Raw genomic sequence first — 113,803 nt, forward strand, 5'->3', positions numbered from 1 at the left:
GAGCAAGAGTATTCACGGACGGGAGCATTACTTGCTTTTCAGAACGACATGGCGCCGTGGGCCACGCGCCGCGGAGGCTCCATGTCGAAGATACTCGGCCCGATACTGGGCCCGCACGTAGCGAACGTCGCACGTCATCCGTTCGGCTTCGTCATGCGCACGATCAAGGCATTTCGCGCCAATCAGGGCATGCTGCTCGCGGGCGCGGTGGCCTATTACGCGCTTTTGTCGATCGTGCCGCTTCTGATCCTCATCGTGATCGTGCTGTCGAAATTCATCGGACAGAAGGAACTGCTCGACACGCTCTCCCATTTACTCGAATGGCTCGTGCCGGGACAGGCACGCGCAGTCGTGCGTGAACTCGCGAATTTTTTGGCGCATCGGGCGGTCATCGGTTGGCTTCTTCTCATCACGATGATCTTTTTCAGTTCGCTCGCCTTCACCGTGCTCGAGAACGCGATGTCGGTGATCTTCGTGCATCGCGTGGCGGTCCGCCGTCGGCACTTTCTCCTGTCCGCCTTGCTACCGTACTGCTACATCCTTTTCTTGGGCGTCGGCATGCTGATCGTGACTTTCGTGTCGAACGGGCTCCAGGCGATGGGCACGAACAGCCTCTATTTCCTCGGCATCGAAATATCGCTCAAGGGCGTGTCGCGCCTTTTGCTGTATTTGCTCGGCTTCGCGGGCGAGGTTTTCGTGCTGACATCGATCTATCTCGTGATGCCGGTGGGACGTCCGTCACTGCGGCTCGCGTTGATAGGCAGCGTGACCGCTGCCATTCTTTGGGAAATCACGCGCCACGTGCTTGTCTGGTACTTCGCGACGCTTTCGCAGGTAAGCGTGGTGTACGGATCGCTGACGACGTCGATTGTCGTGCTGTTTAGTCTGGAGGCACTCGCCACGTTGTTGCTCTTCGGTGCGCAAGTAATCTCCGAGTTCGAGCGTTTCGGCCTGCCTCAGGCCACCGAGCCGCAACCGTTTCACACCGGCACGGGCTGAACCTATTCGCCTGATGGTCCGATTGCATTTTATGTGCGCTATCGCACATAAGTTTGACCGTCTCGTCCGACAAATAGCGCTAAATTCCCCATTTCGATGCGCGGGCGTGAACTCTGCTACGGTAGTATTCAAATGCGAGCGACACGTCTTGTAAATGTCGATGGCACGGTGCCGCTCCAAGCACTTCGCCTATAAAATGCGGCGCCAGCCCTCCTTACGCGGGCATCGTGCAAAGCAAACTGAATTGCATCCATCGTTGAGCGCCAAGTAACGCGGGCGTTCGGCATGCTTCATTGCGGCGAGAAGGATCAGTCGGCTGTCGCTGCATAGCCATCGATCTTCAAGGCTGTACTCATCATCAGTTGGGCCATTCGTTTGAATGGGTGCGCCCGCGGGCCTTCATATCGCGTGCGCGCCATTCCACTGTTATACGGCGGTGTCGAGCGTGTTGTGTAACGCTAGTTGGACACCGCCCGACGATCACGTTCCGGAGAGCGCTGTCATGCCTCACCACGCTGAACTACCCCAGCAGAGCATCGCGGGTCACGCACGACCCGCGAATGATCCCACTGTCATTGCCATGGAAACACCGCCGCTCGATTTGGAGGATGAGCCCGTGGCGCAGCGCGCACCATTGCGCTTTGGGCGTCTCGCCTTGTGGAGCGCGTCGGCGGGCGCGTTGGCCGTCGGCGTGCTGGGAACCATCGCCTACAGCATGTGGTTCTCGCACGATCAACGCGTCTATGCTGAAGCGATGTCCAGCGCACGCCAGACGTTAGGTGTCGATCAACCGACTTTCGTCGCGGCTCAGGTGCCTGCACGGATGCAAACGCAGACGCAAGCCGTTGGCACAGTGGAAGCGGCGCCTGTCTCCGTTCGCGATGCGTCCATGAGCACGACTGCACCCGCCGTCTATGGCGCGGACACAGTGGATGCCGCCGCCATCGCCGCCGCTCCAACGCAAGCGGCGCCGACCGTGCAACGTCCGAGCGCGGTGGCCGCAACGCGACCTCCGTCGCAAACTGCCTCGGCGCGCGGAAACCGTGCGGCTTCGGCCCAAGCGAGCGCCGGGCAGACTCAGGCTGCACGCCGTCGCGCGGCGCGCGCCAGAACGGACACCGGCCTCTTCGCGCGCGTGGGCGCGTTCTTCCATCGAGTGAGTTATCGACGCAATGCAACAGCCGGTCAGCGAGAGGAATATTCCCGTCCGTGAAGCATCGGCAGCGCCACCGATGCCCGCGGATGAAGACGCCGTGGATCGGCCGCTGCCGCATCGCATTTTGAATACCGTTCAGGCGCTCGCCCGGCGTGCGGGCATTCGCGGGCCAGCTCCGCTTGCAGCCGTGGCGTTGTCGCTGCTGCTCATCGGCCTGCTTTTTCTTGCGGTTCAGGTCCGCACCATTTTTTCGGTGCAATTACATCAGGAATACATCGGGCTCGTGCTCGAAGCAGTCGAGCGTGCCGATGCCGCGCGTAGCGCCTCGGTGGTGCTGCTGGGCACGCCGGCGAGCGATGCACAGCACCACATTGCGTACCGCCAGGCGCGCATCGAGTTTGCCGCGCGGCTCGGAAGCCTGCACGCGCTCATCGGTTCGAGCCCGGTGCCCGCGCCGCCAATGCCCGCTGACGTCCTCTCGCCTGCTGCCGATTTTCGCGCGGCCAGCAGCGCGCTCGATTCCGTCTACGCCTACTGGCGCACCGAGCGCGACCGCGCCAGCGCCGATCTGCGCGAGCGCATCGTGAGCGTGTCGCATACGCTCATCGCGTTATCGGCGATCGTGTTCGGCGTGTTGATCACGGCGATCGGAATGTATGCAAAACGCAATCGACAATTGGTCGGCATGTCGCATGAGTTCGAACACGCTTCACTGCACGACGCGATGACGGGCCTGCCCAATCGACGCAAGCTGTTCGCGTCACTGGAGGAGTCGGCCGCGCGCCTTGCGAACGGCGCCGAACCGGCACGCATCGCCGTGTTGTATATCGATCTCGACGGCTTCAAGCGCGTCAACGATACGCACGGTCACCGTATCGGCGACGAGTTCCTGATTGCGATATCGCGACGCTTTCGCCAGACCGTGCGTAGTGGCGACGTCGTCGCGCGTATCGGCGGCGACGAGTTCGCCGTGCTCGTGCGCGAGTTTTCCGGGGACAAGGAGCTGGCCGCGATCGCGCAACGGATCATCGATTGCGTGACCGAAACCGACATGCAGATGCGTCTTTCGCTGGTGCGAGCAAGTATCGGCATCGCGAGCTACCCGGACCGGGTGAGCGACTACTGGCGCCTCGTCGCGGTCGCCGACGACACCATGTACACAGTCAAGCGTAACGGCAAGAACAACTACGCCTTCGCCTCTCTCGCACCCGCTGCATCTGCTTCCGCTTCTATCTAGGCCGCTGCACGAAGGTCTTCCTCGCCACCGAGCGCATCGGTCAGGTCGCCGAGCATGCGCGCGAGTTCGCCTGTCATCAGCATGAAGTCGGATTCGAAGCGTTCATCGTCGTTGGTCGCGGTGGGATCGGCGGTCTCCTTGATGACGTCGAGCGCGCTGACCCGCTTCAACGTAAGCGATGGCGTCAAGACGTAAGAAACGCGGTCGTTCCACGTCATGGCAAGCCGCATGCACTGCTTGCCCGCTTCGATATGACGGCGCATGTCTTCCGCTTCCAGCGCGTGACCCACGTAGCGGACCGTTGCATTGCCCTCGCCAGCAGAACGCAGCTCGGTATCGCGGTCAAGCGTAAAGCCCGCGGGCGCTTCGCCTGTTAGGAGCCACTCGGTCATCGCGGAAACGGGCGACCGTGCCACGCGCACACTCATCAACGGAAGATCGGTCACCGACTTGACGAGCAGACCGATGATGTCGTCGCATAGCGTCGCCGACGCAGCGTCGATTGCAAGCCAGCCATTTACAGGGTCGATCCACACGCGCGTATCGCGCCGGATGCTGAACGCGCGCGGCAAGAGTTCGTCGGTGATCTGCTCCTTGAGCTCGCGCATCTGCTTGCGGCCGGGTTTGAAGCCCTGCTGTTCTTCCACTTCGAGCGCGCGTTCCTTAGTGAACTGCGTCACGACCGAAGCGGGCAAGAGCTTCTTCTCGGCGCGATACGTAATGAGCATCTGTCGGTTGACGGCATAGACGAGCGAGTCGTCGCCGTGCGGCGAAACCCAGCCGCGCCGTTCGTTCTCGACGCTCGATGCAGCACTGAAGCCAAGTGGCGCGAGCCACTGCTGCAGCTTTTCAGGGGTGATGTTCCACGGTGCGGGCAGACGGTGAAGCTGGAGGTTTTTGAACCACATGGCGAGGTATCGATGCGTTCGGGAAAAGCGCGCCATTTTATACGACGTGGCACGAGGTCGAAGCGCGTTACACTAGAACGGCTCAAAAACGCTTGAATGCCTCAGCAATAGGAGCACCGATCATGGATAACCTGGACGCGCAAGGCACCTTCCGCGGGCTGCCGTTGACCACCGAGCAGGACGCCGAAGTGCGGCATTACATCAAGAAGAAAAAGCAGCGGAACGAGCCGTGGGATACACCCGAACTCAACGCAATGATCAAGGACATGCTCGACCCTCCTGGCGATGACGACGATACCGCCGACATCGACGATGAAGAGGAAACGCGCTCCGTGGCCGAGCGTGCATCGGCGTTCATCGACGAAGACATGGAGCCGATAGAGCACAACGAGGAATGGCACGCCGCCATGGAAGCCGAAGTGATGAAAGGGCCAAGACGCTAAAGCGATTCATAGCAGCCAGGCCAAGGCAATAAAAAGCGCCGGTAATCAGCCGGCGCCGCATGTGCTTAAAACACTTCGAGCTTTAATGTCTGTGACGCATCCAGTCGCGCGGCGGATGTGTATCGAGCCATCGTGCCTTGGGGACGTTGATATGCGGATGACGATGATGCATCACGAGAATCACCGCGGCGCATAGCAGCACGACAATGCCCACCATCAGGCTGATCATCGGTTCGGTCATAAGCAACCTCCTTAGCGGAACAAGGGGCGACGCTTGCACAGCTTGAGAGCGTGCGGCGCTTCCAGGCATCATGCGCTTAAACGAACTTCACGGCGCAGTGCATGCCGATGGAATTTTTCAAGCCAGCCTGAGGTAAAGCTTGGAGCGACCGAGCGATCCTTAAGCGCACGTTGCTTTGTATTGCGCAAATACTTCGAAGCTTGACGGAACGAGTCGCGCACGCTTGTCCTATGATGAAGAGACTTGAAGAGACGTAAGAGAGTCGCAAGAACGCTTTAGAAGAGCCGCTCAAGGACCGCTAACCGGAGACGTGCAACATGGCAACATGGAAACCCGACCCGAGCTTCTATCCTTCGCCTCGCCTTGCAGCCAAGGCTCCGCGAGAAACACTCGCCTATGTCGCGACATTCGACCCCGAGCGCAATACGCCCGACAAGCTGGCGGTCGTCGATGTCGATCCCGATTCGCCGGACTATACGAAGATCGTCGGCGAACTCGCCATGCCCGATACCGGCGACGAACTGCATCACTTCGGCTGGAACGCCTGCTCTTCGTGTCTTTGCCCCAATGCGCCGCACCCGCATATGGAAAGGCGTTATCTCGTGGTGCCGGGGCTGCGCTCGTCGCGCATTCATATCGTCGATACGAAGCCCGATCCAAAGCAACTCAAGATCGTGCGTACGATCGAGCCCGATGAACTCGCCGAGAAAACGGGCTATACGCGTCCGCATACCGTGCATTGCGGACCGGGAGGCATCTACGTCACGGCATTGGGCAATGCAGAAGGCAAAGCGCCCGGCGGCGTGCTGATGCTCGATCAACAGAGCTTCGATCCACTAGGCCGATGGGAAGTGGACCGCGGCCCGCAACAGCTTGCCTACGATGGCTGGTGGCATCTCGGTTACGACACGATGGTGACGAGCGAATGGGGCACGCCCGATACCTTCGAGAGCGGCCTCGTACCCGAACTTCTTTTAGGCGCGAAATACGGCAGAAAACTGCATTTCTGGGACTTCACCAAGCGCAAGCATATTCAGGAAATCGACTTTGGCGACGAGTATCAACTCGTGTTCGAACTGCGCCCCGCGCACGATCCGACCAAGGCGTACGGCTTCGTGAATTGCGTCATCAGCTTGAAGGATCTGTCCTCGTCGATATGGACTTGGTATCGCGACAAGGACAAGTGGGCCGTCAAGAAGATCATCGACATTCCCGCGGAACCTGCCGATGCCTCGGTTCTGCCGCCGCTTCTTCAAGGCTTCGGCGCGGTGCCGCCGCTCGTCTCCGACATCGATCTCTCGATGGATGATCGCTTCCTCTACGTGTCCTGCTGGGGCACGGGCGACATGCTTCAGTATGACGTCTCCGATCCCTTCTCGCCCAAGCTCACAGGTAAGGTCCGCATCGGTGGGATCGTGTCGCGCGCCACTCATCCCGGCGCTAAAAACGGTGCACTCAATGGCGGACCGCAAATGGTCGAAGTCAGTCGCGATGGTCGGCGCGTCTACTTCACCAATTCGCTTTATGGCGCGGTGGACGCGCAGTTTTATCCCGAAGGTATCGACGGCTGGATGGTGAAACTCGACGCCGATCCGAACGGCGGCCTTAGCACCGACAAGAACTTCTTCATCGACTGGCCGAAGGGGCACAGGCCGCATCAGATCAGGCTGCAAGGCGGCGATTGCTCGTCGGATTCGTTCTGCTATCCGTGACCTCCTCGTCGGCGTTATGGCTCACGGCTGCGGGATTGGGCGCCTTTCATGGACTCAATCCCGCAATGGGCTGGCTCTTTGCCGTCGCGCTCGGACTCTATGCGCATAGCAGGCGCGTCGTTCTGATCTCGCTCGTGCCGATTGCGCTCGGTCATGCGTTATCGGTAGGGCTCGTGCTGGTTGGCGCGCTTACGCTCGGGACCATGCTTGGACATGAGATGCTCGCGCGTGGTGCAGGCCTGGTGCTGATCGGCTGGGGCATATGGCGGCTGTGGCGCGGTCATCGTGGACGGCCTTCGGTTGGCATGCGCACGGGCCTCGCGGGCCTCGCGTTGTGGTCGTTCGTAATGTCGAGCGCACACGGCGCGGGCCTCATGCTCGTGCCGGCGCTCTTGCCCCTGTGCTCGGGCAAGCTTGCCGGCGGCGCGCTCGAAGCGGGCGCCCTCGCGCTCGCCATCCACACGGCGTCGATGCTTGCCGTCATTGCCGTCATCTCCCTGCTGGCCGTGACGGTGCATGAGCGTGTGGGGCTCGGGTTTCTACGCACGGGGTGGGTCAACGTCGATTGGCTCTGGAGTGTGGCCCTCATCGCATGCGGCGCGTGGCTCTTCGTGTAGTCTGGATTCCGCTGCTGCAAGACAGGCCTCAAGGGCCGACGCACGTGGCGGACGCCGGCAGAAGTTAGGCGCTAAAGGCCTACTGTCGTCGATTGCGTGACTCAGTGAGTCCCGGCAATATCAACCGACATAACGATAAAAATAAAAGAACGCGGCGCAGAAAATTCCAGGAACAATGGCCTAGTCGAACGAGGGGGAGCACACCGATGCGCGAAATTTCATACGAAGAACAAACCGTCAAATCCGGCAATCCGCTAGCGCGTTATGCACATCGAACGCGCATGAACATGGCGATCGATTTGGTGACCGGACTATGTGCGAAACGCGGCACGGTGGTCGATTTCGGTGCGGGCCCTGGACTCTTTTTGCACACGCTCGGCGAAGCGCGCCCGGACGTGACGCTCGTCGGTCACGATCCGTACATGGCGCCCACCTTTCCCGAAGTCAAATACGCGGAGTCGCTGAACAACGTGACGCCGCAAAGCGTCGACGTGCTGACCGCCTTCGAAGTCTGCGAACATCTCTACGACAACGAACTGGCCATGCTGCTCGATGACGCCGCGCGCATTCTCAAGCCGAGCGGCGCGCTCGTGATCTCGGTGCCGATCATGTACGGCCTCGCGATCGCGCCGAAGGTATCGAACTGGATGCTCCGCAGTCGTTCCTTCAAGTCGGAATACACGCCTTCCGAAGTGCTCAAGTCGATGGTCGGCATGTCCGTAAGCCGGCCGATCAATCCGCGCATCACGCATAAGGGTTTCGACTTCCGTGAGTTGCGCGATCTCGTAAGCGTGGGCTTCGATATCGATGCCGTGCATATGAGCCCGGTGCCGCATATGCCTTGGTGGTTGAGTTCGCAATACTTCATGATCTGCAGGCCGAAAGCGCAAGGTTGAGGTATTCGACTGCTGGGCGATACGCCGGGAACGCGACGAATTCGGCCCGGCGTTTCACATGGCGAGCGCTTCTGCCAGGCAATTGCATTCGGCATGCAAAAGACTGAATGCAAAAGACTGAATGCAAAATGCGCTCTCACTCTTGCCGCGATACTTCTTCCGCATCTGGTAACGCGGCGGTCGTCCATCCGCCGCCGAGCGCCTTGATCAGCGCGACGCTGGCCGCCATGCGCCGCCGCTCGATACGCACCTCAGTGCGTTGATCCGATAACACGATAGCCTGCGTCACCACTACGTTCAGATACGTGATCGCGCCGTTCTCGTAGCGATTGCCAACCTTCGATAACGCGCGCTTCGCTGCATCGACCGCGTCGCGTTGCGCTTCGCTCTCACGGCGCAAAACCTCCAGCGCGTTGAGGTTGTCCTCCACTTGCCCGAAAGCCGTGAGCACCGTTTGACGATAATCAGCGACGCTCTCGTCATAAGTCGCGCGTGCCGCATCGCGTGCCGCGGCACGGCCACCGAAGTCCAGTGCGGTGAAAGCGAGTTGCGGCCCGAGCGACCAGAAGCGGCTTGGCGCCATCAACCAGGAACTAAAATTGGTGGCTTCGAGGCCACCCGTCGCGGCAAGCAGCAGATTCGGAAAGAACGCGGCCGTCGCCACGCCGACGCGTGCGTTGGCCTCAGCGACGCGGCGCTCGGCCGCCGCGATATCGGGCCGTCGCTCCAGCAACGCGGAAGGCACGGAAAGCGGCAGCGCAGCGAGTGCCGCCGATGGGCGCGGCGCATGCCCTTCATCGAGCGGCTCGACATCGAGCGTGAAACTCGACGGCGGCTCGCCAACGAGAATCGCGATTGCATTCACGAGGCTCGCGCGCGCGGTTTCGAGATCGATCAACTGCGCCTGCGTCGAGCGCAACTGCTCCTCCGCCTGCGCAACATCGGACTCAGCCGCGATGCCGCCTGCAAACCGGTCACGCGTCAACACGAGCGCCTTGTCGTAGGCTTGCAGCGTCTCCTTTAAAAGCCGCTCTTCCTCCACCGTGCCGCGCAACTCGAAGTAGTTACTTGCAAGCTCGGCCTGCATCGACAGGATCGCACTTTGCAAGTCGGCTGCGCTTGCCTGCGCTCCCGCACGTCCGCCTTCGACCGCGCGGGAAATGCGGCCCCACAAGTCGGGCTCCCACGAGATTTGCGCATCGACCAGATAGTCCGGCACTGTCACGCCCGCGCTCGACTTGTACATTATGTTCGACGACGCCCGCGACTGATTGAATGCAGCATTCGCCGTGACAGTCGGAAAGTATGCCGAACGCGCCTGCGCGACGGCCGCTCGCGCGCCGCGAAAACGCGCGGATGCCGCCGCCACCGTTTGGTTCGCGCTCGCGACGCGTTCCTCCAGAGCGTTCAATTGCGGGTCGCCGTAGATTTCCCACCAGGGAGCGCGTTGGGTGGCATCGGCGGGCTGCGCGGCTTTCCAGTTTTGCGGCAGTGTGTCCGCATGAACGGGCGCATCGGCGGGTTCTGCCGTTTTGTATGCAACGGGCATCGCCACGTCGGGCTTGCTGTAATCCGGCCCGACCGCGCATCCGCTTAACATTAGCGCCAGCACCGCCGCCAAACTTGGCATTCGGCATTTTGCATGCAGCATGCTCATGATGCTTCGCCGCCCTGCTTCGGTTGACTCGCACCAGGCGTGGCGTTCGCGCGTCCGATACGCACCGCCGCTCCATCGATGATCGAATCCGGGGGATTCACGATCACACGCTCATCGCCCGACAATCCGGCTGCGATCGAAACGCGCGTGCCGTAATCGGTTCCAAGCGTGATCGGCAGCAGCTTCACGCGATTGTTCGCATCGACGCTCGCCGCATGCACGCCATCCGGACGAAACAGCAGCGCATTGCCGGGTAGCGTGTACGACGCGCTAGCGTTGGTGAGGCGAAAGCGCACTTGCGCGTAGGCGCCTGCCAGCAATTCCCCGCTCGGATTCTTCACGCCGACTTCGACACGCATGGTGCGTGCAACCGGATCGACCGCTCCCGCCGTTCGCACCGTGACGCCCTCGAACTTGCGATTGCGCTCTTCGTTGAGGATCAGTTCCGCCGGCAAGCCGGGGGTCACGAGCCGCGCATAGGCTTGCGGCACATCGACGAACACGCGCAGCGTAGTGGCATCTTGTATATGGAAGAGCTCGCGGCCGATCCCCGCGCTGCCCGCATCGATCAACTGGCCGACATCGGTGTTGCGGGCCGTCACGACGCCATCGAACGGCGCGTAGATCTTCTGGAACGAAACCATCTGCTCCAGTCGCGACACGTTCGCCTGCGAGGCGTTGAACGCAGCTTCCTTGGCGAGCATGTCGCCGGTCTTTTCATCTGTCTCCTGCCGCGAGACCGAGTTGTTCTTCGCCATCTGCACCCAACGATCGGCGGTGGTCTTCGCCAACAAATAATTGGCGCGCGCCGTCTGCGCATCGGCGCGAGCCTGGCGCAGCTGATCATTGATCTCGGGTGCATCGATCTCCGCAAGCAGCTGTCCTTTGCGCACCTTGGTGCCGATATCCGCGGTCCAGCGTTTCAGATAGCCATTGGTGCGCGCAAAAATCGGGGCATCGGAGAAGGCACGGATATCGCCTGCGAGCACGAGGTCCTGTGTCGGCTTCATGCGCGTCGGCTTGATGATTTCGACGGTCTGGACGCTGTGCTCGCCGGCATCGCGTTCCAGTTCCGCGTGCGCGGAATGGCGTGACCAGATACCCTGCGCCACCAGCAACACGACGACCACGAGCGCGATCACGAGCCACATGCGCCCGCGCTTGCGTGTCGATCGTTCGTTTGACTGCTCGTTCATTCGAACTCCGTATATATCGGCATCACGACTGGCCTTGCGGCTTGCCATCCAGGTGCTTTGCGCCGCCGCGCTTCGCTTCGATACGCTTATAGATCATCGAGAACACCACGGGCACAAAGAAGAGCGTGGCGATGGTGCCGACCATCAGGCCGCCGATCACCGCGCGGCCGAGCGGCGCATTCTGTTCGCCGCCCTCGCCGAGACCGATGGCCATGGGCACCATGCCGATCATCATCGCGAGTGCGGTCATCAGCACGGGCCTGAAACGCGAGTAGCCGGCTTCGAGCGCCGAGCGCATGGCATCGCGGTGTTCCTGCAATGCAGAACGCGCAAAGCTCACGACGAGAATGCTGTTGGCCGTCGCGATACCGATACACATGATCGCGCCGGTCAATGCGGGAATGGACAGCGTCGTATGCGTGAGGAAGAGCATCCAGACAATGCCCGCTAACGCACCCGGCAGCGCGGTGATGATGATGAACGGATCGAGCCACGACTGAAAATTGACCACGATAAGCAGATACACCAGCACGACGGCGAGAATCAATCCAAACGCCAGGCCCGAGAAAGACCCGTTCATCGTTTCGACTTGTCCACGCATGTCGATTGACGAGCCTTTGGGCAATTGGCCGCGCGCTTCGTCGATGATGCGTTGAACGTCATCCGATACCGCGCCCAGATCGCGCCGCTCGGTGCTTGCATAAAGATTGATGGTGGTCTGCGCGTTGTAGTGATACACGACGGCATCGCGCGACCCGCGAGACAATGAAGCAAGCGCGCCGAGAATATTCGTCTTGCCGCTAGCCGATGTCACTGGAATATTCGCGACTGATTGCAACGAGTTCATATCGTATTGCGGCGCGGACGTAATGACGTTGTAGCTCACGCCATTCGCGGGATTGAGCCAGAACGTAGGCGTCGTCTGCTGACTTCCCGACAGCGTGATGAGCAGATTGCTTGCGACATCGCGTTGCGTAAAGCCTGCCTGAAGCGCCTTCGTACGATCTACTTCAACGTTGACGAATGGAAGATCGGAAGGCTGCTGAATGCGTGCATCGACGAGGCCCGGCACGCGACGAATCTTCTCGAGCAAGTGATTGGCGAAGGCGCGATTGCCACGCACATCGCGGCCCGTGATGGCAATATCGAGCGGCGCCGGCACACCGAAGTTGAGAATCTGACTCACGATATCCGCGGGCAGGAAGGAGAACGCCACGCCGGGGAATTCCTGCGGCAGGCGCTTGCGGAGTTGGCGGATATAGTCGTCGGTGGGCGCGTGATCTTCGTTGAGCGTGATGAGCACGTCGGCATCGGCGGAACTGATGGTGCCGGTGTTGCTATACGAAAGATTGATGCCCGATACCGGCAAGCCCATGTTGTCGATGATCGAATGCACCTCGCGCGACGGAATGAGTTGGCGAATGCGCTTGTCGACACGATCGGTCAATGCCGCTGTTTCCTCAATACGTGTGCCGGTTTTCGTGCGCAAGTGCAGTGCGATCACGCCCGAATCGACGGAAGGAAAGAAGTCACGGCCAAGAAACGGTGCGAGGGCGAGCGAGAGCAGACAGCAGATGAGGAACAACGACGCGAAGCGCGCGGGATGCGCGAGCCGAGCTTCGAGAAAGGCGCGGTAGCGTCCGCGCACCGCTTCGAAGCGTCTCTCGAAACCGAGATGAATACGCACGAAGGGATTGCGCGAACCCTTCATCGATTCGACATCGCCACCCATGTGTTCGTGGTTGCGCAACAGATACTTCGCAAGCGTCGGAACGAGCGTGCGCGAGAAGAAGTACGACGCAATCATGGCGAAGACGACTGCTTCGGCCAGCGGCACGAAGAGGTAGTGCGCAACGCCGGTAAGCAGGAACATCGGAATGAAAACGATGCAGATGGAAAGCGTGGAAACGAGCGTTGGCACGGCGATCTGTTGCGCGCCATCGAGAATCGCTTGCTCCAGTTCCTTGCCCTCTTCGAGATTCTGGCTGATGTTTTCGATAGCGACGGTAGCATCGTCCACGAGAATACCGACCGCGAGCGCCAGTCCGCCGAGCGTCATGATGTTGATGGTCTGCCCGATCGCCGAGAGTGCGACGATCGACGTGAGCATCGACAAGGGAATGGAGATGGCGATGATAAGCGTCGCGCGCCAGCTACCTAAAAACAGCAGCACCATGAGCGCGGTCAGACCCGCCGCGATCACGGCCTCGCGCAACACACCCTCTACCGATGCCCGCACGAACAGCGATTGGTCGGCGACCGGCTCTATCTTCAAAGATTCGGGCACCATGCCACGCAGCGTCGGCAACAGGTGCTTCACGCGCGACACGATATCGAGCGTCGATGCATTGCCGCTCTTGTTGATCGTCAGAAGCGCCGCACGCGTGCCATCAAGTCGCACGATATTCGTTTGCGGCTGAAAGCCATCGCGCACGTGCGCCACGTCGCGAATATAGATGGTGCCGCCAGGCCCTGTTCGGATCGGAATGTCGTTGAGACCTTCGATCGTATCCGGGCTCGCATTGAGTCCCACTTGATATTCGGTCGGTCCGATCTTGGTCGTGCCCGTCGGCAAGATCAGGTTTTGCGCGCTGATGGCATTCACGACATCGGTGGGGGCAAGATTCTTTGCCTGCAGCCGGCGCGAGTCGATATCGACCATGATCTGCCGCTGCTTGCCGCCATAAGGCAACGGCACGGATGCACCCTGCACTGTCGCAAGCTGCGTCTTGAGAAAGCTATTACCGAAGTCGTAGAGCTGCTGCTCGGTGAGTTCCGACGACGACAACGCAAGCCGCAAGATCGGCACGGTCGACGCATTGAAGCGCAAGATGTTCGGCGGCGTGATGCCCTGTGGCAACTGACGAAGCTGCGTCTGCGAAAGCGCGGTAATTTCCGCGATCGCTTCATCCACGTTTGCGTTCGGCTGAAAAAATATGCGGATAACCGCAATGCCTGGGAGCGATTCCGATTCGATATGTTCGATATCGTTGACCGCCACCGAAAGCCCACGCTCGTAATTGAGCGTGATGCGGCGCTCCATTTGATCGGGAGGCAAGCCCGTGTACGACCAGATTACGCTAACGACCGGAATGTCGATGTTCGGAAAGATATCGGTCGGCGTGCGCATGATCGCGAGCGGGCCGATGATAAGCAGCAGCAGCGACAGGACAATGAACGTGTACGGGCGCTTAAGCGCGAGTCTGACAATCCACATCGAAGTTTCGCTTGCCCCGTTTGATGTTCGCTATTTCGAATACTTTTCGCTAAGCGCCAACTAAAGCGCTGAAAGCATCCGTACGATGACACAAACAAAGCTTACAAAACAATTTGTGCAAACGCTTGCGAGGGTTTATGCGTAAAGAATTCTTCCGATATTTCCTGAATTGTTTTTCTTAAGCCACGCTAAGCCGTGTCTAGCGTTCGTCGAAGCTCACGACTACGCGGTCGCTAACCGGATGACACTGGCACGTCAGCACGAAACCGTCATCGATCTCGTGTTGTTCGAGCGTGAAATTCCGGTCCATCTTTACCTCTCCCTCAAGCACTTTTGCGCGGCACGTGCAGCACACGCCACCTTTGCACGCATAAGGCAGTGCCAAACCCGCTTTGAGTCCGACGTCGAGCACACTCACGCCTTCATAGGGCAAACGCAATTTGCGCCTTTTTCCGTCGATGACGAGTTCAAGGTCGGCCGCAGGCGTGTTCTCGGTAATTTCGACGGCCGGAACGCCCGCTTGCGGCAAGGGTGTACCGAAACGCTCCACATGGATCTGTTTCTGTGCGACGCCCGAACTCTTGAGCGCGGCTTCAGCCGCATCCATCATCGGCCCAGGACCGCAAATGAAGGCTTCATCGATTTCTTGTGGAGGCAGCAGCGTTTGCAGGAACGCACGGCACTTTGCTTCGTCCAGCACGCCGTTGAAGAGTTCGACGTCCTGCAAGTCGTCCGAGAGCACGTGATAGAGCGAAAAGCGGCTCATATAACGGTTCTTGAGATCTTCGAGCTCTTCGGCAAACATGATCGCATCCACGCTGCGATTGCCGTACACAAGCGTGAAGCGGCTCGTGGGTTCCATATCGAGCGTGGTCTTGACGATGGCGAGCACTGGCGTGATGCCCGAGCCACCTGAAAACGCCACGTAATGCTTGGCGTGGTCCGCGTTCAAATGCGTAAAGAAACGGCCATCGGGCGTCATGACTTCGATCTCGTGGCCGGGCTTCAGCGTGTCGAATGCGAAGTTCGAAAAACGCCCGCCGCGCACGCGCTTGATGCCGATACGCAATTCTCCATCGCGATCGTAGTCCGTGACACCCACGCAGATGGAATAGGAGCGGCGCGTCTCTTCGCCGTCGATATGCGTCTTCAAGGTCACGAACTGCCCTTGCGTGAAGCGGAACGCGTCGCGCAGCAGTGGCGGTACATCGAACGAGACGGTGACCGCGTCGGCCGTTTCAGGACGAACCTCGCGAATGCGCAGCGGATGGAATTGCGGAGTGGCCATGAGCGTCGAATCGATGAAAAAGAAACGGATCAGTACGGTTTGAAGTAATCGAACGGCTCGCGGCAATCGACGCATCGGTACAGCGCCTTGCACGCCGTCGAGCCGAATTGCGCGAGCCTTTCCGTATGCGTCGAACCGCAACGAGGACACGCGACCGGCTCCTGCTTCATCGGCTTATATGGCACGAAACGCAGCGGTTGCTCCTGATTCGGTGCAGCAGTTCCACATTGCCCCGTCGGCGGCGCGATGCCATAACGTCGTAGCTTGTCGCGCGCTTCATCGGTGATCCAGTCGGTGGTCCATGCCGGTGCGAGCACCGTCTCAATGCGATGCGCCCCGAGCTTCGCGTTATGGATTGCATACGCGATGTCCTCGGCGATCTGCGACATGGCGGGACATCCCGAGTAAGTCGGCGTAATCACGACCTCGAGCACGCCGTCCGCGCCATGACGCACGTCGCGCAAGATGCCCAGTTCGCGTATGGATACGACGGGGATCTCCGGGTCCGGCACGGCTTCGAGCACGGACCATACGTGTTGCAAGACAGTATCGGCGTGCATGGTGTTCACCAGCTTGCGCCCGGGTGCTGACGTGCGAGGCTTTGCATCTCCGCGAGCAGATAACCCATATGCTCGGAGTGTTCGCCGAGTTTGCCTGTGCTGACATGCTTTACATCGGCGGGCGCGGTGAGTGTAGCTTCGTCTAAAGCGTCGCCGAGTTGTGCGCGCCATGCCGCTTCGAAATCGCTTGCAAGCGGCGCGATGCCTGCTTGTGCAACGACACGCTCGATTGCATCGATCGCAAAAAACTCGCGTGTGTAAGGCATCAAATAGTCGAGTGCAGCCTGTGCGCGTCGATGCGATTCCTCCGTGCCATCGCCGAAGCGCACGAGCCAGTCGCGTGCATGATGCAAGTGATAACGCACTTCCTTGATCGACTTTGCGGCAATGGCGGCAAGCTGCGCATCAGCCGATGCCTGCAAGACTGTCCATAGTTCAGCCATCAACGCCGAATAGAGGAAGTTGCGCACGATGGTCACTGCATAATCGCGCTCGGTTCGCACCGTGCCCGCGAACGGTCCATAGTGCGGCAGCTCGGCAATCGTATAGTTGGCGAACTCACGCTCGCCACGAAAGTACGCGTAGTCGTCTTCGGTTTTCTGCGTGCCGGTCATCTCGGCTTCGAGCGTTGCCGCATGCGAATAAAGCAAGCGCGCCTGTCCGATGAGATCGAGACTCATGTTAGCGAGCGCGATGTCTTCTTCGAGCGCGGGACCGTGGCTGCACCATTCGGCGTTTCGCTGACCGAGGATCAACGCGTTGTCGGCGAGGCGCAGGACGTAAGCGAGATGTTCGCGCGTCGGAATGAGCGTCGTCATGTCCCGCCTTTACATGTGATTGATTTCGTCGGGCAGCACGAAGAACGTAGGATGCCGATATATCTTGTCGATCGCGGGTTCGAATAATTCGCCCTTGTCCGCCGGGTCCGATGCCGTGATAGCCGATGATGGCACCACCCAGATGCTCACGCCTTCCTGACGCCGCGTATAGACATCGCGCGCCATTCTCAACGCAGCGCCCGCGTCGGGCGCATGCAGGCTGCCGCAATGCTTGTGATCTAGACCCTGCTTGCTACGCACGAACACTTCCCAGATCGGCCATTCCTTGCTCATCGTCGTCTCCTTCATGCGGCCTGTTTCTGCTGATCCTGCGCTTTGCGCGCTTGTTTGTCGGCATAAGCGAGCGCCGCTTCGCGCACCCACGCGCCATCGTCATTCGCCTTTACGCGAGTCGCAAGCCGTTCCTTGTTGCACGGACCGTCACCATTGACCACTCGCCAGAATTCGTCCCAGTCGATCTCGCCGTAGTCATGCGCACCGCGCGCTTCGTTCCATTTGAGATCGGGATCGGGCAACGTTACGCCGAGAATCTTCGCTTGCTCGACGGTGGCATCGACGAACTTTTGCCGCAGGTCGTCGTTCGAAATTCGCTTGATGCCCCACGCGAACGACTGGCCGCTATGAATGGAATCCTTGTCGCTCGGTCCAAACATCATCAGCACGGGCCACCACCAGCGATTCACGGCTTGCTGCACGAGGTCTTTCTGCGCTTGCGTGCCTTTCATCATCGCGAGCAGGGCATCGAAGCCCTGCCGTTGGTGGAACGACTCTTCCTTGCAAATGCGAATCATCGCGCGCGCGTAAGGGCCGTAAGTACAGCGGCACAGCGGTATCTGATTCATGATCGCGGCGCCATCCACGAGCCAGCCGATCACGCCCACGTCGGCCCATGTAGGCGTCGGATAGTTGAAGATGCTCGAATATTTGGCCTTGCCCGCATGCAGCGCGTCGGTCAGTTGGTCGCGCGAGACGCCGAGCGTTTCAGCCGCGCTGTAGAGATACAAGCCGTGGCCGCCCTCGTCCTGCACCTTGGCGAGCAGGATCGCCTTGCGCTTCAGGCTAGGCGCACGACTGATCCAGTTGCCCTCGGGCTGCATGCCGATGATCTCCGAGTGCGCGTGCTGAGAAATCTGCCGCACCAACGTCTTGCGATACGCCTCGGGCATCCAGTCTTGCGGTTCGATCTTGCCATCCGCCTGCATCACCGCATCGAAATGTTGCTGTTGCGACGAAGCCTCGGCTGTCGCGTCCGAAACCGCGGGCTGACCCGGAAGATCGAGGGATTGCGTGTACATGCGAGACTCCGCTCTATTTTGAGAAGCGATGCAGCGAGTATATCGATTAACCGACCGTCCGGTTGATTAATTTTAAGATGAACGTCTTGAACGCCGATAGGCTAGGTGAAACCCTAATTTTGTATGCCAGTGAGTGGTATTTTTACTTCAAGCGCATCCATGGATTGTTGCCATCGCTAGAAAGATCCTTCAACGGATCGATAGATGATCCGCGACTCAGCCCTCTCTACACTCCGTGCAAACGCTGTTCCGAAAGCTATTCGAAGAGCACGACCTATCCACCACTGAGCCGACATCCATGAAACCGTTCTTTTCTGCGATTGCCATCGCCGCTGCTTTTGCCGTCCCCGTCCTTGCTTACGCGCAAACGGATACGCCGCTTACTCGCGCGCAGGTTCGCGCCGAACTCGCGCAACTGAAGAACGCCGGCTACAACCCGGTCGCAGCCGATCCTACCTATCCGTCCAATATTCAGGCAGCCGAAGCGCGTGTGAGCACGCGATCCGTTGCGCAAGCGTCAGCGCAGTCGAATGACTATGGTTCGGTCACGGCTGGGTCGTCGCAAGCTGGTCGCACGACGAGCACTCAACCTCGCGCGTTCGGCACGTTTTTCGGGCAGTAAGCGCTGGGGTTGTCTGCGCTTGGCGTGTGCTTGTGTTGCTTGTGTTGCTTGGCGCGTCATTGGATGCAGAATGCAAAGCCAAGGCAAATGCACGCGGCCTATCCGTGCTGGCAATCTCATTTCGCGCTTCGCGACATTGCGACACGAGGACATTCATAGCGGCGGCGCCACTCGACCTGCCTTTTAGAAGAGCAATAACGAGCAGACGCCGAGCGCGCGCACAAACTCAGTTGGCCGGGATCGTCACGACCGGCGCTTTCGATGTGTCCGTCACTTCGGCTAGCGCCATCAGGTTCTGCACGACGGTAAATGCGTACTTCGAATCGAAATCCCTTCTGTCGATCCAATAGTTCGTTTTATCATAGGGCACGCTGACATACGCATCCTGCGGCGGCTTCTCGCCCACTTGCACGATGATGGTCGGACGCGTCTCGCCGCCGATCAACCCGATGGTCGGCTTGGTTGCTCCCGTTCCCACCTGCTCGTCCGGCACGGTGATCTGCGCGCCGATATCGGTCAGGATCCCAAGCACGGAACGCGTGACCATCGGAATGCGATCATGATCCGCCGCCTGGCCGTAGACGAGTTCATACGTCTTCATCTTCGGGGACAACTTGAGCAGCTTGCGCACGAGCGTGAGATCGCCGACGGTCTGCTTGTTAGTGCCGCTGCGCGTTGCGCCGAGCGTGATGAACACGCCGCCATCCTTTCCATTACGTGATTCAATATTCAATTCGCCGGCCAGTTGCAGACGGCGCAGCGCTTGAATCAGCATGAAAAATTCAGGCGCGCCTGATCCATTCGGGCCGCCGAGCGCCGTGCCGTTCTGTAACCCGCCGATGGATTGCGCCGTGATGCGCAAGAGCAGATCGACCGGAATGCCGCTTTCGGCAAGCGGCATCACGAGCGCGGGTGCGAGCGGGCGGATGTATGCGCTCGCGTAGGCGTCGCCCGTGGTAGGGGTGAAGGTGAAAGTCGGATGGTTCGAATACGACACGCTTCCGGTGGCTGCCGCGTAGTTCGGCACGCTGCCAGAACCCGCATTGAGCGTGGCGCCAGCGGTGGTATCGAACGTGTAGGCGGCAATGATGCTGCTCACCGTGAGGAATGAAGGCGAATCTGCGAAGCGCAAACCGACGATTGCGGCAAGAATTTCGCGCTTCTTGGCATCGCCGAGTGCGCGTGAATAGTCGACCTGATCGGCTTTTAGACGGCTCGGGCCGATGCCCGCGCAGCCTGCCGCCAGAAAAGATGCAGAGAGTACAGCTATCGATAGGGCTTTCCGTGTCATGGCTCTCGGGGAAATTAACGGGGAGGATCGTCGGCATGTCGCCGCGGAACATTCGGGCGGTCATCGCAAATTTCATACCTTTGCCAGCCGATTGCATGTTGAATGCGGTGGACCGGATGCCTGGAACCTGCGCCATCTTCGCGTCGCACGAACGTGGCTTTCCTTCGGAGCGTCGCATGTTACTGTTAGACACGCCCTAACGATTTGCATTTTGCATGCGGTCGACCCAATGCATAATGCCTCTCCGCTCTCGCCTTGCACGAAAGCGTCTCTCTTCCGGCGCCGTACACGTTGGTGCCTAATGCACCCGGCCGGCACACAAGCCGTCGCGAAAGCCGCGAGCGATCACTTGGAAGCGTCGTTGCCAAAACTTTGCGATGACACCGTCCCCGATGCCGCCGCGCCATGCGTCCCACCGCGGATATGCCGATTCGCGTCCGCATGCTGCGCGACCAACCGATCGAGATGGTCCTGCGCGAAGCGCGGACCATCGTCGCGTGCGAATGCCGGTGCACCGAGTGTTGCAGCGCATGCAAAAACGATCACGGCAAGAAACGTTTTTTTCATGATTCACCCCCGCAATAGTCGACGGCCCGATCACGCCCTATCGCATCGGCCGTGGATCAAGGATGGCACATTCATGTCGATCCGTCCGTGCGCAAGATGCATGGGTCCCCCTCGTATCCGCCAAAATACAGCCGCTCCATGCCCGCGCGCCGTTTTCGCGTATCCGATGCTTGCAGCTTGCCCCGCGATTTCCTATCCCTTACTCAAGGCGCTTTTGTCAGACCGCTGACAACGTATGAGAGCGTATCGAGACTTGGTAAGGAGACCCTTCATCATGAATCTCGCCATCTTTTTCGACGGCACCTGGAACGAACCCAACGATCGCACCAACGCATATCTGCTCTACAAGCTCGCACCCGAGACGGACGAGCAGGAAACGCTCTACGTTCAAGGCGTCGGGACACAAGGTAACGGGTTGTTCGCGCTGGCCAGCAAGTTCCTCGGCGGCGCGTTCGGCGACGGGTTATCGGAAAACATCAAGGCCGGTTATGCGTGGCTTTGCGAACGCTACAAACCGGGCGCATCGATCTTCATTCTCGGCTTCAGTCGCGGCGCCTATTCGGCGCGCAGTCTTGCCGGGCTGATCCGCAAATGCGGGCTCGCCACCGACACGGGACAAGATTCGATCGATCAGGCATACGGCATCTATCGTGATCAGAATGCGAGCGCCACGGATGACGCAGTCGTCGCGTATCGCAAGCAGTTCTCGCGCGATGTGGATATCGCATTCGTTGGCGTCTGGGATACGGTCGGCGAGCTGGGCATTCCAGTCGGCACATTGCCGGTGCCGGGATTTTCGAGCTACTACAAGTTCCACGATACGACGCTGTCCAACACGACGAAGGCCGCGTATCACGCGATCGCGGCCAACGAATATCGCTCGCTCTATGCGCCGACGTTGTGGACGCAAGGTTCCGAGGATCGTGGCAACTTGCCGCTCGAGCAGCGCTGGTTCATGGGCGCGCATGCCAATGTCGGCGGCGGCTACCTGAGTCCACCACGCACGCCCGAAGATCTGCTACCGCTGATTCCCGCCGAATGGCTGCGTGAGAAGGCGGCATCGCATGGCCTCGTGTTCGACAAGCCAATCGATATTCCGTTAGCCGCTTACGCGTGCGAACCAATCGATTCATACGCCGAGTTCATTAGCAAAAGCGCCGTGCTAAGGGATGTTTGCGCAAAGGCACCACGTGTTGCAGGTACGGCGCTCAACGAGACGATCGATCCAAGCCTTTCCAAGCGGCTCGATACGCCCGGTTTTCTGGACATCTATCCGCAACTCTGCGCACAGCTTCGCAGGCTGCCAGTTGGTCAATGAGCAAGCAGTCGATCGATCAGTAATCCGATCAATTGGCGATCCCAGCGTCAGGGCTGTCGCCTATTCGGTTTGATCGACGGGAGACCGTAATGAGCGTACCGTCCACACCGCAACTCCGCGCAGGCGAGCGCGAAGATATCGAGCCGAGCGATACGGAAGCCGGGCACGGCGATCCCGGGCCGCGCGCGGCCGAGGATCTTGCCAAATGCGAAACACTCATCTCGCGCGCTGCCGCAACCGGTACGATCCTCGACAACGCCGACGTCGACGCCGTGCGTAACGCGCGCTGCGCCTTCGGTCGCGGCGTGTGGAACCGCGCTACCGCCAGTGCGTTTTATGGTGCGATGAGCCGTATCGCGGCAGCGTCGCATTATCCGGGCAGCAGCATCGTCGCCGATCTCGATCACTGCCGCGACATGGTCTCGTATGGCGCACAAAACGGCAAACCGCTCGATGAACACGATGTCGAAGCCATGTCGAGGGCACGCGCCGCCCAGCAAAACCGCACGTGGAACGCGGAAACGGAGAGCGCCTTCTATGCCGCGATGAGCCGTATCGCGCATGCGGTGACGCCTGTCGTCGCCGCGACTGCCGGCAACGAAGCACGCGAAGGCGCGCGTCGTGCAATCCGCATCTATACGCGCTCGGCGATTGCGCTCACCGTGCTGGTGGTGTCGTTGTCGTGCCTGCTCTTCGTGGGCAATCAGATTTCGAGCGATATCGCCAACGTCGTGAAGAGCAACGACGCGGCCGCGCTCACACTGCACAACCAGTTGCAGGCGCATGCGGTGGCTATCGAAGAGGCTGTCAAAAAGAAGGACGATGCCGCTCTCATCGCGCTGCAGAACTCGCAGCCCGCTCTGCAGATCAAGGAGGAACTGCAGAACTTCGCGACCAATAACCGGCAGCTTTTCGCGGACGTGTCCCGCATTAGTGCGTTGACCACCGGCCTTGGACTCGGCGTCATCCGCAGCCCTTATAAGCGGCCTTGCGACGATCAAGAGAGCGTGCTTAATTTTCAGAGCGCGTACCGCACTTCGCATTCGCGTCGATACACCGGCGGCAATGTAGACAGCGACTGGCAATGCAATCCGGACGTCGCCCGGAAGGTGCTCGAAATCACACTGCCGCTACTGGCCAAACCGCGCGCGCAGACCGGGGACGAGCATCCGCCGACCGATCTCGACGCTGTCGAGCAAGGGTTTCAGAAGATCGCCGTCTATCAGGACATCCGCGCGATGGCGCTGTATGCAAACGACATCATTCTTTCCATTGTCGGCGCTGTGACCGGCTTCTTGTTGCCCGTGCTGTATGCATGGCTCGGTGCGTGCGCCGCGATTTTGCGGCAGTTGAGCGCGGAGTCGTCTGCCAGCACGTTTCATCCCGAGCATTCGAAAGTGGCGAATCGCGCACATGTGACGAGCGCGATCATCGTCGGCATTTCCATTGGACTCTTCAGCAAGCTATTGGAGGGCGGCAAGGACGTATCGCCGCTTGCGTTGGCGTTCATTGCAGGGTACGCGTCGGACAAGTTCTTCTATTTCGTCGATCGCCTCGTCGGCGCGATGTTTCCCCCGCGCGACGCACTGCCGGCCCGGGGGCATGCTTCTGGAACGCTGTCTGGCGGTAAGACCAGAATTTCGGCTGGCAGCGCCGCGGCCCGGTCTGTCGAAGGTGGTGAATCGCCGCGAGGGCACGCGTGATTTTGCATGCTGCATGCCGCATTAAGAATGCAGCATGCAAACGCTCATCAGAACACCTGCGGTAGCGTTCCATCGGTCAAACCGCGCGGCAGCGGTTCATCGAGCGCAAATTCCACGCTCGGATAATCCTGCAACCGCCCGCTCACTTCCGTCTCGCCTTCGCTCGTGAACAGTCCATCGAGATAATCGAACGACAGCTCTTCCACCAAAGCCTTGAGCGCCAGTTCCGGGCTGCGCTTGGGCTCCACTGAAATCTCGCCTACATCGAGACTCGCCCAATACTCTCCGTCTTTGGATTCGATCGCACCGATGTCGATAACCTTGCCGTCGACATTCTGTGCCAGCACGCGCTGTTCGACGGCGAAGAGGCGAAACAACTGTTCATCGAGTGATTCGTCTTTGGTGGTCATGTCCGTATCTCCGTTACAGGCCCTTGAGCGAGACTCAATGCCGACGTTTGCATGCGAAATACCATTAGCAGCAAAGGCTGCGCCAGCAGGCCCGCAACCTGGCAACCCGACATGAACCCGACATCGACCACGTAAACGAAAAAACCGGACGCCGAAGCGCCCGGTTTTTTGCATGCAGCTTTGTACAACCCGCTCGGCAGCCCGAAGGCTTAGAAGCGGTGAATGATACCCACGCCTGCCGCGAACTGGCTGCGCGAGGTCGACGGAGCGCTCTGGAAGCCGTCGCCGATCGAAGCCGTGGCGTTGATCTGGCGATTCGTCGCGCCCGCAGCGGTGAACGTCGGCGTGCCGAGCGTGCGGCCGTTGGCGCGCTGGAATGCTTCCAGTGCATACAGACCCGTGCGCTTGGACAGCGAGTAGTACTGGCTCAGGTTGAACTGATGGTAGGACGCTGCATCGTCGATACCGTTCGCCTTGCTTGCCCACGTGTAGCTGTAGCCAGCGGCAAAGTCCCATGCCGCCGTTGCCTTCCAGTGCAGCACGGTGCCAGCCGTATTGAAGATCGCCGTGTCGGTGAACTTCGAGTTGATACCCGGGATGTACTGAACGTTCGTGTACGTCGCCGAAATATCCCACTGGCTGTTGAACGTGTAGCCGCCGCCAACCGCGAAGCGGTTCTGAGCTTGCGCGCCCTGATAACCGTTCGTGACTGCCGAGATGCCCGACTGGCCGCCCGTGTTGGTCGTCGAATCCGCGCCGTACACGCCGCCGCCGATCGTCGAGTTGTTGATACGCGTGAACGCGACCGTCGCGCCGATCGGGCCTTGCGCGTACTGCAAGGCGCCCGACCACGTCGATCCGCGATAGGCGCTATCCGGCGTGCCAGCCAGAGAGTAAGAGCCGCTTGCCGTGAAGCCGAAGAGTTTCGGCGACGTGTAGACGATCGAGTTGTTCGCGCGGTAGATCGTATCCAGTTCGTCCAGATCGCCCGGGTGCGCGCCGAAGTATCCGGTCAGCCAGTTCGTCGGGCTATACGGCGCCATCAGCGTGTAATACGACGTGTATTGGCGACCAAGAGTCAACGTACCGTAGGTGGGGTTCGTGAGACCGACCCAAGCCTGGCGACCGAACATCGCGTTGGCGTATTGCTGTCCGCCATTGTTGATGTTGAAGCCCGATTCCAACTGGAAGATTGCCTTATTGCCGCCGCCGAGATCTTCGGCGCCCTTCAGGCCGAAGCGGCTACCCGCCCAGATGCCCGATGCCAGCTTGACGTTCGAACGTCCGCCGCTGTTGGAGCCAAGTGCGCCCTGGCTGCTCTGGTAGACGATCGAGTCATCGACGATACCGTAAAGCGTCACGCTGCTTTGAGCGAACGCCGGGACTGCTGCGGCAAAGGCGGTGGCGGCGACGATGGCAGCCTTGGTCAAGCGGAAACCCTTCATTTCTTCTCCTGTGTGCGAATGGCAAATCTTCTGATCTTTAGTGAGCCGGTAACGGATGCCGCTTAACGCTGAACCGCCTTATAAATTCGTAACATTTCATCGCTGGCAAGTGTATGGCTTACGGATGCAATGCGAAAGAATCAGGCAGATTCGTGTCTTTTTTTTGCACTGTGTGGTTAACCAGTATTTTCTGGCGCGCAAATATTGGGCATCCGGTCATGAAACTGACCGGTAGCTGACAACTGCGAGACGAAAATCGAGATGTGACGAGAGCGGGCAAAGCTGTGACGAAGCCGGCGCGATCGCCTGAAAGCCTTACTGGATAGGACTCGATGTGAAAATTTGATACGCGGAGAAGGGAAGCGTGCCCGAGGATTCGGCCTGGGCCGAAGACACGACTGAAAGGATTTGCACAGGGCCAGTCACGCGGCGCGACTGAGTTTGACCACGGCTTACGGCCCGACGAAAGCCGTTACGGTGCCGAAGGAAATATGTAAATCACTAATCGATTGTTGGGAAAGCCGCATGGATGGTCACCATGCGGTTCATGAGACTGCGCGCGGATGGCTCAGTCGTCGATCTTCGAGCGCAGTTCGCGCGCTGTTTCCAGCAAACCTTCATAGCCCGAACGCGCATGCGCAGGCAAATCCGGGTCGCCGACGAGCGTGCCGAGCGTCTCGATGATGCTGTAAAGAATGCCCTTTGCCGCGCCGGCCGCCATCCTGCCTGCCGCGACGGATTCATCGACGTGTGAAAGCGCGGCATCGAAATGCTCGACGCCAGGATGCGCTTCGCCAACGGCCGGGTCGGTTGCGCGAGGATCGTTCAGATTGCGCGGATCAGTCGGGTCGCCGTTCATGTGATGGTCCTCCAGACGAATGACCTTCTTCTTGTATAGCGCCGTGGCGATGCCGCCGCAATCGGTGGCATCACGACGTCGGCAAGTCCATCACCGGTTGCATGAAATGGATGCGCTTGGCATCGCCATAACCGGCGCGGTGCGCCACGCCATGCTCGGTCAGCAAAGCGCGCAATTCGAGAATGACCGGAAACACTTCGTGGTTGTGATCCGCGCCCTGCCTGTCATGTGCTTCCTGCTCGCGCTCGACGATCCACCGGTCTTCCTTGAAGATGCGCTCGGTGAACCACACGAGCAACGGCCACGCGGCATCGAGCACGCCGGGAAGTTTCGGGCGGCGGATCGACAGCAAGCCGAAGGTGCGGTTGGTGCGCTGTTCGGCATCGAGCGGGACATAGGCGATCCACAGGTCCATTACCATCGTCTCGTCCTTCGTGTGGATCTTGAGCGTCTGGTACGGATACTCGGTGCGAATCGTCATCACGTCCTTGTGCGAATCGTCGGCCTTGGTGCCGCGTTTCTGGCCGAACACGAGCGCCTCCCCGATAGGCTGCTTGCCCGCCTCGCGCGCGAAGGTGTAATCGACTTCAATCCAGTCGTCGCCGCGACGTCGTCCGACCGAGCGCGCGCGCATGCTGCCCATTTGCCGCCGATGCAGAAACTGATGGTTCATATCCATCAGGTTTTCATGCATGAAGCTGTAATGGCACTTCACGGGCTTGCCGAAACGGCGTGTCTTGTAGGCTTTGTCGCTCGCCGAGACGAGGTTGGGAAACTTGGCTTCGTCGGCCTTGGCCGGGTCGCCGGTGAAGACGAAGATGAGCCCCGCTTCCTCGCGGCACGGATAGGAACGCACGCCGTTGGGCAAGCGTTCGCGGCCGAGATACGGAATGTCGGTGCAACGGCCGGTGCAGTCGTAAGTCCAGCCGTGATAGCAACAGCGGATGGATTCGCCATCCACGACACCCGCCGACAACGGCACTTGCCGATGCGCGCAGCGGTCCTCCAGCGCGAACACTTTGTCCGACTCACTGCGCACGAGCACGATGGGATCGCCCGCGAACTTCACGGCGTGCGTCTTGCCGCGTTTGACCTCGCGCGACCATGCAAGCGGATACCAGTGATCCGGATGAATATCGACGCGGCGCAGATCGCGCGGCGCTCTTGTTGTTGTATCGACCGAACCGGCTTCCTGTTCGCCCTGCGGCAACGCTGCGTGCATGTACGACGCCTCCGGAAAAGGAGATCGGATTGAGCGCCACGCATGATGCGCGGCGCGATGAACGACCTTTGGCAGTCTACACGGCGCGGCCCGATTCGGTGCGCGTGCAGCCTGCGTTTCGTCAATGTGGGCCATGTCAAGCCGGTTCGGTCAGTCTGACTCGCCGAGATGGGCGTGCAGATAATCGATCAGCGCGCGCGCCTTCGGCGGCAGAAAGCGATTGGGCGGATAAAGCAGCCACACCGGTCCCCGATACGCGCGCGCCTGTACCTCCCAATCGACCAGCACGGCTTGCACGCGGCCGCTCGCGAGCGCTTCGCGCGCCGCGAACTCCGGCAGAGTCGCAATGCCCATGCCGTTCTCAGCCGCGTCGAGCCGCGCGCCCGCGTGATTGGCGATGTACCGGCCGTGCACCGCGACCGTCGCCGTCTCACCGCCGCGCGCAAACCGCCAGCGATGATCGTCCACGGTCTCGCCGAGCGGAATGCAATCGTGACGCCCAAGATCACGCGGATGCGCGGGCTCGCCGCGCGTCTGAAGATAACGAGGCGCCGCGCACAGCAGCCATCGCACGCGGCCGATGCGCCGTGCCGCGAGACCTTGCGGCGGATCGTCGGTGGCGCGAATGACGAGATCGACGTCGCTCGCGAGCGGATCGATGTCGTGATCGCTGAACACGAGCTGCAAATCCACTTCGGGATAAGCCGCGAGGAAGCCCGGCACGAGCGGATGAATCACCGACTTCGCATATGCCGTGGGCGCCGATAGCGAGACCTTGCCCTGTGGCTTGCCGGATAGTTGCCCGGCGGCATCCACCGCGCCGGACGCGGCCGTCGCCATGTCGCGGCAATGCCGATACACCTGATATCCCGATTCCGTCACGCGCACCTTGCGCGTCGAACGTTCGAGCAGGCGCGTGGCGAGCGCGTCTTCGAGCCGCTTGATTTGCCGGCTCACCGTCGATGGCGTGCTGCCCAATTGCCGCGCCGCAATCGAGAAGTTGCCGGCATCGACCACGCGTGCGAATACCGCCATGTCCGGCAGCAAGTCGAAAAGATCCGAAGGGTTCATTTGTGCATCCGCGACAATTAATCTGTGCGTCCAGACCCGATTATCGCGATGAACGCATCATTCGACAATGACGGCTCGCTGCTGGGCACTGCCAGTCAGCACTTACCGGAGACGTCGCATGACCCTCGCATCGCCTGTTCGCCGCCTGCTTCCTGTCTCCGATTTGCTGCTTTTCGTGGTGGCGATGGTTTGGGGAAGCAGCTATGGCGTCGTCAAAAACGCGCTCGGTTTTTATCCGGTGCTGGCGCTCATCGCGTTGCGGTTCGGCATTACCTTCGTGCTGTTGAGCGTGAACCTGCGCCACTTGCGCCGTGTCGACCTGAAAACGCTCATGGGTGTGCTGACTTGCGGCCTCTTGCTGCTCGCCATCTTCCTCGCGGAGACCTTTGGCGTGATGCTCACGCGCGCCGCGAACGCCGCGTTTCTTATCAGTCTGTGCGTGGTGATGACGCCGCTCGTCGAATGGGCGATGCTGCGTCGCAAGCCCGGCGCGACCGAGTGGCTTGCGGTCGCGGTGTCGCTTGGCGGTGCGTGGTTGCTCGCCGGCGATGGCGCGTTCAGCTTCAATCCCGGCGATGCGCTGATTCTGGTCGCCGCCGTGCTGCGCGCGCTCTCGGTGTGCGTGACCAAGCGCGTGATGCGCGCCTCGCCGCTTCCGGCGCTCACCGTGACGGCGGTGCAGGCGGGCGTCGTCGCGAGCGGCAGCGCGCTGCTGGCGTTCTTCTTCGTGCCGTCGCAATGGCAGCCCTTGCCGTCGTTCGCGGGACACGGCGCGTTCTGGGGCTCGGTGATGTATCTCGTGATCGCGTGCACGCTCTTCGCGTTCTTCGCGCAAAACTATGCGATCGGCCGCAGCAGTCCGACGCGTGTATCGCTTTTGATGGGCAGCGAACCCGCGTTCGGCGCGCTCTTCGCAAGCGTCTGGCTGGGCGAGCATGTATCGGCGACGGGATGGATCGGCGGCGGCCTGATCGTCCTCGCCTCGTTGATGGCGACAGTGCCCTGGCGCGGATGGTTCGCGGCGCGGTCGGGCCTCGCAAACCGATCGACCTGATCTAACCTCGCCGAAACACCAGACTGAAGTTGTTCGCCGGCATCGGCACGACTTCCTCGAGCGCAAAGCCCACCGATCTACCCAACGCCTCCACCGCCTCCAGATTGCGCACGCCCCAGCGCGGATCGCGTGCGCGCAACTCCGTGTCGAACGCTTCGTTGCTCGGAGCGGTATGCGCGCCATTGCGCCGATACGGCCCATACAGGTAAAGTACGCCCCCCGCCGGAAGATGCCGCGACGCGCCGCGAAACAGTGCCTCGGCGGCCTCCCACGGCGCGATGTGGATCATGTTGATGCACACGACCGCCGCGATTCCCGCGTCCTCGCCGATGCGCCAGTCGTCCTCACGCACATCGAGCGCGAGCGCCGCGTTCAGGTTCGCGAGGCACGCATGCTCGCGCCACGCGTCGATGGATGCGCGCGCGGCGGCATCCGCATCGCTTGGCTGCCACACGATGCCGGGCAACGCCGCCGCGCAATGCACGGCATGCTGACCGGTGCCGCTCGCGATCTCCAGCACGACGCCAGCGGACGGCAGCACGCGCGTCAAGACCGATAGAATCGCATCGCGATTGCGTTCGGCGGCGGGAGCGCGGCGGCGCACGCGGGCATCGTCATCGGGGGAAGTGGTCGTCATCGAAGAGCGCGGTTGAGTTTGGATTCGTTGAGCGTCAGGGCTTCGGTGGCACACGCTGAAAGAGTTGGCGCGATTCCTGCTGCCCGCCCCGTCGCACGAGCGTTGCCAAGGCCGCCGCGCGCCGGAGTTATGAAGCGCGCACGCAACCCCGTGTATGCTCCCGGAAGATTTCCGCGCGGCGCTCAAGCTTACCCGATGAGCAGCCGGTTGCCCGCAGCGCGATTCAGATAACGCGAAACCATGGAGCTGACCATGCCGCACGACCCAACCAGGGATACGCCTTCGGGCAACGCCCCGCAGCACGCTTCGCCGGCAAATGGCCCCGCCGACGGCCCGGACGACGAAATGATCGCCTTCGCGACCGAAGTCTTCGAAGTCGCGCGCAAAGGCGACGCCGCCATGCTCGACGCGCTGCTTGCCAAGGGCCTGCCGCCGAACCTGCGCAACGACAAGGGCGATAGCCTCGTCATGCTCGCGAGCTATCACGGCCACGCCGATGCCGTGCGCGTGCTGCTGCAACACAAGGCCGACCCGAACCTGCGCAACGATAACGGCCAGTCGCCAATCGCGGGCGCGGCCTTCAAGGGCTACAAGCAAGTAATCGAGACGCTGCTCGAACATGGCGCCGATGTCGAAGGCGCATCGCCTGACGGACGCACGGCGTTGATGATCGCGGCCATGTTCAATCGCGTGGAGATCGTCGAATACCTGATCGCGCGTGGAGCCAATCCGGATGCGCGCGACAAGGGCGGTTTCTCCGCACGCGACGCCGCCGAAAAAATGGGCGCGCCGGACACTGCCACGCGTCTTGCGCAGGCGGCGAGCACGCATACACGCCCGTCCGATGTGTGACGGCGCGCGTGACACGCTCTCTGGCAAGGCCGCGCTGAATGCACGGTAACGAAGCCGCCCTCTTGCATGGCACCGGAGCGAGGCGCGCAGTGCCCGCTCCGATCGACAGGTGACACGGAACCATGGAGCTTTTGTGATGACAGGCGGACTCTCGCATCGAAGCGATGCGTCGACGACCGGCCTCGCCGCGCTCGGCCTCGTAGCGGGGATGCTCGCTGTGCGCCTCGCCTGGCGCGCTGTCGCATCGCTGATGCGGCACCCTGCGCGGCATGAGCGATTCCCGCTTGCAACGCTCGCGGTGATCTTCGCGGCCTTCGCCCTGTCCGCCTGCGGACTCTTGCCGGTGCAGACGCCCGCGCCCATCGTCGAGCATTCGTATATTCCGACGCCGGACGAAACCGAGAGCACCGAGCCCGAGGAACCCGCGCCTGTCGCCGCCGTGCCCGAGCCCGCATCGACGCCGAAGCCCGCGCCCGCGCCAAAGCCCAAACGCCGTATCGTCAAACCGAAGCCGCCGGAGCCGGTGATCGTGCAGCCGCAAGAGGCGCCCGAGCCGCCGCCTCCGCCCCCGCCGATCATCTCCACGCGTATCCTGCAGCACGATCAGCTGCACGGCCTGCTCGATGCCGAAGTGCAGCGCGCCGATGGCAAGGTCGTGGGCCGCGCGGTGGACCTGTATATCGATACCGCCGCCAAGCCGAAGCTCATGATGGTGAACCTCGCCGGCTTCCTCGGCGTAGGCGACCGAAAAGTCAACTTCCCGTGGACCGCGTTCCGCTTCGCGCCCAACTCGAAGACCGCGCCGATCACCTTCGTGCCGCCCGCGCCCGCCGTCAAGGGCAAGCCCGCCGACCCCGCGCCGAAGCCACAACCGGTCGCGGAAGCACCGCCGAGCTACCTGCAACTCGTCGATTCGACCGTGACCCAGAAGACCGGCGCGCGTATCGGACGGGTGGTCGACGTGCTCGTCGATTCGCAAGGCGAGCCCGAAGCGCTCGTGCTCGACCTGAGCAATTCGCTCGCGGAAGACAAGCGCCATGTGGCCGCGAACTGGGGCGATCTGCATGTCGTGACGCGCAACAAGCAAGCGAGCTTGCAGATGGACTTCACCGAAGCGCAACTGAAGGCCTCGCCGACATACTCGCCCGAGCAACCGATCAAGATCGTTTCGCCGGTCGTAGCCGCGCCCGCCGCGCCTGTTTCTTCGCCGGCGGCCGCGGCATCGGCGGGCGTGCCGGCCTCGAACTCGTCTACCGGCACGACCGCATCCGGGTCCGTGGCGGCGCAGTCGTCGGCATCGTCCGGCGCGCGCCCGAACAAATGACGCAGACGACGCACATGACGCAAAAGACGCACATGAAGATTCACGAGATCGATAACCGAATCACAACATGGTAATTGCACGAAGTCTGCGCGCGCTCGACTGGCTGAACTTCTTCGTCGCCAACGTGCAGACGGGCTTCGGCCCTTTCATCGCCTCTTATCTCGCTGCCAACAAATGGACGCAGGGTGAGATCGGCCTCATGCTGTCGGTCGGCACCATCAGCGCGATGGCGAGCCAGCTGCCCGCGGGCGCGCTCGTCGATGCCATGCGCAACAAGAAGTTCGCCGCGCTTTCGGCCATCGTCGCGATCATCGCGAGTGCGTTGTTGCTCGCAGCGAGTCCGACCTTCATTCCGGTGTTCGCCGCCGAAGTGCTGCACGGCTTCGCGAGCTGCATGCTGGTCCCGGCGATGGCCGCGATTTCGCTCGCACTCGTCTCGCGTGCCGATCTCGGCGACCGGCTCGGCCGCAACGCGCGCTGGGCGTCCATAGGCAGCGCGCTGACCGCCGCGTTGATGGGCGCGTTCGGAGAATATCTGTCCTTGCGCTCGGTGTTCTTTCTCACGGCGGCGCTCGCGTTGCCGGCAATCTTCGCCTTGCGCATGATTCATTACGATGCGCCGCCCGTCGTGCCGCGCATGCCTGCGGGCAAGCCGAACCTGACGCCGGAAGGCGAAGAGCGCGAGTCCTTGCGCGAGCTTCTGAAAGACCGGCGCCTGCTGATCTTCGCGGCTTGCGTGGTGCTGTTCCATCTCTCGAACGCGGCGATGCTGAATCTCGCCGCCGGCGAAGTCACCGCGCACATGGGCGACAACGTTCAACTGGTGATCGCGGCGTGCATCATCGTGCCGCAGTTCATCGTCGCGGCGCTCTCGCCGTGGGTCGGGCGCAAGGCGCAGCATTGGGGCCGCCGGCCGGTTCTGATCATCGGCTTCTGCGCCTTGCCCCTGCGCGCGATTCTCTTCGCCGGCGTCAGCAGCCCTTATCTGCTCGTGCCGGTGCAGATGCTCGATGGCATCAGCGCGGCCGTCTTCGGCGTGATGCTGCCGCTCATCGCCGCCGATGTCGCCGGCGGGCGCGGGCATTACAACCTGACCATCGGCTTCTTCGGGCTGGCAGCGGGCGTCGGAGCAACCTTGTCGACCGCGGCCGCAGGCTTTGCCGCCGATCGCTTCGGCACGTCGATGAGCTTTTTCGGCCTCGCCGCTGCGGGCGCGCTCGCCGTCTTGCTCGTCTGGCTCGCGATGCCGGAGACGCGTGGAGCGGAGAAAGCCGAGGCCGGCACCGCCGAACCATCCGTCAAGGTTTGATAGTCACTTCAATGGCTTGAGCATGCCGAGAAGCGTCGGCACCAGTTCGCTCACCGTCGGATGAATGTGCATGGCGCGTTGCAGCGTCTTGTAGGAAGCGTCGGCATTCATGATGTCGATGAACGTATGAATGACCTCGTCGCCTTCGATGCCGTAGATCTGCGCGCCTAAAATCCGCTCGGTGCGGGCATCGACGAGCGCCTTCATGAAGCCATCCGTTTCACCGCGTTCCTTCGCGCGGCCTACGCGCGACATCGGCATCGTGGCGATGAGCGCCTCACGCCCGTCCTTCCTGACCTCCGCCTCGCTCATGCCGACACGCGCGAACGGCGGATCGACGAACACGGCGTAAGCCATGATGCGCGTATCGACGCTGCGCGTTTCGCCATCCAGCAAGTTGGCCGCGATAATCTCGTAATCGTTCCACGACGTGTGCGTGAACGCGCCGCGTCCGTTCACGTCGCCCAGCGCCCATACGCCCTCGACGCGCGTACGCAATTGCCCATCCACTTCGATGATGCCGTGCTTGTCCGGCTCGATGCCCGCGTCTTCCAGACCGAGATCGTCCGTATTCGGCGTGCGGCCGGTGGCGAACAGCAGATGCGAGGCATCGATCGTTTCGCCCTCGGTGACGATCTGCACGCCGCCGTTTTGCGTTTCCACGCGACGCGGTTCCGTGCCGAAGCGAAACTCGATGCCTTCGCGCTGGAGCACGTCCTGCATCGCAAGCGCGACGTCCTCGTCTTCGCGCGCAAGGATGCGCTCGCCGCGTACCAGAAGCGTGACGCGGCTGCCGAAGCGTCGGAACATCTGCCCGAATTCGAGCGCGATATAACTGCCGCCCACGATGACGAGATGCTCGGGCACTTCGGTCAGTTCGAGAATCGATGAATTCGTGAGATACGGCACGCCGTCGAGCCCGTCGATCTTCGGCACCGACGCTCGCGTGCCCGTGTTGATGAAGATCATGTCCGCGTCGATGTCCTGCTGCGAGCCATCGGCGGCTTCGATTTGCAGCGCATGCGGACCGGTGAAGCGCCCGTGTCCCTCGAATACGGTGATGTCGTGCGTGCCGCGCAGCCACGCCTCGATGCCATTGCGCGAGCCGGCGATGACCTCGTCCTTGCGCGCCTTGACGCGCGCCATGTCCACTTTCACGTCGCCGCCGACGATCACGCCGTACTTTGCCGCCGTGCGCGCCACATGCGCGGCGCGCGCGCTCGCCACATAGGTCTTGGTCGGCGTGCAGCCGACATTCACGCACGTGCCGCCAAAAAGATGCCGCTCGATCACGGCGGTTCGTTTTGCGCTCTGTGCCAGCCGCACGGCAAGCGGCGAGCCGCCCTGACCGGTACCAATGACGACCGCATCGAAGTGCTGTGACATGCCTTGATCTCCTGAATGCGCACGCTGGACCGGTGTCGCCGAACCAAATGGATACAGCATGCAAAAAGCAAATTAGCCAGCCAATATTACGCGGATCGTCGGGCCCAAGCAGGTTTGCTGCAGGCATGGGCATGTGACGTGCTTGCTGTTGTCTTATCAGCCGCTTGCATTGATCCTGCATGCAGAATGCAAACGAGGATCCAGACGGCTCCCCGCCATCCTCGAAACAATCGAACAGGGCTTCCATGACCGAGACGATGTGGTTTCTCATCGTCGGCGGCGTGCTCATTTTCATGGGGCTCGCCAGTTCGACATTCCGGCATTTGCCGATCAGCACCGCGATGTGCTACCTCGCCATTGGCTTCGTGCTGGGGCCGGGCGCGGCGAACATGCTGCATTTCGATCTCGCGACCGATGCCACGGTTTTGCGACGCATCACCGAAGTCGCGATGCTCGCGTCGCTCTTTGCCATCGGCTTGCGTCTGCGCGTGCCGCCCACGGACCGCATCTGGATACTGCCGCTACGGCTCGGCGTGGTTGCGATGGTCTTGACCGTCGCCCTGCTCACCGTCTTTTGCGTGTATGTACTCGGCTTCAACTGGGGGCCTTCGCTGCTGCTCGCCGCGATGCTCGCGCCGACCGACCCTGTCCTCGCTCATGATGTCCAGGTTGAAAAGCCTGGCGACATCGACTTGTTGCGCTTTTCGCTGACGGGCGAAGGCGGACTGAACGATGGCATCGCGTTGCCCTTCGCGCTGCTCGGCATCGCGGTATGCCGTTTCGAAGCGTCGCCTGCAGCGGTGCTGCATTGGAGCTTCGCGTTGCAGGCTTTGTGGGGCATTGCCGGCGCGCTCGGCAGCGGCTGGTTCCTCGGGGAACTGGCTGTGCGGCTCGTGGCTTATCTGCGCACGCGCCACGGACAGGCGCTCGGTCCGGAAGGTTTTTATGCGCTAGGACTGATCGCCTTGTCGTATGGCGTGGCCGAATTGCTGAACACGTATGCGTTTCTCGCCGTATTCGCGGCGGGACTCGCCATGCGACGCGTAGAACAGAAAGCGAGCGGCGACAAGTCCGCGCGCGAAGCGGTCGGCACGATCGACGCCGACGATGTCGGCGCCACTGCATCCGATCCGGCCCGCGCGCACGCCTTCATGGCCGAGCGCGTGCATGGCTTCACGATCGAACTGGAACGTATCGCCGAAGTCGCGATCATGCTGATGGTCGGCGCCGTGCTCGCCACTATCTGGCGTGAGCTATTCACGTGGCAAGCGGCCTTGCTGATCGGCTGCTTGTTCTTCGTGGCGCGGCCGCTGTCGGTGGAGGCATCGCTCATCGGATCGGGCGCACATGGCGCGCAACGGCGGCTGATGAGCTGGTTCGGCATACGCGGTGTCGGCTCGTTCTACTATCTCTTGTATGCAATCGAGCAGGCGCCGAAGGACGTGGCCAAGCCGCTCGTTCCGCTTGTCATCGCGGTGATCGTGGCGTCGGTGATCATTCATGGCGTCACGGCGACGCCCTTGATGAAGCGGTATCAGCGTGTAATCGATCAGGCTTGAGGTGTGGCAGCGTGCATGCAAAATGCCGAAGTGGCGCTGTCTTCATGTCCGCTCTCATGTCCGCTATTGCCTCGCAGACCGACGAGGCGTATCTGAAGTGGCTGGTTCAGAGCGTCGCCATCCGCGGCGCGCTCGAAACCATATTCGCGCCTTGATAGAGCTTTCCAAAACGGTTATTCAAAAACGCCGCGAGCGGCACCTGTTCCTGACGCACGAACCCGCTTTGCGGCAGCACGCCTTCGCGGAACAGATCGAGCTCGGCACAGATGGCGCCCGCCGTCGTGATCTGGATTGCGCTCATCGGCATGCCGCCGACTTCCTTGGCAAAGACCTTGCGCGTGAAGACGTTCTGCACGAGTTGTCCCGATGGGCCGCCGCGCATGCCCGTTACCGTGACGAAGATCAGCACCACGTCCTGCGAAGTCGATGGCACCGCGCGCTTGAGCATTGCCTTGAGACCGTCGCGATCGGTCGACATGCGCAGATCGTCGAGGAGGAACTTCATCAGATCGCGATGGCCGGGGTATCGAACCGACTTGTAGTCGAGCGATTCCACCTTGCCCGCCAGCGTCTCGCATAACGTGCCGAGCCCGCCCGAAGTATTGAAGGCCTCGTACTCGATGCCATCCAGCGAAAAATGTTCGACGCCTTCGAGCGGCTGGACCCATTGCGTGCGGCCATCGCGGATCGCTTCGCATGGCTGACAGTACTCGTTGATGAGTCCGTCGATGCTCCATGTCAGGTTGTATTTGAGCGCATTGGTCGGAAACTCGGGCAGCGCACCGACGCGCATTTTCACTTCGCGCACGTTATCGAGCCGCTCGGCCAGATCATGCGCGACGATGCCGATGAAACCCGGCGCGAGCCCGCACTGCGGCATGAAGGCCACGTCCGAACCCTCCGCGATGGCGCGAATTGCATGCGTTGCGCGCACGTCCTCGGTCAGATCGAAATAATGGACGCCCGCCGCCTTGGCCGCCGATGCAACGCTGATGGCAAGGTAATACGGCAAGGCGTTGACGAGTGCGTCGAAGCCGTGGAGCGCCTGACGCAGCGCGGGCGTATCGGCGGAATCGACGCGGCGAGTCGCGATTCCCTCCGCTTCGAGCGCGGTGAGCGCCTGTTCGTCGCGATCGAATGCAACGACTTCGAAGTCTCCCGTGTCACGAAGCAAGTGGGCGATGCTCTTGCCGATCAATCCGGCGCCGACTAACGCTACTTTCATCGTTGTTCTCCTAGTGTATTTTGCATTTTGTGTCGCCTGGGAAGGCATGCTGAATACAGTTTAGGGACCGACGAATATTGATCCTAGACGCAAAATGATGCCTATCGACGATAATTTTCGACGTTTTGACGATATTCCGCTGCGTTTTGTATCGTCCTAACTCGAACGGTCGATCTTGCGCGCCAGAATGATCGAGGTGGTGGTGCGCTCCACACCTTCCAGTGCGCCGATTTCATCGAGCAAGTCGTTCAGGCGATCGGGCGAGTCCGCACGCAACCAGGCGACGTAATCGAATTCACCGCTTACCGCGCAAAGCAGTTGCATCTCCGGCATGCGCGCGAAGCGTTTTTGCACGTCGCGGCCGAACTTTGGCGCGAGCTTGATGCCGACGTAAGCCTGAATACTGGCGTCGAGCACGTCCTGGCCTAGCCGTACGCCGTAGCCCGTTATCACGTTGTTCTTTTCGAGCCGCGCCATGCGCGCGATGACTGTGGTGCGCGCCACGCCCAGATGACGAGCGAGATCGGCAACGCTTTCACGCGCGTTCGTCTGCAATAGCGCGACGAGGTTACGGTCGATGTCGTCGAGCTGGTCGAGGCGCGGGGGTCTCATGTCGTCCTTCTCGCTGTGATGTTTGGCGTTTGTATTGCGTTATGCGTTTTGTGTACCGCATGCGGTATGCAATCGGCCGCAAGCAGGATTATCGCCGACGTCACCGCCCGATCTTGCTTGAGCTTCCTTTACGGAATTTTCCAGAGAAGTATCGGATGTAAGCAGTTGTGGCAATCGAGGTGAATTGTCAGGCAGGCGTGTTACTAATAACCGCCGACCACGTTTCTGCCTTGACTGAGATCAACCAGCAAGCGCGCTTTCTCTTAATTCGACTAAGGTTTCGGAATGAAAAAAACATTTTTAGCACTGGCGGCATCTTGCATGCTTAGCGCCGCGTTCGCACAGACCGCGGCGCCCTCCGCGGCATCTGCCTCCGCCACGACGGCGGCATCGGCGCCCGGCGCCACGAAGCGCGAAGCTCGCGTGGAAGAACGTATCGCCCAATTGCATGCAAGCCTCAAGATCACATCGCAGCAGGAAGATCAGTGGTCGAAGTTCGCCGACGTGATGCGCGACAACGCGCACACGGTGGGCGATCTATACCGCCAACGCGTTGCACAACGCGACACCATGTCCGCGCTCGATGACATGAAGCAATACGAGCAGATCACGCAAGCGAATGCAGACGGCACAAAACGTCTGGTTGAGGCTTTCGAGCCGCTTTACGCAAGCCTTTCGCCGGAGCAGAAGAAGCTTGCCGATACGAGCTTCCGTCAAGAGCATCATGATCGCGCAAAGAATGCACGCGCTCGTCATCCGTCGCGCGCGGGCGCAGCACAACCGGCATCGACGACGAAGCCTTAAGCCGCAGCGCGTAAGCGCTTGAATGCTTGGCATTCGGCGGCTTTGCCAAAACCCGCATCGGGCGTCATCATGGCGAACGAAGCGGGTTTTTCGTATTCTGGATGCAAAATCATCCGATTGCCGTTACGATCCCGCACCGCAACCGCATTGGCCGACTAATCATGCTCCATCTATCCCGCCTCGATCTCACAACAGATGCTGCCGCGCGCCGCGTCGTCAAGGACGAAGCCGTGACCGTGGAATTCGCCGCTGCGCCGGGCGAGTTGATGAGCCTGGAAGGCCCGAATCGCTATGCGCCCGATGACGCTATCGTCACTGGCGCGACGGGTGAACGCTGGGTCGTGTCGCGTGACCGGTTCGATCCCAAGTACGTGCCGGAAGGCGGCATCGCGCATGGCGAGGCTGGAACCTACCGCAACAAGCCGAGCGTGGTTCTTGCGCGGGAGATGCATGAGCCTTTTTCCATCGCGCGGTCAGACAATGGCGACGTGCTCACCGGCGAGGCGGGCGATTGGGTCATGCAGTATGCGCCGGGCGACTATGGCGTCGTGAAGGCGGCGCGCTTCGCCAAGGTTTATCGCGAAGTTTGAATGCGGTATGCAGGGACGTGGCACGCAGGATGCAAGTTGCTGCGTTCGACGGGATGGCCATCGGGCGTGCAAATCACGCGGAATTCGAATGCGAAGTGCAGGAGCGTGGCATACGGAATTCAAATCGCACGTATGACGGACAGCCTCAACCAGGTTCAATAAATCCACGCAGACTTCGAATGCGAAATGCCAAGGCGTGGCATACAGAATTTAGATAGCCGCATCCGACGCGGACAGCCGCATAGCGCACGCACATCCGAGTGCAAGATGCGAAAGCGAAAAGCCAATTCGCATGTGCATCGATCACCCGTTCCGCCCCACCTCGCTCAAATCTCGAATACAAAACGCAACCTGTCGGCATACAGAATACAACCTGCCCCTTCACGCGAAATCCTCTCCCATCTCGATTTCAAGCTGCCGCGGGACCGCCTCGCCATTCGCGTATGCTTCTTCCAGCGAACCCAGCGTCGCCTCCACATAGGCACGTAACACTGCATAGCTTCGAGCATGCATCCTCACCGGCATGGCTCGATATCGTGCCAGCGCGGCAGCATCGAAACGCACGTCGATGGCAATGCGCCGCGCCGTCGAACCGAAACGCATCGCGATGTAATGAATCGTCAGCGAAGTACGGCCTTCGTCGTCGAGGCGTTCGGCGAATTGCGTCTGCTCGGGGAAGAGATCGCTGATGACATGCGCAAGCATGTCGATGTCCGCGCTCGGGCAGTCGTATTGGTAGTCGTCCATGGATACTCGATGAATCAGGATTGGCGCGTGACTGCGGCGCGATAGTAGCGCACGAGCGCTACGGTGACGATCACGCCGAGCACGAGATACACGGCATCGGCGGCGGCGAGCGGAATCAGGCGCGCTTGAAAGAGCGCGGCCGGCATGCCGACGAGCGCGTGGGCCGCAATCAGCACGCCAAGCGCATGACGCGACCGTTCGCGCAGCATCTGCCACATCAGTGCCGAAAAGCCGAGCTGGAAGGCAAACGCACTCGCCCGCTCGACCACGAAGATAGCCGCCGACACAGGCGAGAGACTCATGAGCACCAAGTGAATACGCGCTACTGCATCGAGCGGCGCGCTTTCGAAATGCGCATCGAGCGTACCGTTGTTGGCCAGGATCGCATACACGATCCATTGCGCCTGTACGAGCACGCCGACTATCCACGCCTCCGCGCCACCATGTCCGATGCCGTAACCGAGCGCCGGACCGGAACGATCGAGCGCGCCGGGCTCGCGCGAGATGAGCCACTTCATCGCCAGGAAGCGGCCCACTTCCTCGCACAGGCCCGCAGTGATGGCGCCATAGACCACGAAGACCGCGGGATTCATCAGCCACGCGGACGTGGCCGGATTGCCCAGCATGAAGCCGTGCAGCGCGCGCTCGATCACCATGGCGAAAAGCGCAAACACGGCAATGCCGAGTATCGCCTCGCGCGGCACGAGCTGAAAACGCGGCCTCGCGAGCTTATACAACACAACCGGCAATGCAGCGATGATGAGCGTGGCGAATCCCACGCACAGCAACGTCGATAGACTGACCATTCAGGTTCCTTGTGATGCTTCGTGTCTCGCTCTCGTCGTCGATGCGCGCACGACGAGTTCTCCCGGCAACAGACATTCGCGTGGCGGCATGACCGCGCCGCCGAGCCGCTCATGAAGAAACTCCACCGCGCGTCGGCCGATATCGTAAGTCGGCTGCCGCACCGTCGTCATGCCGGCGAGTTGCGCCCACTCGGAATCGTCAATGGACATCAGCGCGACGCCCGCTTGCCAGTCCGCGCCGTATCGTTCCTTGAGATGCACCGCGACGCGCAGAGCCACCGGACCGTTCGCCGCGAACAACGCGACGCGCCGGTTTGCCGCGCGCGCACCTTCGATGCGCCGATCGATTTCATCGAGCGTGGATGCCGCATCGGCGAGATCGATCACGAGCGTCGCGCCGTTTGCAGCACGCGCGCTCACGCTTTCGCGAAACGCGGCCTCGCGCAAACGCCGCGAACTGACATGCGTGACCGGCTGCACGATGAAGAGCAATTCGTCGAAGCCTTCATCGATGAGATGTCCGGTTGCCAGTGCAACGGCCGCCGGATTGTCGAGCCCGACCATATCGGTAACGATGCCTTCCACCGAACGGTCGACCAGCACGACCGGAATACCGCCTTGCGTGAAGCCTTGCAACAACGCTTCCTTCACGCCGAGCGCATTCACGATCACGCCTTCGACGCGATACGTCGTAAGCAGTTGCAGATAACGCCGCTCCATGTCGACTTCATTGGCCGCGTGGCAGATGAGCGGCATGTAGTTGAGCGCATGGCACGCGGCTTCCACGCCTTGCAGCACTTCGACGGAGTACGGATTGGTCAGGTCGGCGAGCAACATGCCGATCAGTCGATTGCGCCCGCGCTTCAGGCCGCGCGCCATCTGATTCGGTCGATAGTCCAGCCGCGCGATGGCCGCCTCGATACGCTCGCGCAAATCGGGCGACAACACGCCCGTCTCGCCGTTTAGATAACGCGAGATGCTGGTCTTGCCGGTGCCGGCTTCGCGTGCGACATCGGTGATGGTCGCGCGGCGCGCCCCGAAAACGCGCGGCCGGTTGCTTGAAGTGGGATCGTCGGACATGGTGGTCGTGATGGCTTGACGAACGCCCGACATCGGGCGAGCGGTATCGACATCGTTGTCGTTGGCCTCGGCATGCGCATGTTAGCGCATCGTGGCTGCCCGGCGATCCGATCCGCGTTCAGCGCTTGAGGACTTCGCGATTCACGATGTTCTGCGTGAGCGTGCCATCGAGCGCGCCGATGAGGTTCTCGGCGGCGTTGAGGTTCATCGCGTGACGCGTTTCATGCGTGGCCGAGCCGATGTGCGGCAACGCGACGACGTTCTTCAGCTTGAGCAAGGGCGAATCGACGGGCAGCGGTTCCTTGTCGAACACGTCGAGGCCTGCCGCGCGAATCGTGCCGTCTTTGAGAGCTTCGATGAGCGCCGCTTCATCGACGGTCGGTCCGCGTGATGCGTTGATGAGAATTGCGCTTTTCTTCATTTTCTTGAGCTGCGCCGCGCCGATGATATGACGCGTCTGAGCCGTGAGCGGCACTTGCAGAAGCACGAAGTCGGATTGCGCAAGGAGGTCGTCGAGTTCGACACGCTTCGCGCCGTAGTCCTTCTCTGCTTGCTCGTTGGAACTGCGATTCGTGTAAAGCACGTTCATGCGAAAGCCCAGCGACGCGCGTCTTGCCACCGCGCCACCAATGCGACCGAGCCCCACGATACCAAGCGTCTTGCCCTGCACATCCACGCCGAAACCTTCTTCGCCCAGGCTCGCTTTCCAGTTCCCTTCCTTGACCCATTCCGCGAGTTCCACCACGCGGCGCGCGCTGGCGAGGATCAACGCGAAGACCGTATCCGCGGTCGATTCGGTGAGCACGTCAGGCGTATGCGTGAGCACGATGCCGCGTTTGGTCAGGTCGTCGACATCGAATGCATCGAAGCCTACCGAGACCGTCGAAAGCGCCTTCAAACGCGTCGCGCCTTCGATCATCGCGGGCGTGATCTTCGCGCTCGCACCGATGGCGCCGTCGGCATCCTTGAGCGCCGCGACGAATGCATCATGATCGGCCGGATCGACATGTACGACATCCGCATGATCGAGAAGGTACGCTTCGACATCGGATGGCAGAGACTTGTAGGCTACGATTTTCTTTCGGCTCATGGAGTTTTCAGGCCTTTGCAGGCTCATGGTAAGAGTGGATGACGGCCGCTGCGTTCGTGCTTTCCATTAAAGCATAGACAGCAGCGCTCTGGAGCTCTGGACATCACGACCCCACGGCGACGCGCGGACTCACCACCGCTGGCGGCTTCACGGCCAGCGTCAACGCCACGGCCACGAGCAAGGCCGCGCTCATGAAGACGTATGACGCAGCCGGCGATCCAGTGGCCCCGTTCAGGTATCCGACGACATAGGAACCCACGAACGAACCGAGCGCGCCCATGCTGTTGATGAGCGCCATGGCACCGCCCGCGACGTTTTTCGGCAGCAGTTCAGGCACGATCGCGAAGAACGGCCCATAAGGCGCATACATCGCCGCGCCTGCAATAACGAGCAAGACGTACGAAGCCCAGAAGTGGTTCGATCCAAGCAGATACGAACCCGCGAACGCCACCGCGCCGATCAGCAGGAATGGCCATACGAAGGCCTTGCGCGCCTGCGTTTTGTCGGAGGCCCAGGAAGCGAGCAGCATGGCGATGGTCGCGGCGAGATAAGGCACTGCGGATAGCCAGCCCGTCTCGACCATGCCGAGCGTGGAGCCGCTCTTGAGGATGGACGGCAGCCAGAGCACGAAGCCATACACGCCGATGCTCCAGCAGAAGTATTGCGCGCACAGCTTGATGACAGCGGGAGACTTGAATGCCTCGCCATAGTTCTTCACCGGCTTGATCGCCGCTTGCTCGGCGCGCAAGGTGGCATCGAGATCGCTCTTTTCCGCGTCCGTGAGCCACGTCACCTGCGCGGGTTTGTCCTTCACGATGAACCACCAGATCACCGCCCACACCACCGCAGGCAAACCTTCGGCGATAAACATGTGCCGCCAGCCGAACGAATTCACGAGATAGCCCGAGACGACCGACATCCACAGCACTGTCACCGGATTGCCGAGAATCAGAAACGTGTTCGCGCGTGAACGCTCCGACTTGGTGAACCAGTTCGCGATGAAGACGAGCATCGCGGGCATCACCGCCGCTTCGACGACACCGAGCACGAAGCGGATCGCCATCAGCGACGGTATGTTGCTCACCATGCCCGTCAGCGCGGCGCAACCGCCCCATAAAATCAGGCTCCAGAAGACGAGCTTCTTCACGCTGCGGCGTTCGGCGTAGATCGCGCCCGGAATCTGAAAGAAGAAGTAGCCGAGAAAGAACAACGCGCCGATCAGCGACGACAGTCCCTTGCTGATGCCCAGATCCTGATTGATGCCCGCCGCCGACGCAAAGCCATAGTTCGCGCGATCCAGATATGCAAGGCTATACGTGATGAAGACGATCGGCATGATCATCCACCAGCGGCGCACGGCGAGAGTCGGGGTTGAAGATGCTTGCATGGTTGTCTCCGAACACAGTTCGATTGAGTCTCTGATGATCACGCCGCGTCGAGGGCAGCGCCCACATCCTGAGCTTCGAGCACGTCGAGCGCGGCGCGCGTGGGCAGGCCCTCGCTGTCGCCGATCACCTGAATCGCCAGCGCGCCGATGCGGTTGCCGCGCGCGATTGCATGCCGCACGTCGCGGCCTTCGAGCAGCGCGCTCACTACGCCGACCGCGAAGCCATCGCCCGCGCCGACGGTATCCACGACCTTCGCGACGGGCACCGCGGGCACGATGCCGGCATCGCCATCGACGGTGCGGAAATACGCGCCGTATGCGCCTAGTTTCACGACCACGCCCTTCGCGCCCTGATCGAGATAAAACTTCGCGATGTCCTCGGGTTTCTCGTAGCCCGTCAGCGTCAACCCTTCGCTCACACCCGGCAGCACCCAGTCGGCAAGCGCCGCGAGCGCGTTGAGCGATTGCGCCATCGCGTCGCGCGACGGCCAGAGTGTCGGGCGCAAATTCGGATCGAAGGAAATAGTCTTGCCTGCTGCACGCATTTCGCGGGCCATGTGGAAAGCCAGTTCACGCGAACTCGCGGAAATGGCTGGCGCCACGCCCGTCAGGTGCAGATGCCGCGCGTTGAGCACGTAATCAGCGGCGTAATCGTCAAGCGAAAGATGGCTTGCGGCCGAGCCCTTGCGGAAGTATTCGACTGCCGGATCGCTGCCGTCGTCGCACTTGCCCTTCAACTGGAAGCCAGTCGGATAGCGCTCGTCGATACTCACGCGGCGCGCATCGATGCCTTCGGCCGCGAGCACATCGAGCACGTATTGACCGAAGGAATCTCGCCCGACACGGCTCATCCAGCCCACCTTGAAGCCGAGCCGCGACAACCCGATAGCCACGTTCAGATCCGCGCCCGCGACGCGTTTAGTGAACTGGCCGACCTTTGCCAGATCGCCCGTTTCGGCGGCGACGAACATGGTCATCGCCTCGCCGTACGTAACGATGTCGAGGGCGTTTCGTTGTGATTGCATGCGGTACCTTGTATTCAAAATGCCGCGATACGCGCGACCTGAACGGCGGCGTCATCGGCGTCGAGAAAGGGATATTCGATTCCGCGCGGCACGTCACGCGGCAATTGCGCGAGGAGCGCGGCGAAGTGCGCATCGTCTTGCGACGGGGCTATGGCGAAACGTCGCGCGCCCTCGCCTGTCACTGCCTTGCAATGGATATAGGCCACGTGCGGCGCGAGACGCACGGCGGCATCGAGCGGGTCTTGATCCGGCCAGCGCCAGTTGCCAGTGTCGAAGGTCATCGCAAGCCCGTTTTGCGCCTGCGCGGGCAAAGCCGCGAACAACGCCTCGAACGCGCCGATCGTGCCGCCCGCCTTCAACTGGCCGTTTTCGGCGACCACCCGCGCTGGCGACGACGCCACCGCGTTCAGCAACCGATCGAGCGTTGCCGCATCGGTCGCAACGCCGCGTTCCGTGCCGCCCAATTGCAGCTTCACGATGCGCGCGCCCAGCGCATGCGCCTCGCCGATGGCCTGGGCGAGCGCACTGTCATCGAGAGCGCCATCGTCGCGAAACAAGGTTGCGGGCGTCGAGTGGACGGCCCACAAACCGAGTGCGCGGATGCGCGCGCCGAGACGCGAGAGCGCGTCGAAACTGGCATCGGATTCGTCGGCGAAAAGTTCGCGGCGCACTTCGAAACCCTGGGCGCCAGCGCGCGCGGCTGCTTCGGCGCACACCGCGTGACCATCGGTGCGAACGGTGTCCGAGCCGAAGGCGCTGGCGACTACGACGACATCCGGGCGCATGCCGATTTTTGAAACATCAGATGAAATCACGCCTCTTTTCCAGTGAAAACTGACAAAAACTAGCGATTGGAACCGGTTCCATTATTGCAGTTTGAAAAGGACGCCGCAGCGTCCCAATGAAGACGAATAGTGCTCTTGGCGGTGCGCGTTGCGCCATAGTGGAATTCCCTAGCCGAGCATCGAGGCGTCCTGGCAGAGTTCGAGAAAGCGCGCGGCGACACGCGAAGGCGCGTCGGCATGAGGAAACAGGATTGAAAAGCGGCGCGTGAGCGGCGCCGGGCCGACGTGTACGCGTTGCAGCATGCCGTCCTCATGCCGGATCGACATTGCCGAGACGAAGCCGATACCCATGCCCGCCCGCACCGCTTCCTTGACGCCCTCGACGCCCGCGATTTCGAGCGCGACGCGCACGGCCACCTTGCCCTGGGCGAACGCGCGCTCGACGATCTGCCGCACGCCCGAGCCGCTTTCGCGCAGCACGAGCGGATAGCCGCCGATTTCATCCAACGTGGCGTTTTGTCTTTCAGTGAGCGGATGACCGCGCGGAACGATAGCCACGATCTCGTCGTCGCGCCAGGCAGTCACCGTAGTGCCCGACGGCAACTCGCCACTTGGCTGGCCTTCGATGAGCGCGATATCGAGCGAACCTAGCGCAGCGACGATTTCCGCCGTGTTCCCGTCGATGGTCGTCAGCGTCACGTCGGGATAGCGCTTGTGGAATGCGGCGATCAGATAAGGCAGCAGGTAGCTCGCGGGCGTCGTGCTCGCACCGATACGCAATGTGCCGCGCTCGAGCCCGCGCAACGCGTCCCGCAGCGCGTGTGCTTGCCGGAAGCTCTCGCGCACACGCTCCGCGTGGACGAGCAGCTGTTTGCCGGCTGCGGTCAGGCGAACGCCCCGGCCGTCGCGCAGATAAAGCGATTCGCCGAATTCGTCCTGCAAAAGTCGAAGTTGGCCCGACACGGCAGGCTGCGACAAATGCAACGCAATAGCTGCGCGGCTGATGTTGCCGTGCTCGGCAACAGTAGCGAAGGTTATCAGCTGATCCGGGGTCATCTTGCAAAAATATCAGATCAACCGATACATTGCATCCTAAATCACGATTTTTCATATGCATATGAGTGATTTAGGATTAGCACATCGCAACGCAATCTCAAAAGGACGCCCCATGTCCGCCGTACCCGCCGCACCGTCAATCGCCGAAGCATCGTCCACGCGTGGGCAGCTCAACGGAATTCTTTTCGTCGCGCTGTTCGCGGCAGCCGTGACGCATCTGTCCGCGCTGCCGTTCATCGCTGGATTGGGCATCAGCCCGTTGATCGTCGGCATTGCCGCGGGGACGATCTACGGCAACGCGCTGCGCCACGGCATGCCCGAAAGCTGGGCGGCGGGCGTGAACTTCTCCGCGCGCAAATTGCTGCGCATCGCGGTGGCGTTCTTCGGGTTGCGCGTGAGTCTGCAAGAAATCGCGCACGTCGGGCTGTCGGGTTTCGCGGTATCTGTGCTGGTGGTCGTGAGTACGCTTGCCATCGGCACATGGTTCGGCATGAAGGTCATGAAGCTCGACCGCGATACCGCCTTGCTCACGGCGGCCGGCAGCGCCATCTGCGGCGCCGCGGCCGTGCTCGCGTTCGAATCGACCTTGCAATCGAAGCCCCACAAGAGCGCGATGGCCGTTGGCAGCGTGGTCCTGTTCGGCACGCTCTCCATGTTCCTCTATCCGCTCGCGATTCACGCAGGCTGGTTGCATCTCGACACGCTCGGCACGGGCCTTTTCTTCGGCGGCACGATTCACGAAGTCGCGCAGGTCGTTGGCGCGGCAAGCAACGTGAGCCCGGAAGCGGCGCATATCGCGACAATCGTGAAGATGACGCGCGTCATGTTGCTCGTGCCGGTCCTGCTCGTGGTCGGCTTCTGGATCAATCGCAAGCGTCATGATCAAAGCGCACAAAGCGGCACGGGCAAGCTCGCGGTGCCCTGGTTCGCCTTCGGCTTCCTCGCGCTCGTGGTGGTGAATTCGCTGCACGTGTTGCCCGCCAGCGCGACCGGCACGCTCAACACGCTCGATACCTTCGCGCTCACCATGGCGATGACCGCACTCGGCATGGAAACGCGCATCGCGCAGATTCGCGAAGCGGGTCCGCGTGCGATTGCAACCGGCGCGATCCTGTATGCATGGTTGATCGGCGGTGGACTTGCGATCACGTATGGCGTGGAGCGTCTTTTCGGCTGATCGTATCGATGCTGGACACAAAAAAGCCGTCGACTGAACCGACGGCTTTTTTGCATTCGAAGCCCGCTTTCGCGGCTTACGCGTGCTTCAACGCTTGTTCGAAATCGGCGATGAGATCGTCGATATCCTCGATACCCAGCGACAAGCGCAGCATGCCGTCCGAAATGCCCATTGCGCGGCGTACGTCCGGACCGGCTTCGTGGAAGATGGTCGGTGCAACGGGGATGATGAGCGTGCGTGTATCGCCAAGACCGGTCGCCTTGATCGGGATCTGCAGCGCGTTGACGAAGTCGATCATGCGTTCGGGATTGCGCAACTCGAATGACAAGAGCCACGAGCCGTTTTTGAACAGACTCTTCGCGACTTCATATTGCGGATGACTCGGCAAACCCGGATAAAGCACGCGACCCACCGCTTCGTGTTTCTGCAGGAACTGCGCCAGTGCGAGCGCGTTATCGCTGCTCTTGCCGACTCGCAACGCCAACGTCTCCGCGCCCAGCGCAATCTGATGCGCCTGCTCGGACGACAACGCCGCGCCCATGTCGCGCAGACCCTTCTTGCGAATTTGCAGAAGCCCTTGCTCCTTCGCGGGCGAGCGCCGGTAGTCATCCGCGATATTCGGGTACGTGCTCCAGTCGAAGACGCCCGTGTCCGTGACCGCACCGCCGAGCGCCGCGCCGTGTCCTGCAATCGTCTTCGTCAGCGAGTTGACGACGAGGCTCGCGCCGACATCCTTCGGCCTGAAAAGCGCCGCGGACGTGATGGTGTTATCGACGACATAAGCGAGCCCGCGTTCGCGACACAGTTCGCCGATACCTTTCAAATCCGGGATCTGCGTGCCCGGATTCGCGATGGTCTCGACGAACACCATGCGCGTGTTGGCCTTGAGCGCGTTGGCGACGTTCGCGACATCGCCTGCATCGACCACCGTCACTTCGATGCCGAGCGTGCGCAGCGTGCCGAACACGCTATTGGTATTGCCGAAGACGAACTGGCTCGACACGAGATGATCGCCCGCGCGCAGAAGCGTGAGAAACACCGCGCAGATTGCGCCCATGCCGGTGCTGAAGCAGATGGAACCCGCGCCGCCTTCGAGCTTCGTGATCTTGCGCTCGAGCGCCGCAGTGGTCGGCGTGCCCTGACGAGCATAGTTGAACCCGCCCTTCTTCGTGCCTTGAAACACGCCGATGAGATCTTCCACGCGTTCGAAGCCATACTGAACCGACGTATGGATGGGTTGACGCACGCCGCCATGCTCGACGCCCGCGTCACGATCGCCGTGTACGATGCCAGTGGTGAAGCCTTGCTTGTCCATCTTCTCTCCGCTTCGAAGTCGTTCGCTCTCTGACGGGCATCGCGAATCGGCCCTCGAGCAAAGGATTCATTTTACATCGCGGCCCGCGCCGCCACGGCCCCAGGCGGGTACGCGTGTTGCTCGCCTGAGCACTCGTTCGCGTGCTCGACCCGCGGGAAGCAGCACGCGATTAACTTGCCAACCCAAGCATCCGCCGCGCATGGCGTCAAAAGCACAGCACGTTTGACAAGGAGCCCACGCATGGCTTACGAACTCTATTACTGGGACGGATTGCAAGGCCGGGGCGAATATGTGCGCCTCGCGCTCGAAGACGCGGGCGCCGAATACATCGATGTCGCGCGTTCGAAGAAAGGCATGGACGCGATGATGAAGCACCTCGGCAGCAAGACCGAGCCGCACATTCCGTTCGCGCCGCCGTTTCTGAAGGACGGCGATCTGATCGTGCCGCATGTCGCGAATATCCTGCTGTATCTCGGCCCGAAGCTGAAGCTCGCGCCGAAGGACGAAGGCCTGCGCTACGTAGCGCATGGCTTGCAGTTGACCATCGCGGATATCGTCGCGGAAGTGCATGACACGCATCATCCGCTCGCAACCGATCTCTATTACGAAGACCAGAAAGAAGCCGCAAAAACGCGCTCGAAAAATTTCCTGGACCAGCGCGTGCCCAAATTCATGGGTTATTTCGAGCGCGTGCTGAAGCAGAATCCGCACGGCGACACGCAAATGGTCGGCGACACGACGACCTACGTCGATCTCTCCGTCTTTCAACTCGTCGATGGCCTGCACTACGCCTTCCCGCGCGCGATGAAGACCTTCGGCAAGCACTATCCGCGTGTCGCGGCGCTGCATGACGCCGTGCTGCAACGGCCCAATATCGCCGCTTATGTCGATTCGGAACGGCGCATCCCGTTCAACGAATCCGGCATTTTCAGGCACTATCCCGAACTCGATGAGGACGCGAAGTAAGACGCGTCACTGAGTTCACTGATCGCCTCAACGAAACAAGGAGCCAGCATGATCGAAACGATTCCCTCCTTCGGCCTCGGCACATTCCGTGTCGATGCCGCGAAGACCACCGAAGCCGTCAGAAGCGCATTGCAGATCGGCTTTCGTCATATCGACACCGCGCAGTTCTACAACAACGAAGCCGCCGTCGGCGCGGGCGTGCGCGAGTCAGGCATTCCGCGCGAAGACGTCTGGGTGACGACGAAAGTCTGGTGGGACCGGCTGCAGCACGACAAGCTGATCGCGAGTCTCAAGGACAGTCACGAAAAGCTCGATATCGGCACGATCGATCTCGCGCTCGTGCATTGGCCGTCGCCCGAGGGCGCGGTGCCTATCGCCGAAACGCTTGGCGCGTTTCAGGAAGCGCAGAAGCTCGGCCTCATCCGTCATTACGGCGTGTCGAACTTCACCGCGCCGCTGCTCGAACAAGCGCTCGAGGCGCCGGGCGGCAAGGAGATCGTGACAAACCAGATCGAAGTGAGCCCGTTCCTCGCGAACCGCGCGTTGCTCGAAGCCACTCAACGGCTCGGCGTGAAAGTGACCGCGTATATGCCGCTCGGCGAAGGCCGCGCGCATAACGACATGACCATCAAGGCCATCGCGAAGAAGCACGGCGCGACGCCCGCGCAAGTGACCTTCGCTTGGCTTCTGGCGCGCGATATCGTGGTGCTGTCGGCATCGACGAATCCGGAGCATCAACAGATCAACTGGGATGCGCAAAAGCTCGAGCTCGACGCCGACGACATCGCGAAGATCGACAAGCTCGACGAAGGCAAGCGCAACGCGAATCCTTCGTTCGCGCCGAAGTGGTGAGCGCGTAGACCGAAGCGCTGGATGCTTCACTTGAAAAGCCTGGCTGTCTTCGATAGCCGGGCTTTTTTTCGCGCGCTCGAAAGTGGACGGATGATGCGCAATGCTATCCTTGCGTCGGCCTTATTCCATTTGCTTCTAAGCTTTCTACGATAATCCGTGCTTTCGTTCCTGCTTCGGCTGCGCACGCGCGCTCAACAACTCTTCCGTTTGTCGGATGCGCACACCATGCTCATCTGGGCAGTCGTCGTCGGCGTTGCGGGCGCGTTCGCGACATCGGCGTTTCGTGAAGGCATCGATTCGCTGCAACGGGCGTTCGGCGGCGAACCCGGCAACTTCGTCAAGATGGCCGAAAGCCTGCCGTGGCCGCTGCGTATCGTGTTGCCAGCGGCGGGCGGGCTGATCGCGGGCTTCTGTCTGATCGTCGCACGGGTTCGTCAAGACAAGCACGCGAACACGGATTACATGGAAGCGGTGACCATCGGCGATGGCGTCGTGCCCGTGTGGCAAAGCATCTGGCGCAGCCTGTCGTCGCTTTTCACGATCACGAGCGGCGGTTCCATCGGCCGCGAAGGGTCGATGGTGCAGCTCGCCGCGCTCGCTTCATCGCTTATCGGACGCTGGGTCCACTTCGATCCGCCGCGCCTGCGACTGCTCGTGGCGTGCGGCGCGGCGGCCGGGATCACCTCCGCATACAACGCGCCGATCGCGGGCGCGTTCTTCGTCACCGAAATCGTGCTGGGCTCCATGGTCATGGAGAGCTTCGGGCCGATCGTCGTGTCGTCGGTCGTCGCCAACATTACGATGCGCGAGTTCGCCGGGTATCGGCCGCCTTACCAGATGCCGGTGTTTCCGCCCATCGCGGGCCTCGAAGTGCTGCTCTTCGTCGTGCTCGGTTTGCTGTGCGGCGCGCTCGCGCCACACTTCCTGCGGCTGCTCGCAGAGTCGCGCAAGCGCTTTGCGAAGTTGCCGCTGCCCTTGCCGATTCGTCTCGCGCTCGGCGGACTGATCGTCGGCGTCATTTCGATCTGGTGGCCCGAAGTCTGGGGCAACGGTTATGAAGTGGTGAACTCGCTTCTGCATCAGCCGTGGACGTGGTCCGCGCTCTTGCTGGTGCTCGTCTTCAAGCTCCTCGCCACCGCCGCGACGGCCGGCTCGGGCGCGGTAGGCGGTATCTTCACGCCCACGCTTTTCGTCGGCGCCGTGCTCGGCTGTCTCTTCGGTCTCGGCGTTCACGCCATCTGGCCGCATTCGACTTCACAGCCATTCGCCTACGCCATGGTCGGCATGGGCGCGTTTCTCGCCGCGGCCACGCACGCGCCGCTCATGGCGATCCTCATGATCTTCGAGATGACGCTGTCGTACTCGGTGGTGTTGCCGCTCATGCTTTCGTGCGTGGTGGCATATTTCATTGCCCGAACCTCCGAGCAGACGTCGATGTACGAAGTCACCCTGCGTCGCACGCGCGAAGAGAAGGAGCGTCTGCGCCTCGCGGCCACGCAGATGCGCGAACTCGTCAAGCCGCCCGATACCGTCGTCCCGCTCGATGCAAACGTGAACGACATGACGCGCGTGTTCCTCGAATATCCCGTGAAGTATCTGTATGTCGTGGATGACGCGGGGCGCTTCCGCGGTGTGGTCGCACTCAAGGACATTACGTCCGATCTTCTCGACAAGCAAGACACATCCGCGCGTACCGCCGCCGATTACCTCCAGCCGCAATTCGACGTGCTCACACCCGACATGTCGCTCGGCGAAGCACTGCAGCACTTCCTCGCTTTCCAGGGCGAGCGGCTTCCTGTCATCGAAAAAAAGAGCGAACCGCTGCTGCTCGGTGTCGTGTACAAAACCTCTCTTCTCGACGCATACTTCCGTCTGAATCCGACGCAGCGCTAAAAGTGCGCGGCTGTGCAATTTCGCGGCGCATGCCGATCCGCAACGCTGGGTGGAAGCGGATTACTCATAAGTTAGAAATCACGCGAAGTGTTTGCGCGCGAGCACCGCTCGTTGCGCCCGTGCGAGGTCTGCTTCATTGGCATCCACGCATGAACGGTGCGCGAGGGACGTATCGGCATAGGCTTTGCTTGATGCTTCTCGCTGCCTACGTGAGGAGGGGTTGCCCGATGAAGACCTCAACGTTGTTGACGATGGCATTGGTTTCGGCGTCGTGTTACGCCGCGCCTCTGCACACGAGTTCGACAGACGATTCGGCCGTAGTGGCCGCAACGCGCGCTGCCTTGCGTGTGAACGCCGGGCCGGTCGCGCCGCCCGCGCCCGAAATCGCGGCAGATAGTCTCGACCACGCGCACTGGCGTCATGTGCCGCTGCCGAAATCGCGTACGCCGAGTCACGGCATGGCAAGCCAGACGATTCAGGTACAGACCTGAAGCGCTCACTTCTTCATCTACAGGAATTCCATGTCGGATACACCCGGAACTCAGAGCCTGAACGACGAACCCATCGACGATGAAATCGCCGAAGTCCTGCGTTATGCCGCGTTCCCAGCCAACAAGGACGCACTAGTGAATGCCGCGCGCGAAGCCGGTGTCAGCAACGATGTGATCGCTGTTTTCGATGGTCTGCCCGAACAAGACTATAAGGATGCGAATTCCGTCGAGCAGTTGCTCGGAAGCAATGGCGGTCCGGGAATCTCGGTCTAGGAAGGGCGTCTCAAAAAGCCGAAGTTGTCCCCAGCAATTGGGGACCACCCTGTTGAAAACCCGCTGTGAACTCGTCTAAGCATTTGAAGCGCAACGAAAAACACCCTGCGCTCCAAGTCGCGCCAACCTGCCCGCGCCCTCTGCATAACTTATCCCCCGCAAACGGGGAAATGCCTGTGAAAAAGCGCTTGGCGACTCAGCTAATTTCTTGATTCTGTTCGCAAATCGCCGTGCGGTGCGGATCAAGTCATGCTCTACGTGTCAAACGAATAGCTCGATCCTTGCCCGACTTGTCCACAGATTCTGTGGACAAGCCTGTGCAGTACGTTGCTCTTAGCTTCCGCGATACTGCGCCGCACTGGCCGGCGCGGCCGGCACGGCCTTCTTCGCCGGCGGCTTGGAAGCCGAGCCCGCGGCCGCACCCGACGACATATAAGCCGGCGCCGCCTTGGTCGTCTGCTTCTGTCCGGCAGGCGGCGCTGTTGGCGCATTGCGCATGTCGGCCAGCATCTGCGCGCACGGCAACGGCTTGTTGTTGCTCGGCTGGATCAGCGGGATCAACGCGGCAAACGGGTTGATGAGTCCAAGACCGACCATCGCACCGCCGCGCACCGCCAACGCGCCGACATTCACGCCAACCTTCGGGTCCTTGAACGTGCCCTTCACATACAGCGGCGAACGCAACGAAAAGATGCGGAAGCCCTTCGTATGCGGATGAATCCCCAGATCCATCTGTTCGCTCTTCAGATTGATGTTGCCGTCGACGTTGATGACCGCGTCGTCGGTATCGAGTGCGAAGACGCGCGAGTCGAGCACGCCATCCGTGACGACGAAATCGGTCGCGGCGCAGTTGATGTTCACATCGCGCTTGCCGAAGAGCTTCTCGTAGACGACGTTCGCCACGTTCAGGCCCGCCGCTTCCATGTACAGCCGGCTCACGGTGCCCTGCGTCACGAGCGCCTTTATCTCGCCGTTAGACGTTGCAGCAAGCGCGGCGGGCGAATTGCCGGTGGCGGACAAAGCTGCGTCGCCGTTCACTTCACCGAGCGCGGATTGCATGGTCTTCACGGTCGGAAACAGCTGCTTGAGCTTCAGATGCCGCGCCTCCGCCGACACGCGTCCCTTAAGAGGCGCCGCACTGCCATCCAGATGAATGTTCGACGAGAACGCGCCGCCCGCCACGCCGAACTTGAGCGGTTCGAATGACAGCACGCCATCCTTCATCACGACGTGCGTATAGAGATCCGTGATCGGCAGGTCGGGGTCCTTGATGATGCGCTGACCGGTGAACTTCACGTCGGCATCGATGGCCTTCCAGCGATCGGTTTTAAACTCCTCGGTCGGCAACGCCTTCGCCGACGGCTGCTTTTCCGTCTCGCCGCGCTTGGCTTTGCTCGCGTTCGAATCCGCACCGATGATCGGCGCGAGGTCCGCGAAACGCAGCAGATGCGACACGAGTTCGCCCTGAAGCAGCGGTCGCGGCTTCCTGCCCGCATAGACGAGCGAGCCGTTGATGTCGCTGCCACCCACGCGGCCCGTGAAGTTCTCGTAGTGGAATACGTTGCCGTCTTCCTTGAACTGACCGGTGAGACGCCCTTCCGTGGCAAAAGGAGGCGTTTCCGGCAGGGTCACGCCCGTGAACGGATACAGATGCGCCATGCTGACCGCCTGAATCCACAGCCGCAGATCGAGCGCCGCGAGATGCGCGGGATCGGTCACGGTGCCGACGAACGCGATATGCGTGTCCCCCAGGCGCACATCGGCCTGAACGGGGAACGGGCGCGCCGCGTCCTGCACCGCGAGCACGCCGCCGAGTTTGCCGTCGCCGGAAACCTTGCCGCCGTTGTAGGTGCCCTTGACCGTCCAGCCGAAGGCATACGGCGGAATCGGCGGCTTCACGCCTTCTTTCGTCGTGATGCTCTGATTGGCCGACGTACTCGCCGGATTCGGCGCCGACGCATTCGCCGCCGCAGCCGCGGATGCAGCCGAAGCGGCGGACGCCTCCGAAGCCGCCGCTGCATCCGTCTGCTTTCCCAGCTTGGCCGCGCCGCTCTTGCCGACCATCTCCGCCGACGATTTGCTCGACGCCTCCTGTTGCTGCTTCATCACTTCGCCGATCGGCACGGCCTGGCCGAGCGTATCGATATCGACCTGCATCTCGGCCTTGGTCACTTCGTCGTGCACGCCGACCGTGCCTTTTGCAAGCGAGATATCGCCGAGCTTGAGATTCCACGTCGAAGGTTCGGTGGACTGCTTGAACTTGAACGTCCAGTTGTTGCGGTTGTCCTTGAGCCGCTCGACATCGATGGAAGGATTCACCAGATTGATCGCGGGAATGACGATGTCGTGCGCGAGCAGCGGCAGCACGGCCACCTGAAAGTCGATTTCGTCGAGCGTGGCGAAATACTGGTTGCGCGCCCAGTCCGGGTTCGCGATGGTGATCTTTTCAGCCGAGAAGCGCGGCCACGGCACCCAGCGTTTCCAGCCCGTTTCGTTAGGCGGACGGCGCCAGCCCACCTTCAGATCGCCGGTAATATGAAACTGCCGCCCAATAGCTTGCGAGACTTTGTCATCGACCCACGGCCTCAGGCGATTCCAGTCGAACGTCAGGAAAATAACCACGATCACCGCTATCAGTACCGCCAGAACGGCAAAAAACCATGCGACGATCTTTCCGATTTTTCTGCTCGTGCGGGCCTGCGCCATGACCTCTCCATCCATTTTTTCTGATTGTGTGTGGCGCAGCACAGAGTGTGCCCGCGTGACGGTCGACGTGTGTCATGTGCGCCGCATGTCATGGGCAACGCCCGGCCTTTTCCGTAAGATGACGGCTCGATAACGCCCCACGAGGCCCGATGCCTTCTTCTTCACTCGTCGCAACCGTCGGCGTCGCACGGCGCGATACCGCGCGCGGCACCGTCCTTTTGCATCCCACGGATTTCGTGCTGAGCGAAGGCGAGCGCGCCGCGATCACGGGACCGTCGGGATCGGGCAAGAGCGTCTTCTTGCGTACCCTCGCGCTGCTCGATGCCTGCGACGAGGGTTACGTGACGTGGCGCGGCGAGCGTATCGCGCGCGCGGGCATTCCGGCTTATCGACGACGCGTGGCCTACATCGCTCAACGGCCCGCGATGCTGGACGGAAGTGTCGAGGACAACCTGCGTTATCCGTACACACTCAAGGCTTATCGCGATGCCCGCTTCGATCGCGCGATGGCCACGCAACTTGCGGAAGCGGCGGGACGCGGCGCGGACTTTCTCGACAAGGTCGCGAGCGAGTTGTCCGGCGGTGAGGCGCAGATCGCCGCGCTCGTGCGTGTACTGCAACTCGCGCCCGACGTGCTGCTGCTCGACGAGCCCACGGCATCGCTCGATCCGGCTTCGGCGCGCTCGATCGAAGCGCTGGTCAACGCTTGGTTCGAATCGGCGGACAAAGCGGACGGCAAACCGGGGAACAAGCGCGGGAGCATCTGGGTATCGCACGACCCCGAACAGGCCGCGCGCGTGGCCACGCGTCATTTGTCGATGAACGCGGGCGTCCTCACCGAAGCGAGCGCGCCATGAACGGTTATCAAAACCTCAGTCTCCTCGATATCGCGCTTGCGGCGGCGCTGATCGTGGTGAACGGCGTGTTGTCGGTCGCGCTCAATCTCGGGCTCGAACGCAAGCTCGCGATCGCGGCCATACGCACCGTCGTTCAATTGCTGCTGATAGGCTATGTGCTCGGCTGGGTGTTTGCCTTCAGCCGGTGGTATGTCGTGCTGCCGCTCATGGCGTTGATGACCATCATCGCGGGACTGTCCGCTTCGAATCGCGGACGGCGCACCTACGCCGGACAACGCGCCGACAGCATCGTGTCGATCTGGGCGAGTTCGTGGCTGATCGGCGCATTCGGGCTGTTCGTCGTGATCCGCATTCATCCGTGGTACGAGCCGCAATACGCCATACCCATTCTCGGCATGATTCTCGGCAATACGCTCACAGGCGTGTCGCTCGGCATCGAACGCATGACGGAGGAACTGACCGCCGGACGCGCGGCCGTGGAGATGTCGCTCGCATTAGGCGCGACGCGCTGGGAAGCCGCGCAAGGGCCCGCGCGGCAGGCCGTGCGCGCGGGCATGATTCCGACGCTCAACCAGATGACCGTCGTGGGCCTCGTCAGTCTGCCGGGGATGATGACCGGTCAGGTGCTGGCGGGACAATCGCCATTGCAGGCGGTTCGCTATCAGATCGTCATCATGTTTCTGATCGCGGCGGCTTCGGCGCTCGGCGTGGTCGGCGCAGTCGTGCTGACGTATCGGCGGCTGTTCTCGCCGGATCACCGCTTCATGGCCGCGAAGCTCGTGGAGAGGAAGGCGAAGAAGCGCTCTGCCTGAAGCGCTTCCTTTTCGCGTCACGCTCCGCGATATGCCCGCTCCAGTTCGTCGAGGTCAAGCTTCACCATCGTTCTCATCGAGGTCATCGTGCGATTGGCCTTGTCCGGGTCGGGGTCCTGCAGCATCTTGAGCAGCTTTCTCGGCGCGATCTGCCACGTCACGCCGAAACGGTCCGTGAGCCAGCCGCAGGCCATCGCCTGGCCGCCTTCGAGAAGCTTGTCCCAGTAGCGGTCGATCTCGGCCTGACTGTCGCATTTGACGAACAACGACAGGGCGGGCGTGAACTTGAATTCTGGGCCGCCGTTGAGCGCCATGATGTCTTCGCCTTCCAACTGGAACAGAACGGCGAGCACGCTGCCCGGCGTGCCCGGACTGGCCTCGTTATGCAGCATGGTTTCAACGATGCGCGCGTCCTTGAACACGCTCAGATAGAAGTCGACGGCCTCCTGCGCGTTGCCGTCGAACCATAGGCATGGCGATATCTTGTTCATGAGTCTCTCCTTGAAAGGCGCGTTATTCGCGCGGCGCGGTCATCGCCTTTTGCATGTCCTCGGGGCTCACGTCGCGTACGTGCGATGCCAACGACCACTGATGCCCGAACGGGTCGACGAGCCGGCCGTAACGGTCGCCCCAGAACATCTCGGCAACCGGCATGGTGACTTCGGCGCCGGCATCGATGGCCTGCGTGAACGTGGCATCGACATCTTCGACATAAAGGTGGATGGTCACCGGCGACCCTTTGATCGCCTTCGGGCCGAGCATGCCGAAGGTCGGGTTCTCGTCGACGAGCATCAGCACCGAATCGCCGATCTTGACCATGGCATGCATGAGCTTGCCGTCCGGTCCGGGCAGACGGCCCAGTTCGACGGCGTTGAAGGCGCGCACGTAGAAGTCGATCGCCTCCGCCGCGCCCGCGCACGTGAGGTGCGGGGTCAGCGAACGCATGCCAGGCGGAATGGGGTTGACGGCGGGTGTGGACATGGCTGGCTCCGTAGAAGTGACGAGACGCGCCGGGAATCGGCGCCGCTCTCCTACCCTACAACGTGCAAGCCAGGCGTCAATCGACATCGATCCGGACTTCGGCCGGATTTTTTTGCAGCTCAGGCGTCCGGCGTTTCGGCCAGCGTCTGAATGAGCCCTTCGAGCCGCGAAAAGTTGACGGGCTTCGTCAGATGATCCCGAAAACCTGCTTCCCGGCAACGTCGAATGTCTTCGTCCATGCCGTAGCCCGTGATGGCCACGGCGGGCTTGTCGGGCTGCAGCTCGCGCCACGCGCGCGCGATGTCGAGACCCGTGCCATCCGGCAAGCCGATGTCGCTCACAAGAAGATCGAACGACGCCTCTTTCGCGCGTTCGAGCGCAACTGCCACCGTGCTGGCGACAGTAACGACGTGACCGAGCATCTCCAGCACTTCCGCCATCGCCGATGAAGTCTGCTCGTTGTCCTCCACGAGCAATACGCGCAGCGAACGGCCGTGTTCGTGCCGCTTTGCCTCGACGAGCGGCTCGGCCTCGTGCTGCGGCTCCATTTTCGCGAGCGGCAACGTGAGCGTGAAACGCGCGCCCGCATCGCGGCCTTCGCTGTAGGCCGAGAGCGTGCCGCCATGCTTCTGCGCGAGCGTGCTGGCGATAGCCAGGCCCAAGCCCAGCCCGCCGAAGGAACGCGTGATGGAATCGTCGGCCTGTTCGAACGCGGAAAAAATGCGCGGCAATGCTTCGGCGCTGATGCCGATGCCGCTATCCGTCACCGATACCGCGATGGTCGCGCGATCCGGATTCCACGTCCGTACTTCGAGCCGCCCGCCCGCCGGGGTGAACTTCACCGCGTTCTTCATCAGGTTCCAGACGATCTGCTGAAGCCGCGCGGCATCGCCGAAAACGACGAACTGGTGCGCGTCGAAGCGCGTGTCGAGCGTGAGATTCTTCGCGCGCATGTCGGCTTCCGACATGTCGAGTGCGCTCGTGAGCAAGGTATCGAGCGCGACGCTCGCGAAATTCAGACTCAGCTTGCCGCGCGCGATGCTCGTCAGATCGAGCAGATCGTCGATCAGACGCGCCTCCAGTTCCACATTGCGGCGAATCAGTTCAAGCGTGGGATGCGCCTCGTGCGACAGCGAATGCTTCATTTCGAGCAGACGCACGGCGGCGAGAATCGGCGTGAGCGGCGTGCGCAATTCATGCGACAGCACCGCCAGGAAATGGTCCTTCGCGCGATTCGCGGATTCCGCCTGATCCTTGGCGAGCCGCAAGGCATCGGCGGCCATGTGCGCGTCGGTGGCGTCGCGCACGATCTTCGAGAAGCCGATCAGTTCGTCGTTTTCCGTGCGGATGGCCGTGGTCACGCCCGAGGCGAAGAACGAGTGGCCGTCCTTGCGCCACAGCCAGCGGTCGTCGCTGGCGCTGCCCTCGCGCCGCGCGATGTCGAGTTCGTCCTCGAATACGCCGGTTTCGCGGTCTTCCTGGTTATAGAAGATACTCGCGCTCTGGCCGAGCACGTCTTGCGCCGGAAAGCCGAGGATGCGCTCCGACGCCGCGTTCCACGTGCGAATACGCCCTTCCGGGTCCAGCGTGATGACGGCGTAGTCCTTCAACGCGTCGATCAGCATGCGAAAGTGCGTCTCCGTCTCGCGCAGCGCGCGCTCCACCGCAATGCGTTGCGCACGCTCGTCGCTCTCGCGCATGGCGCGGCGCACCACCGCGGGCAGCCGTTGCAGACGCTGCTTCAGCACATAGTCGGTCGCGCCGCGTTTGAGCATGTCGACGGCGTGTTCTTCGCCGAGCAGCCCGGACACGAAGATGAACGGGGTATCCGGCGCGCGCTCGCTCGCGATGCTCAGCGCCTCGATGCCGGAGAACGTGGGCATGACGAAGTCCGCGAGGATCACGTCGAAGCGCTTGGCGGCGAGCTCCGCGATGAAGTTCGCCGAGTCGTAGACGATGGACGCATCCACCGCGTAATCGGCGCGCTCGAGCTGAGCGATGGTCAGCTCCGCATCGAGTGCGTTGTCTTCCACGAGAAGCAGATGCAGGGGCTGCATGGTCTAGGCGGCCTCGCGAGAAAACGCGCGGCGGCGCACGATGCGGTCGATATTGGCAGTCACGAAGTTCACGAGGTTCACGTCGGTCATTGCGCGGACGGCGGTCGGCGAAAGCGCGTGGAACCCGGCGGCGGCTCGTTGAGCACGGCCCAGAACACGCCGAGATCGCTGATCGCCTCGACGAATTCCGCGAACTCCACGGGCTTGACTACATAAGCATTGACGCCAAGTTCATAGCTGCGCACGAGGTCCTGCTCTTCGCGCGAGGACGTGAGCATGACGACAGGCACGCTTTTCAGAACCGGGGTCGAGCGGATCGTGTCGAGCACTTCGAGCCCGTCGATCTTCGGCAGTTTCAAGTCGAGCAAAATGACGGCGGGATTGCCCGGCGTGCGCTCCTTCCAGTCGCCTTCGCAAGTGAGATAGTCGATAGCTTCCTGACCGTCGCGCGCGATGATCACTTCGTTCGCAAGCTGGCTTTTGTCCAGCGCCACGAGCGTGAGTTCGAGGTCGTTCGGATTGTCTTCGACAAGCAAAATCGGTTTAAGCATGGTCTGGTATTGACGCTGATATTCAGGTTCCCGACGGCGCGCCGGAACCCAGGCGGACGCCTTCGCGGCCCGTGACATGTCGAAACACGACCGGCAGGGAGAAATAGAATACCGCGCCTTCTCCGAGCCGCCCTTCCGCCCACGTGCGTCCCTCGTGCCGTTCGATGATCCGCCGCACGTTGGCGAGGCCGATACCGGTGCCCTCGAACTCCTCCGCGCGGTGCAGCCGCTGGAACACGCCGAACAGCTTGGCTCCATATTTCATGTCGAAGCCGACGCCATTGTCCCGTACGCCGACGATGTACTCGTCGCCGCTTTTCTGGGCGAATATCTCGATTTTCGCCGATTCTCGCGTTCTCGTATATTTCACCGCGTTCGAAATGAGGTTGCGCAGCGCCAGTTGCAGGAAGGCGGCGTCGCCCGTGATGCGCGGCAGATCGCCGATGACCCACTCGATCCGGCGCTCAGAGGCATCCATTTCGAACTCCCGCACGATCACGCCGACGAGCTGGTTCAGGTCGACCGGAGCGGGTCTGAGCGCCGCGCGGCCCATCTGCGAGAAGGTTAGAAGATCGTCGACGAGCGTGCCCGCGAAGCGCGCCGAATCCAGCATGTTGTTCAAAAACCGCCGGCTCTTTTCCGACATGCGCTCGCCTTCCAGTTCGCGCAGCAGGTCGCCGTAACCCGCGATATGGCGCAGCGGCGCGCGCAAGTCGTGCGATACCGAATACGAAAACGCTTCGAGTTCCTTGTTCGCGCGTGCGAGTTCGGTCGCGAGTTCCGCGCGTTCCTCGGCACGGCGCAGCACGATATTCAGAAGCGCGCCGCGCAATTCGTTGGCGATTTCGATCTCGCCCTGACGCCACATGGCGGAATGCCCGCGCACCGTTTCGAGCCAGGGACTGAAGTTCGTGCGCGGGGCGCTGGCGCCTTCCGCGTCGCGAATCTTGACCGGCTCGCCCGCCCACTTGATGGTCTGCATCACCTCGGGGCGAAACCACAGCAAATAGTTGCGAAAAATCTGCGATACCGGCACGGCGAGCACGCCGCACGCCTTGTCCTCGTGCGCCTTGGCGGGCGGCCATTCGCGCGCGAGCGAGTCGCTTGCCCACACGCCCGTGGTGTTTTCCGCGAGCCAGTGCGTGAGCGCGCGCACCGTGTTTTCATCGGGCGTCGCGCCCATGAGCGTGACGTTTTCATCGAAGACGATAGCCGCGCCCGCCGAACGCGCGAAGCCCAGCACGTCCTTCGGCGCCGCCTGCAGGCCGGCCACGAAATTGGTGTGCTCGCCCATCGCGCTGACGAGACGGCCCATCGTGCGACGCAGTTCGGCGAGATATTCGCCCTCGGCGCGCTCTTCCTTTGCCTCGATCTGCAGCGACAGCATGTGCCCCAGATGTTCGACCGCCAGCCGCGTATTGAACGACACGATGCGCGGATCGTGATCGTGACAGGAAATGAGGCCCCACAAGCGCCCGCGCACGACGATCGATACCGACATCGACGCATGCGTGTTCATGTTGCGCATGTATTCCAGATGCACGGGCGAGAAGCTGCGCAGCGTGGCGTAAGTGAGGTCAGTCGGGCGGCCGGTCAGCGGATTGAGCGCCGGCACGAGGCGCGCGGGGCGATAGTTCACATCGGCGACGAGGCGAATCCGGTGCCGCATATACAGCGCGCGCGCCTGACGCGGAATGTCGGAAGCCGGAAAGAACTGATGCAGAAAGGACGCGTAGCTTTCGTCGCGATTTTCCGCGAGAACATGACTGCGGCCTTCCTCGTCGAAGCTGTAAAGCATGACGCGACCGAAGCCGGTGATCGCGCGGACTTCTTGCACGGCGAGTTCCGCGAGTTCCTGCACGGTGCCGGCATCCTGCAAACCGCGCGCGAACGTGCGCACGAGCGGATACATGGACGCGAAAGCGGCGTCGCCGATTGCGGCCGTTTCCATCTCGACGATGAGCGCGCCTTCATGGCGATGCACCGTCACATCCAGGCGCACGGAGGCATGGTCCGCTTTGGCGGCATCCACCGGGCCGACGTAAAGCGGCGCGTCGTCGATCTCCGCCGTCGCGGCGGCTTTCGCAATGCGCTTCGCGCCCACATCGCCCAGCACTGTTTCGAGCGATTCGCCAGGCAGCGTCTCGATGTCGCGGCCCGTGAGCGCAGCCAGATTCTCGCTTGCCTGCAGAATGCGCAGAGCGTCGTCCAGCACGAGCAGATAGCCATGCGGCTGGATGCCACCGGGTGCATGGATGGGCTCGGCGTCGCAGTCCTTGCTCGCAATGCCGGAGTCGAGCGTCAGGCGGCGCGCGACGGCATCCGGCGGACCTTGCGAGTCGCCGTGAAAGGACGCAGAACCGGCTGGTCCGCTTGCCGCCTCGCTCATGTGGCCACTCCGCTCACGGCCTGAAGGTCTTCGACCTCCGCGGATTCCGGGCACAGCCACGCCTGCATGCTCTCGAAGGTCGCGATGGCGGCATGCACGGCTTCGTCGTATTGCGCCTCGGGCACCGTCGCCGCGGCGGTCGTGCGGAAGGCGTTCCACATGCTGCCGGTGTGCGAACCGTAACCTTCGAAATAGGCGTTGCCGAAACCGGGTTCGAGATCAAGCAGCTTGGCAATATGCGGCGCGATGAAACGCCCGCCCAGGGTCGAACCTTCCATCACGTACATGGAGCCGATCGCGCTCGCGACGCTCTTGATCTGCGGCAGATCGTAAAGCGCGTGAGCACGCGGGACCGAACCCACGGGCACGCGCTCGCCGGTGAGCACGGCGAGATCGGCGGCGATGAGCGGCGCCTTGCGGCGCTCATCGAAAAATACTTGCAGCGACTCGGGCATCTGCGCGCCCGCGACGTCTTCCCACGGCGCGATGTAGCCGTAGAAGCGTTCGAGCAGCGCAATGTATTCGGCGCGTTGCAGGCTGTCCTGCATGAGGTCGAGCGCGTTCTCGAGCCGCGTATGGCATACGGCGGTTTCCTTCTTGAGCCGGGACAATAGATCTTGGGGCATGTTCCGTCGGGTTGGCTGAGGACGCTATGGATGTTCAAGCAAGCAAACGAGGCTTGCATCGGAAGCGCTTACCGGATGAAACGCGCGGCACTGAATGATCCGGTAGAAAACGCATGATCGACGTGTTCTGCTTTCGAAACAAAAATCATTTTACGCAACCGTCTCACGCAATGTCAGTGCAAGACTCGTGGTTTCACCATCTGGTTCAATTCGCGCCTCGGCCGCCGCTGCCGCCGCCGCTATTCTCGTTCGCGTGATCGTCGCGCTGCGTGGCTTCCTGATACGCGCCGCCGCCGCGCCGGTCGGTATCGACGAGACCGCGCTTTACATCGTCATGCGCCTGCTTGCCGACTTCGCGCGGCTCGTGCTCATCCTGCGAGTCGACACTTTGATCCGCCTCGTGCGGCAGCGCCGCGTTCGATGAATCGTCGTCCACTTGCGTCTGTTCGTCCTTGCTCGACATTTCGCGGCCGCGTTCGGGCGCGCTTTCGGGTGCTGTCTTGACTGGCTTCATGGTCCCTCTCCTTGATGCGTTCACTTGGTCTTGCTTTTAGCGTCGATGCCAAGCTGTTTTTTCATTGCCGCTGTAAGACGCTGGCGGCCCTTCGCGTAGTCGGCCCACGGGTCGGCGCGCAATGAATTCATGCGCTCGGCCACGTTGCCGATGTTCCATTGATCGCCGCTCGTGACCTCGTCGATTTCGTCCCAGGCAATAGGCATCGAAGCGCCCAGTCCCGGCCGCGAGCGCAACGAGAACGCCGCCACCGTGCTCGATCCGCGGTTGTTGCGCAGATAGTCGATGAATATCTTGTCCTTGCGATTCTGCATGCCCATCTTCGCGGAAAAGAACTTGGGCAAGGTACTCGCCATATGCTGCGCGACGGCTTGCGAGAAGCCCTTCATTTCGTCCCATCCCGACTGTTTGGCGAGCGGCACGACCACATGAAAGCCCTTGCCGCCGCTCGTCTTGCAAAACGAAGTCAGTCCGAGTTCGGCCAGCAGTTCCTTCGTGAGCTTCGCGGCTTCGACCATGCGCTTCCAGCCGACGCCTTCGCCGGGGTCGAGGTCGAACACCATGCGATCCGGTTTCTCGATGTTCGACGCCAGCGCGTTCCACGTATGCAGTTCGATCGTCCCCATCTGCGTCGTGCCGACGAGCGCTTGCGCCGATTCGATGGTGAGCAGCGGCGGATGTCCCGGATCGATATCCGCATGCTGCGTGATGTGCGGAATCGCGAGCCTCGCGCTGTGCTTCTGAAAGAACAATTCGCCGCCGATATCTTCCGGGGCGCGCACGAGGGACACGGGCCGGTCGTGCAGATGCGGCAGCATCCATTGAGCGACCGACGCGTAATACTCGACGACATCGATTTTCCGAAGCCCCGTGGACTTGTCGATGACGCGATCCGGATGGCTGATCTTGACGCCTTCGACCTCGGCGGCCGATTTGCTTTTGGCCGCGGTTTTCGTGGGCGCTTTCTTCGCGGCGGTTTTCCTGGCAGCCGTCTTCTTCGGCGCGCCCTCGTCTTCCACCTTTTGCGCCGATACCGCTTCTTCCTTGACGATCTGCCTGGCCGGCTTGTCGTCGCGCAGACTGACGAACGATGCTTGTCGCACGATGCGCTCCTTGGTCCATTCCGCGAAATTGCATTCCGCCACGAGTTCGGGCTTGACCCAATGCACCGGCGTGCGGCTGCGCTCCTGCGGCTCGCTCGCAAACGGCATGCTTTTGGTTTCGCGCTTGTCTAGTTCCTTCTTTACGGCGGTGAGCGTGGCGTGATCGAAGCCGCTGCCGACGCGACCCGCGTATTGCAGCTTGCCCTTGGCGTCGTACACGCCGAGCAGCAACGCGCCGAACTCGCCGCGCGTGCCCGCCGGTTCCGAATAGCCGCCGATCACGAACTCCTGCCGGCGCCGGCACTTGAGCTTGATCCACGACGCGCTGCGTCCGGAGACATAAGTCGAGTCGATCCGCTTGCCGATGATCCCTTCCAGCGCCATGTCGCAGGCGCTTTTGAGGAGATCGTCGGCGTGAAAAGCGAAGTCTTCCGAGTAGCGCAGCACGGGATCGGCGAGCGGTTCGACGATCGCCTTCAGAATGGCGCGGCGCTGCACGACCGGCACTTCGCGCAAGTCGTACCCGTTCAGATAAGGCAGATCGAAGAAGTACACGACGATATCTTGCGGACGTCCGACATCGAACGCGTTTTGCAGACCCTGAAAGTCCGGCAGGCCGCGATCGTCGAGCACGACGGCTTCGCCATCGAGCCAGCCGTCTTCTATGTCGAGTGCTTCGAGCGCCTTCACCTGCTTGCTGAACTTCGCCGTCCAGTCGTTGCCGTTGCGCGTGAAAATGCGGATATCGCGTTTGCCCTTGATCGTCTCGATCCGCACGAGCACGCGATAGCCATCGAACTTGATCTCATAGGCCCAGTCTTCGCCGGGCGGCGCGGTATCGACGAGTGTGGCCAGTTGCGGCTTGAAGGTCGCGGGCAGCTTGGCCTTGACCGCGCCTTCTATCGCCGGGTCATGCGAGAGCGTGCGCAACGACTCCGCGTTCCGGTTCGCGACGATATCCGGATGCTCGCGCCCATTCGCTGTCTTGCTGACGGTTTTTCTGGTGGCCGCTTTCTTGGCGGCAGGCTTGGTCTTGCGCTCGGTGCGCTCGACGACCGCGCCATTCTTCCCCCGCGCGCCGAGCGATTCCGACAAGACGCTGCCGGGCCGCTTCAGAAGGATGTCGTATTCGCTTTCGGGACGCGCTTCGTCGTCGCGTTCCTTGATGAGTAGCCACTGTTCCTTGTCGCCGCTACCGCGCATGTGGCTGCGCACGAGCGTGAAGCCGCCTTGCAGCTTTTCGCCATCGAGCACGAACTTGAGCTTGCCTTTTTCATATTCGGCCAGGGCTTCGTCGAAGCTGCCGGCTTGCGGCGCCCAGCGACCGCGATCCCAGACGATCACGCTGCCCGCGCCGTAATTTCCTTCGGGGATATCGCCTTCGAACGAACCGTAATCGATCGGATGATCTTCGACATGAACCGCAAGGCGCTTGACCGTCGGATCGAGACTCGGGCCTTTCGGCACGGCCCACGACTTGAGGCTGCCGTCGAGCTCCAGGCGAAAGTCGTAGTGCAAGCGGCGCGCATCGTGTTCCTGGATCACGAATGAGAGCGTCTCGACCGCGGCGGCTTTTTTGGCTGCGCGTTTCTTCGCGGCAGCCTTCTGCGTCCCGGACGGCTCCGGCGTCTCGTTGAAACGCCGCATGCGCTGATAGGTTTCGAGTTTGCCGGCCATCGTTTTCGTGGCTCCGTTTATGGGAGGCTTGGTAGTCGTGGTGCTGTGTGTGATTGCGTCAAACGTCGCCGATGTTGCGGGGTTAGTCGCCACGCTCTGTCTGCTTCATCAGACCGCGTAACGGGCCGCCGCGCAGCGTCATCGGCGCGGCCGGCACGCTCCACGCTTCAGGCACGTTTGCGCCGCGTAGCCTTGCGCGCGGGCTTCGCGGCGGGTTCTTCACCCGAATCGTCGTCTTTCGATGCAGCCGCGCCGCGCTTGGCCGGCGCCGCGCCGCCCTTCTTCAGGCTGCGCTTGAGCAGTTCGGAAAGGTCGAGAATATCGGCGGATGCCTTGCCTTCGCCGCCGCTACCCTCGTCGATCTTCATGACTTCCGCGACCTTGCCTTCCTTCACCTTGCGGTCGACGAGCGCCATGATGTCGTCCTTGAAGGTGTCGTGATACTTCGTCGGGTCCCACGAGTCGCTCATGTCGTCGATCAGGCGCTTGGCCATGTCGAGTTCTTTCGGCGATACGCCCGCTTTCTTGGTGTCTTCATCGGGGAACTTGAAGTCGCTGAAATCGCGTACTTCGTCGCCCCAGCGCAAGGTGTTGAGCGCAAGCGCGGGACCGACGGGAATCAATGCGGCCAGATGCTGCTTGTTGTGCAGCACGACGCTTGCGATGCCGACCTTGCCTGTGTCTTTCAAGGCGTCGCGCAGGAGCGCATAGACCTTTTCGCCTTTCCGATCGGGCGCGAGATAGTACGGCGTGTCGAGCGAGAGGAACGAGATTTCGGGGGCATCGACGAAAGCGAGGATATCGACCGTTTGAGTCGACTCGGGATTGGCCGCGCGGATTTCGGCATCGGTCATCACGACGTATTTGCCCTTCTCGTACTCGAAGCCGCGCACGATGTTGTCGCGTGTCACGTCCTTGCCGGTGTTCTTGTTGATCTGCTTGTAGCCGATGGGGTCCATCGAGCGTTTGTCGAGCAGATTGAAGCCGACCTTGTCCGACTGCGTGGCGGGATACAGTTGCACGGGCACGTGGACCAGCCCGAAGCTGATCGCACCCTTCCAGATCATGTGCGGCATCGCGAAACCTCGCTGGCGGAACGGTCGATGGGGTGCGCTTCACGCGCGGTTGAAAGCTGCGTTTGAAGCGGGCATCGGGGTGTACCGCAGGAAGCGTGCCAAATCAGGTAGGTTGGCGGCGGGCTTTGATTGCGTTGTTGGATCTGATCCGCGGATGGCGCTGCTGGCTGTAAGCTTTACGGAGATGTATCGGTGACAGCGGTGTACGTCGAAGTAGTTAGATGGCGAGGAAATGGACGGTTAGTTGCTTCGCTTGAGTGCGCTTGAGTGCGCTTGAGTGCGCTTGAGTGCGCTTGAGTGCGCTTGAGTGCGCTTGAGTGCGCTTGAGTGCGCTTGAGTGCGCTTGAGTGCGCTTGAGTGCGCTTGAGTGCGCTTGAGTGCGCTTGAGTGCGCTTGAGTGCGCTTGAGTGCGCTTGAGTGCGCTTGAGTGCGCTTGAGTGCGCTTGTGCATGCGGTCGCGACGTCGCCTCTGGCAAGAGCCTCGTTGACCTCACCTGAGACGCACGCGGACCGATTGCACTGAGATCATCGTCGGGGCCGATGCATAAGCCACCGCCCCGCCGTCTGCATGCCGATCAAAGCAGCGAGTCACGATCAGCGCGAAACAAGCCCGCGCCATCAGCGCCCTACTTCCGACTCGCCGTAATCGTCAGTTGCGTTCCATCATCGAGCGTAACGGTCTTCTTGGAGCCGGTCGAAGTCGACATGGAAAACCGCACGACCTGGCTGAAGCGATTATCGACGGGACACTGCAAGCTCTTGCCGCCGACCGTGACCTTATTCACACCCTTCGGCGCATAAGCTCGAAAGCTGATCTGCACATTCGCCGCGCCGTTATCCGCGATGACCGGCGCAAAGCGAATCTGCACCTGGCGCACGGCCGCGCCGTCCGCGCTATGCGGCACCGATGCCGCCTGCGGACAGCCATCCGGCACTGGCTGCGCGCCAGCGGGCGCCGCGCCCTGCCAGGTAAAGTCGTCGCTCTGCCCCGAGCGGATGGTGCGCGTTTCCTGTTCGTTGCCGAAGCTCTTCGACACCATCTTCACGCTGTATTTGATCGGCCCGTCATTGGGCGCTTCGGAGAGAACCTTGATGCCTGGCGTCGCATGCGCGCTCGCCATCACGCCCAACGCGAGCGCGAACGCTGAAACGATGCGACTGAAATTCGGGCGACGATTCATGCCGGCACCTCCGTTTAAACGCTTGGGGAATTCCGGCGCGCCGCGAACGACGCGCCGGATGACTGAAGGCGAAATCAGTCTAGCGCCGAGCATGCCCGGGTCTCCTAATGGAAAACCCGTGTGCACTTGAACGATGGCCCGCTTCGTTGAAGTTGGTCAAAAACCGGTCAGCACGAGCTTGCCGATCGCGCGCCCTTCTTCCAGCAGGCGATGCGCCTCGCGCAGATTCGTCGCATTGATCTTGCCGAGGTCACGGCCGAGCGTCGTGCGGATCGCGCCTGCGTCGATCAGCCGCGCCACTTCCGTGAGCAGCTTGTGTTGTTCGATCATGTCGGGCGTATGGAACATCGCGCGCGTGAACATGAACTCCCAGTGGAACGCCGCGCTTTTCGCCTTCAGCAATTCGACCGCGATCGGCTTCGCATTCTCGACAATCGTACAGATGCCGCCTTGCGGCTTGATCACTTCCGCCGCTGCCGGAAAATGCTTGTCGGTGTCGTTGAAGATCAGCACGAAATCGACTTGCGGGAAGCCCGCGTCCTTCAGCTGCTTAGGGATGTCCTCGAAGTGATTGACGATGTGATCCGCGCCCAGCTCCTTCGCCCATTGCGCGGATTCCGGCCGCGATGCGGTGGCGATCACGTTCAGCTTCGCAACCTGCTTGGCCAACTGAATGCCGATGGAACCCACTCCGCCCGCCCCGCCAATGATCAGCACCGTCTTGCCCGCGTCCTTGCCTTCGGCGGACACGTTCAGGCGGTCGAAGAGCGCTTCCCATGCGGTGATGGTCGTGAGCGGCAACGCCGCCGCGCACGTGAAATCAAGCGACTTCGGCTTCGCGCCGACGATGCGTTCGTCGATCAGATGAAATTCGCTGTTCGCGCCTTGCCGCGTGATGTCGCCTGCGTAATAGACGGCATCGCCCGGCTTGAAAAGCGTGACCTCGGCGCCGACCGCTTCGACGACGCCCGCCGCGTCCCAACCGAGCACGCGCGGCGTGGCCTCGGTCTTGTCCTTCGGCGCGCGCACTTTCGTGTCGACGGGGTTGACGGCGATCGCCTCGATTTTCACGAGCAGGTCGCGCCCGTAAGTTGCAGGTTTGTCGAGCTCGATGTCGACGAGCGATTCGGGATTCGAAATCGGCAGATAGCGAGTCAGTCCAATGGCTTTCATGTTTGAGCTCCGTGTTTGATTGCATGAGGTGTAGTCATCTTAGCCGCCGCCGGCGTTCCGTAAAACCGTCATAATCGTTGAAACATTTTTTGGGAAATCCATCGAATGATTAGCGAACCGCTTGCCAGCCACGCCGATTCCGACGCGCGCGAACGTCTCGATCTGCTCGACGTCGGCTTGTTCGTGCGCGCGGCGGCGCTTGCCAGTTTGTCGGCGGCGGCGCGTGAATTCGGCCTCTCGCCGGCGGTGGCGAGCGCGCGCATCGCGGGGCTGGAGCGCATGCTCGGCGCGCGGCTTTTGCATCGGACGACGCGGCGCGTGAGCGTCACGCAGGAAGGCGAGATTTTCGCGGCCCACGCGCGTGAACTGCTCGATGCCGCCGAGGCCGCGCGTGCATCGGTGGGCCGCGCACGCGAACGGCCTCACGGACGGCTGCGGGTGACCATGCCGTCGTCGCTTGGGCGTCAGCATGTTTCGCCGCTGATTCCGGCGTTTCTGCGGTTGTATCCGGGTGTGAGCATCGAGCTGCGCATGACGGATCAGATCATCGATCTCGTCGATGAGGGCATCGATCTCGCCATTCGTATCGGCGCGTTGAAGGACTCGACGCTCGTCGCGCGCAAGCTGGCGAGCAACCGGCGCGTGCTGTGCGCGTCGCCTGCGTATATCGAGGCGCATGGCCGGCCGCGGCACCCGGCCGAGCTTGCGGAGCACGAGTGCGTGATCCTATCCGACCAGCGCGACTGGAGCTTTCATACGCCGACGGGCGTGATCGATGTACGCGTGTCGGGGCGCATCGTGACCGATAACGGCGAAGTGATCCGGGACGCGATCGCGGCGGGCGTCGGTATCGCGTTGAAGTCGACGTGGAGCGTGGCGCCGCTGCTCGCGAGCGGCGAACTCGTGACGCTGCTCGATGATTATCCGTGCGCGCAGACGGTCGCGATTTGGGCGGTGTATCCGAGTCGCGCGTTCGTGCCGCCGAAGACGCTGGCTTTCATCGATTTTCTGGCCGAGCGCTTCGGCGAGCCGCCGTATTGGGACGTCGATCCGGCAAGCGTGCAGCGGTAGTCGACTTTGGCTTTGGCTTTGGCTTTGGCTTTGGCTTTGGCTTTGGCTTTGGCTTTGGCTTTGGCTTTGGCTTTGGCTTTGGCTTTGGCTTTGGCTTTGGCTTTGGCTTTGGCTTTGGCTTTGGCTTTGGCTTTGGCTTTGGAACAGGCTAGCCGGTCTTCACTCGCGTGTGGCCCGTACAATGTTGGTTTTTGCGCCTATCACAATCCGCCTGCGATGAACCTCGTCATTCAAAGCCCCAGTCTTATCTCCGATGCGCATCTGAAGCCGCTCGCCGCCCTCGCCCGTTCGCGCGAAACGCAGCGTATCGACGACACGCTCTTGCGCCTGACCGATGCCGATCCGCTGCAACGCGCCGACATCGACGCTTATTGCGGCACGCACGCGCTCGACTACGCGTTCATCGACGCAAACGCGAAGTTGACCGACTTCGGCCTCGTCGCGATGGATATGGATTCGACGCTCATCACGATCGAATGTATCGATGAGATCGCGGATTTCTGCGGGCTGAAGGCGGAAGTCGCGGCGATCACGGAAGCCTCGATGCGCGGCGAGATCAAGGACTTCAACGAGAGTCTCACGCGCCGCGTCGCACTGTTGAAGGGACTGGAGGCGACCGCATTGCAACGCGTGTTCGACGAGCGTCTGCAGTTGTCGCCGGGCGCGGAACGCATGCTCGCCGGCGCGCGGGCAGCGGGCTTGAAAACGCTGCTGGTGTCGGGCGGATTCACGTTCTTCACCGAGCGGCTGAAAGCGCGACTCGGCCTCGACTACACGCGCGCGAATACGCTCGAAATCGTCGATGGCAAATTGACGGGCAAGGTGCTAGGCGAGATCGTCAACGCGGATGTCAAGGCGCGCACGCTGCGCGAGACGTGCTTGGAGCTCGGCATCGATCCGAAACGCGCGATCGCCATGGGCGATGGGTCCAACGATTTGAAGATGATGGCGGAAGCGGGTCTGTCGGTGGCGTTTCGCGCAAAGCCGGTGGTGAGGGAGGCGGCTAGTCTCGCGTTTAATTTCGTTGGGCTGGATGGGTTGTTGAGGTTGTTTTGAAAGCAAAGTCCGTAAAGCCGAGAAACGGCACCTCAGGGTGCCGGTTTTGTTTGTGCCAGTGGAAGTGGCAGCGCTGACGCTGTCTCAAACTCGATTGTAATGCAGTTTTGCATTACAATCGATCATCAACTATGGAGGTATCTCATGAGCACACTGACGGTCACCGCGCGGGGCCAGGTCACGTTTCGGAAAGAGGTACTGCAGCACTTGGGTATCAAGCCCGGCGAGAGAATCGAGTTGAACCTGCTGCCGGACGGCCGGGCCGAATTGACGGCCGCTCAAACAAAGGGTTCATTTCGGGAACTGCGGGGCATTCTTAAGGGCAAGACGAACGGCGCTCGATTAACTATCGAGGAAATTAACGACGCGATTGCCGCTTGTGGCGCGACCCGAGGGGCTGGCAAGGCATGAAGGTGACAGCTGACACGAACGTCCTGCTTCGCACCATTGTGGACGATGACGCAATTCAAACAACGCGCGCTGTCGCACTTTTGGATACGGCCGACATGGTGGCGGTTAGCCTGCAAACGCTATGCGAGGTTGTTTGGGTGCTGCGCGGCCAATACGGCGTTACTCGTGCGGATATCGCTTTCGCAATTCGCACGCTGTTGAGCACAAGCAATGTCGTGGTTAATCGTCCGGGCGCCGAGGCAGGACTTGCGTTACTGGATGCGGGCGGAGATTTTGCTGATGGGGTCATCGCCTACGATGGTAGCTGGCTTGGGGCGGAGACCTTCGTTTCTTTCGACAAAAAAGCGGTATCACTGCTGACGAAGCAAGGGCAAGCTGCACGCCTGCTCTAGCGGTGGCACTCCAGCATAGAGCTCAAGGCAGCGACGGGCTTGTCAACCCGTCCCCTCCCAAAAGCTTTGATCCCGCGCCACCCAAGATTGTTCAGCTGTCAGGGCATCGTCCGCCGGTTCGTAAAGGGTTAATTACCCGGCGATGGCCCATAAAGACACGTCGATTCACTCCCACTCGATCGTCGCTGGCGGCTTCCCCGAGATGTCATAAACCACCCGGTTAATCCCCCGCACTTCGTTAATGATCCGATTGGACACATGCCCAAGCAACTCATGCGGCAGATGCGCCCAATGCGCAGTCATGAAGTCCAGCGTTTGCACGGCGCGCAGGGCAACGACATACTCATAAGTCCGCCCGTCGCCCATGACACCAACGCTCTTCACCGGCAAGAACACCGCGAACGCCTGGCTCGTGAGGTCATACCACGACTTGCCCGTTTCCTTGTCGATGGTATTGCGCAACGTTTCGATAAAGATCGCGTCCGCCTGACGCAAAAGGTCAGCGAACTCGCGCTTTACTTCGCCGAGAATACGCACGCCAAGTCCCGGTCCCGGGAACGGATGGCGGTACACCATCGCGTGCGGCAAACCAAGCTTCACGCCCAACTCGCGCACTTCGTCCTTGAACAGCTCGCGCAACGGTTCGAGCAGCTTCAGGTTCAGCGTCTCCGGCAAGCCGCCGACGTTGTGATGGCTCTTGATCGTATGCGCGCCCTTCTTGCCCTTGCCCGCCGATTCGATCACGTCCGGATAAATGGTGCCCTGCGCGAGCCACTTGGCATCCGTGAGCTTCTGGGATTCCGCATCGAACACTTCGACGAACTCGGCGCCGATGATCTTGCGCTTCGCCTCCGGGTCCGTCACGCCCGCGAGCTTCGCGAGAAACTCCGCGCTCGCATCGACGTGGATGACCTTCACGCCAAGGTGATCGGCGAACGTGGACATCACCTGCTCGGCTTCGTTCTGACGCAAGAGGCCGTGATCGACAAACACGCAAGTCAGCTGATCGCCGATCGCGCGATGCAACAGCGCCGCCGCCACCGACGAATCCACGCCGCCCGACAAGCCCAGAATGACATGCTCGCTGCCAACCTGCTCGCGAATTTTCGCGACCGCTTCGTCGATGTAATGGCCCATCTCCCAGTCCGCTTTCGCGCCGCACAGTCCAAGCACGAAGCGATCGAGCATCGCGCGGCCTTGCACGGTGTGCGTGACTTCGGGATGCCATTGCACGCCGTAGAAGCGGCGGTCGTCGTCGGCCATCGCGGCGATCGGACACGCAGGCGTCGAGGCCATGAGTTTGAAGCCGGCCGGCAAGTCGGCGACCTTGTCGCCGTGACTCATCCACACCTTCAGCATCGCCTCGCCCTCGGCGCTCTTGAAGTCTTCGATGCCTTCAAGAAAGCCCGTGTGGTTGAGCGCAGCCACTTCCGCATAGCCGAATTCGCGCACGCTGCCGAGTTCGACCTTGCCGCCAAGCTGATCGGCCATCGTCTGCATGCCGTAGCAGATGCCGAGCACCGGCACGCCGAGATCGAACACAACCTGCGGCGCGCGCGGCGAGCCCGCCTCGGTGACCGAGTTCGGGCCGCCCGACAGGATGATGCCCTTCGGCGCGAACTCGCGGATGAAGGTTTCATCGACGTCGTACGGATGGATTTCCGAGTAGACGTGCGATTCGCGGATGCGCCGCGCGATCAGTTGCGTGACTTGGGAGCCGAAATCGAGGATCAGGATTTTGTCGTGCATGGCTGCGGCCAAAGGCTAAGTGAACGAATGGGTCTTGTGCCGGCTGCGCGCGAATCTCGCGCGAAGTCCGGCTGCCAATAAATCGACGGTCGGCGCAAAGGCCGACCGTGCTTGTCTTACTGCGGTACTGCCCGACGATGATCTGCCGTCTGCACGCCATCAGAGCGGCGTCTGGCGCACATCTGCACCGGTCAGCGGATCGACGCGTCTGCCCGTGACCGGATCGATAACGCCGCTGATTACAGGCTCGATGCGCTTGCCCGTCACCGGATCGATTTCGCGGCCACCGACGGGGTCGAACGTGCGGCCCGTGACCGGATCGACCGCGCCGCCGTCCATACGCGTGCGAGACAGCGGCGTCGCGGTATCAAGCGGACGCCCGGACGAATCGACCGTGCGGCCTGAAACTGGATCGATGGCCGTAGCTTCCGGCGCGCGCGCCAACGGACGTGTCGCGGTGTCCAACGGTATGCCTTGCTCGCGCTTGTCCGCCGCCTTCTGTTCTGCCCGCGTGGCCGAAGCCTTGCCTGCCGCCGCCAGACGCTCACGCCGCCGCACGGCCGACGACAAACGCACGCTGCCAAGACCTAGCACCATGAGCACGATGCCAACGAGCGTTGCGCTCACCTGCCCGAAGCCGGCCACTTCCGGCGTGCGCAACCCAAGCAGCCAGACCAGCACGATCACGCCGGAAAGCCACTCCACATGGCCCGAAACTCTTGCAGCCCGCGCCGTCAACGCGCCGTCGATAGCCGCGTGCAGTGAAAGCCACGCCAGTCCGAGCAACGCCACGCCGAGCAATTGCCCGGCGAAGGCGGGCTGAACGAGGATGGGGTCGAGTTGCAGCGCGGCGTACAGGCCGGTCCACGGCGTCAGCAGGAACAATACGCCGAACGCCAGAAAGATCAGCGCATTGACGATCAGCACGGCCCGCAGCAACGGTTTCATGATCGATCCCCGGGTTAGTCAATATGTTCAGTCGACGTGGTAATTCGGCGCTTCCTTCGTGATCTGCACGTCGTGCACGTGCGACTCGCGCATGCCGGCCGCCGTGATCTGAACGAACTCAGCCTTGTCGTGCAACTCGGCAATGGTGCTGCAGCCGCAATAACCCATGCTCGCGCGCACACCGCCGATGACCTGGAACAGGATGGCGTTGACCGAGCCCTTGTAGGCCACGCGGCCTTCGATGCCTTCCGGCACGAGCTTGTCGATGTTCGCCGAGTTGTCCTGGAAGTAGCGGTCCGCCGCGCCGTCCTTCATCGCGCCGACTGAACCCATGCCGCGATACGCCTTGTACTGGCGGCCCTGGAACAGGAACACGTCGCCGGGCGACTCTTCCGTGCCCGCGAGCATGCTGCCCATCATGACGACGTTCGCGCCAGCCGCAAGCGCCTTGGCGACATCGCCCGAGAAGCGCGCGCCGCCGTCCGCGATCACCGGCACGCCGCTGCCGCGCAATCCTTCAGAGACGTTCGCGATTGCCGTGATCTGCGGCACGCCCACGCCCGCGACGATCCGCGTCGTGCAGATGGAGCCCGGACCGATACCGACCTTCACCGCGTCCGCGCCGTATTCGACGAGCGCCTTGGCGGCAGCCGCCGTAGCGATGTTGCCGCCGATCACCTGCACCTTCGGGTAGTTCTGCTTCACCCAGCGCACGCGTTCGAGCACGCCCTGGCTGTGGCCGTGCGCGGTATCGACGACGATCACGTCCACGCCCGCCGCCGCGAGCAGCTCGACGCGCTCCTCGTTGTCCGCGCCCACGCCCACTGCCGCGCCCACCCGCAGCTTGCCGTCTTCGTCTTTACACGCGTCCGGATTCTCGGTCTGCTTCGTGATGTCTTTCACGGTCATCAGGCCGCGCAGTTCGAACGCGTCATTGACCACGAGCACGCGTTCCAGGCGATGGCTATGCATCAGCGCCTTGGCTTGCGCGAGCGGCGTGCCTTCCTTGACCGTCACGAGGCGCTCGCGCGGCGTCATGATGTTGCGCACGGGCTCTTCCATGCGCTCTTCGAAGCGCAGGTCGCGGTTAGTGACGATGCCGATGAGCTTCGCGCCTTCCACGACAGGAAAGCCCGAAATGCCATGCTGCTGCGTGAGCGCGATGACGTCGCGTACGCGCATTTCCGGCGGCACGGTGATCGGGTCGCGCACCACACCCGACTCGAAGCGCTTGACCTTGGCGACTTCGCGCGCTTGCTCTTTGGCAGTGAGATTCTTGTGAACGATGCCGATGCCGCCCATCTGCGCCATGGCGATGGCAAGCCGGCCTTCGGTGACCGTGTCCATGGCGGCGGACACGAGGGGCATATTCAGGGAGATGTTGCGAGTCAGCTGGGATTTCAGACTGGTATCGCGCGGAAGTACGCTGGAGAACGCAGGCACGAGGAGCACGTCATCGAACGTGAGTGCTTTCTGGATCAGACGCATGGCAAATCCTATGGGCGCAAAAGCAGATTATACCGATAGTTCCTCGGGTTTTCACTGCCCGAACAGCGGCTTAGCCCGAACGCACGCAAGTTATGGGCCGGGCGTGCGGGCGTTCTGACCGCTCCTGGCATATGCAGAATTAGACAAGACGTGGCTGGCGCGCGCCTTTACCCTCGCCTACATCGAATGGACGCGGGTCAGGGAGTCGGGATGCAGCGCGGTGTGATGTACGGAATGTCGGCCGGAGCAATCTGGGGTTTCATTTTTCTGGCGCCGCGGCTGTTGCCCGATTTCTCGCCGCTTGCTTTGAGCGTCGGACGGTATCTGATGTATGGCGCCGTGTCGCTCGCGGTGGCGCTACCTATCGCGCGGCGGTTGATGACCAAGCTCACGCGCGCCGATCTCCTCGCGCTCGTAAAACTGGCGCTCGTCGGCAACCTTCTTTACTACATGCTGCTTGCAAGCGCGGTGCAACTGGTCGGCGTCGCGCCGACATCGCTGATCGTCGGCATTCTGCCCGTCACCGTCACGCTCGCGGGGCGGCGCGATCATGGCGCGGTGGAATTGCGGCGCCTCGCCGGGCCGTTGTCGATGATCCTGGCGGGCATCGCGTGCATCAATCTGGATGTGTTTCGCGACGTGTTTTTGCAGCATGGCAGCGTCGAGACGAGCAGCGTGCCGACACGTCTTGCCGGCCTCGCATGCGCGCTCGGGGCGCTCGCCGCGTGGACCTGGTATGCGGTCGTCAACGCGCGCTACGTGCAGGCGAACCATCGTTTCGATGGCAACGAATGGTCGGTGCTGTGGGGAATCGTGACGGGCGTGCTGGGCGCAATCCTCGGCGCGATCATGTGGATGTTGCCCGCAGGCAGCGTGCAGGCCGCCGTGTCGCCCGAACGCTGGCAGTTGTTCTGGCTCGTGAGTTTTGCCCTGGCGGCGGGCGGTTCGTGGGTCGGCAACATCTTGTGGAACGCGGCGTCCAAGCGCTTGCCGCTGACGCTGTCCGGTCAGCTGATTGCGTTCGAAACGCTCTTCGCGCTGCTCTATGCCTTTGTCTACGATGGCCGCTGGCCGCGCGTGCCGGAACTCTGCGCCATCGCTTTGCTGACTGCGGGCGTGAGTTGGTCGGTGCGTCAGCACAGCGTCGTGACGCCTCGCGTCGGCAAGGAAGCGCCTGCGCATTGAAAGGCGCCGGCTAACGCGAATCCTTCGACTGCCACTTGCGGCCTTCGATCGAACCGGCCTTGCGTGTCTTCGCCACCCGGCGCAAGCGCGCGGTTTTTGGGTCGACCTTGAGCGGCCGATAAATCTCCACGCGATCGAAATCCGACAACGCCGTATCGAGCGGCTGGGCCTTGCCGAACACGCCGACCTTTTGTGTCGACAAATCGATTTCCGGATGCTGCTTCAAGACCCCGCTCACTTCAATGGCCTCTCGCACCGTCGCACCTTCGCGCAGATCGAGGTGCGCGAGAAAGCTCGCGCCATCGGCAAGACCGTAGCAAACGTCGATACGAAGGCTCATTTCTTGCCGTACCGTTGATCCGCGCGCTTCACGAAGGAATCGACGAAGGTGTTGGCAATATGGCTGAACACCGGCCCGATCAGCTTCTCCAGAATGAGGTTCGAGAACTCGTAGTGGAGCGCGAACTCGATCTTGCAGGCGTCCGCGCGCAGGGGCGTGAAGCGCCAATAGCCCGTGAACTTCTTGAAAGGGCCGCTTAAGAACACCATATCGATGCTGGTCGGACGTTTTTGCACGTTGCGCGTGGCAAAGTGCTGCTTGATGCCCTTGAAGCTGATGTCGATCTTCGCTTCCATGCCGCTCTCGTCCTGCCGCCCGATCTCCACGCCGCCGCACCACGGCAGAAAATTGGGGTAGTCGGCGACATCGGTGACGAGGTCGAACATTTCTTCCGCTGAATGGCGGATCAATACTGTTTTTTGGACGTCTGCCATAAAGGGCGCGGCGGGTGGCTTGATTGGGCGGCAACTGCGCTGGACGCATGGGATCGTCCCACAGACGGCGCGCTGCTAAAATTGTGATTTTAAACGAGTTGGGCACTTTCCATTCATGAGCATCATCGACAACAGAAAAGCCTTCTTCGATTACTTCATCGAGGAACGCTTCGAGGCGGGTCTCGTGCTCGAAGGCTGGGAAGTCAAGGCGCTGCGCGCGGGCCGCGGGCAGATCAAGGAAGGCTACGTCGTCATCAAGCAAGGCGAGCTGTACCTGATTGGCACGCATATCAGCCCGCTGCCCGAAGCCTCGACGCATATCAACCCGGACCCGGTACGCACGCGCAAGCTGCTTTTGCATCGCGATCAGATCGACAAGCTCATCGGCAAGGTCGAGCAGCGCGGGCATACGCTCGTGCCGCTCAACTTCCACTACAAGGAAGGCCGCGTGAAATGCGAGATCGGGCTTGCCAAGGGCAAGAAGCTGCATGACAAGCGCGAGACGGAGAAGAAGCGCGACTGGGACCGCGAACGCGCGCGTCTCATGCGAACGGCCGCGCGTTGATTCCGCATGCAAAAAGGGGCGCCCGAAAGCGCCCCTTCTGCTTTAGCTCTTCCTGATGATGCCGCCCCCGCCCTCGCCTTTCACGATAGCGAGCGCCGATGCGATCATCGAGCCCATGTCGGACATGTTGCCCGGCACGATGAGCGTGTTGCCCGCCTTCGCGATATTGCCGAACGCGCCGACATACTGCTCGGCGACCTTGAGGTTCACCGCTTCCATGCCGCCCGCCGTCTGAATCGCCGCGCCGATCTTCTCGATGGCTTGCGCGTTCGCCTCGGCCACCGCGAGAATGGCCGCTGCCTCGCCCTGCGCCTGATTGATCGCCGCCTGACGCTCGCCCTCGGACTTCTGAATCGCCGCCTCGCGCGCGCCGGAAGCAATGTTGATCTGCTCCTGCTTGCGCCCTTCGGATGCCGCGATCAACGCCCGCTTCTCGCGCTCGGCGGTGATCTGCGCCTGCATCGCGTGAAGGATGTCCTTCGGCGGCGTCAGGTCCTTGATCTCGTAGCGCAGCACCTTCACGCCCCAGTTCGACGCGGCTTCGTCCAGCGAAGCGACGATGTTCTGGTTGATGTAATCGCGCTCCTCGAAAGTCTTGTCCAGTTCCAGCTTGCCGATGACCGAACGCAACGTCGTCTGCGATAGCTGCGTGATGGCAAAAACGAAGTTGCTCGATCCATACGACGCCTTCATGGCATCCGTGACCTGAAAGTACAGCACGCCATCCACCTGCAATTGCGTGTTGTCGCGCGTAATGCAGACCTGGCTCGGCACTTCGAGCGGAATCTCCTTGAGCACGTGCTTGTACGCAATGCGGTCGATGAACGGCAGCACGATGTTCAGGCCCGGCGTCAACGTCGCGTGATAGCGGCCGAGACGTTCCAGCACCCATGCATGCTGCTGCGGAACGATCTTGACCGTGTTCACCACAATCACGATTGCGATGACGAGCAAGACTAGCGCGAAAATCATTTTCTACTCCTTGGGTTCTTGTTGATCGAGTTTCGACCGGTTTGCGCTCAGGAGCCTTTTGCGGCAACGACGAGCCGGCTGCCGTCGAGCGCGGTGATGCGATACCAGCGCGCCGTTTCCGACTCGCCCGGCGCCAGCACGATGTCCCACTGCGCGCCGCGATACATCGCCCGCGCGCGGCCATCGCGCCATTCGTCGACCTCGAGCGTCGCGCCGATGTCGAGATTCACCGCCGCATCGCGCGTGGCGTCGCGCCGCTTCCAGTTGCCGAAACGCGAACGCCGCAACACGGCGACCGCGACCAGCGCGACGACCGCCGCCACGCCGAACTGCACGTGCGGCAACGCGCCCATTGCATGCGCAAGACCGCCCGCGATCAACCCGAGCGCGATCATCAGCAGATAGAACGTGCCGGTAAACAACTCCGTTACGATCAACGCACCGGCTGCGATCCACCAGATCAGTCCATTCGTCGCCATGCTCGTCTCCAAACGAAAACACCCCGGAAAGGTCCGGGGTGTTTTTTATAGCATGATGCGCCTCTCCGTCAGCACACGGAAAGGCACGGCTTACTTATTTTGACAAAGTAGTCGCCAATTGCTGCCAGGTGTCAATGATGGTGTCCGGGTTCAGCGACATGGATTCGATGCCCTGCTTTGCCAGCCATTCGGCGAGGTCCGGGTGATCCGACGGGCCCTGACCGCAAATGCCGACGTACTTGTTGAGCCGCAGACACGTCTCGATTGCGCGTTTCAGCATGAACTTCACGGCTTCGTCGCGTTCGTCGAAGTCGGCGGCGAGCAGTTCCATGCCGGAGTCACGGTCGAGCCCGAGCGTAAGCTGCGTCAAGTCGTTCGAACCGATGGAGAAGCCGTCGAAGAACTGCAGGAATTCTTCGGCGAGAATCGCGTTGGACGGCACCTCGCACATCATCACGAGCTTGAGGCCGTTCACGCCGCGCTTGAGCCCGAACTTGTCGAGCAGACCGACCACGCGCTCCGCCTGCTTCAGCGTGCGCACGAACGGCACCATGATCTCGACGTTGTCGAGTCCCATGTCTTCACGCACCTTCTTCAGCGCGATGCATTCCATATGAAACGCTTCGGCGAAGTCGTCCGAGATATAGCGCGATGCGCCGCGGAAACCGAGCATCGGATTTTCTTCGTCCGGCTCGTAGCGCGAACCGCCGATCAGCTTCTTGTACTCGTTCGACTTGAAGTCGGACAGACGCACGATGACGGGCTTCGGATAGAACGCCGCCGCGATCGTGGCGATGCCTTCGGTCAGCTTGTCGACGTAGAACGCACGCGGCGACGCATGACCGCGCGCAACGCTTTCAACGGCCTTCTTCAAATCGGCGTCGATATTCGGGTACTCGAGAATAGCCCGCGGGTGCACGCCGATATTGTTGTTGATGATGAATTCGAGCCGCGCCAGGCCCACACCCGCGTTCGGCAACTGCGAGAAGTCGAACGCAAGTTGCGGATTGCCGACGTTCATCATGATCTTGACCGGAATCTTCGGCAGTTCACCGCGCTGCACTTCGGTCACTTCGGTTTCGAGCAGGCCGTCGTAAATCTTGCCTTCGTCGCCTTCCGCGCACGATACCGTGACGAGCGCGCCGTCCTTCAGCAAGTCCGTTGCGTCGCCGCAGCCAACCACTGCCGGCACGCCCAATTCACGCGCGATGATTGCCGCGTGGCACGTGCGCCCGCCGCGATTCGTCACGATGGCCGATGCGCGCTTCATCACCGGTTCCCAGTTCGGGTCGGTCATGTCGGCGACGAGCACGTCGCCCGGTTGCACACGTTCCATTTCCGAAGGGTCGTGAATCACGCGCACCGGACCCGCGCCGATCTTCTGGCCGATTGCGCGGCCCGTGGTCAACACGTTCGACTGGCCCTTCAGCTTGAAACGCATCTCGGCCTTGCCCGCGGCCTGGCTCTTCACCGTTTCCGGACGCGCCTGAAGAATGAAAATCTTGCCGTCGCGACCGTCGCGGCCCCACTCGATGTCCATCGGACGCTGATAGTGCTTCTCGATGATCACCGCGTACTTCGCGAGCTCGATCACGTCTTCATCGGAAATGGAGAAGCGGTTGCGCTGCTCGTGCGGCACGTCCACCGTCTTCACGCGGCCCGCTTCGCCGGCCTTCGTGAACTCCATCTTGATGAGCTTCGAGCCGATGGAACGGCGGATGATCGGATACTTGTTCTGCGCGAGCGTGGTCTTGAAGACGTGGAACTCGTCCGGATTAACCGCGCCCTGCACCACCGTTTCGCCGAGACCGTAGCTCGACGTGATGAACACGGTTTCCTTGAAGCCCGATTCCGTGTCGATGGTGAACATGACGCCCGCTGCGCCCACGTCCGAACGGACCATGCGTTGCACGCCCGCCGACAACGCGACTTCAGCGTGGGTGAAGCCCTTGTGGACGCGATAAGAAATGGCGCGGTCGTTGTACAGCGACGCGAACACGTGCTTCATGCGGTCGAGCACGTCTTCGATGCCGACGACGTTCAGATAGCTCTCCTGCTGACCCGCGAACGATGCGTCGGGCAAATCTTCAGCGGTCGCCGAGGAACGCACGGCGAACGAAAGCTCTTCGGGCGAGCTGTTCTGAAGGACGTCGAACCCACGACGGATTTCGTCTTCGAGACGCGGCTGCATGGGCGCGTCGACGATCCACTGGCGGATTTCCTTGCCGGCTTCGGCGAGCGACTTCACGTCGTCGACGTCGAGCGTCTCCAGACGCTTCGCAATGCGTTCGGTCAGATTGTTGTGATGCAGGAAATCGCGAAACGCGAGTGCAGTTGTGGCAAAGCCCGTGGGCACGCGAACGCCGGCTTCGGAAAGCTGGCTGATCATCTCGCCGAGCGACGCATTCTTGCCACCGACGATTTCCACGTCGGTCATTCGCAACTGCTCGAATGGAACTACATACGCCTGATCCTTTGCGACATCGTTCGCAACATTAACTGCGTTAGTCATACAAGCCCCTAAGGTGGATGAAATTCACGATCGCACGAGTGGGCTCATATGCGGCGGCGCTCATTGGAAGCGCGAGACGCATCTCGTACAACCTGTTTGATAAGCCATCGCGGTATGGATAGGGACGTCTGAAACTGCTCGGATTCATGCTTCTTTGAAGCAAAAATAAGCGAAGCAACCTCGTTTTGACGAAAATCCCAATCAATCCATACGCAATTGCTTATCGAACAGGTTGCCGCTATTCTACCGTGCCATTTCTCAATTTTGTCCCGGCATAATCAGCAAATAGACGGCAAAATCGAGGTCTTTGACGCCCGATGGTTCGGCGGCGCACACCCCGAATCCAGTTACCTTAACACAGGCCTTTTCCGCTCCCGTGCTCGCGCGTTACCTTCGAGCACGTGCCTTCCAACTCGTTCCCCATATCGCCGATGCCGCCATCCGTATTCATCGTTTCCGACGGTACAGGAATCACCGCCGAGACGTTCGCGCATTCGATCCTCGCCCAGTTCGACCAGAAATTCCGGCTGGTGCGCGTGCCGTTCGTCGACTCGATCGACAAGGCGCATGCGACCGTCGAGAAGATCAACGAAGTGGTGTCACTGGACGGACGGCGGCCCATTGTCTTCACAACGCTCGTCGACAGCGCGTCGAACGAGATCGTCAAGGGCTGCAATGCGCTCGTGCTCGATATGTTCCAGACCTTCATCGAGCCGCTCGAACACGAACTGGAAATCAAGTCGACGCACGCCATGGGCCGCGTCCACCAGAACGCGGACACCGAGGAATACAAGAACCGCATCGAGGCCATCAACTTCTCGCTCGCGCACGACGACGGTCAATCCAACCGCAATCTCACGGAAGCGGACGTGATTCTCGTGGGCGTCTCGCGCAGTGGCAAGACGCCGACGAGCCTCTATCTGGCAATGCAATACGGGGTGAAGGCGGCGAACTACCCGCTGATTCCGGAAGATTTCGAGCGCGGCAAACTGCCGACGCCCTTGCTGGAACATCGCGAGAAGATGTTCGGTCTTTCCATCGACCCGCAGCGGCTCTCGGAGATTCGCAACGAGCGCCGGCCGGGCAGCAAGTACGCGGCGCTCGAAAACTGCCGTTACGAGATCAACGAAGCCGAATCGATGATGAAGCGCGAAGGCGTGAAATGGCTTTCGTCGACACACAAGTCGATCGAGGAAATCGCCACCACGATTCTGCAGGAGATCAAGCCGGAGCGGCCGTCGTACTACTGATCAGCGCCGCTGCTGGCGGCATTGTTCGAAAAGACAAATTGCCGCCGCAGCCGCCACGTTCAGCGATTCCATGCCGCCCGGCTGTGGAATCGTCACGCGATGCGTGACTGCATCGCGCCAGACCTGCGACACGCCCGCGCCTTCGTTGCCGAAGACCCATGCGAGCGGACCCACGAGATCGCAATCGTAAAGCGCGACCGCGCCATGTGAGTCGGTGATGGTCACGGGCGCATCCAGGCGCGCAACCAGGTTTGCCGGTTCGACATCCTCGAAGATATCGAGCAGAAAGTGTGCGCCCATGCCCGAGCGCAAGACCTTCGACGACCACGCATAAGCCGTTCCCGGCGCGCAGAAAACGCGCGTGATACCCGCCGCCGCCGCGCTGCGCAAAATGGAACCGACGTTGCCCGCGTCCTGAATGCCGTCGAGAATCACGCAGGTTGCCTCGACGCGGTCGGGCAGCGCGGCATCGATCTTCTCAACGAGCAACAACATGCCAACGCCGCGCACGACGCTCGACAATTGGCCGAAGAGCGCATCCGGCAGCACGATCACACGTTTTTCCTCGATGCGCGCGACGATCTCCCGCGCTTCGGCATGGGAGAGCGCGCCTTCGGTCACGACGCAGGTTTCCGGCTGACCGGCGGCGTCGAGATAGGCTGAAGCGAGGTGGAGCCCTTCGAGGAGCGCGTGAGCGCTGCGGCGCTGCTGCGCGGTCGAACCGGCGAGCGCCTTTAGACGCTTGTAGAGCGGGTTGTCCCGCGAGGTGATCGATTTCAAGATTCAGAACGCGCGTGCATCGGGGTCGTCGTTGATGGTCGCGGCGGCTTGCAGCACCTCGGGCGCGATGGCCGGCAGCATCGAGCCGAAACGGATATGCGCCTCGCGCACCGGCGCGAACGAACGCCGATGATGCTCGCACGGCCCATGCTCATGAAGCGCTTTCAGATGTTGCGGCGTGCCGTAGCCCGCGTGCGCGTTGAATCCGTAGACAGGATGAACGTCGTGCAGTTCCAGCAGCATGCGGTCGCGCGTGACCTTGGCTAGAATCGATGCCGCCGAAATCTGCTTGATGAGCGCGTCGCCGCCAATCACGGCTTCCGAGCGGATCGACAGCGTCGGGCAGCGGTTGCCGTCCACTTTCACGAGCGTCGGCGCAACGGAAAGCCCTTCGACCGCGCGCTTCATGGCGAGCATGGAAGCATGCAGGATGTTGATGGTGTCGATTTCCTCGACGCTTGCCGACGCGATGCAAAAAGCAAGCGCGCGATCGACGATCTTCTCGTAAAGCTCCTCGCGGCGTTTCGCGCTCAAGGCCTTCGAATCGTCGAGACCGTTGATGCGTGGCTTCGCGGGATCGAAGATCACCGCGGCGGCCACGACCGGCCCCGCCAGTGGACCGCGCCCCGCTTCATCCACGCCACAGACGATGTCGAAAGGCGAACTGAAGTCCAGCCCGCTTTGGAGTGTCGCCCGCACCGCTTTTGTCTCACGCGCCATTATCCGGCTCTCCGCGTTTGCAGCACTCGCGCGACCGCGTCGGCCGCCTTCTGCGACGTATTCTGACGCAGCGCGATATGCATGTCCGTGAAAATCTCCGTCACGGTACGGCGGTTCGCTTCGTCGTTCAACTGTTTGAGCGTGGCGTCGGCGAGCGCTTCGGGCGTGGCGAAGTGCTGCAGGATTTCCGGCACCACGAAGCGCCCCGCGAGAATGTTCGGCAAGCCGACATAGGGCAGATAGCCCTGACGCTTCATGATCTGGCCCGTGAGCCAGGGCACCTTGTAGGAAATGACCATCGGCTTCTTGAGCAGCGCGGCTTCGAGCGTGACCGTGCCGCTTTTCACGAGGATGGCGTCCGCGGCGGTCATGGCGGTTTGCGCGCGGCCGTCGGTAATCGTCAGCGAGAGATTCGGATGCGCATCGACGAGCGGCTGCAGAAGCTCGCGCAACGCGGGGTTCGCGGCCGGCATCAGAAAGCGCACGCCGGGCTCGCGCAACTGCATGAGTTCCATGGCGTCGAAAAAGGTCGGGCCGATCAGCGCGATCTCCGAGCGGCGGCTGCCCGGCAGCACGGCAATCACCGGACCGCCTTGTGCGATACCGAGTTCGCGTCGCGCGCCGGCGACATCCGGTTCGAGCGGGATTTCATCGGCAAGCGGATGGCCGACATAGCTCGCCGCCACGCCCGCCTTTTCCATTAACGCGATTTCGAACGGAAACACGCACAGCATGTGATCGACCGCTTTCACAATCTTCTTGATGCGGCCACCGCGCCACGCCCAGATCGACGGGCAGACGAAGTGCACCGTCGGAATGCCCGCTGCGCGCAATGGCTCTTCGAGACCGAAATTGAAATCGGGCGCGTCGACGCCGATGAACACCGACGGCGGCTCCGCGAGCAGTTGCCGCTTCAGTTCGTTGCGAATGCCGAGAATTTCGGGAATATGGCGCAGCGCTTCGACATAGCCGCGCACGGACAGCTTGTCCATGGGCCAGTGGGCTTCGAAGCCCGCCGCGGCCATGCGCGGACCGCCGATGCCGCTGTAACGCGTATCGGCAGGCAACCTTTCTTGCAGACCTTGAAGCAGCGACGCCGCGAGCAGGTCGCCGGAAGGCTCGCCCGCGACCATCGCAATGCGTGGCGAGTGGGTGATTGGCGTCATCGGGCGCGCTTAGCGGATGATGCCGCGCTGCGACGTCGCGATGAAATCGGAGAACGCCTTGACCGGAGCATCGCCCTCGCCGCCTGCCTTGCCCAGATCCTTCAGTTGCAATTTCGCTTCTTCGAGTGACAAACCGCTCTTGTAGACGATGCGATACGCCTGGCGCAGCGCCGAAATGGCGTCGGGCGTGAAGCCGCGCCGGCGCAACCCTTCGACATTGATACCGTGCGGCTCGGCCTTGTTGCCCGCCGCGATGACAAATGGCGGCACATCCTGCACGAGCGCGGAAGCCCCGCCCAGCATGGAATGCGCGCCGATACGCACGAACTGATGCACGCCCGACATGCCGCCGACGATAGCGTGATCGCCGACCGTCACATGGCCCGCCAGTTGCGCGTTGCTCGACATGATGATGTTGTTGCCGAGCCGGCAATCATGGCCGACGTGCACGTAAGCCATGATCCAGCAATCGTCGCCGATGGACGTCTCGCCTTGATCCTGCGCGGTGCCGGTATGCAGCGTGGTGAATTCGCGGATGGTATTGCGGTCGCCGATCACGAGACGCGTGGGCTCGTCGCGGTATTTCATGTCCTGCGGACGCCCGCCGATCGACGCGTAGTGGCCGATGCGGTTGTCGCGGCCGATGCTCGTGTGCCCTTCGAGCACGCTGTGCGAACCGACCGTCGTACCCGCGCCGATCACGACGTGGGGGCCGACGATCGCGTACGGTCCGATTTCGACGGTATCGTCGAGTCGAGCGCCCGGCTCGATGATCGCGGTAGGGTGAATCTTGCTCATGCGCTTATCGCCTCAAGCTGTTCGTGCTGCCTGTGTCTTGACGGTGAACGCGGCCTCAGGCGGCCGTGTTCTTCACGGTACACATGAGCTCGGCCTCGGCAGCGGTCACGCCGTCAACTTCGGCGCGCGCCTTGAACTTCCAGATGCCTCGCATGTACCGCTCGAAGTTGACGTTGAGGATCAGTTGATCGCCCGGTTCCACCACGCGCTTGAAGCGCGCGCCGTCGATACCCACGAAGTAATACAGCGTGGTCGACGGATCGTGCGGTTCCTCGGCGAAAGTCAGGAGCGCCGCGGTCTGCGCGAGCGCTTCGAGAATCAGCACGCCGGGCATGACGGGCCGCGTCGGGAAGTGACCCTGAAAATACGGCTCGTTGATCGTCACGTTCTTCAGCGCTTTGATGCTCTTGTGCGGCTCGAGTTCGAGTACGCGATCCACGAGCAGGATCGGATACCGATGCGGCAGCAGCGTGAGGATCTTGTGAATATCGAGGTTGATTTTTTCTGTGCTCATGGTCGTTCTGCTCGCGCGCGTGTTGTGCGCGGAAATTGACTGCGGACGCGTTGAACGAATCTTGCGCCCGCCGGAAATGCCTTTGTGTTTATCTTCGATGCGGCTTGCTGCGTGTTTTGTTGCTGCCTCGATGATGGGATGGACCGTCGACGCCTTTTGAAACCGTTGAACCCGGCTCGCTTACTGCGCGTTTCGTTTATGCGCCGGCGATGATACGAACCCTCGACGCTTTTACACTGCTTGACTCGGCCTGCTCACGGCACGTTTCGACGCTGCCTCGGTGGAGAATACCAACCCCTTGCGCTGCTGAAATTGCTGACGTCGCCGGCTTACTGCCCGTATCAAGGTTGCCGGCCAGTGCTTTGAACCAGCGGATCTTGGCTTGCTTACTCCGCGCCGCCCGCGTCGCCCTTACCTGCTTTCTCGCCCAACGCCGTTTCGAGCGCCTTGATGCGATCACGCAGCTTGTCCAGATTGCGCACCAGCGCCGCGCTCTTGTTCCAGTCGGCATGATTCACCGCCGGGAAAGCGCTCGTGTACATGCCAGGCTTCGTTAGCGACTTGGAGACGCCCGACTGCGCCGTGACGATCACGTAGTCCGCCAATGTGACGTGCCCTGCGATGCCCACCGCGCCGCCGATCATGCAATGCCGCCCGATATTCGTGCTGCCCGCGATACCCGCACAACCGGCGATAACCGTGTACGCGCCGATGCGGCAGTTGTGCCCGATCTGCACGAGATTGTCGATCTTCACGCTTTCTTCGATGACGGTATCCGCCATGGCGCCGCGATCGATCGTGGTGTTCGCGCCAATTTCCACGTCCTCGCCGATGTCCACCGCGCCCACCTGCGGAATCTTCACCCAGGTACCGGTGCGAGCATCGCCTTCGCCCACGAAATCCGGCGCGAAGCCGAAGCCATCCGCGCCAATGACCGCGCCGGCGTGCACGATCACGCGCGCACCCAGTTTGCAGCCGTGATACACAGTGACGTTCGGATACAGATGCACGTCGTCGCCCAACTTCACGCCGCGTCCGATGACCACGCCTGCATCCAGCTTCACGCGCTCACCGACGAACGCGCCCGCTTCCACCGTCACATGAGGCCCGATCACCGCGCTCGCCGCGACGTGCGCAGCCGGATCGACATACGCGCTCGGATGCACGCCGGGCTTCGAGACGGGCGTTGCAAGATCGATAAACGCCTGTGCGACGCGAGCGAAATAAGCGTAAGGGTTCGCCGTGACGATGAAATTCGTGCCCGCACGATTGCCCACCTTCTCCAGATCGGCGGGCGAGATCAACACCGCGCCGGCGCGCGTCGTCTCGACTTGCGCCAGATACTTCTGGTTGGCGAGAAACGCGAGTTGCGCGGGGCCGGCTTTGTCGAGCGGCGCAAGCGCCTCGACCTTTTGCGTGCCCGCGCCGACTATCTCGCCGCCAAAGCGGCTGACCAGTTCGTCGAGCGTGATCGCCATGCCTGATGCCATGCGTTCAGTTACTCCGTGTCAGTTCGAGCTTGCGCCACTTGCGCCGCTTGTACCATTTTGCGTGCTCGCAGCCAGCGCCTTCAGCACTTGATCCGTGATATCGATGCGCGGGCTCACATACACCGCTTCCTGCACGATCAGATCGTAATGCTGCTGTTCCGCGATCTGCTTGATGACCTTGTTCGCGCGATCCAGCACCGCCGCGAGTTCTTCGTTACGACGCTGATTCAGGTCTTCGCGAAACTCGCGCTGCTTGCGCTGGAAGTCGGCGTCGAGCTGCGCCAGATCGCGTTGGCGCGCGGCGCGGTCGGTTGGCGCGAGCGAGGCGCCATTCTTGTCCATGTTGTCGGACATGGCCTTCATGCGCTGCGCCATGTCCTGCAGCGCCTTGTCGCGCTTGGAGAACTCCTGCTCGAGTTTCGACTGCGCAGCCTTCGCCGCCGCCGACTCGCGCAGGATGCGGTCGGAGTTGACCGCGGCGATGCGCGCTTCCTGAGCGCTCGCGCTCGCAGCCGCACCCAGGCCGAGAACCATCGACAACGCAAGCGCCAGCGCCATATGTTTCGAAAGCTTACCGGTTCGCAAAGTGTTCCTCACGTTACGTCGAAATGAATGAAGCCTCTGTTCTCGTCGCGACGCAGCTTAGAACGCCGTGCCGATCTGGAACTGGAACTTCTGATACTGGTCGCCTTCATGTTTCTGCAGCGGGAAGCCCAGGCTCAGCTTGAGCGGGCCGATTGGCGAGATCCATGCAAGACCGACACCATAGCCATACCGCAAGCCGTTCGCGCCGGCGCTCGTGCCGCCCTGATTCGGGTCGCCCCAGACGTTGCCGGCGTCGAGGAAGGTGAAGACGCGCAGCGTGCGGTCATAACCCGTTCCCGGCAGCGGGAACGTGAGTTCGATATTACCCACCGCCATGCGCGAACCGCCGATCGGGTCGCCCGTTTTCGCGTCACGCGGACCCAGCGAACTCGGCGAGTAACCGCGCACCGAGCCGATACCGCCCGCGTAGTAGTTCTTGAAGATCGGGTACGTCTGGCCGTCGAGGCCCTTGCCGTAACCGCCTTGCAGGTTGAAGCCGAGCACGAAGCCGCGCGCGAACGAGTAGTAATACTGGAACTGCGCGTCGAATTTAGCGTAGGTCGTGTTGCCGATAGGCGTGCCGTACTCCGCGTTCGATTGCAGGTAGTAACCGCGGCTCGGCACGAGCGCGCTGTCGCGATTGTCGCGCGACCAGCCAACCGTCAGCGGATAGTTGTTCACCACGCGACCGAATTCGTTCACGTAGTTGATGTACGACTGCGGCGTGGCCGAGTCGACGTCCATGGTGTTCTGCTCGGCGCCGACGCCGAAGAAGACCGTGTCCTGCTCGGAGAACGGAATACCGAACTTCGTGTCCGCGCCCATCGTCACGATCTTGAAGCTCGAATCGGTCGAGTAGTAGAGCGGCTGATACGTGCGGTAGTAGGCGTCCGTGATCCGCTTGATACCGTCGATGGTGAAGTACGGATCGACCTGCGTGACCGTCAAGGTACGGTAGGTCTTCGCGGTGTTCACGTTCACCGAGAGACTCGTGCCGGAGCCGAACACGTTGTCCTGCGAGACGCCCGCCGAGAGCACCACCTTGTCCGTCGACGAGAAACCCGCACCCAGCGTGATGGCGCCGGTCGGCTTTTCCGCGACCTTCACGTCCACGTCCACCTGGTCGTTGGTCCCTTCCACCGGCGTGGTGGTGACATCGACATCCGTGAAGTAACCGAGACGGTTGATGCGGTCTTTCGAGAGCGCGAGGCGGCTCGAATCGAACCACGAGCTTTCCAGCTGACGCATTTCGCGACGCACGACTTCGTCCCGCGTACGCGTGTTGCCGTCGATATTCACGCGGCGCACATACACGCGGCGGCTCGGATCGACTTGCAGCGTGAGCGCCACCGTGTGATGCGCCTGATCGATTTCCGGCTGCGCGTTGACCTGTGCGAACGCGTAGCCGTATTCACCGAGCTTGTCGACGACGGCCTTGGTCGAGGACTGCAGCTTCTCGGCCGAAAACAGTTCGCCCGGTTTGATCTTGATGAGCTTGCTCAACTCGGCGTCGCGACTCAGCAGATTGCCCGACAGCTTGACGCTGCTGACCTTGTACGGCTCGCCTTCATGCAAGGCGACGGTCAGGTACATGTCCTTCTTGTCCGGCGAGATCGACACCTGCGTGGAGTCGATGCTGAACTCGAGGTAACCGTGATTCAGATAGTACGAGCGGACATTTTCGAGGTCGCCCGTGAGCTTTTCTTTCGCGTAGAGATCGCTCTTCGTGTACCAGGAGAACCAGTTCGGCGTGGAGAGCTGCATTTCGCCGAGCAGCGTGCTGGAACTCACGGCCTTGTTGCCGACGAAGTTGATCTGGCGAATCTTCGCGCTCGGACCTTCGGCCACCGAGAACAGAATGGTGACGCGATTACGGTCGACCGGCGTGACGGTGGTGGTGACTTCGGCCGCGTAGTAGCCGCGCGTCAGGTACTGACGTTTCAGTTCCTGTTCGGCCTTGTCGAGCAGCGCCTTGTCGTAGGAGCGGCCTTGCGACAGGCCGACCGAGCGCAGCGCCTTGGTGATGGTGTCCTTGTCGAACTCGTGCAGACCCGCGAAATCGATGCTCGAAATGGCCGGCCGTTCTTGCACCTGCACGACCACGACATTGCCTTCGGTTGCGATTTGAACGTCGTTGAAGAAGCCCGTTGCATAGAGGGCGCGAATCGCTTCGGAGGCCTTGTCGTCGGTGAACGTGTCGCCTTGCTTGATCGGCAGATAGGCGAACACGGAACCCGGTTCGATGCGCTGAAGACCTTCGATCCGAATATCCTGCACGACGAACGGCGTAACGGCGTGTGCCGTGATACCCGTTGCGGCAAGCGCCGCGGCTACAGCCGTCTTAGGAACAAAGCGATGAGGTTTGAACAACGTGCTTCCCCAGTATTTAAAGCTGCATTCATTCCGGCGGTCGCTCGAACAACGCCGCCAGAGATTGTCAAAGTGGATCAGAAACGGATCAGGCGAGCCAGGTCGTTGAACAACGCGATCATCGACAAAGCGACGATGCACACCAGCCCCGCCCGTTGCAGAACCAGCTGCCAGCGATCGGACACCGCCTTGCCGGTAACGGCTTCAACCAAATAATATAACAGATGCCCACCGTCCAAAACCGGAATCGGTAACAAGTTCAACACACCGAGGCTGATACTCACGAGCGCGAGAAAGGAAACGAAAGCCGCCAGACCCAAACGCGCGCTCTTTCCTGCATAGTCCGCAATCGTGACCGGTCCCGAAAGGTTCTTGAGCGACGCCTCGCCGGTGATCATCCGCCCGAACATGCGCAGCGAATACATGCTGATGTCCCACGTGCGATTCACGCCGAGACGCAGACTTTCCACCGGTCCGTAACGCACGTCGACGCTAGGCAACTGATTGGCGAGCGCAGCACCTATACGGCCGATATCCTTGCCGCTCGCCGCATCGTGCTTGACGTCGGGCGTCACCTGCACCGTCTGCTGCTTGCCCGCACGCTCGATCGTGAGCGTGACCGCTTTCGCGCCGTGCGCCTTCACGTAGTCGATGAAGCTCGTCGCGTTATCGACGTTATGGCCGTCTATTGCGCGCAGCTTGTCGCCCGCCTGCAGACCGCTCTTTTGCGCGGCGCTGCCCGCCTCCACACCCGCGACCGTGAGCGTGCCACCGCCCGGCGTGAAGCCGAGCTTGTCCATGAAGTCCTGCTCGGCGTCCGCATCCGAAATGGTGCCGACACTCAGCGGAAAGTCGTACGTGCCTTCGTGCGTCTTCGCCGAAAGCACGATGCGGCGATGATCGAACGATGCATCCAGAATCTTCCAGCGCAGATCCGACCACGAGCGAATAGCGTGCGTTTCGCCGCCGTTGTCCGCGTCGCGCATCGAAACGATCTTTTCGCCGCCTTCGAAACCCGCGCGCGCGGCTGCCGTGTTCGCCACGGGGGTCGCGACGATTGCTTCGGGCTCCGACACGCCGCCCGCGAATACCGCCGCGAACAGCACGATGGCAAGAATGAAGTTCGCGACAGGCCCCGCCGCGACGATCGCAATGCGCTTGGCGACCGGCTGCCGGTTGAAGGCGCGTGGCAGGTCCTCGGGCGCGATGCTCTCTTCGCTTTCGCGCTCGTCGAGCATCTTCACGTAACCGCCAAGCGGCAACGCGGCAATGGTCCACTCGACGCCGGTCTTTTTGCTGACCCAGCTCACGAGCGGCTTGCCGAAGCCCACGGAAAAACGCAGCACCTTGACGCCGCACATGCGCGCGACGCTGTAGTGACCGAATTCGTGGACGACGACAAGTACGCCAATCGCAACGACGAAGGCGACGATTTCGGTCAGAAAGTTCATGACGGCCTCAATGGGCGATGGACTCGGCGCCTGGCGCGCTGGCGGTGAGTTCCGCGACAAACCGATGCGCCAGACGGCGCGCGTTCGCATCGGCGGCGAGGACGTCGTCGAGCGATGCAGCGCTGCCGTTTGGCAAGGAGTTCAGCACGCGATCGACGACATCGCCGATCGCCATGAAACCGATGCGGCGCGCGAGGAACGCTTCCACCGCGACCTCGTTTGCGGCATTCAGCGCCGCGCTTGCCAGACCGCCCACTTCCAGCGCGCCGATTGCGAGCGCGAGACACGGAAAGCGCGTGAAGTCCGGCTTCTCGAAACTGAGCGTGGCGATCTGTGCGAGATCGAGCGGCGCGACGCCCGAATCGACGCGATCCGGAAACGCCAGCGCATGTGCGATCGGCGTGCGCATGTCCGGGTTGCCGAGTTGCGCGAGCACGGAGCCATCCGCATACGAGACCATGGAATGGATCACGCTTTGCGGATGAATCAGCACCTCGATGCGCGAACCGGGCAAATTGAAGAGCCAGTGAGCCTCGATGACTTCGAGGCCCTTGTTCATCATGGTCGCGGAATCGACGGAAATCTTGCGGCCCATGGCCCAGTTCGGGTGCTTGCAGGCTTCGTCCGGCGTGACGTCGATGAGCGTTGCCGGCTCGCGCGTGCGAAACGGGCCGCCCGATGCGGTCAGGATGATCTTCGATACGCCGCCGTGCAGCTTTGCCTCGCTGTCCGCGCAGGGCGGCAGGCACTGAAACACGGCGTTATGTTCGCTGTCCACCGGCAGCAGGATGGCGCCGTTGTCACGCACCGCATCCATGAAAATCTGGCCGGACATGACGAGCGCTTCCTTGTTGGCAAGCAGGATGCGCTTGCCCGCGCGCGCCGCCGCGAGCGTAGGCGCAAGGCCCGCCGCGCCGACGATGGCCGCGACCACCGTGTCGCATTGCGACGCCCGCGCCACCTCGACCAGCGCGGCTTCGCCGTGCGTCACCTCGGTTTTGCAGCCCGCGGCGTTCAAGGCGCCCGCCACGTGCGCAGCCGTTTCCGCGTCGCCGACCACGGCTACTTCGGGCGTGAAGCGCAGACACTGTTCGACGAGCTTGTCGCCGTTGCGATGCGCGGTGAGCGCGTAGACCGAGAAACGGTCCGGGTGCCGCGCCACGACGTCGAGCGTGCTGTCGCCGATCGAGCCCGTGGAGCCGAGCAATGTAAGACGTTTTTGCATGAATTCTTCTCTAGCCGAGCATCAGCAATGCAATCGGCAGTACGGGCAGCAACGCGTCGATCCGGTCGAGTACGCCGCCGTGACCCGGCAGCAAACCGCTCGAATCCTTGACGCCCGCCTGGCGCTTAAGGAGCGATTCGAACAAGTCGCCGACCACGCTGAACGCAACCAGCACGCTCAGCGCGAGGAGCGCGCGCGCCCAGCCTAGATGTTCGACGAACGCGCTGAATACGGTCGGGGCCTCGAACGCGGTGGCGGCGGCAATCGTGCCGATGACCATCACCGCGACCCAGCCGCCGATCGCGCCTTCCCAGGTCTTGCCCGGACTGATGGACGGGGCCAGCTTGTGGCGGCCAAGGGCTTTGCCGGCGAAGTATGCGCCCACATCGGCCAGCCAGACTACTAGAAGAAGCGATAGCACGAAAGCCACGCCCACGGTGCGGGCCGCGACCACCGCGTGCCAGCAGGCCACGAACACGACGATTCCGGCAAAAAGCAGGAAGCCGCGCCACGCACCCGCCGAAAGCACGGGCTTGCGCAAAAGCGCATATGGCCCGGCCAACACCCAGAAAATAGCGGCCATTTCGAAGAGCGCCTTGGGCGCGACGCCGAGAAACGTGCTGAAAATGAGCGCGAGTCCCGCAATGAGCGCGTAGGCCACCGGACCCGCGCCGTTGAGCTTGAGGAGCCGTCCCCATTCCCATGCGGCGAAGACGACGACAAAACCGATCAACGCCCCGAATACGCCGATCGGCGCGAACAACGTGACCGGCACGAGGACCGCAAGCAGGACGATTGCCGTGATGACACGGGTTCTTAGCATGAAAGGGTGTCGGCCTTCTGCGATTGGTTTTCGACTTGTGCGCTGGTGCGCCCGAAGCGGCGTTCACGCTCGCCATACGACGCGATGGCGCGATCCAGCGCTTCGGCGTCGAAATCGGGCCAGTAGGTATCGGTGAAATAGAACTCGGTGTAGGCGAGTTGCCACAGCAGAAAATTGCTGATGCGCTGCTCGCCGCCCGTACGGATGAAGAGATCCGGCTCGGGCGCGTAAGCCATGGCGAGATGCTCGGCGAAGGATTCGTCGTCCACGCGCGCCGGCACGCCCTGCTCAAGCGATTGCGCGATGAGCTTCTTCGTCGCCTGCATGATGTCCCAGCGCCCGCCGTAATTGGCGGCGATGGTGAGCGTCAAACGCGTATTGCGCGCCGTCTTGGTCTCGGCACGCTGAATGAGCGCGCGGATGCGGTCGTCGAACATGGCGGTGTCGCCGACCACGCGCAGACGGATGCCGTTGGCGTGCAGCTTGCCGATTTCGCGCTCGAGCGCGGTCACGAACAGGCGCATGAGAAACGACACTTCCTCGGTCGGACGGCGCCAGTTTTCGGAACTGAACGCGAACAGCGTGACGAATTCGACGCCGCGCCGCGCGCAACTTTCGACGGTGGCGCGCACCGCATCGACGCCGCGGGTGTGACCGGCGACGCGCGGCAGGCGCCGCTCGGTCGCCCAACGGCCGTTGCCGTCCATGATGATCGCGACGTGGCGCGGGACAGCCGCGACATCGGGCACGCGAACGGTAGAGCTGGTATAGGTCATGGCCGTTGAATCTTGAAATCGACAGAAGTGAGAGCCAGCCTCAATCTAAATGGTCGAGGCTGGCAAGACCGTATCTACGGCCTCACACCGTCATGATTTCGGCTTCTTTGGTCTGGACGAGCTTGTCGATTTCGGCGACGAACTTGTCGGTGAATTTCTGCACGTCGTCGCTTGCGCGGCGCTCGTCGTCTTCCGAAATCTCTTTGTCCTTCACGAGCTTCTTCAGTTGCTCGTTCGCGTCGCGGCGCAGGTTACGCACAGCGATCTTCGCCGATTCGCCTTCGCTCTTCACGACCTTGGTCAGCTCGCGGCGGCGCTCTTCGGTGAGCGCGGGCATTGGCACGCGGATCAAATCGCCCTGCGTTGCCGGGTTCAGACCGAGGTCCGACTCGCGGATCGCCTTTTCGACGACGCCGACCATCTTCTTTTCCCACGGCTGCACGCCGATCGTGCGGGCGTCGACGAGCGTCATGTTCGCCACTTGGGAGATGGGCACATTCGAGCCGTAGTAGTCGACCTGGATGTGATCGAGCAGACCCGTGTGGGCGCGGCCCGTGCGGATCTTCGCGAGATCGGCCTTGAACGCTTCGATCGACCGCGTCATCTTCTGGTCGACGCCTTTTTTAATGTCAGCCACACTCATTTGAACCTCCGAAACCTTGGGTTACTGGCAATCTAGGCGCCTTCGCGCGATCTTCCGGCGTGCTCCACACCGGCCGCGGCGCGGCGCCCTTTCAACGTCGCTTGAACTTCTCGTTGACCACTCTCAACGCGAGAGTTTACACGTGGACGAGCGTACCTTCGTCGTCGCCTTGCACGATGCGCTTGAGCGCGCCCGGCTTCGTGATCGAGAACACGCGGATCGGCAGCTTTTGGTCGCGACACAGCGCGAAAGCCGTGGCGTCCATGACTTGCAGATTGCGGCCGATCGCTTCGTCGAAGCTGATCGTGCTGTAGCGCGTGGCGCTCGGATCTTTCTTCGGGTCGGCGGAGTATACGCCATCGACCTTGGTTGCTTTCAACACTACTTCGGCGCCCACTTCCGCGCCACGCAAGGCGGCAGCGGTGTCGGTCGTGAAGAACGGGTTGCCCGTGCCGGCCGCGAAGATCACGACCTTGCCTTCTTCGAGCTGGCGAATCGCGCGGGGGCGGATGTACGGCTCGACCACCTGGTCCATGCGCAGCGCGGACTGAACGCGCGCTTCGATGCCGGCGTGACGCATGGCGTCTTGCAGCGCCAGCGCGTTCATCATGGTCGCGAGCATGCCCATGTAGTCGGCCGTCGCCCGGTCCATGCCGGCCGCGCCGCCCGCCACGCCACGGAAGATGTTGCCGCCGCCGATCACGACGGCCATTTGCGTGCCCATCCGCACTACTTCAGCGACATCCGCCACCATCCTTTCGATTGTTGCGCGATTGATGCCGAAGGCATCGTCGCCCATGAGGGCTTCGCCGGAGAGTTTGAGGAGTACGCGTTTGTAGGCTGTGGGCATATGAGTTTCCGATCGCGCCGAGGAGGGTTGCAACAACGTAGAACTGTAGGGGTGAAACAATATTTACCGCAAGCGGCCGGATCGGGCGACGGGCGCGACGCATACGGGTTTTCCCGAATTCGCCGCGCCCGCGCGATACCTTGCCGCCTTACTGCCTTTCGATGCCCGGCGCCGCCATACCGCCGAGCGCCTTCACTTTAAAACTCAGCCTTGCTTGGCGGCAGCAACTTGCGCAGCCACTTCCGCCGCGAAGTCGTCCTGACGCTTCTCGATGCCCTCGCCCACCACGAACAGCGCGAACTTCTGCACCGACGCGTTTGCGGCCTTCAACATCTGTTCGATCGTCTGCTTGTCGTTCTTCACGAACGGCTGGTTCAGGAGCGACACTTCCTTCAGGTACTTCTGGACGCTGCCTTCGACCATCTTGGCGACGATTTCAGCCGGCTTGCCCGATTCAGCGGCCTTTTGCTCGGCGATGCTGCGTTCCTTCGCGATCAGGTCGGCCGGCACTTCGTCCGACGACAGCGAGACCGGCTTCATGGCCGCGACGTGCATGGCGACGTCCTTGCCGACTTGCTCGTCCGCGCCCGTGAACTCGACCAGAACACCGATACGCGCTCCGTGCAGATACGAGGCCAGCTTGTTCGCGGATTCAAAGCGCACGAAACGGCGAATCGACAGGTTTTCACCGATCTTGCCGACGAGCGCGAGGCGCACGGCGTCGACCGTCGAGCTTTCGAGCGGCAGCGCGGAGAGCGCGGCCACGTCAGCCGGATTGTTCTTGGCCACGAGTTCGGCGATCGTCTTGGCGAAGGCCAGGAAGTCGTCGTTCTTGGCAACGAAGTCGGTTTCGCAGTTCAGTTCGACGAGCGCGCCCACGCCGCCGTCGATATACGACGTGACGATGCCTTCAGCCGTCACGCGCGATGCCGCCTTGCTCGCCTTGTTGCCGAGCTTCACGCGCAGCAGCTCTTCGGCGCGCGCCATGTCGCCGTCGGCTTCCGTCAGCGCCTTCTTGCATTCCATCATCGGCGCGTCGGTCTTCGCGCGCAGTTCTGCCACCATGCTTGCGGTAATTGCCGCCATCATTCGCTCCTTGAGTCTGTTTGATACGTCCCGCCGCTTGAATCCGCCACGGGAAAGGGTACTGGACGTGCGTGAACGCAATGTCGCGCTCCCGAGTGCCGCGGCTTAAAAAAAAGGGGCCTTTCGCAAAGCCCCCTTTTATATCGGCCACAGGGCTCGATTACGCCTCTGCGTTGACCTCGACGAACTCGTCGCCGTCGCCTTCACGGACAGCCTGGACCACGTCGTTCACCGCGTTCGCACGGCCTTCGAGGATCGCGTCGGCCACGCCTTCAGCGTACAGCGCGACGGCCTTGCTGGCGTCGTCGTTACCCGGAATGACGTAGTCGATGCCTTCCGGCGAGTGGTTCGTGTCGACCACGGCGATGACCGGAATACCAAGCTTCTTGGCTTCGGTCACGGCAATCTTGTGGTAGCCGACGTCGATCACGAAGATCGCGTCCGGAATGCCGCCCATGTCCTTCACGCCGCCGATCGACTTCTGCAACTTCTGCATTTCGCGTTCGAACAGAAGCGCTTCCTTCTTGCTCATGCGCTCGGTTTCACCCGATTCGACGGATGCTTCCATGTCTTTCAGGCGCTTGATCGAAACCTTCAAGGTCTTGAAGTTGGTCAGCATGCCGCCGAGCCAGCGGGCGTTGACGAAAGGCATACCCGAGCGGGCGGCTTCCTGAGCGATGGTGTCGCGCGATTGACGCTTCGTCCCCACGAACAGGATCGTGCCGCGGTTCGCTGCCAACTGACGCACGTACTTCAGCGCGTCGTTGTAGAGCGGCAGCGTCTTTTCGAGGTTGATGATGTGAATCTTGTTGCGATGACCGAAAATGAACGGGGCCATCTTGGGGTTCCAGAAGCGCGTTTGGTGACCGAAGTGGACACCTGCTTCCAGCATTTGACGCATCGTGACTGCCATGAAATTCTCCGCGAGGGTTGGGTCTTAAGCCGGCTGCCGCATCCCGCGCCCGGTGCTTCTAGCTAACCGGACGCCGGACACCCTGGGTGCGCCGGCTTGCGAATCGAACGATTGTCGGCAAGAGAAGCGAGACGTCCCGCCACCTTAACTTTCAACCTACTTTCCAAGCCCTACTACACCTAAATAAAAGTGTGGATAGGACTTAGCCCGTAACTATAGCATGTGAGGATTGACTAGCTCAAGCCGCTTGCAGGTGCCCGAAAGCGCTTGGGGAAGCCCGATCCATGCCCCGCATGCCTTTGATTCGGGCTGCGGCGCCCTCTCTAAGGTGCGATAATGCCGATTTCGCGGCTCACGGCCGCATACTCGCATTTCTGAGCCTAGTCATGTCCATTACGCTGAAAAACGATCACGATATCGCGCAAATGCGCGTCGCCTGCCGGCTCGCCAGCGAAGTGCTCGATTTCATCACGCCGCATATCGTTGCTGGCGTGACCACCGAAGAACTCGACCGCCTTTGCCACGAACTCATGGTGAAGGAACAGGGCACGGTGCCCGCACCGCTCAACTATCAGCCGCCGGGTTATCCGCCTTACCCGAAAGCCACCTGCATTTCCGTCAACGACGTAATCTGCCACGGCATTCCCGGCGAAAAAGTGCTCAAGAACGGCGACGCGCTCAATATCGACGTCACCGTCATCAAGAACGGCTATTTCGGCGACACGAGCCGCATGTTCATCGTCGGCGAAGGGTCCATTCTGGCGAAGCGTCTAGTGCAAACCACCTTCGATTGCATGTGGCTCGGCATCGATCAGGTGCGTCCGGGCGCGCATCTCGGCGACATCGGCGCGGCTATCCAGAAGCATGCCGAGGCGCAAGGTTACAGCGTGGTGCGCGAATATTGCGGTCACGGCATCGGCCAGGTGTTCCATGAAGAGCCGCAGGTGCTGCATTACGGGCGCGCGGGTACGGGTATCGAACTGGAAGCGGGCATGATCTTCACCGTCGAGCCGATGATCAACGCCGGTCGCCGCGAAATCCGCACGATGCCGGATCAATGGACCGTCAAGACGCGTGATCGCAGCCTTTCCGCGCAGTGGGAACATACCGTTCTCGTCACGCCGACCGGTTACGAAGTCCTGACCGTGTCCGCGGGCACGCAGGCGCCCTCGCATTTGATCGCGGCCACGGCTTCCTGAGCTTCGCCGCGCCCCGGCCGCGCTTGCGTGCGCGGCCTTCTTCCTTCCTGAATCCGAGCCCATGAGCGTCACAGTCCCTGTCGCCACGCCGTGTGAAACGCTGCGCGCTGCCTACAAGGCGGCGAAGTCGGCGCTCATCGAACGCTTTCAGACGGCTTCGAACGTCGAACCGTTGATGCACGCGCTCGGGCGCGCCACCGACGACGCGCTCAAGGGCGCCTGGGCCGCCTGCGAGATGCCGGCGGACGCGGCGCTGGTCGCGGTCGGCGGCTATGGGCGCGGCGAGCTCGCGCCGTATTCGGACGTCGATATCCTCGTGCTTCTGCCCGATGCCGGCGGCGATCAGGAAGACGTGGGCCCGCTCAACGCGCGCGTCGAGCGGTTTATCGGCATGGCGTGGGATCTCGGGCTCGATATCGGCAGCAGCGTGCGTTCGGTCGAGCAATGCATCGCGGAAGCGAGCGGCGATGTCACCGTCCTCACGTCGCTGCTGGAGGCGCGGCGCATCTTCGGCAGCGCGGAGCTGTTCGAACGCTTTTCCGCGCGCTACAAGGAGACGCTCGATCCACGCGGCTTCTTCCAGGCGAAGGTGCTGGAAATGCGTCAGCGCCACGCGAAGTTTCAGGACACGCCGTACAGCCTCGAGCCGAACATCAAGGAAAGTCCGGGCGGTCTGCGCGATCTTCAGCTCATTCTCTGGATTTCGCGCGCAGCCGGTTTCGGCAGTAGCTGGCGCGAACTCGACCTGCGCGGTCTCATTACCGACCGCGAAGCGCGCGAACTGCGCCGCAACGAAGCGTTTCTCAAGACTTTGCGTGCGCGGTTGCACGTGATTGCGAAGCGTCGCCAGGACATTCTCGTCTTCGATTTGCAGACACCGCTCGCCGAGAGTTTCGGCTTCAAACCGACGACCGCCAAGCGCGCAAGCGAGCAGTTGATGCGCCGCTACTACTGGGCGGCAAAGGCCGTCACGCAGCTCGCGACCATTCTGATTCAGAACGTCGAGGCGCAGTTGTTCCCGTCGACGAGCGGTATCACGCGCGTCATTTCGGGGCGCTTCGTCGAGAAGCAGGGCATGCTGGAAATCGCCCGCGACGACGTCTTCGAGCGCGAACCGCACGCCATTCTCGAAGCGTTCCTGCTCTACGAGCAGACCCGCGGCATCAAGGGACTCTCGGCGCGCACGCTGCGCGCGATCTACAACGCGCGCGAACTCATGGACCGCGACTGGCGGCGCGACCCGGAGAACCGGCGTCTCTTCATGGAGATTCTCAAGCAGCCCGAGGGCATCACGCACGCGCTGCGTCTCATGAACCAGACGAGCGTGCTCGGGCGTTATCTGCTGAACTTCCGGCGCATCGTCGGACAGATGCAGCATGACCTTTACCATGTCTATACGGTCGATCAGCACATCCTGATGGTGCTGCGCAACCTGCGCCGCTTTGCAATAGCGGAGCATGCGCACGAGTATCCGTTTTGCAGTCAGTTGATGGGAAATTTCGAGCGCCCGTGGGTGCTCTACGTCGCGGCGCTCTTCCACGACATCGCGAAAGGTCGCGGCGGCGATCATTCGACCCTCGGCATGGCCGATGCCCGTCGCTTCTGCCGCGAACACGACATGTGTCAGGAAGACACCGACCTCGTCGTATGGCTCGTGCAGCAGCATCTGACGATGAGCCATGTCGCGCAGAAGCAGGACACGAGCGACCCTGAAGTCATCAAGCAGTTCGCCTCCGTGGTAAAGACCGAGCGGCGGCTGACCGCGCTTTATCTTCTGACCGTGGCGGACATTCGCGGCACGTCGCCCAAGGTCTGGAACAACTGGAAGGGCAAGCTTCTCGAAGACCTGTTCCGCGCGACGCTCGCCGTGCTCGGCGGCGCGCAGCCGGATGCGCACTCGGAACTCAAGTCGCGTCAGGAGGCGGCGCTCGCGCTCCTGCGTCTGGAGACCGTGCCGGAGAATGCGCAGCGCGAACTGTGGGACAAACTGGATGTCGGCTATTTCTTGCGTCACGATGCCGCGGATATTGCGTGGCAAACGCGTGTGCTGTACCGGCATGTCGAAAGCGACGCGCCGATCGTGCGCGCGCGGCCGTCGCCCATCGGCGCGGCGCTGCAGGTGCTGGTGTACGTGAAGGACCGGCCGGATCTGTTCGCCGGCATCTGCGCGTACTTCGACCACAATGGCCTTTCCGTGCTGGATGCCCGCGTGACGACGACGCGACATGGCTACGCGCTCGATAACTTTCTCGTGGCGCATCCCGATCACGACGGGAGTTATCGCGACATCGCGAATCTCGTCGAACAACAATTGAGCACGCTTTTGGCGGACGAGCGCATTTTGCCCGAGCCGTCGAAGGGCCGCGTATCGCGGCTCGTGCGCACCTTTCCTGTCACGCCGCGTGTGGATTTGCGCCCGGACGAGCGTGGCCAGTACTACATCCTTTCCGTGTCGGCCAACGACCGGCAGGGCCTTCTTTATTCGATCGCGCGCGTTCTGGCGCAACACCGGATCGGCGTGCAGGCAGCGCGAATCAACACGCTTGGCGAACGCGTCGAGGACGTGTTTTTGCTCGACGGCAAGAGCTTGTCGAACAATCGCACCCAGATCCAGATCGAGACCGAACTGCTGCGCGCGATCGCAGCCTGAAATTTTATGCGCGTCAAACTGACAGCCAAACATCCGCGTCCGACATCGTCGACGCGGTCGCCGGTTCGCACCGGTAGTTCCACCGCCCGCAAGACCACGCGGCCTGAAACGCCGCACGAGCGGCCGTCGACACCACGCGGTGCGGGGGGCGATTCGCGCGCGGGATTCGATAAGCGTGGCGCGGGGGATCGGTCGGAACGTCGGCCCGGTTCTTCGGGCGGCGATGAGCGGCGCGCGTTTAAACCGCGTGGTGATGATTCGCGGCCGAGCTTCGATAAGCGTGGCGCGGGGGATCGGTCGGAGCGTCGGCCCGGTTCTTCGGGCGGCGACGAGCGACGCGCGTTTAAACCGCGTGGTGATGATTCGCGTCCGAGCTTCGATAAGCGCGGCCCGAGCGATCGGTCGGAGCGCCGGCCGTTTGCGCGCGATGAGCGCCCGGCCGGTGGCGATGAACGACGCCCTTTCAAACCGCGCGATGATTCGCGTCCGAGCTTTGATAAGCGTGGCGCGGGGGATCGGTTGGAGCGTCGGCCGTTTGCCCGCGACGACCGCACGCCCGGCAGCGATGAACGACGCCCTTTCAAACCGCGCGATGATTCGCGTCCGAGCTTCGATAAACGCGGCGCGAGCGATCGCTCCGAACGCCGTCCGTTTGCGCGCGACGACCGCACGCCCGGCAGCGATGAACGACGCCCTTTCAAGCCGCGCGACGATTCGCGTCCGAGCTTCGATAAACGCGGCGCGGGCGATCGCTCCGAACGGCGGCCGTTTGCGCGCGATGAGCGCCCAACCGGTGGCGATGAACGACGCCCTTTCAAGCCGCGCGACTATTCGCGTCCGAGCTTCGACAAGCGCGGCGCGAGCGATCGGTCGGAGCGTCGGCCGTTTGCCCGCGACGACCGCACGCCCGGTGGCGATGAACGACGCCCTTTCAAGCCGCGCGACGATTCGCGTCCGAGCTTCGATAAGCGCGGCCCGAGCGACCGTTCCGAACGCCGTCCGTTTACGCGCGACGACCGCACGCCCGGCACCGATGAACGACGCACGTTCAAACCGCGTGGCGACGATTCACGCCCAAGCTTCGACAAGCGCGGCGCGGGCGACCGTCGTCCCGCATCACGCGACGACCGCCCACTCCACGCCGAAGCCATCCCGGCATCCACCGAACCCGCCCACAAGCCCCGCGCTCACGACGACGGCCTCGTCCGCCTGTCGAAGGTGATGTCCGAACTCGGCCTCTGCTCGCGCCGCGAAGCGGACGAGTGGATCGAAAAAGGCTGGGTGCTCGTCGATGGCGAAGTCACCGATACGCTCGGCACGCGTATCCGCCCGGATCAGGAAATCGATGTCCTGCCCGCCGCGCGTTCTGCACAGTCGCTGCTCGTCACGATCTTGCTGCACAAGCCGGTCGGCTACGTATCGGGTCAGGCAGAAGACGGCTACGAGCCCGCCGTCACGCTCATCAATCCGGCCAATCACTGGCAAGACGACCGCAGCGGCATTCGTTTCGCACCGGGTCATCTGCGCACGCTCGCGCCGGCCGGCCGACTCGATATCGATTCGACCGGGCTGCTCGTACTCACGCAGGATGGCCGCATCGCGAAGCAATTGATCGGCAACCATTCCGAAGTCGACAAGGAGTACCTCGTGCGCGTGCGCTACGGCGAACACGAAGTCGATGTGGATCAGCACTTCCCGGAAGAACAACTCGCGCTGCTGCGTCACGGCCTGTCGCTCGACGACGTCCCGCTCAAGACCGCACAAGTCAGTTGGCAGAACGGCGAGCAGTTGCGCTTCGTGCTGCACGAAGGCAAAAAACGCCAGATTCGCCGGATGTGCGAACTGGTCGGACTGGAAGTCGTCGGTCTGAAACGCATCCGCATGGGCCGCGTCACGCTGGGCGCGCTGCCGCCGGGTCACTGGCGCTATCTCGGCGCCGACGAGAGCTTCTGATTGCGCGTTTTCGCTCCGGACGATCATCGTTCGGAGCGAACCACGAACGACCGTTCTCGCAATCCTCTCCGCTTCGCGGCTGCGTCGCAAAAAAGCGACGTCTCGACTTGCATCCCCTGATGGCGCGGTATCGATCGCCAGTTTTATTTTTTTGCTGATTACCGCCTAAAGAAAATAAGTCATTATTCCGTTAGGCAAGTGTGACGCAGAGACTTTTTTACCGTCCTGCAGCGCACCAAGGATTCAGCATTTAACTGATCGAAGGAGAATCGCCATGTCAGTCGAGATCATTGTCCGAGAAACGAAAAGCGGCCTCGAAATCGTCAGCGGCCGTCGACGGCTCGACGCCTTGCTCGCCCTGCGAGATGAAGTGGTCGTCATGAGCCCCGGCATCGGCGAAATCGTGGTTGCGCGCCTGCCGGACGGACGTCTGCAAGCGTCCGCGAACCCTGAACATGTCGCGCTGTTCCGCCAGCCTGCCGTTAGCGGAACGCCCAAATCCTTCGCCTGAACAAAAGCCGCTCGCAAGGAGCGGCTTTTTAATGTGTGCAAATGCGGAACGCGCCCTCGCGCGTCCGCACGTTCTCAGTCGTCGCCAACCGGATCGAGCCCAGGAAACAGCACGTCCGTGAAGCCGAACTTCGAGAAGTCGGTAATACGCATCGGATAAAGCTTGCCGATCAGATGGTCGCACTCGTGCTGCACGACGCGCGCGTGAAAACCTTCCGCCAGCCGCTCGATGGCGTTGCCGTACTGATCGAAGCCCTGGTAGCGGATCATCGAAAAGCGCTGTACCGCGCCGCGCAGGCCGGGGACGGACAGGCAGCCTTCCCAGCCCTCCTCCATGTCGTGACCGTTCGGCGTGATGATCGGGTTGATGAGCACCGTCTCCGGCACCGACGGCGCGTCGGGATAGCGCGGATTCTGTCCGAAGCCGAAGATCACCACCTGCAGATCGACGCCGATCTGCGGAGCGGCGAGGCCCGCGCCATTGGCGTCGCGCATCGTATCGAACATGTCCTGCACCAGCGTGTGCAGTTCCGGCGTGTCGAAATTCTCGACCGGCTCGGCGATACGCAACAGCCGCGGATCGCCCATCTTCAGGATTTCTCGGATCATGGGGTAACTCCTTCCAAAAGCTTCTTCATGCCGTCTTCGTCGAGAACGGGAACCCCGAGTTCCTCCGCTTTCGCAAGCTTGCTGCCTGCTTCCGCGCCCGCCACCACGTAGTCGGTCTTTTTCGATACCGAACCGGCCACTTTCGCTCCGGCCGCCTCCAGCATCTCCTTTGCATCTTCGCGCGTGAGCGTGGGCAAAGTGCCCGTCAGCACCACGGTCTTGCCCGCCAGCACGCCCAGCGGCGCTTTCGGTGCGGGCGGACCTTCCGGCCACGACACCTTGACGCGCAATTGTTCGATGACGTGCTGGTTGTGCTCTTCGCTGAAGAAATTATGGATGGCTTCGGCGACGACCGGCCCGACATCGTTCACTTCCAGCAATTCCTCGACCGAAGCGGCGATGATTGGGTCGAGCGAGCCGAAATGCTTCGCCAGATCTTTTGCCGTCGACTCGCCCACGTGGCGGATGCCGAGCGCGTAAATGAAACGCGCGAGCGTCGTGTTGCGCGCCTTGTCGAGCGAATCGAGCAGGTTTTGCGCGGATTTGTCGGCGAACCGGTCGAGCGCGGCGAGCGTCGAGAACCCGAGGGTGAAGAGATCGGCGGGCGTGCGCACGAGATTCTCTTCGACCAGTTGATCGATGATCTTCTCGCCGAGGCCGTCGATATCGAGCGCACGGCGCTGGGCGAAATGCCACAGCGCCTGCTTGCGCTGCGCCGGACAAAAAAGGCCGCCCGTGCAACGCGCAATGGCTTCGTCGGGCAGACGTTCGATCTTCGAGCCGCACACCGGACACTCGGTCGGCATGACGAACTCGCGCGCGTCGTCCGGACGGCGGTCGAGAATCGCGCCCACCACTTCGGGAATGACGTCGCCCGCACGGCGCACGGTCACTGTGTCGCCGATACGGATGTCCTTGCGGCGCACTTCGTCTTCGTTATGCAGCGTCGCATTCGTGACGGTCGCGCCACCGACGAAGACCGGCGCCAGGCGCGCAACCGGCGTGATGGCGCCCGTGCGGCCCACCTGTACATCGATGGCTAGCAGCTGCGTGAGCGCTTCCTGCGCCGGAAACTTGTGCGCGAGCGCAAAGCGCGGCGCGCGCGAAACGAAGCCGAGCTTGTCCTGTTCGTCGCGCCGGTTGACCTTGTAGACCACGCCGTCGATGTCGTACGGCAGCTGCTCGCGCTTTTCGCCCGTCTTGCGGAAAAAGTCGAGCAGGCCCTCGGCGCCATCGACCACGCCGCGTTCCGCGTTCACCGGCAAGCCCATTTCCTTGTACCAGTCGAGCAGACCGGCGTGTGTATCCGGCATCTCCGCGCCTTCCAGCACGCCAATGCCATACGCGAAAAAGGATAGCGGCCGTTGCGCGGTCATCTTCGGATCGAGTTGACGCAAACTGCCCGCCGCGGCGTTACGCGGATTGGCGAACTCGCGCTGCTCGGCATCGCGCTGACGTGCGTTGAGCCGTTCGAAGTCGCGCTTGAACATCAGTGCTTCGCCGCGCACGTCGAGCCGCTTCGGCACGTGCTTGCCCTTGAGTGTGAGTGGAATGGAGCGGATGGTGCGCACGTTGGCCGTCACATCTTCGCCGGTCGCGCCGTCGCCGCGCGTGGACGCCTGCACGAAGCGGCCGTCCTCGTAACGCAGGGAAATGGCCAGGCCGTCGAATTTCAGTTCGCACGCATATTGCACCGGCGCGTGCGCGAGCGCGTCCGACACACGCTTGTCGAACGCTGCGATGTCTTCGTCGGCGAAACCGTTGTTGAGTGAAAGCATCGGCACGTCGTGCACCACGGGCTCGAAACCTTCCGCCGCCTTGCCGCCCACGCGTTGCGTCGGCGAATCGGGCGTGACGAGATCGGGACGGTCCGTCTCGATTCCCTGCAATTCCTTGAAGAGCGTGTCGTATTCGGCGTCGGGCAGATCCGGCTGGTCGAGCACGTAGTAGGCGTAATTCGCGCGTTCGAGTTCCGAGCGCAACCACGCCGCGCGCTCGGCCGGACGATCGGCACTGGGGACGGCTGCGCCCGACTTTCTGGCAGCGGCGGATTCGGCTTTCGTTTTAGCGGACATGCGACAAATACTTGGGAAAGTGAATTAAGTCTGCCAACGACCGTTCGATTGTCTCAGAAGATCGGTAATTCGTGGCATCGGCCAAACGGCCAGGATGTGACGAAACGTGCGATGCCGCGCGCGCAAAAGAAAGCGCCCCGGTCGGGGGCGCAATTACGAAGCCCGCTGCACGCTAAAAGACGAGCGCGCCGTGAGACCTCGCGCTTATTGGCTGAAGAGCCGCCGCGTGGCGGGCGAGCCTGCTGGCATGCCCGCCTGCTCAAGCTTGGCGTACAGCGTCATCAACTGCTTTTCGATGTTGAGCAACGCGGATTCCGGCAACGGCCGGCGCTGATCGTCCACGACCCGCGCGCCGATACGCTCGGACAGCGACTTGGCGTAATCGCACATGAGCCTGAACGGCAGGATGTCTTCGTCCGCCACCGGCACGTCGAGCACCAGCGTGATCATCTGGCCGCCCTTGTACGTGAGGTCGTCACGCAGGAAGTTGGTATCGCCGAAAAGGAGCATGAAAACCGGGTTCTGCTTCGCATCCAGTTTCACGAAACGCGTGCCGTCGCGCGAGAGCAAAAGCCCGTCTTGCGAGGCCACCGCCTGCACGTAGTTGGCCGACCACGGCGCACCGTCGGACAGGATATTGATGGAGAGCTGCGCGTCGCACTGGGCGGCGAAGGCGTCCAGCTCGCGCGCCATACCCACGGTTTCCATCATGTCCGGAAACTCGGGCGAACCGTCGATGGCATCGGCCAGACGCTGCACGCCGGTCACGAATTCGGAAAACTCGAGTTCGTTGAGCGGGCCACTGCGGTTTGCCAGTTGCGCGGCGGCACGCAACTCTTCATAACGCGCGCCGTTGCGCAGCAATTCCCAGGTCGAATCGCCCTCGGGCTTGCCTTCGATCGTCACGGGCTTGGTGCCCGCGCGACGCAGACGCTGCGCCAGCGGCAACACGCGGTCTCCCGCAACGGGTCCACCAAGGCGAATGGGCACGACGCAAT

General features: G+C 61.8%; 107 protein-coding genes (2 of these 107 cut by a window edge). 38 read left to right on the forward strand and 69 right to left on the reverse strand.

Annotated elements, in window-relative coordinates:
* The 4 genes from ACYQ47_RS29185 to ACYQ47_RS29200 all read left to right on the forward strand — a co-directional run.
* On the forward strand, positions 1–2 hold a 2-nt sliver of the coding sequence (locus tag ACYQ47_RS29185) for a hypothetical protein (protein ID WP_250464626.1). The gene continues 169 nt to the left of window position 1, outside the view; just 2 of its 171 coding nucleotides fall inside the window; its start codon lies off the left edge, out of view; the stop codon is cut by the window's left edge — 2 of its three bases fall inside, at positions 1–2.
* A 79-nt stretch (positions 3–81) separates the two neighbouring features.
* Positions 82–999: a YihY/virulence factor BrkB family protein gene (locus tag ACYQ47_RS29190; RefSeq protein ID WP_459908169.1), complete on the forward strand. Its 918-nt coding sequence runs from the start codon at positions 82–84 to the stop codon at positions 997–999.
* 502 nt (positions 1,000–1,501) lie between these two features.
* A complete protein-coding gene (locus ACYQ47_RS29195) occupies positions 1,502–2,212 on the forward strand; it encodes a hypothetical protein (RefSeq protein WP_459908171.1) in 711 nt (236 codons plus the stop codon).
* A gap of 19 nt (positions 2,213–2,231) precedes the next feature.
* Positions 2,232–3,392, forward strand: a complete 1,161-nt coding sequence (locus ACYQ47_RS29200) for a GGDEF domain-containing protein (protein WP_250492420.1) — start codon at positions 2,232–2,234, stop codon at positions 3,390–3,392.
* Here the strand turns inward: ACYQ47_RS29200 and ACYQ47_RS29205 are convergent.
* Entirely contained in the window at positions 3,389–4,300 is a 912-nt protein-coding gene (locus tag ACYQ47_RS29205) for a recombination-associated protein RdgC (RefSeq protein WP_459908173.1), read from the reverse strand. The two genes, ACYQ47_RS29200 and ACYQ47_RS29205, sit on opposite strands and share 4 nt — an antisense overlap.
* Positions 4,301–4,422: 122 nt before the next feature.
* Here ACYQ47_RS29205 and ACYQ47_RS29210 point away from each other — a divergent pair, with 122 nt between their 5' ends.
* Positions 4,423–4,743, forward strand: coding sequence for a hypothetical protein (locus tag ACYQ47_RS29210; RefSeq protein ID WP_250525786.1), 321 nt, complete (start codon positions 4,423–4,425; stop codon positions 4,741–4,743).
* Positions 4,744–4,825: 82 nt separating this feature from the next.
* Here the strand turns inward: ACYQ47_RS29210 and ACYQ47_RS29215 are convergent, their stop codons facing one another.
* Positions 4,826–4,984 carry a hypothetical protein gene (locus ACYQ47_RS29215; protein ID WP_244827846.1) on the reverse strand — a complete coding sequence of 53 codons (159 nt, stop codon included), beginning with the start codon at positions 4,982–4,984 and terminating at the stop codon, positions 4,826–4,828.
* A 317-nt stretch (positions 4,985–5,301) separates the two neighbouring features.
* On the opposite strand from ACYQ47_RS29215, the gene ACYQ47_RS29220 reads away from it, so the two are divergent.
* The 3 genes from ACYQ47_RS29220 to ACYQ47_RS29230 all read left to right on the forward strand — a co-directional run bounded on the left by ACYQ47_RS29220 (position 5,302) and on the right by ACYQ47_RS29230 (position 8,209).
* The gene (locus ACYQ47_RS29220) at positions 5,302–6,696 is read left to right on the forward strand and encodes a selenium-binding family protein (RefSeq protein ID WP_244827845.1); all 1,395 of its coding nucleotides are present in this window, start codon (positions 5,302–5,304) and stop codon (positions 6,694–6,696) included.
* Entirely contained in the window at positions 6,693–7,313 is a 621-nt protein-coding gene (locus ACYQ47_RS29225; protein WP_409014939.1) for a hypothetical protein, read from the forward strand. Before ACYQ47_RS29220 ends, ACYQ47_RS29225 begins: the two co-directional genes overlap by 4 nt.
* Before the next feature lie 287 nt (positions 7,314–7,600).
* Entirely contained in the window at positions 7,601–8,209 is a 609-nt protein-coding gene (locus ACYQ47_RS29230; RefSeq protein ID WP_244827844.1) for a class I SAM-dependent methyltransferase, read from the forward strand.
* A 136-nt stretch (positions 8,210–8,345) separates the two neighbouring features.
* On the opposite strand, the gene ACYQ47_RS29235 is transcribed toward ACYQ47_RS29230, so the two are convergent.
* From ACYQ47_RS29235 to paaA, 8 genes are all read right to left on the reverse strand, one after another.
* Positions 8,346–9,839: an efflux transporter outer membrane subunit gene (locus tag ACYQ47_RS29235; protein ID WP_309963808.1), complete on the reverse strand. Its 1,494-nt coding sequence runs from the start codon at positions 9,837–9,839 to the stop codon at positions 8,346–8,348.
* 23 nt (positions 9,840–9,862) lie between these two features.
* Entirely contained in the window at positions 9,863–11,062 is a 1,200-nt protein-coding gene (locus ACYQ47_RS29240; RefSeq protein ID WP_459908178.1) for an efflux RND transporter periplasmic adaptor subunit, read from the reverse strand.
* 22 nt (positions 11,063–11,084) lie between these two features.
* On the reverse strand, positions 11,085–14,279 hold the full coding sequence (locus tag ACYQ47_RS29245) for an efflux RND transporter permease subunit (RefSeq protein WP_459908180.1): 3,195 nt from the start codon (positions 14,277–14,279) through the stop codon (positions 11,085–11,087).
* Between the two features lie 199 nt (positions 14,280–14,478).
* Entirely contained in the window at positions 14,479–15,567 is a 1,089-nt protein-coding gene (gene paaE, locus ACYQ47_RS29250) for a 1,2-phenylacetyl-CoA epoxidase subunit PaaE (protein ID WP_459908182.1), read from the reverse strand.
* A gap of 29 nt (positions 15,568–15,596) precedes the next feature.
* Positions 15,597–16,127: a 1,2-phenylacetyl-CoA epoxidase subunit PaaD gene (gene paaD / locus ACYQ47_RS29255; RefSeq protein ID WP_459908184.1), complete on the reverse strand. Its 531-nt coding sequence runs from the start codon at positions 16,125–16,127 to the stop codon at positions 15,597–15,599.
* A gap of 5 nt (positions 16,128–16,132) precedes the next feature.
* Positions 16,133–16,945 carry a 1,2-phenylacetyl-CoA epoxidase subunit PaaC gene (gene paaC, locus ACYQ47_RS29260; RefSeq protein ID WP_459908186.1) on the reverse strand — a complete coding sequence of 271 codons (813 nt, stop codon included), beginning with the start codon at positions 16,943–16,945 and terminating at the stop codon, positions 16,133–16,135.
* 9 nt (positions 16,946–16,954) lie between these two features.
* Positions 16,955–17,239 (reverse strand): 1,2-phenylacetyl-CoA epoxidase subunit PaaB, encoded by a 285-nt coding sequence (gene paaB, locus ACYQ47_RS29265; RefSeq protein ID WP_250464602.1) that lies wholly within the window; start codon positions 17,237–17,239, stop codon positions 16,955–16,957.
* Positions 17,240–17,250: 11 nt separating this feature from the next.
* Positions 17,251–18,261 (reverse strand): 1,2-phenylacetyl-CoA epoxidase subunit PaaA, encoded by a 1,011-nt coding sequence (gene paaA, locus ACYQ47_RS29270; protein ID WP_250508967.1) that lies wholly within the window; start codon positions 18,259–18,261, stop codon positions 17,251–17,253.
* A gap of 298 nt (positions 18,262–18,559) precedes the next feature.
* Here paaA and ACYQ47_RS29275 point away from each other — a divergent pair, with 298 nt between their 5' ends.
* Entirely contained in the window at positions 18,560–18,883 is a 324-nt protein-coding gene (locus tag ACYQ47_RS29275) for a DUF4148 domain-containing protein (protein WP_250525781.1), read from the forward strand.
* Positions 18,884–19,109: 226 nt separating this feature from the next.
* On the opposite strand, the gene ACYQ47_RS29280 is transcribed toward ACYQ47_RS29275, so the two are convergent.
* Positions 19,110–20,174, reverse strand: coding sequence for a hypothetical protein (locus tag ACYQ47_RS29280; protein WP_250464599.1), 1,065 nt, complete (start codon positions 20,172–20,174; stop codon positions 19,110–19,112).
* Between the two features lie 345 nt (positions 20,175–20,519).
* Positions 20,520–20,741 carry a hypothetical protein gene (locus ACYQ47_RS29285; RefSeq protein ID WP_250525780.1) on the reverse strand — a complete coding sequence of 74 codons (222 nt, stop codon included), beginning with the start codon at positions 20,739–20,741 and terminating at the stop codon, positions 20,520–20,522.
* 274 nt (positions 20,742–21,015) lie between these two features.
* Between ACYQ47_RS29285 and ACYQ47_RS29290 the strand changes: the two genes are divergently transcribed.
* Positions 21,016–22,059: a DUF2235 domain-containing protein gene (locus ACYQ47_RS29290; protein ID WP_250508965.1), complete on the forward strand. Its 1,044-nt coding sequence runs from the start codon at positions 21,016–21,018 to the stop codon at positions 22,057–22,059.
* An 89-nt stretch (positions 22,060–22,148) separates the two neighbouring features.
* On the forward strand, positions 22,149–23,762 hold the full coding sequence (locus ACYQ47_RS29295) for a hypothetical protein (RefSeq protein WP_459908191.1): 1,614 nt from the start codon (positions 22,149–22,151) through the stop codon (positions 23,760–23,762).
* A gap of 47 nt (positions 23,763–23,809) precedes the next feature.
* Here ACYQ47_RS29295 and ACYQ47_RS29300 read toward each other — a convergent pair whose 3' ends face one another.
* From ACYQ47_RS29300 to ACYQ47_RS29320, 5 genes are all read right to left on the reverse strand, one after another.
* Complete coding sequence (locus ACYQ47_RS29300) at positions 23,810–24,172, reverse strand: hypothetical protein (RefSeq protein WP_459908193.1); 363 nt, start codon at positions 24,170–24,172, stop codon at positions 23,810–23,812.
* Between the two features lie 209 nt (positions 24,173–24,381).
* Complete coding sequence (locus tag ACYQ47_RS29305) at positions 24,382–25,617, reverse strand: porin (protein WP_244827828.1); 1,236 nt, start codon at positions 25,615–25,617, stop codon at positions 24,382–24,384.
* A 568-nt stretch (positions 25,618–26,185) separates the two neighbouring features.
* Positions 26,186–26,476, reverse strand: a complete 291-nt coding sequence (locus ACYQ47_RS29310; protein WP_244827827.1) for a hypothetical protein — start codon at positions 26,474–26,476, stop codon at positions 26,186–26,188.
* Between the two features lie 70 nt (positions 26,477–26,546).
* Positions 26,547–27,698: an aromatic ring-hydroxylating oxygenase subunit alpha gene (locus ACYQ47_RS29315; protein ID WP_250492436.1), complete on the reverse strand. Its 1,152-nt coding sequence runs from the start codon at positions 27,696–27,698 to the stop codon at positions 26,547–26,549.
* Between the two features lie 150 nt (positions 27,699–27,848).
* Positions 27,849–28,769 (reverse strand): LysR family transcriptional regulator, encoded by a 921-nt coding sequence (locus tag ACYQ47_RS29320; RefSeq protein WP_250464586.1) that lies wholly within the window; start codon positions 28,767–28,769, stop codon positions 27,849–27,851.
* A gap of 118 nt (positions 28,770–28,887) precedes the next feature.
* Here ACYQ47_RS29320 and ACYQ47_RS29325 point away from each other — a divergent pair, with 118 nt between their 5' ends.
* Positions 28,888–29,823 carry a DMT family transporter gene (locus tag ACYQ47_RS29325; protein ID WP_250464584.1) on the forward strand — a complete coding sequence of 312 codons (936 nt, stop codon included), beginning with the start codon at positions 28,888–28,890 and terminating at the stop codon, positions 29,821–29,823.
* Between the two features lies 1 nt (position 29,824).
* On the opposite strand, the gene ACYQ47_RS29330 is transcribed toward ACYQ47_RS29325, so the two are convergent.
* Complete coding sequence (locus ACYQ47_RS29330; protein ID WP_250492439.1) at positions 29,825–30,460, reverse strand: DUF938 domain-containing protein; 636 nt, start codon at positions 30,458–30,460, stop codon at positions 29,825–29,827.
* Between the two features lie 345 nt (positions 30,461–30,805).
* On the opposite strand from ACYQ47_RS29330, the gene ACYQ47_RS29335 reads away from it, so the two are divergent.
* The 3 genes from ACYQ47_RS29335 (at position 30,806) to ACYQ47_RS29345 (ending at position 33,945) form a co-directional block, all read left to right on the forward strand.
* Positions 30,806–31,312 (forward strand): ankyrin repeat domain-containing protein, encoded by a 507-nt coding sequence (locus ACYQ47_RS29335; protein ID WP_459909368.1) that lies wholly within the window; start codon positions 30,806–30,808, stop codon positions 31,310–31,312.
* A 136-nt stretch (positions 31,313–31,448) separates the two neighbouring features.
* Positions 31,449–32,636: a hypothetical protein gene (locus ACYQ47_RS29340; protein WP_459908197.1), complete on the forward strand. Its 1,188-nt coding sequence runs from the start codon at positions 31,449–31,451 to the stop codon at positions 32,634–32,636.
* 67 nt (positions 32,637–32,703) lie between these two features.
* Positions 32,704–33,945 carry an MFS transporter gene (locus tag ACYQ47_RS29345; RefSeq protein ID WP_244827821.1) on the forward strand — a complete coding sequence of 414 codons (1,242 nt, stop codon included), beginning with the start codon at positions 32,704–32,706 and terminating at the stop codon, positions 33,943–33,945.
* Positions 33,946–33,948: 3 nt separating this feature from the next.
* Here the strand turns inward: ACYQ47_RS29345 and ACYQ47_RS29350 are convergent, their stop codons facing one another.
* Positions 33,949–35,331 (reverse strand): FAD-containing oxidoreductase, encoded by a 1,383-nt coding sequence (locus ACYQ47_RS29350; RefSeq protein WP_459908199.1) that lies wholly within the window; start codon positions 35,329–35,331, stop codon positions 33,949–33,951.
* A 245-nt stretch (positions 35,332–35,576) separates the two neighbouring features.
* Here ACYQ47_RS29350 and ACYQ47_RS29355 point away from each other — a divergent pair, with 245 nt between their 5' ends.
* Positions 35,577–36,890: a cation:proton antiporter gene (locus ACYQ47_RS29355; protein ID WP_459908201.1), complete on the forward strand. Its 1,314-nt coding sequence runs from the start codon at positions 35,577–35,579 to the stop codon at positions 36,888–36,890.
* 106 nt (positions 36,891–36,996) lie between these two features.
* Here ACYQ47_RS29355 and ACYQ47_RS29360 read toward each other — a convergent pair whose 3' ends face one another.
* Positions 36,997–38,115 (reverse strand): saccharopine dehydrogenase C-terminal domain-containing protein, encoded by a 1,119-nt coding sequence (locus tag ACYQ47_RS29360; RefSeq protein WP_250525771.1) that lies wholly within the window; start codon positions 38,113–38,115, stop codon positions 36,997–36,999.
* A gap of 156 nt (positions 38,116–38,271) precedes the next feature.
* The gene (locus ACYQ47_RS29365) at positions 38,272–38,727 is read right to left on the reverse strand and encodes an Lrp/AsnC family transcriptional regulator (RefSeq protein WP_459908204.1); all 456 of its coding nucleotides are present in this window, start codon (positions 38,725–38,727) and stop codon (positions 38,272–38,274) included.
* Positions 38,728–39,012: 285 nt separating this feature from the next.
* Between ACYQ47_RS29365 and ACYQ47_RS29370 the strand changes: the two genes are divergently transcribed.
* Together ACYQ47_RS29370 and ACYQ47_RS29375 are read left to right on the forward strand one after the other, a co-directional pair.
* The gene (locus ACYQ47_RS29370) at positions 39,013–39,531 is read left to right on the forward strand and encodes a Spy/CpxP family protein refolding chaperone (RefSeq protein ID WP_459908206.1); all 519 of its coding nucleotides are present in this window, start codon (positions 39,013–39,015) and stop codon (positions 39,529–39,531) included.
* Positions 39,532–39,692: 161 nt separating this feature from the next.
* The gene (locus ACYQ47_RS29375) at positions 39,693–40,121 is read left to right on the forward strand and encodes a PGDYG domain-containing protein (RefSeq protein WP_459908208.1); all 429 of its coding nucleotides are present in this window, start codon (positions 39,693–39,695) and stop codon (positions 40,119–40,121) included.
* Positions 40,122–40,502: 381 nt separating this feature from the next.
* Here the strand turns inward: ACYQ47_RS29375 and ACYQ47_RS29380 are convergent, their stop codons facing one another.
* The 8 genes from ACYQ47_RS29380 to ACYQ47_RS29415 all read right to left on the reverse strand — a co-directional run bounded on the left by ACYQ47_RS29380 (position 40,503) and on the right by ACYQ47_RS29415 (position 48,097).
* The gene (locus ACYQ47_RS29380) at positions 40,503–40,868 is read right to left on the reverse strand and encodes a DUF3022 domain-containing protein (protein WP_250464566.1); all 366 of its coding nucleotides are present in this window, start codon (positions 40,866–40,868) and stop codon (positions 40,503–40,505) included.
* Positions 40,869–40,882: 14 nt separating this feature from the next.
* A complete protein-coding gene (locus ACYQ47_RS29385; protein ID WP_459908211.1) occupies positions 40,883–41,674 on the reverse strand; it encodes a YhfC family intramembrane metalloprotease in 792 nt (263 codons plus the stop codon).
* On the reverse strand, positions 41,675–42,754 hold the full coding sequence (locus tag ACYQ47_RS29390) for a LacI family DNA-binding transcriptional regulator (protein ID WP_310396869.1): 1,080 nt from the start codon (positions 42,752–42,754) through the stop codon (positions 41,675–41,677).
* A gap of 118 nt (positions 42,755–42,872) precedes the next feature.
* Complete coding sequence (locus ACYQ47_RS29395; protein ID WP_459908213.1) at positions 42,873–43,844, reverse strand: 2-hydroxyacid dehydrogenase; 972 nt, start codon at positions 43,842–43,844, stop codon at positions 42,873–42,875.
* 103 nt (positions 43,845–43,947) lie between these two features.
* A complete protein-coding gene (locus ACYQ47_RS29400; RefSeq protein WP_459908215.1) occupies positions 43,948–45,231 on the reverse strand; it encodes an MFS transporter in 1,284 nt (427 codons plus the stop codon).
* 38 nt (positions 45,232–45,269) lie between these two features.
* Positions 45,270–46,256 (reverse strand): sugar kinase, encoded by a 987-nt coding sequence (locus ACYQ47_RS29405; protein ID WP_244827810.1) that lies wholly within the window; start codon positions 46,254–46,256, stop codon positions 45,270–45,272.
* A 14-nt stretch (positions 46,257–46,270) separates the two neighbouring features.
* The gene (locus ACYQ47_RS29410) at positions 46,271–47,041 is read right to left on the reverse strand and encodes a sugar phosphate isomerase/epimerase family protein (RefSeq protein ID WP_250464698.1); all 771 of its coding nucleotides are present in this window, start codon (positions 47,039–47,041) and stop codon (positions 46,271–46,273) included.
* A gap of 168 nt (positions 47,042–47,209) precedes the next feature.
* A complete protein-coding gene (locus tag ACYQ47_RS29415) occupies positions 47,210–48,097 on the reverse strand; it encodes a LysR family transcriptional regulator (protein ID WP_459908218.1) in 888 nt (295 codons plus the stop codon).
* A gap of 112 nt (positions 48,098–48,209) precedes the next feature.
* Here ACYQ47_RS29415 and ACYQ47_RS29420 point away from each other — a divergent pair, with 112 nt between their 5' ends.
* Entirely contained in the window at positions 48,210–49,274 is a 1,065-nt protein-coding gene (locus tag ACYQ47_RS29420; protein ID WP_459908220.1) for a YeiH family protein, read from the forward strand.
* A 76-nt stretch (positions 49,275–49,350) separates the two neighbouring features.
* On the opposite strand, the gene ACYQ47_RS29425 is transcribed toward ACYQ47_RS29420, so the two are convergent.
* Complete coding sequence (locus ACYQ47_RS29425) at positions 49,351–50,589, reverse strand: cystathionine gamma-synthase family protein (RefSeq protein ID WP_250492449.1); 1,239 nt, start codon at positions 50,587–50,589, stop codon at positions 49,351–49,353.
* Between the two features lie 240 nt (positions 50,590–50,829).
* Between ACYQ47_RS29425 and ACYQ47_RS29430 the strand changes: the two genes are divergently transcribed.
* The 5 genes from ACYQ47_RS29430 (at position 50,830) to ACYQ47_RS29450 (ending at position 55,064) form a co-directional block, all read left to right on the forward strand.
* Entirely contained in the window at positions 50,830–51,555 is a 726-nt protein-coding gene (locus tag ACYQ47_RS29430; RefSeq protein ID WP_459908222.1) for a glutathione S-transferase, read from the forward strand.
* A 48-nt stretch (positions 51,556–51,603) separates the two neighbouring features.
* Positions 51,604–52,407, forward strand: a complete 804-nt coding sequence (locus tag ACYQ47_RS29435; RefSeq protein ID WP_459908224.1) for an aldo/keto reductase — start codon at positions 51,604–51,606, stop codon at positions 52,405–52,407.
* A 156-nt stretch (positions 52,408–52,563) separates the two neighbouring features.
* Positions 52,564–54,300 (forward strand): ClcB-like voltage-gated chloride channel protein, encoded by a 1,737-nt coding sequence (locus tag ACYQ47_RS29440; protein ID WP_244827804.1) that lies wholly within the window; start codon positions 52,564–52,566, stop codon positions 54,298–54,300.
* A 227-nt stretch (positions 54,301–54,527) separates the two neighbouring features.
* Complete coding sequence (locus ACYQ47_RS29445; RefSeq protein ID WP_244827803.1) at positions 54,528–54,791, forward strand: hypothetical protein; 264 nt, start codon at positions 54,528–54,530, stop codon at positions 54,789–54,791.
* Positions 54,792–54,821: 30 nt separating this feature from the next.
* Entirely contained in the window at positions 54,822–55,064 is a 243-nt protein-coding gene (locus ACYQ47_RS29450; protein WP_459908227.1) for a DUF2795 domain-containing protein, read from the forward strand.
* 333 nt (positions 55,065–55,397) lie between these two features.
* Here the strand turns inward: ACYQ47_RS29450 and ACYQ47_RS29455 are convergent, their stop codons facing one another.
* The gene (locus ACYQ47_RS29455) at positions 55,398–57,770 is read right to left on the reverse strand and encodes an AsmA family protein (RefSeq protein ID WP_459908229.1); all 2,373 of its coding nucleotides are present in this window, start codon (positions 57,768–57,770) and stop codon (positions 55,398–55,400) included.
* A 149-nt stretch (positions 57,771–57,919) separates the two neighbouring features.
* On the opposite strand from ACYQ47_RS29455, the gene ACYQ47_RS29460 reads away from it, so the two are divergent.
* Positions 57,920–58,627, forward strand: a complete 708-nt coding sequence (locus ACYQ47_RS29460) for an ABC transporter ATP-binding protein (RefSeq protein ID WP_459908231.1) — start codon at positions 57,920–57,922, stop codon at positions 58,625–58,627.
* The gene (locus ACYQ47_RS29465) at positions 58,624–59,439 is read left to right on the forward strand and encodes an ABC transporter permease (RefSeq protein WP_459908233.1); all 816 of its coding nucleotides are present in this window, start codon (positions 58,624–58,626) and stop codon (positions 59,437–59,439) included. Before ACYQ47_RS29460 ends, ACYQ47_RS29465 begins: the two co-directional genes overlap by 4 nt.
* A 17-nt stretch (positions 59,440–59,456) precedes the next feature.
* Here the strand turns inward: ACYQ47_RS29465 and ACYQ47_RS29470 are convergent, their stop codons facing one another.
* The 11 genes from ACYQ47_RS29470 to ACYQ47_RS29520 all read right to left on the reverse strand — a co-directional run bounded on the left by ACYQ47_RS29470 (position 59,457) and on the right by ACYQ47_RS29520 (position 72,767).
* Positions 59,457–59,930, reverse strand: a complete 474-nt coding sequence (locus tag ACYQ47_RS29470; protein ID WP_459908235.1) for a VOC family protein — start codon at positions 59,928–59,930, stop codon at positions 59,457–59,459.
* Between the two features lie 22 nt (positions 59,931–59,952).
* Positions 59,953–60,420 (reverse strand): VOC family protein, encoded by a 468-nt coding sequence (locus ACYQ47_RS29475; protein WP_244827797.1) that lies wholly within the window; start codon positions 60,418–60,420, stop codon positions 59,953–59,955.
* Positions 60,421–60,539: 119 nt separating this feature from the next.
* Positions 60,540–62,477, reverse strand: coding sequence for a hybrid sensor histidine kinase/response regulator (locus ACYQ47_RS29480; protein WP_244827796.1), 1,938 nt, complete (start codon positions 62,475–62,477; stop codon positions 60,540–60,542).
* 86 nt (positions 62,478–62,563) lie between these two features.
* Entirely contained in the window at positions 62,564–63,028 is a 465-nt protein-coding gene (locus tag ACYQ47_RS29485) for a response regulator (RefSeq protein WP_244827795.1), read from the reverse strand.
* Between the two features lie 22 nt (positions 63,029–63,050).
* On the reverse strand, positions 63,051–65,417 hold the full coding sequence (locus ACYQ47_RS29490; protein WP_459908239.1) for an ATP-binding protein: 2,367 nt from the start codon (positions 65,415–65,417) through the stop codon (positions 63,051–63,053).
* Positions 65,414–66,043 (reverse strand): biliverdin-producing heme oxygenase, encoded by a 630-nt coding sequence (locus ACYQ47_RS29495; RefSeq protein ID WP_459908241.1) that lies wholly within the window; start codon positions 66,041–66,043, stop codon positions 65,414–65,416. The genes ACYQ47_RS29490 and ACYQ47_RS29495 overlap by 4 nt, the downstream gene beginning before the upstream one ends.
* 205 nt (positions 66,044–66,248) lie before the next feature.
* Positions 66,249–66,557: a hypothetical protein gene (locus ACYQ47_RS29500; protein ID WP_370652107.1), complete on the reverse strand. Its 309-nt coding sequence runs from the start codon at positions 66,555–66,557 to the stop codon at positions 66,249–66,251.
* 20 nt (positions 66,558–66,577) lie between these two features.
* Complete coding sequence (ligD, locus tag ACYQ47_RS29505) at positions 66,578–69,337, reverse strand: DNA ligase D (protein ID WP_459908244.1); 2,760 nt, start codon at positions 69,335–69,337, stop codon at positions 66,578–66,580.
* 167 nt (positions 69,338–69,504) lie between these two features.
* On the reverse strand, positions 69,505–70,413 hold the full coding sequence (gene ku / locus ACYQ47_RS29510) for a non-homologous end joining protein Ku (RefSeq protein ID WP_459908246.1): 909 nt from the start codon (positions 70,411–70,413) through the stop codon (positions 69,505–69,507).
* 626 nt (positions 70,414–71,039) lie between these two features.
* Positions 71,040–71,594, reverse strand: a complete 555-nt coding sequence (locus tag ACYQ47_RS29515) for a DUF6013 family protein (RefSeq protein ID WP_250464526.1) — start codon at positions 71,592–71,594, stop codon at positions 71,040–71,042.
* Positions 71,595–71,750: 156 nt separating this feature from the next.
* On the reverse strand, positions 71,751–72,767 hold the full coding sequence (locus ACYQ47_RS29520; protein WP_459908249.1) for a zinc-binding alcohol dehydrogenase family protein: 1,017 nt from the start codon (positions 72,765–72,767) through the stop codon (positions 71,751–71,753).
* A 105-nt stretch (positions 72,768–72,872) separates the two neighbouring features.
* Between ACYQ47_RS29520 and ACYQ47_RS29525 the strand changes: the two genes are divergently transcribed.
* From ACYQ47_RS29525 to ACYQ47_RS29545, 5 genes are all read left to right on the forward strand, one after another.
* Complete coding sequence (locus ACYQ47_RS29525; RefSeq protein WP_459908251.1) at positions 72,873–73,838, forward strand: LysR family transcriptional regulator; 966 nt, start codon at positions 72,873–72,875, stop codon at positions 73,836–73,838.
* Entirely contained in the window at positions 73,805–73,990 is a 186-nt protein-coding gene (locus ACYQ47_RS29530; RefSeq protein ID WP_459908253.1) for a hypothetical protein, read from the forward strand. The genes ACYQ47_RS29525 and ACYQ47_RS29530 overlap by 34 nt, the downstream gene beginning before the upstream one ends.
* Before the next feature lie 64 nt (positions 73,991–74,054).
* On the forward strand, positions 74,055–74,894 hold the full coding sequence (gene serB, locus ACYQ47_RS29535; RefSeq protein ID WP_459908255.1) for a phosphoserine phosphatase SerB: 840 nt from the start codon (positions 74,055–74,057) through the stop codon (positions 74,892–74,894).
* 144 nt (positions 74,895–75,038) lie between these two features.
* Complete coding sequence (locus ACYQ47_RS29540; protein WP_244827786.1) at positions 75,039–75,305, forward strand: AbrB/MazE/SpoVT family DNA-binding domain-containing protein; 267 nt, start codon at positions 75,039–75,041, stop codon at positions 75,303–75,305.
* Positions 75,302–75,697, forward strand: coding sequence for a type II toxin-antitoxin system VapC family toxin (locus ACYQ47_RS29545; RefSeq protein WP_244827785.1), 396 nt, complete (start codon positions 75,302–75,304; stop codon positions 75,695–75,697). The genes ACYQ47_RS29540 and ACYQ47_RS29545 overlap by 4 nt, the downstream gene beginning before the upstream one ends.
* Before the next feature lie 165 nt (positions 75,698–75,862).
* Here the strand turns inward: ACYQ47_RS29545 and guaA are convergent, their stop codons facing one another.
* From guaA to guaB, 3 genes are all read right to left on the reverse strand, one after another.
* A complete protein-coding gene (gene guaA / locus ACYQ47_RS29550) occupies positions 75,863–77,446 on the reverse strand; it encodes a glutamine-hydrolyzing GMP synthase (protein ID WP_250508934.1) in 1,584 nt (527 codons plus the stop codon).
* A gap of 159 nt (positions 77,447–77,605) precedes the next feature.
* On the reverse strand, positions 77,606–78,394 hold the full coding sequence (locus ACYQ47_RS29555) for a hypothetical protein (RefSeq protein ID WP_459908258.1): 789 nt from the start codon (positions 78,392–78,394) through the stop codon (positions 77,606–77,608).
* 27 nt (positions 78,395–78,421) lie between these two features.
* Positions 78,422–79,882 (reverse strand): IMP dehydrogenase, encoded by a 1,461-nt coding sequence (guaB, locus tag ACYQ47_RS29560; RefSeq protein ID WP_244827782.1) that lies wholly within the window; start codon positions 79,880–79,882, stop codon positions 78,422–78,424.
* A gap of 210 nt (positions 79,883–80,092) precedes the next feature.
* Here guaB and ACYQ47_RS29565 point away from each other — a divergent pair, with 210 nt between their 5' ends.
* Positions 80,093–81,067, forward strand: a complete 975-nt coding sequence (locus tag ACYQ47_RS29565; RefSeq protein ID WP_459908260.1) for a DMT family transporter — start codon at positions 80,093–80,095, stop codon at positions 81,065–81,067.
* A gap of 10 nt (positions 81,068–81,077) precedes the next feature.
* On the opposite strand, the gene ACYQ47_RS29570 is transcribed toward ACYQ47_RS29565, so the two are convergent.
* Positions 81,078–81,407, reverse strand: a complete 330-nt coding sequence (locus ACYQ47_RS29570) for an RnfH family protein (RefSeq protein WP_244827780.1) — start codon at positions 81,405–81,407, stop codon at positions 81,078–81,080.
* Complete coding sequence (locus ACYQ47_RS29575) at positions 81,404–81,841, reverse strand: type II toxin-antitoxin system RatA family toxin (protein ID WP_459908262.1); 438 nt, start codon at positions 81,839–81,841, stop codon at positions 81,404–81,406. Before ACYQ47_RS29575 ends, ACYQ47_RS29570 begins: the two co-directional genes overlap by 4 nt.
* A 115-nt stretch (positions 81,842–81,956) precedes the next feature.
* On the opposite strand from ACYQ47_RS29575, the gene smpB reads away from it, so the two are divergent.
* Positions 81,957–82,406: an SsrA-binding protein SmpB gene (gene smpB / locus ACYQ47_RS29580; RefSeq protein ID WP_250464509.1), complete on the forward strand. Its 450-nt coding sequence runs from the start codon at positions 81,957–81,959 to the stop codon at positions 82,404–82,406.
* Positions 82,407–82,448: 42 nt separating this feature from the next.
* Here smpB and ACYQ47_RS29585 read toward each other — a convergent pair whose 3' ends face one another.
* The 3 genes from ACYQ47_RS29585 to ppsA form a co-directional block, all read right to left on the reverse strand.
* Entirely contained in the window at positions 82,449–83,378 is a 930-nt protein-coding gene (locus ACYQ47_RS29585; protein WP_244827777.1) for an SPFH domain-containing protein, read from the reverse strand.
* 47 nt (positions 83,379–83,425) lie between these two features.
* A complete protein-coding gene (locus tag ACYQ47_RS29590) occupies positions 83,426–83,857 on the reverse strand; it encodes an NfeD family protein (protein ID WP_250464507.1) in 432 nt (143 codons plus the stop codon).
* A gap of 94 nt (positions 83,858–83,951) precedes the next feature.
* The gene (gene ppsA / locus ACYQ47_RS29595) at positions 83,952–86,369 is read right to left on the reverse strand and encodes a phosphoenolpyruvate synthase (protein ID WP_244827775.1); all 2,418 of its coding nucleotides are present in this window, start codon (positions 86,367–86,369) and stop codon (positions 83,952–83,954) included.
* Between the two features lie 431 nt (positions 86,370–86,800).
* Here ppsA and ppsR point away from each other — a divergent pair, with 431 nt between their 5' ends.
* On the forward strand, positions 86,801–87,619 hold the full coding sequence (gene ppsR / locus ACYQ47_RS29600) for a posphoenolpyruvate synthetase regulatory kinase/phosphorylase PpsR (protein WP_244827774.1): 819 nt from the start codon (positions 86,801–86,803) through the stop codon (positions 87,617–87,619).
* Here the strand turns inward: ppsR and ACYQ47_RS29605 are convergent, their stop codons facing one another.
* From ACYQ47_RS29605 to rpsB, 16 genes are all read right to left on the reverse strand, one after another.
* Complete coding sequence (locus ACYQ47_RS29605) at positions 87,620–88,399, reverse strand: TrmH family RNA methyltransferase (RefSeq protein WP_459908266.1); 780 nt, start codon at positions 88,397–88,399, stop codon at positions 87,620–87,622. It abuts the gene before it with no gap.
* 3 nt (positions 88,400–88,402) lie between these two features.
* On the reverse strand, positions 88,403–89,119 hold the full coding sequence (gene rnhB / locus ACYQ47_RS29610; RefSeq protein ID WP_459908268.1) for a ribonuclease HII: 717 nt from the start codon (positions 89,117–89,119) through the stop codon (positions 88,403–88,405).
* A complete protein-coding gene (gene lpxB, locus ACYQ47_RS29615) occupies positions 89,119–90,285 on the reverse strand; it encodes a lipid-A-disaccharide synthase (protein WP_459908270.1) in 1,167 nt (388 codons plus the stop codon). Before lpxB ends, rnhB begins: the two co-directional genes overlap by 1 nt.
* A 9-nt stretch (positions 90,286–90,294) precedes the next feature.
* Complete coding sequence (gene lpxA, locus ACYQ47_RS29620; RefSeq protein WP_244827770.1) at positions 90,295–91,083, reverse strand: acyl-ACP--UDP-N-acetylglucosamine O-acyltransferase; 789 nt, start codon at positions 91,081–91,083, stop codon at positions 90,295–90,297.
* A 55-nt stretch (positions 91,084–91,138) separates the two neighbouring features.
* Positions 91,139–91,597, reverse strand: coding sequence for a 3-hydroxyacyl-ACP dehydratase FabZ (fabZ, locus tag ACYQ47_RS29625; RefSeq protein WP_244827769.1), 459 nt, complete (start codon positions 91,595–91,597; stop codon positions 91,139–91,141).
* A gap of 386 nt (positions 91,598–91,983) precedes the next feature.
* Positions 91,984–93,075, reverse strand: coding sequence for a UDP-3-O-(3-hydroxymyristoyl)glucosamine N-acyltransferase (gene lpxD / locus ACYQ47_RS29630; RefSeq protein WP_459909371.1), 1,092 nt, complete (start codon positions 93,073–93,075; stop codon positions 91,984–91,986).
* Positions 93,076–93,105: 30 nt separating this feature from the next.
* Positions 93,106–93,645: an OmpH/Skp family outer membrane protein gene (locus ACYQ47_RS29635; RefSeq protein ID WP_459908273.1), complete on the reverse strand. Its 540-nt coding sequence runs from the start codon at positions 93,643–93,645 to the stop codon at positions 93,106–93,108.
* Positions 93,646–93,729: 84 nt separating this feature from the next.
* Complete coding sequence (bamA, locus tag ACYQ47_RS29640; protein ID WP_244827767.1) at positions 93,730–96,042, reverse strand: outer membrane protein assembly factor BamA; 2,313 nt, start codon at positions 96,040–96,042, stop codon at positions 93,730–93,732.
* A 77-nt stretch (positions 96,043–96,119) separates the two neighbouring features.
* Positions 96,120–97,493 carry an RIP metalloprotease RseP gene (rseP, locus tag ACYQ47_RS29645; RefSeq protein WP_459908275.1) on the reverse strand — a complete coding sequence of 458 codons (1,374 nt, stop codon included), beginning with the start codon at positions 97,491–97,493 and terminating at the stop codon, positions 96,120–96,122.
* Positions 97,494–97,500: 7 nt separating this feature from the next.
* A complete protein-coding gene (locus ACYQ47_RS29650; RefSeq protein ID WP_459908277.1) occupies positions 97,501–98,718 on the reverse strand; it encodes a 1-deoxy-D-xylulose-5-phosphate reductoisomerase in 1,218 nt (405 codons plus the stop codon).
* Positions 98,719–98,728: 10 nt separating this feature from the next.
* The gene (locus ACYQ47_RS29655; RefSeq protein ID WP_310395662.1) at positions 98,729–99,541 is read right to left on the reverse strand and encodes a phosphatidate cytidylyltransferase; all 813 of its coding nucleotides are present in this window, start codon (positions 99,539–99,541) and stop codon (positions 98,729–98,731) included.
* The gene (gene uppS / locus ACYQ47_RS29660) at positions 99,535–100,317 is read right to left on the reverse strand and encodes a polyprenyl diphosphate synthase (RefSeq protein WP_244827763.1); all 783 of its coding nucleotides are present in this window, start codon (positions 100,315–100,317) and stop codon (positions 99,535–99,537) included. Before uppS ends, ACYQ47_RS29655 begins: the two co-directional genes overlap by 7 nt.
* An 82-nt stretch (positions 100,318–100,399) precedes the next feature.
* Positions 100,400–100,960 carry a ribosome recycling factor gene (frr, locus tag ACYQ47_RS29665; RefSeq protein WP_244827762.1) on the reverse strand — a complete coding sequence of 187 codons (561 nt, stop codon included), beginning with the start codon at positions 100,958–100,960 and terminating at the stop codon, positions 100,400–100,402.
* A gap of 136 nt (positions 100,961–101,096) precedes the next feature.
* Positions 101,097–101,810: a UMP kinase gene (gene pyrH, locus ACYQ47_RS29670; protein ID WP_244827761.1), complete on the reverse strand. Its 714-nt coding sequence runs from the start codon at positions 101,808–101,810 to the stop codon at positions 101,097–101,099.
* Positions 101,811–102,014: 204 nt separating this feature from the next.
* Entirely contained in the window at positions 102,015–102,896 is an 882-nt protein-coding gene (gene tsf / locus ACYQ47_RS29675) for a translation elongation factor Ts (RefSeq protein ID WP_244828013.1), read from the reverse strand.
* Between the two features lie 160 nt (positions 102,897–103,056).
* A complete protein-coding gene (gene rpsB, locus ACYQ47_RS29680; RefSeq protein ID WP_244827760.1) occupies positions 103,057–103,809 on the reverse strand; it encodes a 30S ribosomal protein S2 in 753 nt (250 codons plus the stop codon).
* Between the two features lie 386 nt (positions 103,810–104,195).
* Here rpsB and map point away from each other — a divergent pair, with 386 nt between their 5' ends.
* The 4 genes from map to ACYQ47_RS29700 all read left to right on the forward strand — a co-directional run bounded on the left by map (position 104,196) and on the right by ACYQ47_RS29700 (position 110,122).
* A complete protein-coding gene (gene map / locus ACYQ47_RS29685) occupies positions 104,196–105,008 on the forward strand; it encodes a type I methionyl aminopeptidase (RefSeq protein ID WP_244827759.1) in 813 nt (270 codons plus the stop codon).
* Positions 105,009–105,069: 61 nt separating this feature from the next.
* Positions 105,070–107,658: a [protein-PII] uridylyltransferase gene (locus ACYQ47_RS29690; RefSeq protein WP_459908282.1), complete on the forward strand. Its 2,589-nt coding sequence runs from the start codon at positions 105,070–105,072 to the stop codon at positions 107,656–107,658.
* A gap of 519 nt (positions 107,659–108,177) precedes the next feature.
* Entirely contained in the window at positions 108,178–109,611 is a 1,434-nt protein-coding gene (locus ACYQ47_RS29695) for a pseudouridine synthase (protein WP_459908284.1), read from the forward strand.
* Positions 109,612–109,885: 274 nt separating this feature from the next.
* Positions 109,886–110,122, forward strand: a complete 237-nt coding sequence (locus ACYQ47_RS29700) for a hypothetical protein (RefSeq protein WP_244827756.1) — start codon at positions 109,886–109,888, stop codon at positions 110,120–110,122.
* 74 nt (positions 110,123–110,196) lie between these two features.
* Here the strand turns inward: ACYQ47_RS29700 and def are convergent, their stop codons facing one another.
* The 3 genes from def to ACYQ47_RS29715 form a co-directional block, all read right to left on the reverse strand.
* Positions 110,197–110,730, reverse strand: coding sequence for a peptide deformylase (def, locus tag ACYQ47_RS29705; protein ID WP_459908286.1), 534 nt, complete (start codon positions 110,728–110,730; stop codon positions 110,197–110,199).
* Entirely contained in the window at positions 110,727–112,805 is a 2,079-nt protein-coding gene (gene ligA, locus ACYQ47_RS29710) for an NAD-dependent DNA ligase LigA (RefSeq protein ID WP_459908288.1), read from the reverse strand. Before ligA ends, def begins: the two co-directional genes overlap by 4 nt.
* Before the next feature lie 204 nt (positions 112,806–113,009).
* A protein-coding gene (locus ACYQ47_RS29715) for a cell division protein ZipA C-terminal FtsZ-binding domain-containing protein (protein ID WP_244827753.1) crosses the window boundary here: on the reverse strand, positions 113,010–113,803 show its 3' portion. It continues 451 nt past the right edge of the window; the window shows 794 of its 1,245 coding nt (coding positions 452–1,245); the start codon falls outside the window, past its right edge — the gene reads right to left on this strand; it ends in the stop codon at positions 113,010–113,012.

It is taken from the genome of Caballeronia sp. HLA56, assembly GCF_054655155.1.

Coding starts and splice junctions, on each gene's coding strand:
- ACYQ47_RS29190 (WP_459908169.1), top strand. CDS start 82: ATGTCGAAGATACTCGGCCCGATACTGGGCCCGCACGTAGCGAACGTC.
- ACYQ47_RS29195 (WP_459908171.1), top strand. CDS start 1,502: ATGCCTCACCACGCTGAACTACCCCAGCAGAGCATCGCGGGTCACGCA.
- ACYQ47_RS29200 (WP_250492420.1), top strand. CDS start 2,232: ATGCCCGCGGATGAAGACGCCGTGGATCGGCCGCTGCCGCATCGCATT.
- ACYQ47_RS29205 (WP_459908173.1), bottom strand. CDS start 4,300: ATGTGGTTCAAAAACCTCCAGCTTCACCGTCTGCCCGCACCGTGGAAC.
- ACYQ47_RS29210 (WP_250525786.1), top strand. CDS start 4,423: ATGGATAACCTGGACGCGCAAGGCACCTTCCGCGGGCTGCCGTTGACC.
- ACYQ47_RS29215 (WP_244827846.1), bottom strand. CDS start 4,984: ATGACCGAACCGATGATCAGCCTGATGGTGGGCATTGTCGTGCTGCTA.
- ACYQ47_RS29220 (WP_244827845.1), top strand. CDS start 5,302: ATGGCAACATGGAAACCCGACCCGAGCTTCTATCCTTCGCCTCGCCTT.
- ACYQ47_RS29230 (WP_244827844.1), top strand. CDS start 7,601: ATGGCGATCGATTTGGTGACCGGACTATGTGCGAAACGCGGCACGGTG.
- ACYQ47_RS29235 (WP_309963808.1), bottom strand. CDS start 9,839: ATGCCAAGTTTGGCGGCGGTGCTGGCGCTAATGTTAAGCGGATGCGCG.
- ACYQ47_RS29240 (WP_459908178.1), bottom strand. CDS start 11,062: ATGAACGAGCAGTCAAACGAACGATCGACACGCAAGCGCGGGCGCATG.
- ACYQ47_RS29245 (WP_459908180.1), bottom strand. CDS start 14,279: ATGTGGATTGTCAGACTCGCGCTTAAGCGCCCGTACACGTTCATTGTC.
- paaE (WP_459908182.1), bottom strand. CDS start 15,567: ATGGCCACTCCGCAATTCCATCCGCTGCGCATTCGCGAGGTTCGTCCT.
- paaD (WP_459908184.1), bottom strand. CDS start 16,127: ATGCACGCCGATACTGTCTTGCAACACGTATGGTCCGTGCTCGAAGCC.
- paaC (WP_459908186.1), bottom strand. CDS start 16,945: ATGACGACGCTCATTCCGACGCGCGAACATCTCGCTTACGTCCTGCGC.
- paaB (WP_250464602.1), bottom strand. CDS start 17,239: ATGAGCAAGGAATGGCCGATCTGGGAAGTGTTCGTGCGTAGCAAGCAG.
- paaA (WP_250508967.1), bottom strand. CDS start 18,261: ATGTACACGCAATCCCTCGATCTTCCGGGTCAGCCCGCGGTTTCGGAC.
- ACYQ47_RS29275 (WP_250525781.1), top strand. CDS start 18,560: ATGAAACCGTTCTTTTCTGCGATTGCCATCGCCGCTGCTTTTGCCGTC.
- ACYQ47_RS29280 (WP_250464599.1), bottom strand. CDS start 20,174: ATGACACGGAAAGCCCTATCGATAGCTGTACTCTCTGCATCTTTTCTG.
- ACYQ47_RS29285 (WP_250525780.1), bottom strand. CDS start 20,741: ATGAAAAAAACGTTTCTTGCCGTGATCGTTTTTGCATGCGCTGCAACA.
- ACYQ47_RS29290 (WP_250508965.1), top strand. CDS start 21,016: ATGAATCTCGCCATCTTTTTCGACGGCACCTGGAACGAACCCAACGAT.
- ACYQ47_RS29295 (WP_459908191.1), top strand. CDS start 22,149: ATGAGCGTACCGTCCACACCGCAACTCCGCGCAGGCGAGCGCGAAGAT.
- ACYQ47_RS29300 (WP_459908193.1), bottom strand. CDS start 24,172: ATGACCACCAAAGACGAATCACTCGATGAACAGTTGTTTCGCCTCTTC.
- ACYQ47_RS29305 (WP_244827828.1), bottom strand. CDS start 25,617: ATGAAGGGTTTCCGCTTGACCAAGGCTGCCATCGTCGCCGCCACCGCC.
- ACYQ47_RS29310 (WP_244827827.1), bottom strand. CDS start 26,476: ATGAACGGCGACCCGACTGATCCGCGCAATCTGAACGATCCTCGCGCA.
- ACYQ47_RS29315 (WP_250492436.1), bottom strand. CDS start 27,698: ATGCACGCAGCGTTGCCGCAGGGCGAACAGGAAGCCGGTTCGGTCGAT.
- ACYQ47_RS29320 (WP_250464586.1), bottom strand. CDS start 28,769: ATGAACCCTTCGGATCTTTTCGACTTGCTGCCGGACATGGCGGTATTC.
- ACYQ47_RS29325 (WP_250464584.1), top strand. CDS start 28,888: ATGACCCTCGCATCGCCTGTTCGCCGCCTGCTTCCTGTCTCCGATTTG.
- ACYQ47_RS29330 (WP_250492439.1), bottom strand. CDS start 30,460: ATGACGACCACTTCCCCCGATGACGATGCCCGCGTGCGCCGCCGCGCT.
- ACYQ47_RS29335 (WP_459909368.1), top strand. CDS start 30,806: ATGATCGCCTTCGCGACCGAAGTCTTCGAAGTCGCGCGCAAAGGCGAC.
- ACYQ47_RS29340 (WP_459908197.1), top strand. CDS start 31,449: ATGACAGGCGGACTCTCGCATCGAAGCGATGCGTCGACGACCGGCCTC.
- ACYQ47_RS29345 (WP_244827821.1), top strand. CDS start 32,704: ATGGTAATTGCACGAAGTCTGCGCGCGCTCGACTGGCTGAACTTCTTC.
- ACYQ47_RS29350 (WP_459908199.1), bottom strand. CDS start 35,331: ATGTCACAGCACTTCGATGCGGTCGTCATTGGTACCGGTCAGGGCGGC.
- ACYQ47_RS29355 (WP_459908201.1), top strand. CDS start 35,577: ATGACCGAGACGATGTGGTTTCTCATCGTCGGCGGCGTGCTCATTTTC.
- ACYQ47_RS29360 (WP_250525771.1), bottom strand. CDS start 38,115: ATGAAAGTAGCGTTAGTCGGCGCCGGATTGATCGGCAAGAGCATCGCC.
- ACYQ47_RS29365 (WP_459908204.1), bottom strand. CDS start 38,727: ATGAGACCCCCGCGCCTCGACCAGCTCGACGACATCGACCGTAACCTC.
- ACYQ47_RS29370 (WP_459908206.1), top strand. CDS start 39,013: ATGAAAAAAACATTTTTAGCACTGGCGGCATCTTGCATGCTTAGCGCC.
- ACYQ47_RS29375 (WP_459908208.1), top strand. CDS start 39,693: ATGCTCCATCTATCCCGCCTCGATCTCACAACAGATGCTGCCGCGCGC.
- ACYQ47_RS29380 (WP_250464566.1), bottom strand. CDS start 40,868: ATGGACGACTACCAATACGACTGCCCGAGCGCGGACATCGACATGCTT.
- ACYQ47_RS29385 (WP_459908211.1), bottom strand. CDS start 41,674: ATGGTCAGTCTATCGACGTTGCTGTGCGTGGGATTCGCCACGCTCATC.
- ACYQ47_RS29390 (WP_310396869.1), bottom strand. CDS start 42,754: ATGTCCGACGATCCCACTTCAAGCAACCGGCCGCGCGTTTTCGGGGCG.
- ACYQ47_RS29395 (WP_459908213.1), bottom strand. CDS start 43,844: ATGAGCCGAAAGAAAATCGTAGCCTACAAGTCTCTGCCATCCGATGTC.
- ACYQ47_RS29400 (WP_459908215.1), bottom strand. CDS start 45,231: ATGCAAGCATCTTCAACCCCGACTCTCGCCGTGCGCCGCTGGTGGATG.
- ACYQ47_RS29405 (WP_244827810.1), bottom strand. CDS start 46,256: ATGCAATCACAACGAAACGCCCTCGACATCGTTACGTACGGCGAGGCG.
- ACYQ47_RS29410 (WP_250464698.1), bottom strand. CDS start 47,041: ATGCGCCCGGATGTCGTCGTAGTCGCCAGCGCCTTCGGCTCGGACACC.
- ACYQ47_RS29415 (WP_459908218.1), bottom strand. CDS start 48,097: ATGACCCCGGATCAGCTGATAACCTTCGCTACTGTTGCCGAGCACGGC.
- ACYQ47_RS29420 (WP_459908220.1), top strand. CDS start 48,210: ATGTCCGCCGTACCCGCCGCACCGTCAATCGCCGAAGCATCGTCCACG.
- ACYQ47_RS29425 (WP_250492449.1), bottom strand. CDS start 50,589: ATGGACAAGCAAGGCTTCACCACTGGCATCGTACACGGCGATCGTGAC.
- ACYQ47_RS29430 (WP_459908222.1), top strand. CDS start 50,830: ATGGCTTACGAACTCTATTACTGGGACGGATTGCAAGGCCGGGGCGAA.
- ACYQ47_RS29435 (WP_459908224.1), top strand. CDS start 51,604: ATGATCGAAACGATTCCCTCCTTCGGCCTCGGCACATTCCGTGTCGAT.
- ACYQ47_RS29445 (WP_244827803.1), top strand. CDS start 54,528: ATGAAGACCTCAACGTTGTTGACGATGGCATTGGTTTCGGCGTCGTGT.
- ACYQ47_RS29450 (WP_459908227.1), top strand. CDS start 54,822: ATGTCGGATACACCCGGAACTCAGAGCCTGAACGACGAACCCATCGAC.
- ACYQ47_RS29455 (WP_459908229.1), bottom strand. CDS start 57,770: ATGGCGCAGGCCCGCACGAGCAGAAAAATCGGAAAGATCGTCGCATGG.
- ACYQ47_RS29460 (WP_459908231.1), top strand. CDS start 57,920: ATGCCTTCTTCTTCACTCGTCGCAACCGTCGGCGTCGCACGGCGCGAT.
- ACYQ47_RS29465 (WP_459908233.1), top strand. CDS start 58,624: ATGAACGGTTATCAAAACCTCAGTCTCCTCGATATCGCGCTTGCGGCG.
- ACYQ47_RS29470 (WP_459908235.1), bottom strand. CDS start 59,930: ATGAACAAGATATCGCCATGCCTATGGTTCGACGGCAACGCGCAGGAG.
- ACYQ47_RS29475 (WP_244827797.1), bottom strand. CDS start 60,420: ATGTCCACACCCGCCGTCAACCCCATTCCGCCTGGCATGCGTTCGCTG.
- ACYQ47_RS29480 (WP_244827796.1), bottom strand. CDS start 62,477: ATGCAGCCCCTGCATCTGCTTCTCGTGGAAGACAACGCACTCGATGCG.
- ACYQ47_RS29485 (WP_244827795.1), bottom strand. CDS start 63,028: ATGCTTAAACCGATTTTGCTTGTCGAAGACAATCCGAACGACCTCGAA.
- ACYQ47_RS29490 (WP_459908239.1), bottom strand. CDS start 65,417: ATGAGCGAGGCGGCAAGCGGACCAGCCGGTTCTGCGTCCTTTCACGGC.
- ACYQ47_RS29495 (WP_459908241.1), bottom strand. CDS start 66,043: ATGCCCCAAGATCTATTGTCCCGGCTCAAGAAGGAAACCGCCGTATGC.
- ACYQ47_RS29500 (WP_370652107.1), bottom strand. CDS start 66,557: ATGAAGCCAGTCAAGACAGCACCCGAAAGCGCGCCCGAACGCGGCCGC.
- ligD (WP_459908244.1), bottom strand. CDS start 69,337: ATGGCCGGCAAACTCGAAACCTATCAGCGCATGCGGCGTTTCAACGAG.
- ku (WP_459908246.1), bottom strand. CDS start 70,413: ATGCCGCACATGATCTGGAAGGGTGCGATCAGCTTCGGGCTGGTCCAC.
- ACYQ47_RS29515 (WP_250464526.1), bottom strand. CDS start 71,594: ATGAATCGTCGCCCGAATTTCAGTCGCATCGTTTCAGCGTTCGCGCTC.
- ACYQ47_RS29520 (WP_459908249.1), bottom strand. CDS start 72,767: ATGAAAGCCATTGGACTGACTCGCTATCTGCCGATTTCGAATCCCGAA.
- ACYQ47_RS29525 (WP_459908251.1), top strand. CDS start 72,873: ATGATTAGCGAACCGCTTGCCAGCCACGCCGATTCCGACGCGCGCGAA.
- serB (WP_459908255.1), top strand. CDS start 74,055: ATGAACCTCGTCATTCAAAGCCCCAGTCTTATCTCCGATGCGCATCTG.
- ACYQ47_RS29540 (WP_244827786.1), top strand. CDS start 75,039: ATGAGCACACTGACGGTCACCGCGCGGGGCCAGGTCACGTTTCGGAAA.
- ACYQ47_RS29545 (WP_244827785.1), top strand. CDS start 75,302: ATGAAGGTGACAGCTGACACGAACGTCCTGCTTCGCACCATTGTGGAC.
- guaA (WP_250508934.1), bottom strand. CDS start 77,446: ATGCACGACAAAATCCTGATCCTCGATTTCGGCTCCCAAGTCACGCAA.
- ACYQ47_RS29555 (WP_459908258.1), bottom strand. CDS start 78,394: ATGAAACCGTTGCTGCGGGCCGTGCTGATCGTCAATGCGCTGATCTTT.
- guaB (WP_244827782.1), bottom strand. CDS start 79,882: ATGCGTCTGATCCAGAAAGCACTCACGTTCGATGACGTGCTCCTCGTG.
- ACYQ47_RS29565 (WP_459908260.1), top strand. CDS start 80,093: ATGCAGCGCGGTGTGATGTACGGAATGTCGGCCGGAGCAATCTGGGGT.
- ACYQ47_RS29570 (WP_244827780.1), bottom strand. CDS start 81,407: ATGAGCCTTCGTATCGACGTTTGCTACGGTCTTGCCGATGGCGCGAGC.
- ACYQ47_RS29575 (WP_459908262.1), bottom strand. CDS start 81,841: ATGGCAGACGTCCAAAAAACAGTATTGATCCGCCATTCAGCGGAAGAA.
- smpB (WP_250464509.1), top strand. CDS start 81,957: ATGAGCATCATCGACAACAGAAAAGCCTTCTTCGATTACTTCATCGAG.
- ACYQ47_RS29585 (WP_244827777.1), bottom strand. CDS start 83,378: ATGATTTTCGCGCTAGTCTTGCTCGTCATCGCAATCGTGATTGTGGTG.
- ACYQ47_RS29590 (WP_250464507.1), bottom strand. CDS start 83,857: ATGGCGACGAATGGACTGATCTGGTGGATCGCAGCCGGTGCGTTGATC.
- ppsA (WP_244827775.1), bottom strand. CDS start 86,369: ATGACTAACGCAGTTAATGTTGCGAACGATGTCGCAAAGGATCAGGCG.
- ppsR (WP_244827774.1), top strand. CDS start 86,801: ATGCCGCCATCCGTATTCATCGTTTCCGACGGTACAGGAATCACCGCC.
- rnhB (WP_459908268.1), bottom strand. CDS start 89,119: ATGGCGCGTGAGACAAAAGCGGTGCGGGCGACACTCCAAAGCGGGCTG.
- lpxB (WP_459908270.1), bottom strand. CDS start 90,285: ATGACGCCAATCACCCACTCGCCACGCATTGCGATGGTCGCGGGCGAG.
- lpxA (WP_244827770.1), bottom strand. CDS start 91,083: ATGAGCAAGATTCACCCTACCGCGATCATCGAGCCGGGCGCTCGACTC.
- fabZ (WP_244827769.1), bottom strand. CDS start 91,597: ATGAGCACAGAAAAAATCAACCTCGATATTCACAAGATCCTCACGCTG.
- lpxD (WP_459909371.1), bottom strand. CDS start 93,075: ATGGCGATCACGCTCGACGAACTGGTCAGCCGCTTTGGCGGCGAGATA.
- ACYQ47_RS29635 (WP_459908273.1), bottom strand. CDS start 93,645: ATGGCGCTGGCGCTTGCGTTGTCGATGGTTCTCGGCCTGGGTGCGGCT.
- rseP (WP_459908275.1), bottom strand. CDS start 97,493: ATGAACTTTCTGACCGAAATCGTCGCCTTCGTCGTTGCGATTGGCGTA.
- ACYQ47_RS29650 (WP_459908277.1), bottom strand. CDS start 98,718: ATGCAAAAACGTCTTACATTGCTCGGCTCCACGGGCTCGATCGGCGAC.
- ACYQ47_RS29655 (WP_310395662.1), bottom strand. CDS start 99,541: ATGCTAAGAACCCGTGTCATCACGGCAATCGTCCTGCTTGCGGTCCTC.
- uppS (WP_244827763.1), bottom strand. CDS start 100,317: ATGACCTATACCAGCTCTACCGTTCGCGTGCCCGATGTCGCGGCTGTC.
- frr (WP_244827762.1), bottom strand. CDS start 100,960: ATGAGTGTGGCTGACATTAAAAAAGGCGTCGACCAGAAGATGACGCGG.
- pyrH (WP_244827761.1), bottom strand. CDS start 101,810: ATGCCCACAGCCTACAAACGCGTACTCCTCAAACTCTCCGGCGAAGCC.
- tsf (WP_244828013.1), bottom strand. CDS start 102,896: ATGGCGGCAATTACCGCAAGCATGGTGGCAGAACTGCGCGCGAAGACC.
- rpsB (WP_244827760.1), bottom strand. CDS start 103,809: ATGGCAGTCACGATGCGTCAAATGCTGGAAGCAGGTGTCCACTTCGGT.
- map (WP_244827759.1), top strand. CDS start 104,196: ATGTCCATTACGCTGAAAAACGATCACGATATCGCGCAAATGCGCGTC.
- ACYQ47_RS29690 (WP_459908282.1), top strand. CDS start 105,070: ATGAGCGTCACAGTCCCTGTCGCCACGCCGTGTGAAACGCTGCGCGCT.
- ACYQ47_RS29700 (WP_244827756.1), top strand. CDS start 109,886: ATGTCAGTCGAGATCATTGTCCGAGAAACGAAAAGCGGCCTCGAAATC.
- def (WP_459908286.1), bottom strand. CDS start 110,730: ATGATCCGAGAAATCCTGAAGATGGGCGATCCGCGGCTGTTGCGTATC.
- ligA (WP_459908288.1), bottom strand. CDS start 112,805: ATGTCCGCTAAAACGAAAGCCGAATCCGCCGCTGCCAGAAAGTCGGGC.